The 113,352-nt window shown below is 45.5% G+C and carries 107 protein-coding genes, 5 tRNA genes and 1 other annotated feature; of the genes, 21 read left to right on the forward strand and 91 right to left on the reverse strand.

Annotation, left to right across the window (positions count from 1 at the left end; all coding sequences use genetic code 11):
- Positions 1-201 precede the first annotated feature (201 nt).
- The 24 genes from E4K68_RS14605 to E4K68_RS14715 form a co-directional block, all read right to left on the reverse strand.
- Complete coding sequence (locus tag E4K68_RS14605; RefSeq protein ID WP_135379671.1) at positions 202-897, reverse strand: TIGR03936 family radical SAM-associated protein; 696 nt, start codon at positions 895-897, stop codon at positions 202-204.
- Between the two features lie 6 nt (positions 898-903).
- On the reverse strand, positions 904-2,760 hold the full coding sequence (locus E4K68_RS14610) for a TIGR03960 family B12-binding radical SAM protein (RefSeq protein WP_135379672.1): 1,857 nt from the start codon (positions 2,758-2,760) through the stop codon (positions 904-906).
- Between the two features lie 146 nt (positions 2,761-2,906).
- Positions 2,907-3,782: a M50 family metallopeptidase gene (locus tag E4K68_RS14615; RefSeq protein ID WP_135379673.1), complete on the reverse strand. Its 876-nt coding sequence runs from the start codon at positions 3,780-3,782 to the stop codon at positions 2,907-2,909.
- A 317-nt stretch (positions 3,783-4,099) separates the two neighbouring features.
- Positions 4,100-4,885 carry a M23 family metallopeptidase gene (locus E4K68_RS14620; RefSeq protein ID WP_135379674.1) on the reverse strand — a complete coding sequence of 262 codons (786 nt, stop codon included), beginning with the start codon at positions 4,883-4,885 and terminating at the stop codon, positions 4,100-4,102.
- Positions 4,886-4,981: 96 nt separating this feature from the next.
- Positions 4,982-6,142 carry a rod shape-determining protein RodA gene (gene rodA / locus E4K68_RS14625; RefSeq protein WP_135379675.1) on the reverse strand — a complete coding sequence of 387 codons (1,161 nt, stop codon included), beginning with the start codon at positions 6,140-6,142 and terminating at the stop codon, positions 4,982-4,984.
- A 154-nt stretch (positions 6,143-6,296) separates the two neighbouring features.
- The gene (gene minE, locus E4K68_RS14630; protein ID WP_135379676.1) at positions 6,297-6,575 is read right to left on the reverse strand and encodes a cell division topological specificity factor MinE; all 279 of its coding nucleotides are present in this window, start codon (positions 6,573-6,575) and stop codon (positions 6,297-6,299) included.
- A 29-nt stretch (positions 6,576-6,604) separates the two neighbouring features.
- Complete coding sequence (gene minD / locus E4K68_RS14635; RefSeq protein WP_135379677.1) at positions 6,605-7,399, reverse strand: septum site-determining protein MinD; 795 nt, start codon at positions 7,397-7,399, stop codon at positions 6,605-6,607.
- 33 nt (positions 7,400-7,432) lie between these two features.
- Entirely contained in the window at positions 7,433-8,116 is a 684-nt protein-coding gene (minC, locus tag E4K68_RS14640) for a septum site-determining protein MinC (protein ID WP_135379678.1), read from the reverse strand.
- A gap of 112 nt (positions 8,117-8,228) precedes the next feature.
- The gene (gene mrdA / locus E4K68_RS14645) at positions 8,229-10,346 is read right to left on the reverse strand and encodes a penicillin-binding protein 2 (protein WP_135379679.1); all 2,118 of its coding nucleotides are present in this window, start codon (positions 10,344-10,346) and stop codon (positions 8,229-8,231) included.
- A gap of 502 nt (positions 10,347-10,848) precedes the next feature.
- Entirely contained in the window at positions 10,849-11,355 is a 507-nt protein-coding gene (gene mreD / locus E4K68_RS14650) for a rod shape-determining protein MreD (protein ID WP_135379680.1), read from the reverse strand.
- A gap of 2 nt (positions 11,356-11,357) precedes the next feature.
- Positions 11,358-12,224 (reverse strand): rod shape-determining protein MreC, encoded by an 867-nt coding sequence (mreC, locus tag E4K68_RS14655; RefSeq protein ID WP_135379681.1) that lies wholly within the window; start codon positions 12,222-12,224, stop codon positions 11,358-11,360.
- 18 nt (positions 12,225-12,242) lie between these two features.
- On the reverse strand, positions 12,243-13,262 hold the full coding sequence (locus tag E4K68_RS14660; protein ID WP_135379682.1) for a rod shape-determining protein: 1,020 nt from the start codon (positions 13,260-13,262) through the stop codon (positions 12,243-12,245).
- 79 nt (positions 13,263-13,341) lie between these two features.
- Positions 13,342-14,025 carry a DNA repair protein RadC gene (gene radC, locus E4K68_RS14665; RefSeq protein ID WP_135379767.1) on the reverse strand — a complete coding sequence of 228 codons (684 nt, stop codon included), beginning with the start codon at positions 14,023-14,025 and terminating at the stop codon, positions 13,342-13,344.
- Positions 13,976-14,632: a Maf family protein gene (locus E4K68_RS14670; RefSeq protein ID WP_135379683.1), complete on the reverse strand. Its 657-nt coding sequence runs from the start codon at positions 14,630-14,632 to the stop codon at positions 13,976-13,978. The genes radC and E4K68_RS14670 overlap by 50 nt, the downstream gene beginning before the upstream one ends.
- A 1-nt stretch (position 14,633) precedes the next feature.
- Positions 14,634-14,897 (reverse strand): DUF4321 domain-containing protein, encoded by a 264-nt coding sequence (locus E4K68_RS14675; RefSeq protein ID WP_135379684.1) that lies wholly within the window; start codon positions 14,895-14,897, stop codon positions 14,634-14,636.
- Between the two features lie 353 nt (positions 14,898-15,250).
- Positions 15,251-16,888 (reverse strand): citramalate synthase, encoded by a 1,638-nt coding sequence (cimA, locus tag E4K68_RS14680; RefSeq protein ID WP_135379685.1) that lies wholly within the window; start codon positions 16,886-16,888, stop codon positions 15,251-15,253.
- Positions 16,889-17,169: 281 nt separating this feature from the next.
- A complete protein-coding gene (locus E4K68_RS20425; RefSeq protein ID WP_158291431.1) occupies positions 17,170-17,421 on the reverse strand; it encodes a hypothetical protein in 252 nt (83 codons plus the stop codon).
- A 242-nt stretch (positions 17,422-17,663) separates the two neighbouring features.
- Positions 17,664-18,296 carry a redox-sensing transcriptional repressor Rex gene (locus E4K68_RS14685; protein WP_135379686.1) on the reverse strand — a complete coding sequence of 211 codons (633 nt, stop codon included), beginning with the start codon at positions 18,294-18,296 and terminating at the stop codon, positions 17,664-17,666.
- Positions 18,297-18,425: 129 nt separating this feature from the next.
- Complete coding sequence (locus E4K68_RS14690; RefSeq protein WP_135379687.1) at positions 18,426-19,124, reverse strand: SPOR domain-containing protein; 699 nt, start codon at positions 19,122-19,124, stop codon at positions 18,426-18,428.
- Between the two features lie 129 nt (positions 19,125-19,253).
- Positions 19,254-20,264 (reverse strand): inorganic phosphate transporter, encoded by a 1,011-nt coding sequence (locus E4K68_RS14695; RefSeq protein ID WP_135379688.1) that lies wholly within the window; start codon positions 20,262-20,264, stop codon positions 19,254-19,256.
- Entirely contained in the window at positions 20,257-20,883 is a 627-nt protein-coding gene (locus E4K68_RS14700) for a DUF47 family protein (RefSeq protein ID WP_135379689.1), read from the reverse strand. The genes E4K68_RS14695 and E4K68_RS14700 overlap by 8 nt, the downstream gene beginning before the upstream one ends.
- A 182-nt stretch (positions 20,884-21,065) precedes the next feature.
- Positions 21,066-22,391 carry a folylpolyglutamate synthase/dihydrofolate synthase family protein gene (locus E4K68_RS14705; protein WP_135379690.1) on the reverse strand — a complete coding sequence of 442 codons (1,326 nt, stop codon included), beginning with the start codon at positions 22,389-22,391 and terminating at the stop codon, positions 21,066-21,068.
- A gap of 22 nt (positions 22,392-22,413) precedes the next feature.
- Entirely contained in the window at positions 22,414-25,080 is a 2,667-nt protein-coding gene (locus tag E4K68_RS14710; protein ID WP_135379691.1) for a valine--tRNA ligase, read from the reverse strand.
- Positions 25,081-25,128: 48 nt separating this feature from the next.
- Positions 25,129-25,344 (reverse strand) — a binding site (T-box leader).
- A 69-nt stretch (positions 25,345-25,413) separates the two neighbouring features.
- Complete coding sequence (locus E4K68_RS14715) at positions 25,414-26,829, reverse strand: FMN-binding glutamate synthase family protein (RefSeq protein WP_135379768.1); 1,416 nt, start codon at positions 26,827-26,829, stop codon at positions 25,414-25,416.
- A 191-nt stretch (positions 26,830-27,020) separates the two neighbouring features.
- Here E4K68_RS14715 and dcuS point away from each other — a divergent pair, with 191 nt between their 5' ends.
- The 3 genes from dcuS to E4K68_RS14730 all read left to right on the forward strand — a co-directional run bounded on the left by dcuS (position 27,021) and on the right by E4K68_RS14730 (position 30,862).
- Positions 27,021-28,628 (forward strand): DcuS/MalK family sensor histidine kinase, encoded by a 1,608-nt coding sequence (gene dcuS / locus E4K68_RS14720; protein WP_135379692.1) that lies wholly within the window; start codon positions 27,021-27,023, stop codon positions 28,626-28,628.
- Positions 28,625-29,332 (forward strand): response regulator, encoded by a 708-nt coding sequence (locus E4K68_RS14725; protein WP_135379693.1) that lies wholly within the window; start codon positions 28,625-28,627, stop codon positions 29,330-29,332. The genes dcuS and E4K68_RS14725 overlap by 4 nt, the downstream gene beginning before the upstream one ends.
- Positions 29,333-29,515: 183 nt before the next feature.
- A complete protein-coding gene (locus tag E4K68_RS14730) occupies positions 29,516-30,862 on the forward strand; it encodes a 2-hydroxycarboxylate transporter family protein (RefSeq protein ID WP_135379769.1) in 1,347 nt (448 codons plus the stop codon).
- A gap of 104 nt (positions 30,863-30,966) precedes the next feature.
- Here E4K68_RS14730 and E4K68_RS14735 read toward each other — a convergent pair whose 3' ends face one another.
- The 4 genes from E4K68_RS14735 to E4K68_RS14750 form a co-directional block, all read right to left on the reverse strand.
- Positions 30,967-31,497 (reverse strand): nitroreductase family protein, encoded by a 531-nt coding sequence (locus E4K68_RS14735; RefSeq protein ID WP_135379694.1) that lies wholly within the window; start codon positions 31,495-31,497, stop codon positions 30,967-30,969.
- Between the two features lie 102 nt (positions 31,498-31,599).
- Complete coding sequence (locus E4K68_RS14740; RefSeq protein WP_135379695.1) at positions 31,600-32,739, reverse strand: acyl-CoA dehydrogenase; 1,140 nt, start codon at positions 32,737-32,739, stop codon at positions 31,600-31,602.
- A gap of 97 nt (positions 32,740-32,836) precedes the next feature.
- The gene (locus E4K68_RS14745; RefSeq protein WP_135379696.1) at positions 32,837-34,024 is read right to left on the reverse strand and encodes an acetyl-CoA C-acetyltransferase; all 1,188 of its coding nucleotides are present in this window, start codon (positions 34,022-34,024) and stop codon (positions 32,837-32,839) included.
- A gap of 167 nt (positions 34,025-34,191) precedes the next feature.
- Positions 34,192-34,938 (reverse strand): TIGR04086 family membrane protein, encoded by a 747-nt coding sequence (locus E4K68_RS14750; RefSeq protein WP_135379697.1) that lies wholly within the window; start codon positions 34,936-34,938, stop codon positions 34,192-34,194.
- Between the two features lie 182 nt (positions 34,939-35,120).
- On the opposite strand from E4K68_RS14750, the gene E4K68_RS14755 reads away from it, so the two are divergent.
- Together E4K68_RS14755 and E4K68_RS14760 are read left to right on the forward strand one after the other, a co-directional pair.
- Positions 35,121-35,867, forward strand: a complete 747-nt coding sequence (locus E4K68_RS14755) for a LysM peptidoglycan-binding domain-containing protein (protein ID WP_135379698.1) — start codon at positions 35,121-35,123, stop codon at positions 35,865-35,867.
- A 147-nt stretch (positions 35,868-36,014) separates the two neighbouring features.
- Positions 36,015-36,893, forward strand: coding sequence for a DMT family transporter (locus E4K68_RS14760; protein ID WP_135379699.1), 879 nt, complete (start codon positions 36,015-36,017; stop codon positions 36,891-36,893).
- On the opposite strand, the gene E4K68_RS14765 is transcribed toward E4K68_RS14760, so the two are convergent.
- From E4K68_RS14765 to E4K68_RS14810, 10 genes are all read right to left on the reverse strand, one after another.
- The gene (locus E4K68_RS14765; protein WP_135379700.1) at positions 36,859-37,857 is read right to left on the reverse strand and encodes a sodium:calcium antiporter; all 999 of its coding nucleotides are present in this window, start codon (positions 37,855-37,857) and stop codon (positions 36,859-36,861) included. The two genes, E4K68_RS14760 and E4K68_RS14765, sit on opposite strands and share 35 nt — an antisense overlap.
- A 363-nt stretch (positions 37,858-38,220) precedes the next feature.
- Positions 38,221-38,397, reverse strand: coding sequence for a hypothetical protein (locus E4K68_RS20430; RefSeq protein ID WP_158291432.1), 177 nt, complete (start codon positions 38,395-38,397; stop codon positions 38,221-38,223).
- Entirely contained in the window at positions 38,381-38,641 is a 261-nt protein-coding gene (locus E4K68_RS14770) for a hypothetical protein (RefSeq protein ID WP_135379701.1), read from the reverse strand. The genes E4K68_RS20430 and E4K68_RS14770 overlap by 17 nt, the downstream gene beginning before the upstream one ends.
- Before the next feature lie 11 nt (positions 38,642-38,652).
- Positions 38,653-39,264, reverse strand: coding sequence for a ribosome biogenesis GTP-binding protein YihA/YsxC (gene yihA, locus E4K68_RS14775; protein ID WP_135379702.1), 612 nt, complete (start codon positions 39,262-39,264; stop codon positions 38,653-38,655).
- A gap of 444 nt (positions 39,265-39,708) precedes the next feature.
- Entirely contained in the window at positions 39,709-42,147 is a 2,439-nt protein-coding gene (lon, locus tag E4K68_RS14785; RefSeq protein ID WP_135379704.1) for an endopeptidase La, read from the reverse strand.
- 110 nt (positions 42,148-42,257) lie between these two features.
- Positions 42,258-44,003 carry an ATP-dependent protease LonB gene (gene lonB, locus E4K68_RS14790; protein WP_135379705.1) on the reverse strand — a complete coding sequence of 582 codons (1,746 nt, stop codon included), beginning with the start codon at positions 44,001-44,003 and terminating at the stop codon, positions 42,258-42,260.
- A gap of 154 nt (positions 44,004-44,157) precedes the next feature.
- Positions 44,158-45,423: an ATP-dependent Clp protease ATP-binding subunit ClpX gene (gene clpX / locus E4K68_RS14795; protein WP_135379706.1), complete on the reverse strand. Its 1,266-nt coding sequence runs from the start codon at positions 45,421-45,423 to the stop codon at positions 44,158-44,160.
- Between the two features lie 42 nt (positions 45,424-45,465).
- Positions 45,466-46,749, reverse strand: a complete 1,284-nt coding sequence (gene tig, locus E4K68_RS14800; RefSeq protein WP_135379707.1) for a trigger factor — start codon at positions 46,747-46,749, stop codon at positions 45,466-45,468.
- 255 nt (positions 46,750-47,004) lie between these two features.
- Positions 47,005-48,255: a polysaccharide deacetylase family protein gene (locus E4K68_RS14805; protein ID WP_135379708.1), complete on the reverse strand. Its 1,251-nt coding sequence runs from the start codon at positions 48,253-48,255 to the stop codon at positions 47,005-47,007.
- 285 nt (positions 48,256-48,540) lie between these two features.
- Positions 48,541-49,692: a glycosyltransferase gene (locus E4K68_RS14810; protein ID WP_135379709.1), complete on the reverse strand. Its 1,152-nt coding sequence runs from the start codon at positions 49,690-49,692 to the stop codon at positions 48,541-48,543.
- Between the two features lie 217 nt (positions 49,693-49,909).
- On the opposite strand from E4K68_RS14810, the gene E4K68_RS14815 reads away from it, so the two are divergent.
- The 6 genes from E4K68_RS14815 to E4K68_RS14845 all read left to right on the forward strand — a co-directional run bounded on the left by E4K68_RS14815 (position 49,910) and on the right by E4K68_RS14845 (position 53,979).
- Positions 49,910-50,599: a DUF421 domain-containing protein gene (locus tag E4K68_RS14815; RefSeq protein ID WP_135379710.1), complete on the forward strand. Its 690-nt coding sequence runs from the start codon at positions 49,910-49,912 to the stop codon at positions 50,597-50,599.
- Between the two features lie 7 nt (positions 50,600-50,606).
- Positions 50,607-50,987, forward strand: a complete 381-nt coding sequence (locus E4K68_RS14820; RefSeq protein ID WP_135379711.1) for a DUF4363 family protein — start codon at positions 50,607-50,609, stop codon at positions 50,985-50,987.
- Positions 50,988-51,313: 326 nt separating this feature from the next.
- The gene (locus tag E4K68_RS14825; RefSeq protein WP_135379712.1) at positions 51,314-51,661 is read left to right on the forward strand and encodes a hypothetical protein; all 348 of its coding nucleotides are present in this window, start codon (positions 51,314-51,316) and stop codon (positions 51,659-51,661) included.
- 501 nt (positions 51,662-52,162) lie between these two features.
- Entirely contained in the window at positions 52,163-52,567 is a 405-nt protein-coding gene (locus tag E4K68_RS14830) for a hypothetical protein (RefSeq protein WP_135379713.1), read from the forward strand.
- Between the two features lie 708 nt (positions 52,568-53,275).
- The gene (locus E4K68_RS14840) at positions 53,276-53,668 is read left to right on the forward strand and encodes a hypothetical protein (RefSeq protein WP_135379714.1); all 393 of its coding nucleotides are present in this window, start codon (positions 53,276-53,278) and stop codon (positions 53,666-53,668) included.
- Positions 53,669-53,736: 68 nt separating this feature from the next.
- On the forward strand, positions 53,737-53,979 hold the full coding sequence (locus E4K68_RS14845; RefSeq protein ID WP_135379715.1) for a hypothetical protein: 243 nt from the start codon (positions 53,737-53,739) through the stop codon (positions 53,977-53,979).
- 109 nt (positions 53,980-54,088) lie between these two features.
- On the opposite strand, the gene E4K68_RS14850 is transcribed toward E4K68_RS14845, so the two are convergent.
- From E4K68_RS14850 to E4K68_RS14865, 4 genes are all read right to left on the reverse strand, one after another.
- A complete protein-coding gene (locus E4K68_RS14850) occupies positions 54,089-54,640 on the reverse strand; it encodes a tetratricopeptide repeat protein (protein WP_135379716.1) in 552 nt (183 codons plus the stop codon).
- A 359-nt stretch (positions 54,641-54,999) separates the two neighbouring features.
- Positions 55,000-55,082: transfer RNA gene (locus E4K68_RS14855), tRNA-Leu, on the reverse strand.
- Between the two features lie 81 nt (positions 55,083-55,163).
- A tRNA-Gln gene (locus E4K68_RS14860) sits at positions 55,164-55,238 on the reverse strand.
- Positions 55,239-55,357: 119 nt separating this feature from the next.
- A complete protein-coding gene (locus tag E4K68_RS14865; protein WP_135379717.1) occupies positions 55,358-55,654 on the reverse strand; it encodes a hypothetical protein in 297 nt (98 codons plus the stop codon).
- A gap of 217 nt (positions 55,655-55,871) precedes the next feature.
- Here E4K68_RS14865 and E4K68_RS14870 point away from each other — a divergent pair, with 217 nt between their 5' ends.
- Positions 55,872-56,852: a polysaccharide deacetylase family protein gene (locus tag E4K68_RS14870; RefSeq protein ID WP_158291433.1), complete on the forward strand. Its 981-nt coding sequence runs from the start codon at positions 55,872-55,874 to the stop codon at positions 56,850-56,852.
- A 125-nt stretch (positions 56,853-56,977) separates the two neighbouring features.
- Here the strand turns inward: E4K68_RS14870 and E4K68_RS14875 are convergent, their stop codons facing one another.
- The 7 genes from E4K68_RS14875 to E4K68_RS14905 all read right to left on the reverse strand — a co-directional run bounded on the left by E4K68_RS14875 (position 56,978) and on the right by E4K68_RS14905 (position 60,647).
- The gene (locus tag E4K68_RS14875) at positions 56,978-57,685 is read right to left on the reverse strand and encodes a VTT domain-containing protein (RefSeq protein WP_243450385.1); all 708 of its coding nucleotides are present in this window, start codon (positions 57,683-57,685) and stop codon (positions 56,978-56,980) included.
- Between the two features lie 214 nt (positions 57,686-57,899).
- A tRNA-His gene (locus E4K68_RS14880) sits at positions 57,900-57,975 on the reverse strand.
- A gap of 15 nt (positions 57,976-57,990) precedes the next feature.
- Positions 57,991-58,067, reverse strand: a tRNA-Arg gene (locus E4K68_RS14885).
- Positions 58,068-58,127: 60 nt separating this feature from the next.
- A tRNA-Pro gene (locus E4K68_RS14890) sits at positions 58,128-58,205 on the reverse strand.
- Between the two features lie 82 nt (positions 58,206-58,287).
- A complete protein-coding gene (locus E4K68_RS14895; protein ID WP_135379719.1) occupies positions 58,288-58,899 on the reverse strand; it encodes an XTP/dITP diphosphatase in 612 nt (203 codons plus the stop codon).
- Positions 58,896-59,621: a ribonuclease PH gene (gene rph, locus E4K68_RS14900; protein ID WP_135379720.1), complete on the reverse strand. Its 726-nt coding sequence runs from the start codon at positions 59,619-59,621 to the stop codon at positions 58,896-58,898. Before rph ends, E4K68_RS14895 begins: the two co-directional genes overlap by 4 nt.
- A 99-nt stretch (positions 59,622-59,720) precedes the next feature.
- Positions 59,721-60,647, reverse strand: a complete 927-nt coding sequence (locus tag E4K68_RS14905; protein WP_135379771.1) for an alanine-tRNA synthetase second additional domain-containing protein — start codon at positions 60,645-60,647, stop codon at positions 59,721-59,723.
- A 202-nt stretch (positions 60,648-60,849) separates the two neighbouring features.
- On the opposite strand from E4K68_RS14905, the gene E4K68_RS20435 reads away from it, so the two are divergent.
- Positions 60,850-60,993: a hypothetical protein gene (locus E4K68_RS20435; protein WP_158291434.1), complete on the forward strand. Its 144-nt coding sequence runs from the start codon at positions 60,850-60,852 to the stop codon at positions 60,991-60,993.
- A 75-nt stretch (positions 60,994-61,068) separates the two neighbouring features.
- On the opposite strand, the gene E4K68_RS14910 is transcribed toward E4K68_RS20435, so the two are convergent.
- The 7 genes from E4K68_RS14910 to E4K68_RS14940 all read right to left on the reverse strand — a co-directional run bounded on the left by E4K68_RS14910 (position 61,069) and on the right by E4K68_RS14940 (position 66,797).
- A complete protein-coding gene (locus E4K68_RS14910) occupies positions 61,069-61,761 on the reverse strand; it encodes a heparan-alpha-glucosaminide N-acetyltransferase (RefSeq protein ID WP_135379772.1) in 693 nt (230 codons plus the stop codon).
- 71 nt (positions 61,762-61,832) lie between these two features.
- Positions 61,833-62,480, reverse strand: coding sequence for an O-methyltransferase (locus tag E4K68_RS14915; protein ID WP_135379721.1), 648 nt, complete (start codon positions 62,478-62,480; stop codon positions 61,833-61,835).
- A 202-nt stretch (positions 62,481-62,682) separates the two neighbouring features.
- A complete protein-coding gene (locus E4K68_RS14920) occupies positions 62,683-63,876 on the reverse strand; it encodes an HD domain-containing phosphohydrolase (RefSeq protein ID WP_135379773.1) in 1,194 nt (397 codons plus the stop codon).
- 63 nt (positions 63,877-63,939) lie between these two features.
- Entirely contained in the window at positions 63,940-65,187 is a 1,248-nt protein-coding gene (locus tag E4K68_RS14925; protein ID WP_135379722.1) for a globin-coupled sensor protein, read from the reverse strand.
- A 43-nt stretch (positions 65,188-65,230) separates the two neighbouring features.
- The gene (locus E4K68_RS14930; RefSeq protein WP_135379723.1) at positions 65,231-65,623 is read right to left on the reverse strand and encodes a nitrite reductase; all 393 of its coding nucleotides are present in this window, start codon (positions 65,621-65,623) and stop codon (positions 65,231-65,233) included.
- A gap of 38 nt (positions 65,624-65,661) precedes the next feature.
- Complete coding sequence (locus tag E4K68_RS14935) at positions 65,662-66,417, reverse strand: nitrite reductase (RefSeq protein ID WP_135379724.1); 756 nt, start codon at positions 66,415-66,417, stop codon at positions 65,662-65,664.
- A 164-nt stretch (positions 66,418-66,581) separates the two neighbouring features.
- Positions 66,582-66,797 (reverse strand): hypothetical protein, encoded by a 216-nt coding sequence (locus tag E4K68_RS14940; protein ID WP_135379725.1) that lies wholly within the window; start codon positions 66,795-66,797, stop codon positions 66,582-66,584.
- Positions 66,798-67,122: 325 nt separating this feature from the next.
- On the opposite strand from E4K68_RS14940, the gene E4K68_RS14945 reads away from it, so the two are divergent.
- Entirely contained in the window at positions 67,123-68,505 is a 1,383-nt protein-coding gene (locus E4K68_RS14945; protein ID WP_135379726.1) for a methyl-accepting chemotaxis protein, read from the forward strand.
- Positions 68,506-68,523: 18 nt separating this feature from the next.
- Here E4K68_RS14945 and E4K68_RS14950 read toward each other — a convergent pair whose 3' ends face one another.
- The 22 genes from E4K68_RS14950 to E4K68_RS15055 all read right to left on the reverse strand — a co-directional run bounded on the left by E4K68_RS14950 (position 68,524) and on the right by E4K68_RS15055 (position 92,697).
- The gene (locus E4K68_RS14950) at positions 68,524-69,078 is read right to left on the reverse strand and encodes a Fe-S-containing hydro-lyase (protein WP_135379727.1); all 555 of its coding nucleotides are present in this window, start codon (positions 69,076-69,078) and stop codon (positions 68,524-68,526) included.
- Positions 69,078-69,935, reverse strand: a complete 858-nt coding sequence (locus tag E4K68_RS14955) for a fumarate hydratase (protein WP_135379728.1) — start codon at positions 69,933-69,935, stop codon at positions 69,078-69,080. The genes E4K68_RS14950 and E4K68_RS14955 overlap by 1 nt, the downstream gene beginning before the upstream one ends.
- Before the next feature lie 84 nt (positions 69,936-70,019).
- On the reverse strand, positions 70,020-71,054 hold the full coding sequence (citC, locus tag E4K68_RS14960) for a [citrate (pro-3S)-lyase] ligase (protein WP_135379729.1): 1,035 nt from the start codon (positions 71,052-71,054) through the stop codon (positions 70,020-70,022).
- Between the two features lie 248 nt (positions 71,055-71,302).
- A complete protein-coding gene (gene citF, locus E4K68_RS14965; protein ID WP_135379774.1) occupies positions 71,303-72,838 on the reverse strand; it encodes a citrate lyase subunit alpha in 1,536 nt (511 codons plus the stop codon).
- 83 nt (positions 72,839-72,921) lie between these two features.
- Positions 72,922-73,797: an aldolase/citrate lyase family protein gene (locus E4K68_RS14970; RefSeq protein WP_135379730.1), complete on the reverse strand. Its 876-nt coding sequence runs from the start codon at positions 73,795-73,797 to the stop codon at positions 72,922-72,924.
- Between the two features lie 49 nt (positions 73,798-73,846).
- Positions 73,847-74,110 carry a citrate lyase acyl carrier protein gene (citD, locus tag E4K68_RS14975; protein WP_135379731.1) on the reverse strand — a complete coding sequence of 88 codons (264 nt, stop codon included), beginning with the start codon at positions 74,108-74,110 and terminating at the stop codon, positions 73,847-73,849.
- A gap of 156 nt (positions 74,111-74,266) precedes the next feature.
- Positions 74,267-75,061 carry an acyl-CoA dehydratase activase gene (locus tag E4K68_RS14980; protein WP_135379732.1) on the reverse strand — a complete coding sequence of 265 codons (795 nt, stop codon included), beginning with the start codon at positions 75,059-75,061 and terminating at the stop codon, positions 74,267-74,269.
- 214 nt (positions 75,062-75,275) lie between these two features.
- Positions 75,276-75,473: a hypothetical protein gene (locus E4K68_RS20815; protein WP_135379733.1), complete on the reverse strand. Its 198-nt coding sequence runs from the start codon at positions 75,471-75,473 to the stop codon at positions 75,276-75,278.
- The gene (locus E4K68_RS14990) at positions 75,470-76,486 is read right to left on the reverse strand and encodes a 2-hydroxyacyl-CoA dehydratase family protein (RefSeq protein WP_135379734.1); all 1,017 of its coding nucleotides are present in this window, start codon (positions 76,484-76,486) and stop codon (positions 75,470-75,472) included. The genes E4K68_RS20815 and E4K68_RS14990 overlap by 4 nt, the downstream gene beginning before the upstream one ends.
- A gap of 46 nt (positions 76,487-76,532) precedes the next feature.
- Positions 76,533-77,810 (reverse strand): methylaspartate ammonia-lyase, encoded by a 1,278-nt coding sequence (locus E4K68_RS14995; protein WP_135379735.1) that lies wholly within the window; start codon positions 77,808-77,810, stop codon positions 76,533-76,535.
- Positions 77,811-78,226: 416 nt separating this feature from the next.
- A complete protein-coding gene (locus E4K68_RS15000; protein WP_135379736.1) occupies positions 78,227-79,681 on the reverse strand; it encodes a methylaspartate mutase subunit E in 1,455 nt (484 codons plus the stop codon).
- A 14-nt stretch (positions 79,682-79,695) separates the two neighbouring features.
- Positions 79,696-81,075 (reverse strand): methylaspartate mutase accessory protein GlmL, encoded by a 1,380-nt coding sequence (gene glmL, locus E4K68_RS15005; protein WP_135379737.1) that lies wholly within the window; start codon positions 81,073-81,075, stop codon positions 79,696-79,698.
- A gap of 32 nt (positions 81,076-81,107) precedes the next feature.
- Complete coding sequence (gene glmS, locus E4K68_RS15010; protein WP_135379738.1) at positions 81,108-81,527, reverse strand: methylaspartate mutase subunit S; 420 nt, start codon at positions 81,525-81,527, stop codon at positions 81,108-81,110.
- Between the two features lie 32 nt (positions 81,528-81,559).
- On the reverse strand, positions 81,560-82,465 hold the full coding sequence (murI, locus tag E4K68_RS15015; RefSeq protein WP_199241783.1) for a glutamate racemase: 906 nt from the start codon (positions 82,463-82,465) through the stop codon (positions 81,560-81,562).
- A complete protein-coding gene (locus E4K68_RS15020; protein ID WP_135379739.1) occupies positions 82,462-83,415 on the reverse strand; it encodes a GntR family transcriptional regulator in 954 nt (317 codons plus the stop codon). Before E4K68_RS15020 ends, murI begins: the two co-directional genes overlap by 4 nt.
- Before the next feature lie 445 nt (positions 83,416-83,860).
- Positions 83,861-85,483 (reverse strand): cell wall-binding repeat-containing protein, encoded by a 1,623-nt coding sequence (locus E4K68_RS15025; protein ID WP_348982865.1) that lies wholly within the window; start codon positions 85,481-85,483, stop codon positions 83,861-83,863.
- Between the two features lie 89 nt (positions 85,484-85,572).
- Entirely contained in the window at positions 85,573-86,790 is a 1,218-nt protein-coding gene (locus tag E4K68_RS15030; protein WP_135379741.1) for an ABC transporter permease, read from the reverse strand.
- Positions 86,787-87,512: an ABC transporter ATP-binding protein gene (locus tag E4K68_RS15035; RefSeq protein ID WP_135379742.1), complete on the reverse strand. Its 726-nt coding sequence runs from the start codon at positions 87,510-87,512 to the stop codon at positions 86,787-86,789. The genes E4K68_RS15030 and E4K68_RS15035 overlap by 4 nt, the downstream gene beginning before the upstream one ends.
- A 40-nt stretch (positions 87,513-87,552) precedes the next feature.
- Positions 87,553-89,106: an HlyD family efflux transporter periplasmic adaptor subunit gene (locus E4K68_RS15040; RefSeq protein WP_135379743.1), complete on the reverse strand. Its 1,554-nt coding sequence runs from the start codon at positions 89,104-89,106 to the stop codon at positions 87,553-87,555.
- A 126-nt stretch (positions 89,107-89,232) separates the two neighbouring features.
- Positions 89,233-90,762, reverse strand: a complete 1,530-nt coding sequence (locus tag E4K68_RS15045) for an ATP-binding protein (RefSeq protein WP_135379744.1) — start codon at positions 90,760-90,762, stop codon at positions 89,233-89,235.
- A complete protein-coding gene (locus tag E4K68_RS15050; RefSeq protein ID WP_135379745.1) occupies positions 90,759-91,445 on the reverse strand; it encodes a response regulator transcription factor in 687 nt (228 codons plus the stop codon). The genes E4K68_RS15045 and E4K68_RS15050 overlap by 4 nt, the downstream gene beginning before the upstream one ends.
- 457 nt (positions 91,446-91,902) lie before the next feature.
- Positions 91,903-92,697: a GerMN domain-containing protein gene (locus E4K68_RS15055; protein ID WP_243450386.1), complete on the reverse strand. Its 795-nt coding sequence runs from the start codon at positions 92,695-92,697 to the stop codon at positions 91,903-91,905.
- A gap of 162 nt (positions 92,698-92,859) precedes the next feature.
- Here E4K68_RS15055 and E4K68_RS15060 point away from each other — a divergent pair, with 162 nt between their 5' ends.
- Complete coding sequence (locus E4K68_RS15060; protein ID WP_135379746.1) at positions 92,860-93,600, forward strand: ZIP family metal transporter; 741 nt, start codon at positions 92,860-92,862, stop codon at positions 93,598-93,600.
- 212 nt (positions 93,601-93,812) lie between these two features.
- Entirely contained in the window at positions 93,813-93,983 is a 171-nt protein-coding gene (locus tag E4K68_RS20445; protein ID WP_158291436.1) for a hypothetical protein, read from the forward strand.
- Positions 93,984-94,110: 127 nt separating this feature from the next.
- On the opposite strand, the gene E4K68_RS15065 is transcribed toward E4K68_RS20445, so the two are convergent.
- Positions 94,111-94,809 carry a GDSL-type esterase/lipase family protein gene (locus E4K68_RS15065; protein ID WP_135379747.1) on the reverse strand — a complete coding sequence of 233 codons (699 nt, stop codon included), beginning with the start codon at positions 94,807-94,809 and terminating at the stop codon, positions 94,111-94,113.
- 170 nt (positions 94,810-94,979) lie between these two features.
- On the opposite strand from E4K68_RS15065, the gene E4K68_RS15070 reads away from it, so the two are divergent.
- The 3 genes from E4K68_RS15070 (at position 94,980) to E4K68_RS20690 (ending at position 96,600) form a co-directional block, all read left to right on the forward strand.
- A complete protein-coding gene (locus E4K68_RS15070) occupies positions 94,980-95,459 on the forward strand; it encodes a YlbF family regulator (RefSeq protein WP_135379748.1) in 480 nt (159 codons plus the stop codon).
- A gap of 168 nt (positions 95,460-95,627) precedes the next feature.
- Positions 95,628-96,299, forward strand: coding sequence for a hypothetical protein (locus tag E4K68_RS15075; RefSeq protein ID WP_243450387.1), 672 nt, complete (start codon positions 95,628-95,630; stop codon positions 96,297-96,299).
- Positions 96,274-96,600 carry a hypothetical protein gene (locus tag E4K68_RS20690; protein ID WP_199241784.1) on the forward strand — a complete coding sequence of 109 codons (327 nt, stop codon included), beginning with the start codon at positions 96,274-96,276 and terminating at the stop codon, positions 96,598-96,600. The genes E4K68_RS15075 and E4K68_RS20690 overlap by 26 nt, the downstream gene beginning before the upstream one ends.
- An 89-nt stretch (positions 96,601-96,689) precedes the next feature.
- On the opposite strand, the gene E4K68_RS15085 is transcribed toward E4K68_RS20690, so the two are convergent.
- Entirely contained in the window at positions 96,690-97,637 is a 948-nt protein-coding gene (locus E4K68_RS15085) for a hypothetical protein (protein ID WP_135379749.1), read from the reverse strand.
- 191 nt (positions 97,638-97,828) lie between these two features.
- On the opposite strand from E4K68_RS15085, the gene E4K68_RS15090 reads away from it, so the two are divergent.
- The gene (locus E4K68_RS15090; protein WP_135379750.1) at positions 97,829-98,788 is read left to right on the forward strand and encodes a metallophosphoesterase; all 960 of its coding nucleotides are present in this window, start codon (positions 97,829-97,831) and stop codon (positions 98,786-98,788) included.
- Between the two features lie 49 nt (positions 98,789-98,837).
- On the opposite strand, the gene E4K68_RS15095 is transcribed toward E4K68_RS15090, so the two are convergent.
- A complete protein-coding gene (locus E4K68_RS15095; RefSeq protein WP_135379751.1) occupies positions 98,838-99,203 on the reverse strand; it encodes a hypothetical protein in 366 nt (121 codons plus the stop codon).
- A gap of 24 nt (positions 99,204-99,227) precedes the next feature.
- Complete coding sequence (locus tag E4K68_RS15100) at positions 99,228-100,220, reverse strand: cell wall hydrolase (protein ID WP_243450388.1); 993 nt, start codon at positions 100,218-100,220, stop codon at positions 99,228-99,230.
- 190 nt (positions 100,221-100,410) lie between these two features.
- Here E4K68_RS15100 and E4K68_RS15105 point away from each other — a divergent pair, with 190 nt between their 5' ends.
- Entirely contained in the window at positions 100,411-100,764 is a 354-nt protein-coding gene (locus tag E4K68_RS15105; RefSeq protein WP_135379752.1) for a hypothetical protein, read from the forward strand.
- A 123-nt stretch (positions 100,765-100,887) separates the two neighbouring features.
- On the opposite strand, the gene E4K68_RS15110 is transcribed toward E4K68_RS15105, so the two are convergent.
- The 9 genes from E4K68_RS15110 to E4K68_RS20820 all read right to left on the reverse strand — a co-directional run.
- Positions 100,888-101,472, reverse strand: coding sequence for a TetR/AcrR family transcriptional regulator (locus tag E4K68_RS15110; RefSeq protein ID WP_135379753.1), 585 nt, complete (start codon positions 101,470-101,472; stop codon positions 100,888-100,890).
- Between the two features lie 4 nt (positions 101,473-101,476).
- A complete protein-coding gene (locus E4K68_RS15115; RefSeq protein WP_135379754.1) occupies positions 101,477-104,608 on the reverse strand; it encodes an efflux RND transporter permease subunit in 3,132 nt (1,043 codons plus the stop codon).
- On the reverse strand, positions 104,605-105,861 hold the full coding sequence (locus E4K68_RS15120) for an efflux RND transporter periplasmic adaptor subunit (RefSeq protein ID WP_243450389.1): 1,257 nt from the start codon (positions 105,859-105,861) through the stop codon (positions 104,605-104,607). The genes E4K68_RS15115 and E4K68_RS15120 overlap by 4 nt, the downstream gene beginning before the upstream one ends.
- Before the next feature lie 162 nt (positions 105,862-106,023).
- Positions 106,024-107,190 carry a TolC family protein gene (locus E4K68_RS15125; protein WP_243450390.1) on the reverse strand — a complete coding sequence of 389 codons (1,167 nt, stop codon included), beginning with the start codon at positions 107,188-107,190 and terminating at the stop codon, positions 106,024-106,026.
- Between the two features lie 28 nt (positions 107,191-107,218).
- On the reverse strand, positions 107,219-108,403 hold the full coding sequence (locus E4K68_RS15130; RefSeq protein ID WP_199241785.1) for a TolC family protein: 1,185 nt from the start codon (positions 108,401-108,403) through the stop codon (positions 107,219-107,221).
- A 181-nt stretch (positions 108,404-108,584) separates the two neighbouring features.
- Positions 108,585-108,911, reverse strand: a complete 327-nt coding sequence (locus E4K68_RS15135) for a hypothetical protein (RefSeq protein ID WP_135379756.1) — start codon at positions 108,909-108,911, stop codon at positions 108,585-108,587.
- A 22-nt stretch (positions 108,912-108,933) separates the two neighbouring features.
- Entirely contained in the window at positions 108,934-110,598 is a 1,665-nt protein-coding gene (locus E4K68_RS15140; RefSeq protein WP_135379757.1) for a S41 family peptidase, read from the reverse strand.
- Between the two features lie 250 nt (positions 110,599-110,848).
- On the reverse strand, positions 110,849-112,327 hold the full coding sequence (locus E4K68_RS15145; protein WP_135379758.1) for a DEAD/DEAH box helicase: 1,479 nt from the start codon (positions 112,325-112,327) through the stop codon (positions 110,849-110,851).
- Positions 112,328-113,160: 833 nt separating this feature from the next.
- A partial coding sequence (locus E4K68_RS20820) for a hypothetical protein (RefSeq protein WP_206751208.1) occupies positions 113,161-113,352 on the reverse strand: 192 nt, incomplete at its 5' end.

The raw sequence follows: 113,352 nt of genomic DNA on the forward strand, positions 1-113,352 counted from the left end.
GTACGCAGCGAAGAGGTGCGATTTTTGCTTAGTGAACACTTTAGCGGAATTGCGTCAATGAGCGTAGATGCCAAGGCGTGAAGAAACTCAACGGTTCACATGCAGAAAGCCCAGAGGTTTTGAGTTTTAGCCTTGGCATCAAGCGAATAGCAAATGCAGCGTGTGTGAACAGGCAAAATCGCACCTCGGAGCCTCGGCTCATCAAGCCTCATCGATTGGTGACTTCTTCTCCCCCTGATAACTCACATGAACTCCCGTCCTCTTAATCTGCAATGCCTCCAAATCAAGCGGCAAATTCTCAAGCTCGCGAAGGCTCGCCAGAACTTCCTCTGGACGAACACTCCCAGCGTTCCCCATCTCAACTTCAAGCTCAAAAACAATCTCATCCCCACGGATTTCCGCCTCTAACTGCTTAATCCACGGCCGGATGTCCTTATCCGTTGGTCCTTTTTTGGAATAACGTGAAAACGTCACATGTTCCCGAGCGAGCCAAGCGCCCACCGCTTCTTGCAATCGTTCCGCTTGAATCGGCAAAGCCATCGGAACGCGCATCCGATAACTCGCCGCATTGAGAACTGCCATCAGAGGCTTCGCCCCTTGGTTCAGAGCACTTACTTGCAGGAGTCGAATTCCAGGAGGCAATTGCTCCTGAACACGTCCTAAGACTTCTCCCAAATCCATGTCTTGCTCGAGGTCAACATCCACGTACTCCCGCTCCCCTTCCGTCCCTACCGCAAGGGCAAAGCCGAAGGAAATTTTGGGACGTGGGTTAAAACCCTCCGAATAAGACATATGGATTCCAGCCCGACGGATCGCACGTTCAAACACCCGTGTCAAATCAAGGTGTGCGATATACCTTGCATCTTCTATTTTGGTATAGGCGATTCTTAGCCGCATTGGCACTCACCCTTTCAACTCAATCTGAACTCCTCTGCCCGGGCAAATACCACACCCGGTACATTGGTCATATCGGCAATCGATGGTCTTTGTTTCCTGCAGTGCCCGATGGTGCTCTTCCATCATAAACTGCTTTGTCACACCACTTTCCAGATGATCCCAGGGTAAAATATCGTCATAGTCTACAGCCCGGTTAGCGTAAAAATGGGGATCTATTCCTAGTTCTTTAAATCCCTCCATCCACACCTCTTCGTGGAAATGCTCAGACCAACCATCGAATCGGCAGCCATGTTTGACCGCCCATTCCAAAAGCGGTGCCAATCGCCGATCTCCTTTAGCAAAGACCGCTTCGAGATAACTCGTTTTCACATCATGATAACTATATTTAAGTCGACGATCTCTCAATTTATCTCTCAGATACCTCTGCTTCAAATCGACTGAAGCTTTCGATTCCTGCGGCTCCCATTGAAACGGGGTGTGAGGTTTGGGAACGAAGAAACTCGTAGAGATTGTCACCGTGATATTCCTACGACCAAGCTTAGTTCCCAGATTGGCAACCTTCTTCGCCAGATCAACGATACCATCAATATCTTCCTGTGTCTCAGTTGGTAACCCCACCATGAAATATAACTTGATGGTGGACCAGCCCTTCTTAAACGCTTCCTCAACAGCCGTTAAGAGGTTTTCTTCCGTGACCCCTTTATTAATCACGTCGCGCAAACGCTGTGACCCTGCTTCTGGAGCAAACGTCAACCCGGATTTACGAGCCTTCTGGACAGTATCCGCCAAACCGACATCAAAGGAGTCAACTCGCAGGGAAGGGAGAGAAACTCCAACCCCTTCTGCCCCATGCTTTTCCAGGATGTTCTCAATCACTGGACGAATACACGTGTAATCTCCACTCGAAAGAGATGTCAGCGCGACCTGATCATACCCCGTCGAACGAACCAATTCCTCCGTTTGCTTCATTAGCGTTTCCAGCGAGCGCTCCCGAACGGGTCGGTAAAGCATCCCCGCTTGGCAGAAACGACATCCCCGAGAACAGCCGCGCATGACTTCAAGCATCATCCGATCATGCACAATTTCCATGTACGGCACCACTGGGTTCGTAGGGAAAAACGCTTGATCCAAATCCTGAACTATAGCCTTTTCCACAACCGCTGGAACACCGGCCTCCGACTCGATTTTCTCGATTCGTCCATCCGCTTTATACGATACATGATAAAATTCTGGAACATAAACCCCTTGAACCTGTGCAACTCTCACGAGAAAGTCCTTCCGAGAGACAGGCTGTTTCTTCTGTTCAGCTATGAGGCGAAGCACCTCTGGCAACTGCTCTTCACTCTCCCCGATGAGAAAGAAGTCAACGAATCCAACAAGGGGTTCTGGATTAAACGCGCAAGGGCCTCCTGCTATGATCCAAGGATCTTCTGGCCCGCGTTCTTCCGTCCGCATCGGAATCCCCGCTAAATCGAGCATATTGAGAATATTGGTATAACTCATTTCGTACTGAAGTGTAAATCCAACCACATCAAATGCTTTGAGTGGTTGAAAGGATTCCAATGCGTAGAGTGGAATCCCCTTTGCTCGCAGCGTCTCTTCCATATCCACCCAAGGAGCAAAAACCCTCTCACAGAGAAATTCCGGGAACGAATTAACCAGGTGATATAGGATTCTCGTCCCTAAATGAGACATTCCCACTTCATACACATCCGGGAAAGCAAAGGCCATCTGCACTTCGGTTTTATCCCAATCTTTGCGAATTGCATTCCATTCTGATCCTAAATAGCGGCTAGGTTTCAAGACTTTAGGTAAAAACCGTTCGACCTGCCGGCGTATCTCCGCCGCAGTAAAATTACTCATGGTGTCAGCGAGGCCTCCTTGTACTCTATTGTGAACTCACATTATATCATATATAACATAAATCCCCAATATTTTGGGTCATATTCGTCATATGCCCGAGGCATTAACCCGCTTCAATAGTTTTGGTTATCTTCACCAATTCAATACTAAAGTTTACCTACCGGGAAGCGAATCCCCTCCCGCAACATTCCTTCCACTACATCTGTCTCAGTGAGAGTCTTACCCATCTTCATTTCCTCTGTCGCTAGGGAGACCAAAGCGTAGCGATCAGGGGTAAACTCCTCAACGATCCGCACCAAGGGAGTATCTCTTTGAACCGTCAACCATTTACTACGCATCAGCCCTTTCCGCAATAGTTCTTCCTTCTTACGTGTTAACTGCCTGAGAAAGGTAATATGAGCGGCTGAGATTTCTTTACTCCCTGCCAGCCAAAAGAAGCCTCCTAAAATAATAAAGGCGAGTGGTCCTTCCGAGAACTTTCCCCATCCCCAAAGAAGCATTCCCCATAGGGCCAATAGAATACCCAACCCCTGGCCAGACCTTGCCAAAAATTTCGTGCTCTTGACGAATCCAAAGCCTTCTGCGCAAAGGGACCGCATGACACGGCCTCCATCTAGCGGTAAAACGGGTATCAAATTAAAGGCTGCAAGCCAAAGGTTATATCGAACGAAATCATCCGCAAAATCCCCTTCCCACACACCATTCCACCTTAACGCCTGGGCCGAAAATAAGAGGACCAAGTTAAAAGCAGGGCCCGCCAAGGCCATGACACTTTCCTCAAGTTTCCTCCCCTCAAAGAGGTCATCACAGTACGCCGCTCCACCAAAGGGAAAAAGTTCAAGCCCTATGACTTTAAATCCATACGCCCTCGCCGCCATAAGATGGGCTAACTCATGGCCTAAAACCAAGGCAAAGACGAGAAGAGCCTGGGCCATTAAACCCAGGACTCCGTAGAGTACCAAAACCAGCAGAAATGTGGGATGGATTCGGATGCTCACCCCAGATATTTTTACGAGTTCCATCACTTCTCCCCCTCAACATTCCTCAACCATTCTCTATTATTTTTCTATCACATATTAGCCGTTTCCTTACCGTTTCTTACCGTTTCCATACCGTTTCTCTTACCGTTTCCTTACTCGCGGAAGCATAATTGCAAAGAGAGAACTTTAGCGGAATTTGCGTAAGCGAACGTAGGCGACGGCGCAGGACGTGCCTAGTGTCGAATGCGCCAAGGAGGGCATAGCATTCGACCAGAAATACCCGTGGGTTTTGTCGTGTAGCCTAATCGTCAAGTGAGTAGCAAATGTAGCGTGTGCTAACGTGCATTTATGCTGGAGCCTCAATTCTTAGTTTTCGGCGGCACTAGATACGGTATCGGATTCACAGGCTGGTTATTCTTCCTCAACTCAAAATGTAGCCAGGGCTTCTTCAGAGGTGCGGAGAGCCCAACCGTTCCGAGCACATTCCCTTTCTCGATCCGTTGACCCTTCTGAACGGAAATTCCACCTAGGTTCCCTAAGACAGTCGTCCATCCATCTCCCAAATCCAGCTTCACAATCTTGCCCAATTGGGGATCTTCTCCCACCAAAGTTACAATCCCACTCGCTGGGGCAATGACGGGTATTCCCAAAGCACTCTCCACGTCAATCCCATTATGAATTGAACCCACGGCATTGCTTCCGCCTTCCCCTTTTTCTCCAAATCCAGCAACAACCTGTCCAGAAATGGGGGGTAGAAACTGTCCTTTCATTTTGGCATCCACAGGAACGTCCTTACTCCCGACACCGCCCATCGATAGGGCATCTTTTGCCATACCATTTAAGGAATCGTAATAATTAGCCGAGTCCATCGCGCTTCGATACACCGAATGGATCATTTGCGAAAATGGATCTGAACTATTGGCACTAAAAAAAATTAATAAAAAGACTATCGCAGAAATGAGTGAACGCTTCTGAGTTCCGTTCCAGTGGTTCAACCAATTCCCCCAACCTGTCTTCACAGGATTTCGATACCGTCCAAGTTGGGGATTAAAGCGCGGTGCAGATTTGCCCCGGCCCTGCTCTTTCCCTACCTCATGGATTGCCCGTTCCCATTCCCAGTCATCCCAACGTTCAAAAGGATTCATCCCGCTCTGCCTCACTTCTCGCGTTATTCAGGCTCGTACATCCCTTGAAATAGTCTATGAGAGGGCAAAAAAAAATAGAACTTAAGAAAAGTTCTATTAAAACATGAGTCTCTGACGCCTTAAATTAACACTGAGAAGCAATCCGACTGCTGCCATATTGGACCACATCGCACTTCCCCCGTAGCTAATCAGCGGGAGCGGAATACCCGTGACTGGCATAATCCCCGAGGTCATACCCACATTCACCAGAATATGAAAGGTAAACATCGAGATAACGCCCGTAGCAATCAACATTCCATACGTATCTCGCGCTCTTAAGGCGATACTCAAACTGCGGACAATAAAGATCAAAAAGATAAAAAGCAACGTAATAGTCCCTATGAACCCGAACTCTTCCCCCACCACCGAGAAGATAAAGTCAGTGTGATGCTCCGGCAGGAAGTTTAATTGACCCTGTGTTCCCATTCTGTACCCTTTACCCCATAACCCTCCAGAGCCAATGGCCCAGATGGATTGGATAATATGGTATCCATCTCCAGACATGTCGGCCGCTGGATTCATAAAAATGGTCAGGCGCTTCAGCTGATATTCTTGCATGGGAAGGGGAAGACCTTGTGCCCAGTGGAGCCATCCTGGCAAGTTCGTCGCGAAGTGAAGCCACAACGCGATCCCAATAATGCCAGCCCCGCCCAATAACAGTCCCCCGAATTTTATGGGATTTGCTCCTGCCACAAACATCATACCGATAAAGATAGCCGCAAATACCAAGGTTGTTCCCAAATCAGGTTGTTTAAAGATCAGGAGCATAGGCACTAGTACGAACAAAAATGGCAAAATGAAATCTCGGAAATTATCAAGCTTTCCCTTACGTTCCGCTAGGAAATCCCCTAACGTGATAATAATAAAAATCTTGGCAAATTCTGAAGGTTGGATTTGAATCGTTGACGTGATCGGGATCCAACGAGTCGCCCCTTTAGCTGTGGCTCCAAAGAGTATCACTGCTAAGAGCAAGACCATGTTCAGTCCATAAATCCACCATCGCAAGCGCCGCCACCTCTGGTAATCAATCACAGCGAGAACAGTCGCAATGAAAATTCCGCTCATAATCCAGTAGGCTTGAACCTTAACATAGTGTAAAGGACTGGATTTATCCACATTAATTGACGCGGTACTCAAAATAACCAGACTGGCTGCTAATATGAGAAACGTAAATAAGATGAATAAAAGATCTAAGTTTTTCAGGGTCCGTCTATCCACGTTAAAATTCCCCTTTTGATAGAATGGCTTCCGTATGTCATTATAGCACATCGATAAGCTCAGTCCCAAACGCATAAACAGTGCTAAAACAAAAAAGCCAGGTGGTTACCCCCTAGCTTTGCAATCCAAAAGTTTCAATAGTTTTTTATGTTTATTATCCCTTGATCGCGTAGTCTCGCTTCATCTTCACGACTGGAATGTTGGCTACTAAAGCCACTTCGCGATCGTCTTGACATAGATTAAATTCAAGTGCCGTCTCATCAATCTCCATGTAATTGGAGATAACTCTGACTAGATCTTCCCGCAATTTGTTAAGCATGGCAGGCGAAATGCTGGCACGATCATGAACCAGAACGAGCCGAAGGCGTTCTTTGGCCACCGTCTTGCTCGAGGCACTTTCCTTGCCAAGCATTCGACTGATAAATTCTAACAAGGACGATTCCTCCTCTCAGTACCGAACGATCAACGTATGCCAATGAGTCTCTTGAGTTTATCCATCATTCCTAAGGGAACTTCAAGGTTCATCAGTGGTACGTCTTCACCTTTAATCCGCCTTGTAATCCGCCGATAGGCCTCTCCAGCTTTGGACCCTTGATCTAGTACAGCTGGTTCACCACGGTTCGTAGAAATCACGATACTCTCGTCCTCTGGAACGACACCGATCAATTCGATGGCCAAAATATCCAAGATATCAGAGATATCCATCATATCCCCACGTTTAACCATATCTGGACGAATCCGGTTGATGATAAGTTTCGGATTTCTTAACTCCGCCGCTTCCAATAAACCAATAATGCGATCCGCGTCACGCACAGCACTGACTTCAGGTGTGCAAACGACGACCGCTCGATCTGCACCAGCAATTGCATTACGGAAACCTTGTTCGATGCCTGCTGGGCAGTCAATAATTGCATAGTCAAATTCTTCTTTGAGTTCCATCGATAATGTTTTCATCTGTTCTGGACTTACGGCTGTTTTATCTTTCGTTTGTGCAGCTGGAAGTAAGAAAAGACTCGCAAACCGTTTATCTTTAATAAGCGCTTGTTTCAAACGGCAATTCCCACTCGTCACATCCACCAGATCGTAAACGATGCGGTTTTCCAATCCCATGACCACATCGAGGTTACGCAACCCGATATCCGTATCGACCAGAACAACTTTATGCCCTGCGGCAGCCAGTCCTGTGCCAATGTTTGCGGATGTTGTTGTCTTGCCTACGCCCCCTTTTCCGGAAGTTACAACGATTACCTCACCCATAGTTAGACCTACCTTTCTGAATAATTCTCTCTTTTATCGGGTCTTGCCACGCCAACCATTCATCCCCATGGATTCTACCATCAATTGGTCATCTTTGATTCTAGCAATTTCTGGACCCCGCCCTTCGGCTTCATCATCTGGTGCCCTTGTCACTAAATCGGCAATACGCAATTGAGTAGGGGCTAGATGATAAGCACTCACAGAGGCTTTCCGCTCCCCCGTCGCTCCCGCATGGGCAACCCCACGAAGAGAGCCTAGAACGATAATATTCCCAGTTGCAATAATTTCCGCACCAGGATTAACGTCGCCCAGCACTATGACATGACCCTCAAATTGGACACTCTTCCCTGAACGAAGAGTGCGTTCCACGAAGAGACAACTTCCTTCCGTCATCCCTTCATCCCAGAGGCGCGTTTCTTTCTCTTCGGTTACATAGGACTTTGACTTATTGGGTACGTACACTTCTTCCGCAGTTAACCAACCCGAAAGCTCCAACTGGAATTGTCCTAGTACCGTTGCCAACGTAGCATGTTCTTCCTCAGAGTACTCTTTTTTCCCTGCGTAGCATCGGATGGTCGCGCCTTGAAGGAATTGAACAGAGTTTTTCAAAAGGTTATCGAGTTCATTCATCAGCAATTCAAAGTCCGCAGCTGGATCAAGGTATAAAACCAATCCTTCACGGGTGCCTTTAAGTGCCACATGTTCAGTCCGTGTCAACCTGCACAATCCCCCATCGCTGTTCATAATTCAATGCTCTCTTTAAATTCTACAAGCCTGTCCCATTTCCCTTTTTACAATAAAAAAAAACGAGGACAAATTTCCTCGTTTTTTAGCCACCATTCGCGGACTTCCAACCAAAATATTGCATAAAGGCCGCCTCAGCGACTTTACCAGCCGTTCCTCCACCGTGTCCCCCAAATTCCACAACCCCTGCAAACGCAATCTGGGGATGATCATAAGGGGCAAATGCTACGAACACTCCGTTGTATACTTCCCCAGAGATGGTATCTTTAGACCCAATCTGGGCGGTTCCTGTTTTACCTCCCCCCGTGAATTCCGGCAAATCTTGGGACATAAAATTGGCTGTCCCTTCTCCTGACGTTACAGCGGACATTCCCTTTTTGACCGTTTCTAGGTCATCCGGAGAAATTGACACTGTGTTTACCACCTTGGGTTGAGTTTGCTGAACCACCTTCCCGGTGATAGGATCTAAGAGTTTATCGACCACATATGGACGAAAATGCTTCCCGCCATTCACCATGGTAGAGACGTAATTCGCTAATTGCAAGGGGGTGTAGGTGTTATACCCTTGCCCGATGGCATTGTTGTAACTATCAAAGACTTTCCAGTCAACATTTTGACTGACCATTTGCTTATACCAAACGTCCACTTGCTTAATCTCGGAGTCTTTTGCCGTTTGAAGCTTCTGCTTGGCCTTCGCATCCGTGGCCTGCGCAAGTTTCGGTGCGTAATCACTTTCAATCGTTGCCAGCTTTTTATCGCGTGACGCGCTATAAGTAGGGCCAAAATAGGATTTCTTCCATTCAGCCGAAGGTGCGATACCTTCTGATTCTCCAGGCAAATCAACACCAGTGTAAACGCCTAACCCGAATTCATGGGCGATCTGGGCTATCGTTTCAGGATTGGAATCAAAAACTCGGCGTCCCATTACTTCAAAGTAAATGTCTGAGGATAAGGCTAGCCCCCGATAAAGATTGATCCCCCCCCTGAAATAGTTCCCTCCCCATTCCGGGAAACCTTGTTGCTGAGAGGCGAGATTTCCTAGAGAAGATATGACGTCGTCAACCCGTTCCTCTGGCGTGGTCACTTTTTCTTTCAAGGATGCCATTGCGGTCACCATTTTAAAGACTGATCCTGGTGGATACAATCCTGACAACGCCCGGTTAAGTGAAGCCGCTTCCGAGGCAAGTTTAGGATCTTGAGGCCAATACTTATCTCGTATCGCGACCGTAATATTACCGGTCAATTCGTTGGGATTCATCCCTGGACGAGAGGCCATTGCCAGAATCTTGCCCGTATTGACATCCATCACCACAGCAGCAGCTGACTTGGCATTCGGATTCGTGTTTTTCTGAACGTCCAGAATGACTTCATCCAGTTTATCTTCAACGACCTTTTGTAAGTCTGCGTCAATCGTCAGCTGAACCGTCTTACCCGCTTGAGGTGCTTGAACCACTTGTTTACTAACAGGACGGGCGTTATTATCCACTTCAACTTGTTGAACTCCTTCTTTACCCCGTAACCAGAAGTCGAAGGATTTTTCAACCCCCATCTTACCGACCATATCTCCCTGCGCGTACTCAAAACCCGCCTTTTGCGCATCAGGATTCTGGTTAAACTGAGCAATCTCCTTAGGCCCAATCTCCTGAACATACCCCAGAAGCTGACCAACCAACGTGTTCTGAGGATAGGACCGCAGTGGGATCGCGTCCACACTCACACCCGGAAGCTCATCCTGATGCTCGGCAATCACAGCTTGGAGATTTTTAGGGACGTTATCAAGGATCGTAACAGGACGATAGCGTTCCCACTGATGATTTTGGATATTGACCAAAATATCTTCCGTAATCGAATCAACCGATTGATTGGGATTAGGCCAGTCCTGTTTAATGAAACCCGCTAATTTCCGAACAACCTCTTTCCAATCACTGCTTTTAGACTGTTGCAAATCCATCCAGTCTAAGTTAAGAACGAACTCAGGCACACTCGTCACAAGAAGTTTACCGTTTCGATCCACAACATCCCCCCTAGTAGGAGGAACCTTAACAAGCTTCATAACATTTCCCTTAGCCATGGCAGTATAATAAGAACCCTGAGCAATCTGTAAATGCCAGAGGTTAAACCCCAGAATCGAAAAAACGAGAACCACGAAAATGCTTAGTCCCGCGATTCGATAAACATAAGGTTTTCGTTCTCTATCATCCATATCTGCTAACCTCCTGTCCCTTCGTAGTTCGATATTCGATATTCGTGGTTCATGATTCATGGTTAGAATTGTGAATCCGATTCCGCAAATCGAAGAATGAATCAAACTATGGGCCTTTGTAACGAAGAACAAGCGAACTTCGTTGCCTTAAAGTCTTGTGCAAAGCATAAGACAATGCCACTCCATAAAAAACAACTGAAAACCGACCCACTTCCACCTATAGCGCTTTTGCATCAAAGATGCAACAGCAACACTCCCCCAGCGCCTTTGCGTCAAAGACGCCAATAGCCTAACCCGTTCTAACTCCCGTCGACCCAAGCCTGGAGGAAGTTTCTTAGCTTAGAGAGCACTTTAGCGGAATCGCGTCAATGAGCGCTGACGCCACGGCGTGAAGAAACGCAACGGTTCACATGCAGAACAGCCCAGAGGTTTTGCGTTTTAGCCGCGGCGTCAAGCGAATAGCGATGCAGCGTGTGCGAACGGGCTAAGAAACTGACGACCTCTATCGCTCATATCTCGGCCGATAACGCAAATAGCCGTGAAGGAATGACCTGTGAATGAACGGGTAGGTCACCGGAACTAGAACCGCATTATACAAAGAGACCCCTATCACCAAACGAGTGATATCCCCAAAAGACCATTGGAGCCCCGCCCCTAGGCTCAAAAAAGCTACAAGAATCTGTCCTATTGCGGTTACGAGAAAAACCAAAAAGGTGGTTAAAAGAAAATTTTCTCGATACCAGCGTTCCGCGAGCCAATAGCTCACAAAAGCAACAACCGCCAAAGTAAGCGTATACATACCAATGTAGCGCCCCAAATATAAATCTTCTAATAGACCCGCACCCAGTCCCCAAATCACACCGGAGGGCGACCTGTGATGCACGGCTATATAGATCGTCAAAAGCATAAGTAAATCCGGCTTAATCCCCGCCCAAGCCCAAAAGTGGAAAAGTGTTCCCGGTAAAATCAAGCTCAAGAGAAACATAATCGCAATCAAAACATATCGCATGATTATTTACCTACCGTTTTAACAATATAAGCCTCTTCTAAAGCTTCAAAATCGACTAATGGATCAATATAAGCCGTTTTGAGTAAGCCAGAAGGATCAAGTTGGATATCCTTGATTTTTCCGATCGGGACATCTTGGGGGTAAACCCCACCGAGACCTGACGTCAGCACTAGGTCTCCTGCATTAATATTATCATCTCGCCGGAAGAGCATTTGCAAATTCCCCTCGGGAGTCAGTCGAGAACCTCGTTTATAAGTCCCCTGTACAATACCAAAGGTTGCATTACCCGTACTACCGCGCACCAGAGCACTTACTTGTCCTTCTCCGTCAAGGACCATCAAAACTTCCGAGGTCGTCGGCGAGACCGAAACAATCTTCCCCACAAGCCCCAAATCGCCGATCACCGGGTCATTTGCCACAACTCCATCTTTGCTTCCTCGGTTTAGAGTCAAGGTTCGATACCAGGTAGTGGGGTTACGATTAATAACCGTTGCCCCTACTTTTTCAAACTTATCAAGCGTCGGGCTACGAAACTGCCCCTGATCAAGTTCTGTATAACGCATACCAGCCAAAACTTGTTCTTTCAGCTTAATATTATCCCCTGTTAACTGATCGACTTGTTTATGAAGTGCTTCGTTTTGGAGCTGCACCGCCCGAAAGTTCCACAAAACCTTCGTATTATCACGAATCCCATTTCCCAACTGGAGAATGGGTTTTTCTAACGGTCCTAAAGCGCGTTGTAAAACTCCCCCCACTGGGTTGATGAAATGGCTACCCATTCCCGTTAACCGTATACTAATAAGTACCCCTAACAACAGAAAGAAAACGAGAACCGCAATTCCCGTTACATTTACTCTTTTCCCCACCATAATTCCTCCCCGCTATTCTTAACTCTTTTGCGAGGCGGCAATTTTACGAAGGATATCTGCATTTTCCAGAACCTTCCCCGTACCTATAACGACACAGGACAGTGGGTCCTCAGCCAAGTGCACCGCAATACCCGTTTCATCCGAAATCAGATGATCAAGATTGCGAAGTAAGGATCCGCCACCTGCCATCATAATGCCGCGATCCATTATATCGGATGACAATTCCGGTGGAGTTTTTTCTAGACATGATTTCACCGCATCGACAATGGCCATAACCGGTTCTTGCAGGGCCTCTTGAATTTCCTCTGCAGTTACTTCAATCGTTTTCGGAAGTCCCGTTAGCAAATCCCGTCCACGCACCGTATATGAACCAGGTTCAAACTTGTACGCATATCCGATTTCAAACTTCAACGATTCAGCCGTACGATACCCGACCATTAAATTATAGCGTCGTTTAATATGCGCGACGATAGCATCATCCATTTCATCACCGGCTACTCGAATAGAACGACTTGTCACGATCCCACCCAAGGAAATAACGGCCACTTCCGTCGTTCCTCCCCCGATGTCTACGATCATGTTTCCAGTTGGCTCACTGACCGGAAGGCCCGCGCCAATAGCAGCTGCCATTGGCTCCTCCAAAATAATCGGGTCTTTCGCACCGGCTGCCATCGCCGCTTCTTTAACCGCCCGTTCCTCAACAGGGGTCACGCCTGAAGGTACACAGATAACCACACGTGGGCGTACAAAGGGATGTTCTGTTCCGAGTGCACGACCAATAAAATATTTCAACATTTTTTGAGTAACGTTGAAATCAGAAATAACTCCATCTTTCAGAGGACGTATAGCCACAATATTACTAGGCGTTCTGCCGATCATTTCTTTGGCTTTGTCACCGACGGCTAGGGGAACTTTAGTTGAAATATCCATTGCCACCACGGAGGGTTCTCGTACGACAATTCCTTTTCCCTTAACATGAACCAATGTATTCGCCGTTCCTAAATCTATTCCTAAATCCCTGCTAAAAAAGTTAAACATGGTTTTCTAAAACTCCTTCCAGCTTTCATATTAGTATACCCTATGATTTCGTAATCTACCAAATCTAATCGAAATCTAATTATAGAACTCCACGTTCCTTTAAGCTGATAAATCGATTATCACCAATAATGACGTGATCAAGTACCTCAATCCCGAGAATCTTCCCTCCGTCTGCCAAGCGACGGGTTACTTCAATATCTTCTTGACTAGGGGTAGGATCTCCACTGGGATGATTGTGCAATAAAATAATAGCGTTTGAATTGCGCCGTATTGCTTCTTTAAAACACTCGCGGGGGTGGACCAAGGATGAATTGAGCGAACCAATCGAGACTGGGCTAATTCCCAGAACATGATTTTTCGTTGAAAGAGACACAACACGGAAATGCTCGCGATCAAGGTACCGCATTTCTTCCATCACGATATGCGCCACATCCTGAGGGGAATTGACCACAGGTCTTGAAATCGGGTCAACAGAAACTGACCGACGTCCCAATTCCAAGGCAGCCTTTACCTCAGCGGATTTTGCTTTTCCTAGGCCATGTATTTGCGCTAACTCATGGACCGTTAGCTTTCCTAATCCCGATAATCCGCCAACCTCTGCCAAAATGCGTTCCGCCAGGGTCAAAACGTTCTCTCCTTTGATACCAGTACGGAGTAAAATCGCCAAAATCTCGCGGTTAGATAACGCTTCGGGGCCAACTTGACAAAGTCGTTCACGGGGTAGAAGTTCTTCCGGTAAATCTTTCAAACGCCGATAATCCATCATCCACCTCGCGTGAAGCGATATTTGTCTGCTCAATCCCCCACGCCCTAAGTTGTTCCGAGAGATATTCCATCGGTAAGCCAATGACATTTGTCAAGGATCCTTGAATGGACATGACAAACTTCCCCGCTTCCCCCTGAATTCCATAGGCCCCGGCCTTGTCCATAGGTTCCCCACTAGCCACGTAAGCCTTGATTTCCTCCGTTGAAAGTCGACGAAAATGAACCACAGTTTCTACCACATCTGCGACGAGTTTTCCTGATCCGGAAATCAACGCCACTCCTGTTAAAACAACATGTGTTCTATCACTTAGCCTATTTAGCATTTCTTCCGCTTCCGCTGGTGTTGCCGGTTTACCTAAAATGTGATTATCCAAAACTACCATTGTATCAGAGCCTAACACAACATCCAGCGTGTCCCCACCCAGTTCCAGCCAATGGGTTAATCCCGCTTCGGCTTTGCGTACAGCTAACGATTTGACCCCAGTTTTGGGCAACATCCCTTCCGGCAATTCTTCTGAAACAGAAGCTTTAACAAGTTCGAAGTCATAGCCCCCCTCGTGTAGCAGCATGGCTCTCCGAGGAGATGCAGAAGCAAGAATAAGCATTTTACCACTTCCTTGACAATAAATATCCTCCAAGTGCTCCCAAAATTGTCGCAATGGTAATGCTCATACGAAAACCAAAGGAAAGTGAGAAGAAAAAGAAATCCAAATAAGTATGGGAGGGTACATCGATGACGGCCGGCCGTAAAAACGGTGCAAAAATACCGTATTTTTCTAAGCCAAATCCAACTAAAGTCCCCAGGGCAGCGCCAATCAGAATAAGCAATACAGTTCTTCCCGTCCCCGAGGAATTTCGTCCCACCGCCATAGTTCATTCCCCTTCCCTCTATAAGTAGCTTAGCCAAAGCCTAAATCTCCTGACCGTGACTTCGTTTAAGTTTAGCATCTTCCCCTTTACTACGCAAGTTCGACACACTTCATCTTTTCTTTGAAAAAACGCGAAAAACAGCCTCTCTCAGTTCTAAGAGAAAAGCTGTTTGTTGGTTCTATCACACGGTCCGACGCCTTTGCGTGAGACGTAGCAAAACTCGATTATTATTAAGTCCGAGACATCGTGTTTTCACTCATGGTTGTCGAATTTATTCCGCCGGCCATGCGACAACGACGACGATGCAGGGCGAGCCAGGCATCCCGACCGCTTGCATCAAGGCGTTTAAGTCTCTAGTTTGGCGCGACAATCGTTGTGGTCGAGGACATGTCTCGCGAACCCTCTTTTGCAGTCCCTCTCCAAATAGTCCAAGTGATAGCATCGAGTAAAGCCTGGGCACTGGCCTTCAAGATATTTTTGGATACCCCTATAGTCCCCCAAACTTCTTGCTCCAGACGGGTATCGATAATTACCCGCACAATGGCTTCCGTACCACGTGCTCCGTCTAGAACCCTCACTTTGTAATCCACCAGTTCGCTTTTTCCCAGTATAGGGAAGAAACTAATAAGGGCCTGCCGCAATGCCGTATCCAGAGCATTCACTGGGCCATTTCCCTCCGAAGCAATCTGCACCGTATCTTCACCCACTTTAACCTTGACTACGGCGACAGAATCAAGTTCTCCTCTCAAAGGGTCGCTCCAGACATGATAATCCAAGACTTCAAAGGGTGGCGTGGTGAAATCTCCAAGTATCCTTAGAAGTAATAAATCGAGGCTCCCTTCAGCAGCTTCGAATTGGAACCCACTATGTTCCAACGCTTTGATCTCCACCATAGCTTTCTCAACTCGTGGATCTTCTTTAAGGATTTCCGGTTCAAAGCGCCTTAAACGTTCCAATATATTTGCTTTCCCTGCTTGATCTGAAATTAAAATACGTCGCTCATTCCCTACCCCGGCAGGGTCCATATGCTCAAACGTTCGTTGGTTCTTCAGAATCGCATCCACATGCATTCCCGCTTTGTGCGCAAAGGCACTCCGGCCCACATAAGGCTGCTTCTCATCGAACGGCGCGTTAGAAAGCTCTGCAACAAACCGAGAAAAGGAGGTGATCCTTGACAAAGCATCCTCAGAAACCACTTCAAACATCCCTTTAAGTTGTAATAATGGAATGAGCGTACTTAAATTAGCATTGCCACACCGTTCTCCAAAGCCATTCCATGTCCCCTGAATTTGAGTTACACCCGCTTCCACCGCGGCGAGGGAATTGGCAACAGCAAGTCCACCGTCATTGTGGACATGAACTCCAAGGTCTTGAGGCGCGAATTCCTGAATTACCGCTCTCACACCTTGGGTTATTTCTGAGGGCAAGCTTCCTCCGTTCGTATCACATAAAATGGTCACAGCCGCCCCGGCGTCAATAGCCGTAGAAATACATTTTAGAGCATAGTCCGGATTCTCCTTGAATCCATCAAAATAATGTTCGGCATCAAAGAAAACTTGACGTCCTTGGCTCACTAAAAAGGAAACAGACTCTCGAATTAAGCGGAGGTTTTCCTCTAAGGTCGTCCGCAAAACATCCCTAACGTGCAGATCCCAAGCCTTCCCAAAAATAGTAATCGTCTCAGCCCCAGAGGCTAAAAGTTTTAACAAAATATCACTATTCTCCGGAGCCTCCTGCACTTTGCAAGTACTCCCAAAAGCGGCTATATGCACCAAAGGAAGGTCCAACTCACGCAACTGCTGGAAGAACTCCTCATCCCGTGGATTTGCCCCTGGCCAACCCGCCTCCACATAAAGACTCCCCATCTCCCCTATCCGTTTCACATAACTGATTTTATCTCGTGTTGAAAAATGAATCCCTTCCCCCTGAGCTCCATCTCGCAACGTAGTATCGTAAACCGTAATTTTCTTCTTCCCCTTGTGCTGATCCATCCTTCTCCCCCTCTTCTTCAACAGAGCCTACGATTATGAAACTGCGGCCGCTTAGTCGTTACCTATGCCATCCGAAACTTCTATTTTCTAACTTGTATAAAAAAAGACCCGTCGCGAGTTCCAAAGAACTTGCCACGGGGCTTTTTTCCCACACGGTGTAGTTGGCACCATCCAACCTGTATCGCTCGGTCCAGACCCTCGCGGCGGAACCCTAGACACACTTCTTATAGCGCTATTATACGACAGATACCTATTGATGTACAACAGTATCAATCAATACTTTAAAGACACTTCAAGTGCATACGGACACTTGCTCCCCCAAAGAAGGAAGCAAAAGAACCGCTACACATTTCGACAGAGGTGTTAAAACACAAACGGGATTTATTCATGGATTGTCTAATATCGCGATACCAAGGAGCGTGGCACATGCAGAACAACCAAGAGGTTTCTCCAGCGCCTTTGCGTTGAAAGACGCAAACAGTTGTCCCATCGTCCCAAGTCAGTCGAAGGTTACCCCAGCGCTTTTGCGTCAAAAACGCAAACAGTCCCCACGCCCTTCCCCGCGTCGTTCCAAACCCCGTCGACCCAAGCCCAGAGGAAGTTTCTTAGCTTAGAGAAGCACTTTAGCGGAATCGCGTCAATGAGCGCAGGCGATTAATCGTTAAGAAACGCAACGGTTGACATGCAGAACATCCAAGAGGTTTTGCGTTTTAGATTAATCGTCAAGCGAATAGCGATGCAGCGTGTGCGAACGGGCTAAGACACTGACTCCCCTCTAAAACCGTTGCGCCCCCACATTAAAGGTCAACACTTCAAGGTTAACCGCCAGATCAACATTACGAAGCTCGATCTCCGGTGGGACATTTAATACCACTGGTGCGAAGTTCAAGATAGCTTGCACTCCAGCTCTAATCAATTTATCGACGATTTCTTGTGCGGCATTCGAAGGCACTGCCACGATACCAATTTGCGTACGGTTTTGTTTCACGACTTCTTCTAATTGATCTATGGGCTGTATCTCTACATTACCGATCGTTGTTCCTACTTTATTAGGATCTGCGTCAAAGACACTTGTAATAATGAAACCGCGTTCCCGAAATCCTTTATACGAACTTAAGGCCAAGCCTAGGTTTCCTGCTCCGACCAAAGTGACACTCCAATCCACGCTCAAACCGAGAATCTTTAAAATATGTTGGCGGAGGTCTTTAACATTATACCCCACACCCCTTGTCCCAAACTCTCCAAAATAGGCCAAATCTTTTCTGACCTGTGCTGGACTAACGCCAACTCCATCAGCGATATCCCCCGAGGAGGTGGTAATAATTCCTTTTCGATCGACATCAGTTAGGTGACGTGAATATACTGATAGTCGAATAATTGTCGCCTCCGGAATTTTTAGCGTTTTCAATGAAGCACCCTCATTTCTTAGGAATTTGCAAAAATTGTTAAAGTTAATTATATCACTATCTAGGAAAAACGCAATTTATATTTGTCATAATTTTCTGATTTGCGAGACATCCATAATCTTCTCTCTCTATTATTTACCAGAAAGCCGATTTATAACCCTTTGAGACTCAAAAAACAGAGACAATCCCAAAGCTTTCTGCTCATCAGGCACAGTTTTTTCTCGAACAAGGTTATACAATTGGTGGAGTTTTTCCAATTCCTTGGGCGGATAATCCCCCGCCTGAGTATCCCAGATCTCTTTTTCTTTAGCCAGAGTATCACTGGTCAACCCCTTTTGGAGTACAGTATTGGCATTTTGCAACAGTTTCACTGCTAGTTGCGAACCATTTCCGGCGACACGAAATGTCCGTTCCGGAAACACGATCTGTTTAGGAACGTTAGGAATTCCCTTTTCAGCAAGAGATTGCCGCACCCCTTGTAACTCGCCCGAAGAATACCCCAAGCCTACGCCAACCGCCCAGGGATTAGAGCTGGTCACTTCAGCATTAAATCCCAACACGGCAAGCTGCTCTTTTCTCAATTGCGCATTACCTTCGCTTTGAAAGACACCAACCTGGCAGGTCCAGAACGTCACTCCAGGGAGGCTCAACACGTTGACTGCGGAGGTATTACTCCCTGTGCTGTGGTTTTGCGCTCTGTCAGCTATCACGCCACTCGATTGACCAACAAGTTCTAAATAGACTTTACCGATTCCCCAGGTCAGCAGACCCAAGGCTAGCATTCCCAGGATCAAGACAATGACGATTCGAATTCGTTCTGTAGCTTTCATACCCCATTCCCCTTTCGTGTCATTCGGACAACCTTTCTATCGAAAGATATGAAGGCGGGGAAGGAAATAGACTTTGAAATACGAAAAGACCTTGGATCCTCTATCCAAGGCCCCCGTAATATAATAACCCTATAAAAGGAGTTTAGACAATACGGTGTATAAAAGTGCGGCAAGAAGAGACGTTGTAGGAATCGTCACAACCCAGGCGACGAGCATCTGTTGAGCTACACCCCAGCGCACAGCGGAAACCCGCTTGGCACTTCCGACCCCCATGATTGACCCCGAAACGACATGTGTGGTGGAAACGGGAAGATGGAGACCTGGGAATACGGTCGCTGACCAAATAACGATCGAAGACGTTAAATCTGCAGCGAACCCGTTTATGGGCTCGAGTTTAAAGATTTTGCCACCCATGGTATGGATGATCTTCCACCCTCCTGCAGCCGTTCCCAACGACATGGCTAACGCGCAGGCAAGTTTTACCCATAGTGGAGGGGTAAGCATCGCTTGGGATTGTAGTCCAGCTGCGATGAGGGCCATAGTGATAATCCCCATTGATTTCTGAGCGTCATTAGATCCATGGTTAAAGGCTAGCAATCCCGCAGAGATTATTTGCATTTTCTTAAAGCCGTGATTGACACGTGACGGTGATGATTTACCAAAAACAAAGGACAAGATCTTCATAATAATGAAGCCCAGGATCATTCCCAAAATCGGAGAAAAAATCAAGGCAGCAAGGATTTTCCCTAACCCCTGCCACTTTAACACGGAAAATCCAGCACTAGCAACGGCAGCTCCGGCCATACCACCAATAATAGCATGGGACGAACTACTTGGAATTCCTACATACCAAGTAATGAGGTTCCAAGCAATTGCGCTGAGCAAAGCAGCAATGACAACCTCTTGTGTCGCAATTTTTGGTGGAATAATGTCTTTCGCAATGGTTTGAGCAACCCCAGTGCTATAGAGAGCACCAATAAGATTCAATGCGGCGGCTAAAACGACAGCCCTTTTTGGAGATAGGGCCCGTGTTGAGACACTCGTGGCAATGGCATTGGCTGTATCATGAAAACCATTGATGTAGTCAAAAGCCAAAGCAAGGAACACAACAACGACTAACATTGCGCCTAAATTAGTCATATTTCAAGACCACGCTTTTGAGAAGATCTGCAATGGATTCACAATGATCTAAGGTCGTTTCAATGTGTTCCAGAATCTCTTTCCATTTAATGATCTCAATAGGGTCTTTCTCATGTTCAAACAAACGGGCCACTTCTTGACGGTAGAGCTTGTCCCCAGCACTTTCCAAGTGATAGATTTCTTCGGTCGCAGCCTGTATCACGGATTTTTTAAAATGAATGTTTCCTAAACAAGCGAATGCAGCCTTAATTTGCTCTGCTGCCAGGCCCACTAGATGGACAAGTTCTTGTGTTCCTAAGGATGGCTTACCTGTTCGGTACATATGCATACGTTCAACAGTACCTTCGGCAAAATCAACGATATCGTCGAGGACTTGGGCTAGTTTATAGATATCTTCGCGGTCCAAGGGGGTAATGAACGTGGAATTCAGTCTCTCCAAGATTTGAGTGGTGACATTGTCAGCTTCATGTTCGAACCGATGCATTTGGGCAGCATCTTCAGCTGAAACAGAGTCTTGCTGCATAATCCCTTGGAGCCTATCAAGTGATTTAGAAATGATTTCGGTGCTTTGGGCGAAAAGTTGATAAAATTTATCTTCTTTTTGTAACAAGCCAAACATAACATAACCTCCAACCAAAATTTCCTATATCAGATGGAACATGCAAAGGAAACCTAACTCGCAACCCTTCGACAAAAAGTACGAATATTAGATTCCGTGTGACTCCATTCCACGAAGTATTATATCAAATCTCAAAAAACTTGTGTTAAGTTAATGTTAAGTTTTTTACAACTCGTTAACAATCATGAAGGTTTTAATTCCTTAATTAAGGCCTGACGAGCATCTGCCAACATATAGATTGAACCTGTGACACAAAGCATGTCATTTTCTCCGAGACGGTTAAGCGCAAAAATAACCGCTTCCTTAGGGTCTTCAATGCATGAAACCGACCGCCCATGCTGTTCAGCCAAGCTCGCTAATGCTCTCCAGTCCCCGGCACGCGGTGAATTTGGACGGGTGATAATGATTTCGTCCGCCATTGGTACTAACATATTCACTACTTTTTCCCGTTCCTTGTCTGCCAGCATCCCTAAGCAAAGTATGAGCCGATTACGTGTATAAAGTGGCAGAGCCTGCGCTAAGGCCTGCGCTCCGTCCACATTATGTGCCCCATCTAGAAGGACTTTGGGGTTTAGAGAAATTAGTTCTAAACGTCCAGGCCACTCTACTTCCCTCACTCCAGCATATATAGCTTCTCTGGGGATGGCGACTCCATATTCACTTTGTAAAATTTCGCAAACCGTCACCGCTGTGGCAGCGTTGCGGAGTTGGTGGAATCCGACCAAACTAAGGCGCAACTTTGTGAAGGTCGAGTGTAACCCTACAAGGTCAAATTCCTGTTCCAACTCACCGCTCCACTTACTTTCCCAGCGAACATCTTCCCCTACCAACCAAAGTGGGACATCCATGGCTTTGGCTTGCTCACGTAATACGTGAATAACGTCTGGATTTTCAGAGGCTGTCACGACAAATGATCGGGGTTTAATAATTCCTGCTTTCACTTTGGCGATCGAGACCACATCGGAACCCAAATAATCCATGTGGTCCATCGCAACATTCGTTATGACAGAGATTAGAGGGGAAACCACATTCGTCGAGTCGATGGCCCCACCTAACCCGACTTCGATTAGGGCAAAATCCACGTTTTCCTCAGCGAAATAAAGTAATGCAAGCGCGGTACTCACTTCAAATTCGGTAGGATGCTCAAAGCCTTCTGCAACCATCTCTTCCAAATGCGGACGTACACACGCGATCTCTCGAATGACCTTTTCCTTTGGAATCATCTGGCCATTTATGGTCATACGTTCGCGATAATCATGTAAATGAGGGGACGTAAAGACCCCCACCTTGTATCCAGCTTTCCGCAAAATACTTGCAATCATGACCGTTGTAGAACCCTTGCCATTTGTACCACCCACATGTACCACTCGTAGCTTTCGTTCTGGATTTTCTAATCGTTTCAAAAGTTCTTGAATGCGCTCTAGACCAAAATTCATACCAAAGGTTGTCATATTGACGAGATATTGCAAGCTCTCTTCATAGTCTCTTTCCAGATCTTTTCCAGACATCTCGCTTCTCCCCCTTTTTAGTCTATGAGTTTTGCTTTAGCTCTCTCACACGATCCTCCAAAGCTGTTTTGCGCGATAAAATCCCCTCAAGTCGTTCCCGTTCCTTGGCCACGACGGCTGCTGGTGCTTTACTTGTGAATCCTGGGTTATTCAGTTTAACGTCTAGGCTCTGAATCTCCTGGGTCGCAATCGAAATTTCTTTCTCTAAACGGACGATTTCCTTATCTAGATCCATGAGTCCTTTTAATGGGAGATAAATCTCTACGCCTTCCAGAACGGCACTGGCCGCTTGAGAAGGTTTTTCAGCGATCGATTCAAACAATTCTAAGCTTGCCCCTCCGGCCAATTTCAGGATGTCTGGCTTTCCAGTCTCGAGCACTGTTCGTTGAACCTCATCTGGGGCCAGGATCATGATTTCTACTTTTTGCCCAGGTGATACTTTCATCTCTGCCCGAATATTGCGGATCGCTTTAATGGCTTCCATGAGTAGCGTCATATTTTTCTCAGCCAGGCTATCCTTGTATGCGGGCACTTCCGGCCACGGTTGCAGCATAATGCTTTCACCTTGTACAGGAAGGTTATGCCATATTTCTTCTGTCAGGAAAGGCATATAGGGGTGCAAAAGCCGTAAGGTTCCTTCTAGAACTTCTAGCAACACGGATTGAGAGGTATGGCGTGCTAGCACATCTTCCTTGTTATAAAGACGTGGTTTAGTGAGCTCAATATACCAATCACAGAATTCATTCCAGATAAACTCATAAAGCAATCGACCAGCTTCCCCTAGATCAAAGCCTTCTAACGCTTCCGTCGCCTTCTCCACTGTAGCTGCATAACGGCTGAGAATCCAGCGATCAGCTAAGGCAAGTTCCCCACGCGGCCCTTCCTCGTAATCTTCTAAATTCAAAAGCACATAACGAGAAGCATTCCAAATCTTATTCGAGAAATTTCGGGTTGCTTCGAGACGTTCTGGGTGAAAACGAAGGTCATTTCCTGGCGTATTGCCTGTGATGAGCATGAAACGCAAAGTGTCTGCTCCGTACTGTTCAATCACTTCAATCGGATCTACACCGTTGCCCAGGGATTTACTCATCTTCCGCCCTTGAGCATCCAGCACCAGGCCGTGAATCATGACTTTAGGAAACGGTACTTCCTGCATAAACTCCATCGCCGTGAAAATCATGCGGGCAACCCAGAAGAATATAATATCCCTTCCCGTTACCAACACAGATGTCGGATAAAACTGTTCTAGTTCGGGCGTTTTTTCTGGCCACCCCATCGTTGAAAAAGGCCAAAGTCCCGACGAAAACCAGGTATCCAAGACATCCGGATCTTGCTTTAAGCGAGTAGATTCGCAGGTTGGACAGCTCGACGGATCGTCACCAGTACAGATCTCCTGACCACAATCCTCGCAATACCAGACCGGAATGCGATGACCCCACCACAGCTGCCGTGAAATACACCAGTCCCGGATGTTTTCCATCCAGCCCAAATAGATCTTATCAAATCGATCTGGGACAAATTCCAAACGCCCATCGCGAACAACGTCAATAGCCGGCTCTGCCAAAGGCGCCATTTTCACAAACCATTGCTTACTCACCATTGGTTCAATAACGCTGGAGCAACGATAGCATTCCCCAACAGCATGGGAATGGGGGGCAATTTTAACAAGCGCCCCTTCAGCTTTCAAATCTTCCACGACCGCTTTACGAGCCACGAAACGATCCATTCCTAGATATTTACCTGCATTTTCATTCATCTTGGCTTCTTTGTCTAAGACGACAATCTGTTGCAAATGATGGCGTAGCCCTATTTCAAAATCGTTTGGGTCATGTGCCGGGGTGATCTTCACCGCACCAGTCCCGAATTCTCGGTCGACATAGTCATCCGCGATGATCGGAATTTCTCGCCCTGTTAAGGGAAGAATCAACGTTTTCCCGATTAAATGCGTATAACGTTCATCATCCGGATGAACTGCCACAGCCGTATCTCCGAGCATGGTCTCTGGTCGAGTGGTTGCTACAACCAAAGCCTCTTCACTATCTTTGACAGGGTAGCGCAGATGATACAAATTCCCTTCGCGATCAGCATGTTCTACTTCAATATCCGAAATAGTGGTATGACATTTCGGGCACCAATTAACAATATAATTTCCCCGATAAATGAGCCCTTTATTATATAAAGTGACAAACGCTTCTCGAACTGCTTTAGAACACCCTTCATCCATGGTAAATCGCTCACGTTCCCAATCACAAGAAGCACCTAAACGGCGTAACTGCTGCGTAATTCGTCCACCATACTGTGCCTTCCAATCCCAGACCCGTTCTAAGAACTTCTCTCGCCCCAGTTCGTTGCGATTCGTTCCTTCCTTTGCCAGCTGTTCCTCAACTTTAGCCTGAGTTGCAATTCCAGCGTGATCTGTCCCTGGCACCCAAAGCGTGTTAAATCCCTGCATCCGCTTAAAGCGCGTCAGGATATCCTGAATCGTACTGTCCATCGCATGCCCAAGGTGTAGAGCACCCGTAACATTCGGCGGGGGCATTACAATACTAAACGCCGGCTTCTCAGTTTGCACTTCCTCATGAAAAAAGCCGTTTTCCTCCCAATACTGGTACCATTTCCCCTCCACCAGACTCGGATCATACGTTTTTGCCATTTCTACTTTTTCTGTTTTCTCAAGTTTCTCTGTCATATAATTTCTAACTCCTTTTATCTTAACTAAAAAAAGCCTCCATCCTTGGTAAAGGACGAAAAGCTTCCGTGGTACCACCTTTATTCTGAGAACTATTACGTTTCTCAGCACTTATCATTTGCTAACGGGTTTCTCCGTCAGAGAGTACTTCGTTCCCCTCTGCCCCTCCTGTGCGACCTTAGAGCCTTCCGAAAAGACCTCTCAGCTATGGTCTCTCTCTCTGAACGGTTCATGAACCCTTTTCCTCACATTCTTCGGGTTTGATTCGAATATTTTATTTAATACATTATACTCGGCACGATAAATATTGTCAAAAGAGTGCGAATGGATCGCTTAGTCCTGCCGAGTATAAGCACGTTTTACGCCGGTTACCTGTGCTGTCCATTCGTCTACAGCCACTAAATCGTTGGGGCCAAGCTCAGACAAAGCCGTTTTTCCCATGGCCCGCACTCCCTCTTCCATCTCCATGGTCATCGACTTAAAGACATTGACCACACTCTTGCTCGCTAAACTAATATCTAACTGTTTTTTATACGGTGAATCGTACCAGACTAATTGTGTTAACGGTTCCCAGGGTAGTATTTTGTGCACTTGTCGATGAACTAGGGCAAACAGAGGGACTGTTCCCAAATAGATCGCGTCCGCTCCCAGTGCTATGGCTTTTAAGCATTCCCCAGGTGTAGCATATCCTCCTGCGACCACTAAACTCACTTCTTTACGAGCACCCTGCTCGCGCAAAAAACGTTCCGCTCGAACTAAGGCCAGCAAACTAGGGATTCCCAAATCATCGCAGATCATAGGAGATGCGCCAGACGCCCCACCTTGAGCCCCGTCGATGACTATAACATCGAAGTCCGCCTCTAAACATACTGCCAAGTCCCTTTCTATACCCCCCGTGGCCATAATTTTAATCGCAATCGGTTTCCCGGCCGCTTCGACACGCAAATCTGAAACATACTTAGACCAATCCCAAGGAGAATTAATTCCCGGAATGACCGCTGCAGTTACGACAGATTCCACCGGAGAAATACCCATTAGTTTTTGCGCTTTTCCTTTCACTGAATTAGGTTCTAAAGTAAAGGGTCCCATCCTCGCCCCCTGTCCCATCTGTACTTCAATCATGTCCGCAGCAGCAATCCCTTGGGGGCTATGTCCCCAAGGGGTGCGGCTAATTTGCCAGATAAACTTCCCGGCCTCCTCCCGTTCCTCTTGCAAAAAGGGACCCTCTCCAGAATTCGTAGCTGTCCCAAGTTGCTTTGCCGCTTTAGCTAAAGCTTTTTTTGCCTCTTCACTGAGGCCAACTCCGAAGCCCATGCCGGAAATTATTAAGGGAATATCGATTTGAAGGGGCTTTTTGGCTTTGGCCCCAAGGGTTACCTTCATATCGACTTGAACATCTGCTTCCTTGGGAAGGCGTGCCATTTGGGCAGGTACAAACATCAGAGTATCGTAATGGGGAAGAGGTTTTGCTGATCCTAATGGCCGCTGGATTAGCTTTCCTTCTTCAGCCCGTAGTCCGATTTCGAGGATTGTTTGTACCGACGTACGACGCACCGCACTCCAAAGTTCCATTAGGTTCTCATGGTATTTGTCTTGAAGTAGCCTTTCTATTACCAAGCCAAAGAGGCGTTGCACAAGAGTCCGAAACAATCGTTTGCCCACGAAAAAGAATACACAAGCTATTATTACTCCAGCAATGAGTGCCCCCAAGGCTGAAAGAGCTACCACGAGCAGCGCTGTCTGTAACAACAAGGTCAATCCTCCATCTTCTTATAACGCAATTGTCTTTTCACATTTAATATGCGTAGTCTATGCTGCTTGACAAATAATATACAAAGAGGACCACCATTTCTTTAAGTCACACAAGTCCCCCTTGACAAGGTTGCCCGCTTTACATATTCTTGGCTGGTACTTTATTTGACAGTATTGGGGGGAAGAACATGCGGACGAGTAAACCCTTTTTTAGTTTGCAAACCATCATGACTTTGCTTGTTTGCAGTGTAGTAGCTCTATCCCTAGCGGTAACCGACATCTTAATTAATCAGAAAATTGCTGATAACACTCAGAAAAATCTGGCAGACAAAGCGACGACTATTGCCCGCATTGTTGCCCACTCCCCTCTTGTAATTGAAGCCCTCAATGGGCAACGAGCTGAAACGGAAATTCAGCCCTTTGCGAATGAAATACGAAAGATCACTGATGTCGAGTTTGTTGTTGTCATGGATATGAAGGGGATAAGAAAGTCTCATCCAGATATCAACAAAGTAGGACAGCCCTTTGTAGGAGGAGACGAAGGGGCTGCTCTAAATGGGCACGAATACGTTTCCAATGCCAAAGGAACTCTGGGAATGTCCTTACGTGCATTTACTCCTATAGTTACTCCCACAGGTAACCAGGTGGGAGCCGTAGCCGTTGGGATCTTGCTTAACAATGTAAATCAGGCTGTCGCCCAGAGTCGGTTGATTATTTATATATGTGTTGGCTTCGGATTACTGGTAGGAGTTATTGGTGCCTTATTTTTAGCCCGAAAAATAAAGAACATAATGTTTGGATTAGAACCTAAAGAGATTGCCAAAATGCTCGAAGAACGCAGTGTCATGCTACAATCCGTAAGAGAGGGCATTTTAGCAATTGACGCAGATTCCCGTATTACACTCGCAAATGCTGCGGCTCTTCGGTTATTTAATCAGGCAGGAATTTTAGGTGACCCGGTTGGAAAAAAAATAGCGGACTGTGTACCTAATACACTTATGAATATTGTGCTGGAAACAGGGAGTGCGAAATTAGATCAGGAACTCGATCTATTTGGAATAACGCTCGTAACAAACATCATTCCGCTCTGCGTAAAGGGTAAAAGTGTTGGAGCAATTGCCACTTTCCGAGATAAAACTGAAATAAAACAAATGGCTGAAGAATTAACGGGTGTGCTTCTCTATGCTGAGGCCTTGCGCGCACAAGCCCATGAATTTATGAATAAACTGCAGGTTATTCTCGGTATGGTCCATATGAAATATTATGACCAGCTTTCCACATACATCAGCAGAATCGCCCACCAGCATCAAAGCAACGTCGGTTTTATCACAAGACATATTAAAGATCCTGTATTGGCAGGCTTTATTCTGGGGAAAATGAGTTATGCCCGAGAGGTTGGCGCAGAATTAGTACTCTTCGAAGAATGCTTTTTGCCAGCTCCAGCAGACCCGGAAGTGATTCATGAAATAGTTACCGTGATTGGGAATTTGGTCGATAATGCGCTAGAAGCCGTGGTTTATTGCCCACTTAAACGAATTAACGTTAATTTTTCTTACGAAGATGATGTTTTAAGCCTTGTAGTAAGGGACACCGGGCCAGGTATTAACGATGAACTAAAAAGCCAAATCTTTATCAAAGGCTATTCTACCAAGGGCCCTAAAAGGGGCGTAGGACTATACTTAGTAAAGCGTAGTCTGGATAGACTGAATGGGAAAATCGAGATACTTTCAGAAGAAGGTCATGGAACTCAGTTCAAGGTGTCTTTACCTTATAAGAGCAAGGATGAGATAGAATGATTAAGGTCTTAATCGTAGAAGATGATCCTATGGTCGCCGAATTTAATCGGCGTTATCTCGAGCAAGTCGGGGGCTTTGAGTTAATAGCAGTCGCCCCTTCGGTTGCTGACGCCTTGCACATATTAGATCGTCAAGAAATCAACTTGATCTTACTTGATATCTTCATGCCAGGTATGAATGGATTTGATTTATTAGCACAGGTTCGAAAGCTGGGCCAAGGGGTCGATGTTATTGTCGTATCCGCTGCTTGTGATAGTCAAAGTATCAAAAAAGCTTTACGCTATGGGGCCGTGGATTATTTAATTAAACCGTTTGAATTTGAGCGTTTCAAAACGGCTTTATCTGCGTACCGAGAATGGGCAAGTATGACGAAGGATCAAGAAAGGCTAAGCCAGGCAGAATTGGATATACGGCTTCTTCATCAGAACTCAGTTACTGTGCCTAGTGAATTGCCTAAAGGGCTGACTCGAAACACCCTGAAGACTGTCTGGGAAAACATACAAGCAATGAAGGGGAACTCATTTTCGACAGAAGAAATGGCCAGCCGTGTAGGAGTTTCGCGGGTGTCGATGCGCAAATACCTAAGCTTTCTTACGGATATTGGAGTGATAGACATGGAAGTTATCTACGGTTCAATTGGTCGACCGGTCTATCAACACCGTTGCATAAAGCCTGATAGTAATTTAATGAAGCCGTATTTATAAACGATCCGAGTAAAGGTGGAGTAACCGATCAACGGAAATGATCCGTCAAAAAGCCTTTTGCACTCGAAATACTTTCTTTAGTTACAAAACAGTTAACAAAATTAATTAAACTGTTAAAATTATCTGAAAAAATTTAATATAAAGAAGCAAATTAATTCAGGAGGTGCTTCTATGAGTTTGGCTATGAAAAAGGAAGTCCCAAATCCCAGTCCCAAATTCTCTGAGATCAAGGAAATCCCACCTTCCAGTTTTTTCTCTAAAATTACTAGCTATAAAGTCGGGGTTGTTCCCTTGCCTCTCTATCTGGTCTTAGCGGCGGTCATATTTATGGCATCAATGTATGGTAAACTCCCTGCAGATATGATCGGTGGTTTTGCTGTCATCATTGTTATGGGTGTCCTTCTCGGGGATATCGGACTTAAAGTTCCCATTTTAAAAGAAATTGGTGGCCCTGCCATTATGTCGATTATGGTTCCATCGATTATGGTCTTTTACAATTTAATTAATCCTTCAGCATTAAAGTCAATAACAGCCGTCATGAAAACATCCAATTTTCTCTATCTGTATATTTCCGTCTTAGTCGTCGGCAGTATCCTTGGCATGAATCGGAAAGTTCTCGTTCAAGGTTTTCTGCGCATGTTCGTACCTCTCATTGTTGGAACAGCTGCCGCTATTTCAGCCGGATTGTTGGTCGGCACTCTGTTTGGCTACACCATCCACCACACATTTTTCTATATCATTATTCCTATTATGGGCGGGGGAATTGGGGAAGGTATACTTCCACTCTCTATTGGTTATTCAGGTATTTTAAAAATACCCCAAGAAGCTCTTGTCGGCCAACTTATTCCGGCGGCGGTTATTGGTAATATTGTCGCAATTATTTGCGCTGGATTACTAAAGCGTTTAGGAGAGAAGAAACCTGAACTTACCGGCAACGGTGTCTTGGTCAAAACGGGCGATGACTTAGGCTTGTTAGATGCCAAAGGCATTGATAAACCAATTGACTTTCCCCTTATGGGAGCGGGACTCCTCATTGCTTGTACCTTTTTCGTCTTCGGTAACTTAGCGAGCCCATTCATCGGAATTCCGGGCGCTATTATCATGATTTTCACCGCTGCTATCATAAAGTATCTAAATATCATGCCTGCTAGAATGGAACAGGGTTCCTTTCATCTATACAAATTTGTATCTTCAAGCCTCACCTGGCCTCTGATGGTCGGTTTGGGCGTGCTGTACACCCCTTTGAAAGATGTCGTTGCCACAGTGACTCTTGGATACCTTGTAGTTGTTGCCTCAGTTGTTTTAGCCATGATCTCTTCCGGTTATTTTATCGGTCGCTTCATGAATATGTATCCCGTCGAATCCGCTCTGGTCACAGGGTGCCACAGTGGTCTAGGTGGAACAGGAGATGTCGCCATCTTGTCTGCTTCAAATCGGATGGAATTGATGCCTTTTGCCCAGATCTCCACCCGGATTGGCGGCGCCTCAATGATTGTCATTGCCACCATATTATTAAAGCTCTGGCATTAGGGGACTTGTACTTTGAGTTAAATTTTCTTCATAATAAAAAAGAGCTGTCTTAAAATAATGTCAAATGACATTCATAAAGACAGCTCTTTTCACTTTCTACTCCCCTATGCTTGACCCCATTTTCCATGGAAAACTATCTCTGTCATTGCTTTTCTTGGACGCGGGCGTCGTTCCTCTGCAGCATATCCTAAGGGCGTCATGGCTACTACACGTACATCCTCAGGAACATTTAGCGCTTTCCTTGCTTTCTCTTCTGTAAACAGGCCCTGCCAGCAAGTCCCTAACCCTTGTTGGGTGGCAGCCAACAACAAATGCTCCATTGCGAGTCCTGCATCAAGCATCATAAAGTCCTTGCCTTCCCATACTTCAGATTCCTTAGGTACAGCACAGAGCACAACGACGATCGGGGCTCCTGTTAAGGCCTTCCGCCCAGGATTGCTCTCCTCCATACAATCTGCCAATGCTTGCCGTCCAGTTGCATCTTCAACAACTATGAAACGCCAACACTGCATGTTCTTCCAGGATGGCGCCAACCGAGCCGATTCCAAGATATACTCTAATTTCTCCCGTTCAACTGGCTTATCCTGATAGGTTCGTAAACTTCGCCGGGTCTGAACTACTTCAAGGAAATCCAAGCTAATCCCTCCTCTAATTCTCTTGTACTACGTACAACGTCCTTAACTTTAAACTAAGTTTATTCTCTAAGGTTCCCCAAATTTCCTGCTTTCATTAACGACCTATGCCCTCAAATGCTTTGCTACAACAACCCTCTGAATCTGATTTGTACCCTCGTAAATTTGCGTGATCTTAGCATCTCGCATATAACGTTCAACCTTATACTCCTTACAGTAACCATACCCACCAAAAATTTGCACCGCATCCGCTGTAACCTTAACAGCTGTATCGCTGGCAAACATTTTAGCCATCGAAGCTTCCTTAGCATAAGGGAGTCCGGCCATCCTCTTGGAGGCTGCCTGATAAACGAGCAGTTTTGCTGCTTCGATCTGAGTTGCCATATCCGCAAGCATGAATTGAATCCCTTGGAAGTTGCCGATGGGTTGTTTAAACTGTACCCGTTCTTGAGAATAGGCGAGTGCTGCCTCGAATGCTGCTTCAGCGATTCCCAAGGCCTGGGCACCGATCCCGATCCGACCGCCATCAAGCAGAGACATCGCAACCTTGAATCCTTGCCCTTCTCCACCCAAAATGTTTTCTGCAGGGACCATGGCATCTTCAAAAATTAATTCACACGTTGCCGAGCCATTTAAGCCCATTTTCTCTTCCTTTTTCCCGATTTTGAATCCTGGTGTGTCCTTATCTACTAGGAAAGAAGTAACCCCATGGGACCCTTTAGAACGATCTGTGGATGCCATGACTAAATATACTTCAGCATAACCTGCATTTGTGATAAAACGTTTTGTCCCATTCAAGATGTAGTGATCCCCTTGACGAACCGCGGTTGTCTGCAAGCTGGATGCGTCCGAACCAGCGTTAGCCTCTGTCAAAGCAAATGCCCCAATGAATTGCCCACTGGCAAGCTTCGGTAAGTACTTCTTCTTTTGTTCATCTGTCCCGAAATAGAGAATTGGGAAACTCCCTACCGACGTATGGACCGCTAAAATCACAGCGGTAGAGGCGCATCCTTTGGCAATTTCTTCGATAGCCAAAATATAAGATAAGAAATCCGCGCCAGCGCCACCGTATTCCTCTGGTAGGGGAATTCCCATGAGTCCGAGTTCACCCATTTTACGGATAGTTTTCAAAGGAAACTCGTGGGTTTCATCTGTGATCACTGCTTGCGGAACAACTTCCTCCTGGACAAAATCGCGCACCATCTTTTGCATCATCAATTGGTCCTCGTTAAGTTGAAAATCCATCTTTCTCCACCCCTTCTATTCTCTACTTCATTCTTTATTACCTAAACTTTATTTCCTACGCTTTTCTTTACAATTCCTAGTTTCCGATCCTCTTTTCTTAAACCCCGTACACCTCAAGCATGATCGCATCTCCTTGGGCTGCGCCACTACAGATCGCTGCGATCCCAATTCCGCCGCCACGGCGACGCAATTCGTAAATCAAGGTCATAATGACTCTTGCCCCACTGGCCCCTATGGGATGGCCTAATGCGATGGCCCCTCCATTGACATTGACTTTATCGGGATCCCAATTAGCAATTTTTTGACTTGTTAAGGCCACTGCCGCAAACGCTTCATTTGCTTCAATTAAGTCGATATCTCCGATCGTCATCCCTTTTTGCTTTAGGAGTTTATTAATTGCCAGTCCAGGAGTGGCAGCAATATATGCCGCTTCTTGCCCAACACTAGCGTGCCCAAGTATCGTGGCCAATGGCTTTTTACCCATTTCACGGGCTTTTTCCTCACTCATGAGAACCATAGCACCAGCCCCATCATTGACACCAGGTGCGTTTCCAGCTGTGACTGTTCCGTCTTTTACAAAAATCGGAGGTAACGCAGCTAGCTTTGCCAAAGTAGAATCCCGACGAGGGCCTTCATCCACAGCAAACCAGAGAGATTCCCCTTTTCTTTGCGGGATTTCCACTGGAGCGATCTCTTCAACGAACTTACCCTCCTCAATGGCCTTAGAGGCTAATTGTTGGGATCTAAGTGCAAAGGCATCCTGCTCTTCACGTGAAACACCATATTCTTTAGCCACGGTAGAACCATGAACGGCCATATGAACATTATGGAAAGCACACCACAAACCGTCATTGACCATTAAATCGATAATGCTGTCATTTCCCATCCGATAACCAAATCGAGCCTTCTTTAGGGCAAACGGCGCATTGGACATACTCTCCATTCCGCCCGCAATAATAACGTCCGCATCTCCAGCACGGATAATGGTTTCTCCCAAGGTCACAGCACGCATCCCAGAAGCACATACTTTATTAATCGTCTCGGAGGTGACTTCCACTGGGAGTCCGGCTTTGATACTCGCTTGACGCGAGGGGACCTGTCCTGCTCCAGCCTGGATAACCATCCCCATGAGAACATTATCGACGATGCCTCCGGGAAGATCTGCACGTTTAAGCGCTTCCCGAATCACATGTGCCCCAAGATCAACAGCGGGAATATCCTTAAGACCTCCGCCCATCGTACCAAAAGGAGTCCTAGCAGCACTGACAATAACTACTCTAGACAAATTGATCTTTCCTCCTCTTACTTTTTGATGTCTCCGTCTTCCCCTTTTACTATTCTATTCCGCATGACCGGAATCCTTCTTGCAAATCAAAATTTTCTAACTATTCCGTTAAATATGTGCTTGGGCCCACGACATCATGAGGTGAGGTGTTGTAACGTGAAGTTCCCCTATTCCTCCCACCAAGGTCTCTTATTAACTACGACGTCACTCCTAACCAAACCAGTTTCCCTCATTCCGCACTGTTCAGGGTAATTAGTTTGGCTATTCCTAAATTCGTCATACCTGCTTTCGTTATAACCCGATCCTTCAGATTTCACGTTTTCATCTTCCCTATCCCAAGACCACTCGACATCTGGTTCCTTTGCGGATGTTATCTTCGCTTCACTAATCTCCTGAAACTCGCTCTCCGAGTTTTTAATCCATTGAGAACTGGGTGTATTTCTTTTCTTTTGGAGATCTTCCTCTGTATCCCAATCAAACTCACTGCTGGCAAGATCATCAGAGCCATAGCCAGCATAAGAAGGTGTAGAATATGAACTTTTTCTTCCTTGCCAGGCGCCCGCGACAGCCCCTTTCCCTCCACCTGCCCCAACCGCACCAGCGACCAAACCGATCATTGCACCTTCAGCAAGTATTTGAATAAAACCCCACCCTCGGATTGGGAGAAATAATGCTAGCAAAAGCGTCCCCACTATAACATAACCTGCTCCAGCAGCCCCCCCCATGAACCATATCCCACTTTCTTTTGCCGTGCGATACCCACCTACCGAGCAACTTGCAAAAAGCCCGATATCTAAAAGTAGAGAGACGCTCAGTCCCCCAAGACCCATGGCACCCCATACAATTCCAGCAAAAAGAGTTAAGACTGTGATAAGTAAGGCTGTTGTAATTCCTCTCAAAACGTATGAACCCACTCTTAAGACCTCCTCTTTCCAAATATCGATTCATCGAATGCCAAAAATCTAGCGTTTAAACTTTACTCCATCATACGCAGAACTCGTCCAATAAATTCCGTTCTTATCCCATTATTACCCATTACCACGTCTCCTTCTTCGGGAATATAGTGTACTATGCCGCACGAAAAGGAGGAGTCCCTATGGATTATGCACGTTATGTTGTGCAACCAGGCGACACGATTTATAAAATCGCTAAAGCCTACAACTTCACAATGGCAGAAATCATTCACCTCAATCATTTGAAGCACCCTGATCGCATTTATGCTGGTCAAGTACTATTGCTACCTGTCCTTGAAACACACGAACCTACTCCTGATCAGATTCCCGAACCAAACTATACATATGCCATGTGGCTATTTGAGGCGTATGCAGGTGCGGATTCGGAATTAACAGCCATCACAACCTACCTTTATCAAGCTGTACTCCTGGATCGGCCAGAGTTTGATGCCTTGTTAAGGCCGATTGCTTATGACGAAATGCAACATCTAGAAAAATTAGCCCTTGCCTTACGTCATCTTGGTGTAGACCCCAGATATGGTTCATTCAAGAACGGCCACTGGATCGATTGGCGATCACGGTTTATCGACTATACGAGCGAACTTTGCTCACTTCTTGATGTAAACATTGAAGACGAGGCCAAAGCCCATCATGAATATCTAGAACTTGCTCAGAAAATACCCATTCCAGAAATCCAATGTATTCTGACAGAAATAGCTGCTGATGAAGAACGCCACTATCACCTATTCTGTCAAGCGAAACAACAATATTGTAGTGAATGTTCCGGTCCACCCCTACCGCCATGTTCCCCGCCACCCATCTATACCCCGATAGAAACTCCGGAAATCCCGCCCAACTTGCCTGGACCCCATGATGGCGGAAGAGGGTAACAACTTTTTCTTTTCAGTTGACATAGGTTCCGTTATACTAGAGACTAACGTAATCCACTGTGCCACAATCTCTGTTAACACTCAGAAAGGCCGTTGCGTATCATTACGCTACGGCCTTTCTCAATATCTAAAAGAGGAGTGTCTGGATTGAATCTGAACAAAAGCAAATGGGCTGATCTTTCCTTACTTTTGGTAACCTTAGTTTGGGGTTCCACCTTTGTCATCGTCAAATGGGCAATCGAGGATCTTCCCCCATTTCCATTTCTTGCAATTCGCTTTGCCTTCGCGTTTATTAGCTTATTGCCTTTTCTCTGGTTCCAACGTATGCACATCTCTGAAGGAGCCCTAATTCAAGGAGTATCCTTGGGGGTCTTTCTCTTTTCTGGGTACGCCTTTCAAACGGTCGGATTGCAATATACGACTGCCTCTAACGCTGGTTTTATAACCGGTCTCTCCGTCGTCTTTGTCCCAGCCCTAGTTACCATTACGACACGAAAGCTTCCACGTCCGGGCCTAGTTCTCGGCATTACGAGCGCTTTAATAGGCTTAGCATTTCTCTCCCTGGGTGACCGTTTTCAACTCAACAAAGGGGATATAATGGTGCTCCTCTGTGCCTTAAGCTTTGCCTTACATATCTTTTTAGTCGGGCGTTATGCTCCTCATACTAATGCTACAGTGTTGGCCGCTGTCCAAATCCTTACGGTGAGCGTTTTGAGCGGGATTTTCTCCCTACTGGTACCTCAGCCTGCTCTGCATTTTAGCTCGACAGCCTGGATTGCCTTGCTAGTCACTGCCATTCCTGCGACCTCGCTTGCTTTCTTTGTACAAACAAAAATGCAACAATTCACAACCTCGACCCATACAGCCCTCATTTTTTCCATGGAACCCGTTTTCTCAGCCATCTCTGCCTTTTTCCTTGCCGGAGAAATCTTAACCCATAAAGGGCTGTTTGGCGCTGGATTGGTCTTGGGAGGTATGCTCATTGCCGAGTTTACTGGATCGGAAAACGAAAAACTGTCAGAATAAACAGAAGGTAAAAAACTCCTCCGATCAGAAGATCGGTAGGGAAAATCACACCTTTTCGTCGGAGAGAACTATAAGGAATCATTGCGGCTCCCAAGGCAAGAAATGCACTCCATAGTGCCAAAGTGTCTAACTTCCAAGGCGTAATAACAATCCCGATCGCCGGAATCACAGAGCTTTGAAACACCATAGCTCCCGTCAAATTCCCCATTGCTAAGGTGTCTTTACCACGACGGATCCAAAGGACACTATTAAACTTTTCCGGTAATTCCGTAGCAATCGGTGTAATGATCAAGGCGAGCACAAAAACAGGAATTCCGACAGACACCGCGATAGGCTCCACAGCATCCACAAAACCGCTCGCCCCAAACACAATCGCCATGAGAGCCAACGAGATCTGTAGTAGAATCATTATCATTGAGGGGTTAGGCGTTCGTCTTGCCATATAGAGCGGAGCTAACTTTTCGTGTGTGCACCCATCTTTACAGTCACGCAATGTTTGATACACATAAACCCCATAAGCCGCGACTAATACTAACGACGCTCCATTTTTAAGCGTTTGATTGGGCAAAAAAGAGGCTAGAATGGCCATAGAATAAACAATGAGGAAAAACTTCAGATCACGTTTTACGACCACAGGATCTAAAAGAAGGGGACGATTCTTCCGACGGAACAAAAGTACAGAAAGCCCTGTGACAAAGAAAGCAAGTGTCGCCAGCATAAACGGCGCACCCAAAATAGCTCCAATCCCGATATCCGACCCTTCCGTGCCGTTACCCCCACTCAAAAAGGCCATAATCGGAACCATAGTCTCTGGCAAAGCCGTTCCAACTGCCGCCAAGATACTTCCAACAGCTCCAGCCCCAAGTTTGAGCCTTTGCCCTAGCCACTCAATTCCATTAGTAAATGCTTCTGCTCCGATCAAGATAATACCTAAACTCACAATAAGTAACCCTATATCTTTCAAACATCCCTCTCCCTTCTTCTTGCCCAGATACCGAGGGTTCCTGATTATCATCACTCACTCTAAATATACGAGAGTGAGATTTTTTTATGTATCAGAACAAGAGGAACGCCGTAATTTGGAGACGGAAAAGGGGACAGTCCTTGCTTGCATGTTCGATGCAAGCCAAGAACTGTCCCCTTTCTCGATTACAAGACGGTGCACGTGAAATATGCCGTCCACCCAAATGGTCCATCCCCCGTCCGTCCTCCGTCTCCCCGACCCAAGCCAGGGACGCAGTGTGACACAGCGCGACGTCTTTACGTCAGCAGCCCAGCAAACTTCCGTTCAAGCGAACCGACCTCACTTTCACGTAGACGGTGCACATTAAATGTGCCGTCCACCCAAATGGTCCATCCCCCGTCCGTCCTCCGTCTCCCCAACCCAAGCCAGGGACGCAGTGTGACACAGCGCGACGTCTTTACGTAAGCAGCCCAGCAAACTTCCGTTCAAGCGACCGACCCCACTTGCATACAGACGGTGCACATTAAATGTGCCGTCCACCCAAATGGTCCATCCCCCGTCCGTCCTCCGTCTCCCCGACCCAAGCCAGGGACGCAGTGTGATACAGCGCGACGTCTTTACGTAAGCAGCCTAGCAAACTTCCGTTCAAGCGACCGACCCCAGCCACGGGGCAGTGCACAGGACGTGCACTGCCGCCAATGCGCCAAGGACGGCGCTTTTGGCGGGAACCCCGCTCCTCAAAGCCAGTCGCTTGAACGGTTAGTTTGCTCTGCGTCGTAAGCACCGAGCGCTATGTCACGCAAGTCCCCCGAGTCCCCCGAGTCCCAGAATCTCTTCGATCGCCTCATTTAATTCTTCTCCACCCGCCCCTGACATTGCGGAAAAGGGAAGGATCAATGACACGTCAGGGATATCTAACGCCTTGGCAATAACGTTCAAATGCTTATGCCACTGACCACGCGCTATTTTGTCTACCTTCGTTGCCACAACCATAGTCGGAACCTGCATTTCGCGGAGCCACTGCTGCATTTCAATGTCTTCTACACTCGGAGCATGACGAATATCCACAATTTGAATCACCGCACGCAATGACTCACGCTTTTTAAGATAATTCTCCATCATAGGACCCCATTGTGCATTCACCGTCTTGGCGACCTTAGCATAGCCATAACCTGGCAAATCAACAAGAAACCAAGCATCATTGACACCGTAAAAATTCAAAGTCTGTGTTTTACCCGGGGTATTTCCAGTTCGTGCAAGATTACGTCGCCCTAAAAATTTATTAATCAATGAGGACTTCCCTACATTAGACCGTCCTGCCATTGCAATCTCTGGCAACCCTCCGACAGGATACTGGTCATATTTAACTGCTGAGGCGACATATTCAGCTTTCCTAATAATTATCAAGGCTATACCGTCCTTTCATGGGAGAAAGTGTCTTAGCCCGTTCGCACTCGCTCCATCGCTATTCGCTTGACGCTAAAGCTAAAACACAAAACCTCTGGGTTGTTCTGCATGTCAACCGTTGTGTTTCTTAACGCCTTATCGTCTGCGCTCATTGACGCGATTCCGCTCACCGTGCTCTCTAAGCTAAGAAACTTTCTCTGGGCTTGGGTCAACGGGATTTGAAACGACGTTAAGGTTGTTTACGTCGTTGCCGTAAAAGCGCTTTGCGTGCTTTTTAGCGAGGAAGATGATTTTCTTTTCATTCTAGAAAATGATGAGTGATTTTAGTGCAAAAATTGCTTGACCCGCAATTCGAAGTTTCTGTATAGAATACTGCTTAAAGTAAACAGATAGACAGATGCCCGGAATTAGGCATCTGTCAATTGCATTTTCGTTCATCTCATCCTAGAAGGACGTCCCTTTCGACACTGGACGTTCTTCCGGCCTGGGTTCGCTTGCCGGAATTCCTCCTTGGGTATAGATGGGATGTGCTGGAACTGGAATAGTTCCCGGGACCTCATCCGAATGAGCTAATGGTAAGAGGGCAAGGTTCAGTACTTCTTCAATTCGGCTTACAAAGTGAAATTCCATGACTTTGCGAACGTTTTCTGGTACATCTTCAAGATCCTTGCGGTTTTCTTCGGGGAGCAACACGACTTTAATTCCTGCTCGATGAGCTGCTAAGACCTTTTCCTTGACCCCACCGATAGGTAAAACGTTTCCACGTAAGGTTATTTCACCGGTCATAGCGAGGTCTGAACGGACTGAACGCTGGGCTATGGCAGAGGCCATGGCTGTGGCCATGGTGACTCCAGCTGAGGGTCCGTCTTTGGGAGTGGCACCTTCTGGGACGTGAATGTGAAGGTCTGTTCTATCATAGAAATCTTCTTCGATTCCCAGTTGAAGTGCATGCGCCCGGACAAAGGTCCAAGCCGCTTGGGCGGATTCCTTCATGACATCGCCTAATTGACCTGTTAGAGTCAACCTTCCTTTTCCTGGTAATGGAGTTACTTCAACTGTTAGGACTACTCCACCGACTTCTGTGAACGCGAGTCCCGTAACCGCCCCTATTTCAGGAGCCTTCGCTGCCACTTGGAAGTGATAACGTGGTGCACCCAACGCAGATTCTAAATCTTCGACTGTCAACGTATGCGGTTCCCATTCCTTTTTCACCCAACGGATAGCTATTTTACGACAGAGATTAGCCACTTGCCGCTCGAGATTCCGCACACCCGACTCTCTTGTATACCCCTGAACCAATTTAAGCATTATCTCATCGTCAAGAGTCAGAACTTCCTTTTTGAGCCCATGTGCTTCCATCTGCTTCGGTACGAGGTAGCGCTTAGCAATATTGACCTTTTCATCTTCTGTATACCCACTGAGAGTTATAACCTCCATCCGATCTAAAAGTGGACGGGGTATCGTGTGCAATGAGTTGGCAGTTAGAACAAAAAGTGTCTGAGATAAGTCAAAAGGTAGTTCCAAGTAATGATCTGTAAACGTACTGTTTTGTTCAGGGTCCAGCACTTCTAAGAGAGCAGAAGCGGGGTCCCCACGAAAATCCGAAGTCATCTTATCGATCTCATCTAGGAGGAACACAGAATTACGAGTCCCGGCCGTCCGAATCCCCTGAATGATTCGTCCTGGCAAAGCCCCAATATACGTGCGGCGGTGTCCCCGAATCTCTGCTTCATCACGTAACCCGCCCAAAGACATACGCACAAATTTTCGATCTAAGGCCCTAGAAATAGATTTAGCTAATGAGGTCTTTCCAACTCCTGGAGGCCCTACTAAGCAAAGAATGGGACTTTTCATTTTAGGCGTCAGTTTCCGGATCGCCAAAAACTCCAGAATCCGCTCCTTGATTTTCTCCAGCCCGTAATGATCTTCATTCAAGATAGCCTCGGCCTTTGCTAAATCAATTTTATCCTTGGACACTTTTGTCCAAGGAAGCACGAGAATCCAATCGAGATAAGTGCGCACAACGGTTCCTTCTGCTGAGGAAGGGGGCATTTTTTCTAGACGTTCAATTTCTTTGAGCGCTTTTTGTTCCACCTCTTTTGGACACTTAGCCTTGGCAACCTTTTCGCGGTATTCATCCGCCTCAACTTGACGCTCATCTTTGTCCCCAAGTTCTTTTTGGATCGCCTTCATCTGTTCGCGTAAATAGTATTCCTTTTGCGCTTTATCCATTTGCTTACGTACTCGTTGACCGATGCGGCGTTCTAATTCTAAAATTTCTATCTCGCGCATGATCAGTTCTGTTAAACTTTCCAAGCGTATGTTAACTGTTATGGCTTCAAGAATCGTTTGCTTATCAGGCACCTTAAGGCTAAGGTGTGAGGCCACAATATCTGCTAATTGACCGGGTTCCTCCACCGCTAAAACGGTTCCCAAGGTTTCTACTGGTACTCGTTTACTAAGTTTGGCATATTCCTCAAACTGATGCATCATACCTCTGATTAATGTTTCGATTTCTGGCGTACGAACTACCTTTTCCTCAGGTAATTCCTCGATACGTACCCTAAATAGCTTATCTACCTCTAAAAATTCGAGTACCCGTCCACGGGAAATCCCTTCAACCAAGACACGCATGGTGCCTCCTGGGAGTTTCAAAAGTTGCTTGATTTCTGCGACTGTACCCATTTCATACATATCATCTCGGGTAGGTGAATCAATTTCTGTCTCTTTTTGTGAAGCCAGAAGAATAATCCGGTCCCCAAGCATAGCCTCTTCAATCGCAGCCATGGAACGTTCCCTGCCTACATCCAAATGAATCACCATATACGGAAAAACTAGAATTCCGCGTAGCGGAAGTAAGGGTAATTCGCGTTCTTTGATCACTAATATCCCCCCCCAATTGAAAATTGCATTGTTCGTCAAAATAGCGACGTAATGAACCAGTAAAAAAAAGACACACTAGAGCTAGTGTGCCACACTTATCTTGAACTATTCTAACATGTTTTGCCTTGTTCAGGCAAATTAGCTACGACGTTGGTTACCACTTTATTGACAGCAAAATCCAATCGGCTCAAGACTTCCTCAAGTGGAGGTCTCATCTCAGTTTTCTCAAGTCTAACTTCGGAGGCAAATGCTCTATCTAAAACTTGTGCGAGCCCCTCCACTGGGATAATCTCAATCTGGTCCTTTAAGTCAGTAAAACGTTCCTGCCAGTTTTCCTTAGGGATTAGAACCCGCTTGCACCCGGATTGTTTTGCCGCTTCGATTTTAGCCGCTACGCCTCCAACGGGTTTTACATGCCCGTGAATGGAAAGCTCCCCAGTCATCGCTAGATAGTTGTCCACTTTTTGCTGTCGAATTGCCGAAATTGTTGCCGTCGCTATGGCAATTCCAGCAGATGGACCATCGACTGGCCCGCCACCCGGAAAGTTTACGTGAATATCATAATTTCGAGGTTCAATCCCCATTTGCCGTCTCAAGACGGTCAAAACATTTTCTACCGAACTACGGGCCATACTTTTTCGTCGAGTCTTCTTACCTTCGCCCCCTTGTTCCTCTTCCTCGACAATTCCAGTTACCAAAAGCACACCTGCACCCGGATTGACAGGGAGGGCGGTCACTTCTAACTCCAGAAGCATTCCCATATTGGGTCCGTAAACAGCAAGACCATTCACGACTCCAATGCCTGCTTCAGTCGGCACTTTTCTATCTGGACGAGGGGCATATTGTCCGGTTGCGATAACCCATTCCACAATTTCCACGTCGATCTCAGACAACTGGTCTGTCAAAGCCACTCCTGCGGCCAACTGAACCATATTGACAGCCTCACGCCCATTGGTAGCATACTGTTTTATGACCTCAATGGCTGCCACAGTGATAGGCATGTCCATTTTTTCTGCAGCAACTCGTGCAATTTGCGAGATTTCATCGGGGAGTAAACCTCGGAAATAAACCTCCATACACCTCGAGCGAATCGCTGGCGGAATTTGCTCTGGGCTGCGTGTGGTCGCTCCCACAAGGCGAAAATCCGCTGGTAGGCCATTTTGAAAAATATCATGAATATGTTGTGGAATATTAGGATCTTCTGAGCTATAATAGGCGCTTTCCAGAGTCACCTTTCGATCCTCTAATACTTTCAAAAGCTTATTAATCTGGATCGGATGAAGTTCTCCAATTTCATCGATAAATAGTATGCCACCATGCGCTTTGGTAACGGCCCCTTGTTTTGGCTGGGGGATTCCCGCTAACCCCATGGCTCCTGCCCCCTGGTAAATTGGATCGTGCACAGAACCGATTAGGGGATCGGCAATTCCTCGCTCATCAAAGCGAGCCGTCGCCCCATCGATTTCGGTAAAATGAGCTTTCTCTTTAAACGGTGATAGTGGATTTTTCTTGGCTTCTTCCAAGATTAAGCGAGCAGCTGCAGTTTTTCCGACACCAGGGCTTCCATAAATCAATACATGCTGGGGATTCGGACCACATAAAGCAGCTCTTAATGCTTTAATCCCTTCTTTTTGCCCGATAATTTCATCAAAATGAGTAGGACGAGTCCTTTCAGACAACGGGGTGGTCAAGACGATCTTTCGCATGGTTTGTAACTTTTCAAGTTCCTTGCGTGACTCTCTTTCAACCGAGACTTTATTTCCCTGTTGAGATTTGAGCATTCCCCAAAAATAAAGCCCGATGACAACGGCAAAAACCAACTGAACAACCATAACTATTCCGCTAAGTCCATTCATACACTTATTTCCTCCCTGTGATATCTCTTAGTTAGTATTACCACAAGGTGGAAATTAAAACCTTGGAAATAAGAAAGTAAAAAAATAACACCGGTGCAGCTATTACGGCTACTCCGGTGTCTCTGATTTTTAAGGAAACTTACTTCCGATGAAATTAAGCAGATTCTTCCTTCTTGCCTTTTTTGGGTTTATCTGCCACAACAAGAATTGGCTCTTCCTTCTTGGCCACCACGTCCTGGGTGATAACACACTTGGTGACATCAGTACGCGATGGTAAATCATACATCACATTAAGCGTAAGCTCTTCAACGATTGCCCTAAGACCCCGTGCCCCAGTATTCCGGCGAATTGCTTCAGTAGCTATTGAAGCGAGTGCTCCCTCTTTGAACTCTAAAGTTACACCATCGAGCTCCATTAGCTTTTGATACTGCTTAACCAAAGCATTCTTGGGTTCCGTCAAAATACGGACCAACGCTGCTTCGTCTAAAGCCTCAAGTGTTACAATCACGGGTAACCGTCCAACAAACTCCGGAATCAATCCGAACTTTTGTAGGTCTGATGGCAAAATCCCTTTTAGAACTTCACCGTTTTTCAGATCGGATTTGTTCTGGATATTGGCGCCAAAACCCATGGTTTTTTGCCCAGAACGATTTTGAATGATTTTTTCAATCCCGTCAAACGCTCCGCCGACAATAAACAAGATATTGGTGGTATCCAACTGAATAAATTCCTGGTGAGGATGTTTGCGTCCACCTTGCGGGGGCACACTAGCAACGGTTCCTTCAAGAATCTTCAGCAAAGCTTGCTGAACCCCTTCTCCTGATACATCACGGGTAATAGACGGATTTTCAGACTTACGAGCAATTTTATCGATCTCGTCGATATAAACAATACCCTTTTCCGCTTTTTCCACATCATAATCAGCCGCTTGGATTAATTTGAGAAGGATATTTTCTACATCCTCACCTACATAACCTGCTTCCGTGAGTGAAGTGGCATCCGCAATGGCAAAGGGAACATTAAGGACTTTAGCTAGAGTCGAGGCCAGCAAAGTCTTTCCTGAACCAGTAGGTCCCAGCATGATAATGTTCGATTTTTGCAATTCAACATCATCAATTTTCATGCCTAAGTTAATCCGTTTATAATGGTTGTATACTGCCACGGAAAGGGCCTTTTTCGCTTGTTCTTGACCAATAACATATTGATCAATAATCGCGCGGATCTCCTTCGGTTTAAGAATATCCCCAATTTCAACGCCCAAGTCATCCGTCAACTCTTCTTCGATGATCTCATTGCATAGTTCAATACACTCATCACAAATGTAAACGCCTGGACCTGCAACTAATTTCTTGACTTGTTCTTGGGTCTTGCCGCAAAATGAACACTTTAGTTGATTTTTGTCTTCGGTGTACTTTGCCATCCTCTCACCTCTATACCTCAGAATCTCCCTCAGGCCGTTGTCTTATGCGTTTTGCTCTACTAAAAAGTTGACCGTTTTATCACTGGTCAAGCTTTGTATATAGAACCCAAGCTCTCCACGAGCCATGAGGGCCTGTTTGAGCGTTTTTGCATCTTGCTTATAACGCTCACTAAGTTTTTGGATCTCTTCGTTTACTTCGTCTTCCGTGACCTCAATTCCTTCTGCTTTTCCAATTGCTTCTAAAACTAATTCTGTTTTGACGCTTTCCGCAGCTTGAGGCCGTAGACGTTCTAACATAACTTGCTCATTCGAGTTAGTAAACTGGTAATACTGTTCAAGGGTCATTCCTTGCTGAGTGAGATTACGGTTTAAGTCCTCTACCATTAATTTGACACGTTCAGTGAACATGACCTCGGGAATTTCGACGCTGGCATTGTCTACTACTTTAGTGATAACCGCTTTAAGGTGATCTGCTTTAACCTGTGATTCAACGGTCTTCATTAATTTATTCCGCAAGTCGGTTTTCAATTCATCGAGAGTTTCAAATTCACTGACATCTTTCGCAAATTCATCGTCTAGTGGCGACAATTCTTTGCGTTGGATTTTTTTAATGCTCGTTTTGAAGACAGCCGCTTTCCCTGCAAGCTCTGTACTATGATATTCATCTGGGAAGGTAACGTTGACATCAAGATCTTGTCCGACTTCAGCTCCGATTAAACCTTCTTCAAATCCAGGAATGAAGGTGCCTGAACCGATAACTAATTCATAACTTTCCGCTTTGCCACCTATGAAAGCGACTCCATCAGTAAATCCTTCGAAGTCGATGGTGACAGTATCATCGTTCTCAACCTTGCCGACTTCAAGCGTCACAAGGCGAGCGTGTTGTTGTTGCTTGCTTTTCAGCTCTTCCAGAACTTGCTCTTCCGAGACGCTTGCTGCGTCTTGTTCAATCTGAAGTCCTTTATAATCTCCCAATTCGACCTCAGGTTTAACTATGACTTTCGCTTTGAAAATAAGGTTTTTGCCTTCTTCGATTTGAACCAGATCCACTTCAGGACGATCTACTGGCTCAATTCCGCTTTCAACAACCGCTTCCGAATAAGCGGGTCCGATCAAATGATCCAACGCTTCATCATAAAGCGCTTCCTTGCCTAGATGAAGTTCAACCATACGGCGTGGCGCTTTACCTTTTCGAAACCCTGGAACATTTACTTTCTTAGCCAAGCTCTTTGCTGCTTGGTTCACCGCTACAACAAATTTTTCTGCTTCAACAGTTACTTCCAAAGCAACAACATTTTTTTCAACCTTTTCAACTGAGACTGACATATATTCTCCCCCTTAAAACGCTATTTACTCTATGTGCAAGGCAGCTGTGGGATACTTGGATAGTCTTACCGATTTTTTCAGACTACAAACCCCGCTTAAGCCAAATACATCTTAAGAAAATCCATGTCTATTCGACAAAAAAATCCTTAAATTTGCCTAAAGGGGGAACATTTCGTTCCCCCTCTTTTAGCCAACGTATCATTGACAACCTTCCAGGGTATCATCCATTAAATTTACTCACCAATTATAACAGACTTATTCACCGTAATCAAATAGTACTAACTTATCTCGACTAATCCATACCAACATCGGTTTATCCCCTAGGCGTTCATTTTTGCGCTCTTTTCCTAAAGGATGATAAATCCGCATAATCATTTTCTGCAGCCAAGCGATCCCCGAGCTCTTCCAGGTAACTGGTAAATCCTGAACGCTAAATCCAAAGCCTTTGACACCACGATGAAATAACGTTTGTGCTACAAAAACCTTAATGTCGTCATAAGTCGAGTTATCCGCCACATAGCGCGCCAGACCTGGTAGTGATTCACGTACTTGGCGCAAGGCTTTAAGCGCTATTTTCTGCGTATCCCGGCCCTTTGCTTGCAGTCGTATATTGTCAAAATGAATTTCTGCGACAAAATCCCCTTTTTCAGCCCATAGCTTACCATCCTCAGCATATATGTCGGGGCCCTCATAGATGTTTTTCTCTAAACGAAAAATATTTGTCGCATCAATTCGCTCAACGTGATGCCTCCTCGCGTAGTAATGTTCCCACTTTTCCCAGACGCGAAACATCAGTCTCTTCCTTATCTTCCAATCCGGAAAATTCAACGGAACCAGGGGAAGCTTAAGTTCCTTAACAATCCGTTCACATAACTTATCCAAGGCCACAATGGAATTCTCCCGAGCATCGAGGTCCCCGCCGCTGTCATGCAGGACGATGATCGTTCCCTCATTAGTTACCTTTAGAATTCTCTCTATGATCTCCTTCGGAGTACGCCGTGCGTCCCAATCATGCCCCTCGGCATTCCATAACACAGCTTTCATCTTGTTCCGTTTCAGCCACCACCACGTCATAAGATTAAAAGTTCCCCAGGGTGGACGCATCCACCTTATTTTGTTACCGGTGAGATGCTCGAGAATACGCACACTTTCCGTCCATTCTCTTAAAGTTTTCCAGGGAGAACTGAACCAAGCATATTGATGATGAAGCGAGTGTACTCCAATGAAATGCCCTTCATCTTGTATCCGCTGGATCAGATCCGGATAGTTTACTGCTTTTTCAGCCACCACAAAGAACGTGGCACAAACTTGATGCCTCTTCAAAATCTCAAGAACTCGTGGGGTAAATGCAGGATCAGGCCCATCATCGAAGGTTAGGGCTACACCCGGACCGAATTGACGTTTCCAGCTCCCAATTCCCAAGCGATGTAATAGCAAATCGGGAATAATGGTATATAAAGCCACGCCTCCTAGAATGCAAGAAAACAGCACATAGTTCCAGTTCATACTTCCCCTTCCCGTCTTCAAATATTTTCTTATATAGTCAAGCACTATTGCAAAGCGAGCACATTAGCGGAATTTGCGTCAACGAACGTAGACGATAAAGCGTGAAGCACGCCAATGGTTAACATTCAGAAATACCCAAAGGTTTTGGCACGATAGTCTCCAGTGGAGAGTATCGCCACGAGGCCAATCTTTCAAATTAAGCTGAAGGCCAAGTGGATCGTAGCTTTATAGTCAAGTGAGTAGCAAATGTAGCGTGTGCGAACGTGCAATAGTGCTTGACTTCCCTTACCCGATCCTTTGTGTGTTTCGACGCTTTTCGAGAAGCTGCAAGATACCCTCAACGGCTTGCTCAGCCGCCTGGCCCGGAACCGCTTTCGCAGCTGCCCGGCGCATACGCCCCAGTTGTTTCGGATTTTTCAACAGAGCGAAAATAATTTCTTCCAATTCTTCTTCACTTTTCGCAACTCGTCCTGCCCCAATACTTTCAAGATAGATTGCATTTTCCTCCTCCTGTCCAGGAATCGGTCTAAAAATAATCAAGGGGACCCGTTTTGTCAACGCTTCTGAAACCGTTAATCCCCCAGATTTCGTAATAATCATATCGGCAACGCTCATTAATTCTTCAACATTTTTTACATATCCAAAACGAACAAGAGGATTTTTACCTTCTTCAACCAACGGATCGAGAGATTTATAGAGTTTCTCATCTTGTCCACAAACAACGATACTTTGCACAGGGTAATCCGTATCCGTCAGAATTTTGCAGACCGATTTCGCCCCACCCAGGACGCCATAGGCCCCCCCCATGACCAGAACTGTCCGACGATCAATCTCCAGATTCAGCTTCTTCAATAGTTCTTGCCGATTCAACTTCCGTTCGAACTTAAGACTTACAGGAATTCCCGTGATCAGAATTGAGCTAGGATTAATCCCTCGAGCCACTAACCCTTCGTAGACACTTTTACACCCAACAATATAAAGATCAACCCCTGGATGAATCCATTGACTATGAACAGCATAGTCCGTCACAACTGTTACTAAAGGGACATTCAGAACACCTTTTAGCTTCTGTTGCGCCAGAACCCCTGCAACGGTTGGATAGGTACAAATCACGAGATCAGGTTCTAATGCCTGAGTTAATTTCACGAATTCGCGTCGCCCCAAACCATTCAGAAATCGTTGAAATGCAGAATCCGGGGGAATCTTCGACGTGCGGTAGTAAAACTTGCCCCACAGTCGCGGCGTATGCTTAATAAGTTCAATATAGGTATTTTTAATGACAGAGTTAAACGTCTTACTGAGAAACGCCCCAAAATCCAAATGCGTAATTTTAACATTCGGTTCCTTGACACGCAGCGCTTCCATAACAGCCTCTGCTGCTCGTACATGCCCTGCACCAAAGGTCGCCGAAAAAATTAGCACACTTAATTGTCGCACTAACGAACCCTCCCCATATAAAGTTCTTCCTTCGAAGATTTGCAATCTGTTTATCGACTATTATAACGTCAAATGGCTAATTAACCAAATTATGGCGAACAAGTATGAACTCTACGACGTTAAGGACTACGACGTGGTTTGTGGGATAACTCCCATTTGTTTGGGGCAAGATAACCTTCACGGAAAAAACTTAAGAATATAAAAAAGGAGAACGAAAATGATCATCGTTGTGATCAGGACCCTCATTCTTTACACGCTAGTTATCGTTGCCCTTCGAATGATGGGAAAAAGAGAAATTGGTCAATTGCAGCCTTTTGAGCTGGTTGTAATAATCATGATTTCCGAACTTGCTGCCATACCCAGTGAGAATGTCGGCATTCCACTCCTAAGCGGTATTATACCCATCCTGGTTCTCCTTCTCACAAATCTAACATTGGCTTGGATTTCTCTAAAAAGTGAGACCGCGAGGACAATTATCTGCGGAACCCCCAGTATCCTTATTGAACGAGGGAAAATCCTTGAAGAGGAATTGAGGAAGAACCGCTATAACCTCACTGATCTCCTCGAGGAACTTCGCATCAAAAATGTTCCTAACATTTCCGACGTCGAGTTTGCTGTTCTGGAAACCAACGGACAACTAAGTGTCTTTCCAAAATCACAGAAAAGGCCCACCATACCCGAAGATTTCCACATCACAACCAAGTACGAAGGGCTTCCTCTGACGATTATTATGGATGGTAAACTTAATAATAAGAACCTACAGGAAAGTGACAAAAACCTACCTTGGCTTAAAAACGAACTTGAAAAACTAGGGATTCATCAATTTGAGGATGTCTTCTTAGCCAGCCTTGATTCCAGTGGGACACTCTTCGCACAAGCCAAGCAACAGCGAAAAAAAGTGAGGTGAAACCCATTTGCGCACCATCCCGACCATTGTTACCATTATTATTTTATTATTAGGTGGTTCTTTGGCTTCATACCAGTACATTCAGTCGACATCCCAGACTTTGGCGTTACAGATCGAGACAGTCGAACAATCTATCTCCACCCATAAATGGGAAAACGCGCAAAAACAACTGAACATTGCCCAACCACGTTGGGACAAAACCAAAACCTTGTGGACTGTTCTGCTAGACCATCAAGAGATCGATGACATCGAAGTGAGCATGAAAAAGTTGGAGAAATACATTCAAGCCCAAGACGTTGCACTCTCCCTCGGAGAAGCTTCGGCCTTGAAACTTCTCATTGATCATATCTCTGATACAGAGAAGTTAACTCTGAGAAATATTTTTTAGTTAATCAAAGGTTTATATTTGAAAGGGCAGTCTCTAAGAAGGACTGCCCTTTCGATATCTATACTGAAACTTAGATCATTGATCAAAGTTGACCAATGAAAAGAGACATAGAGCAAGTTATTATACAAGACTAGATACTCAGAAGCGATGTGCGATGCTGGATAAACAGACTAAGATAAGCATTTACGAATAAGTATTCAACGATTTAAAGATTTTATTTAGTCTCTGATCATCAGGCATGGTATCTTATCCGGATCTGTTTGACATCTAACCCCAAAATGTATAGAATTCACTAATGTCAAAAGAATGATATTTGAGGTGATTTCGTGAAACTTTTTTCAATATTAGGTGGTAAAAAAACTAGTCAGGCTAATGTTAATACTACTGCTTACACTAAGGAATTCACATACCTTCCATCATACCACTGGGTACAATCAACCGAATACACTCCCTCAACCACAGAGGAAACACTCGCTAAAGCTAAATACCTTATCCACAATACAAAAGATACCCAGGTATACGAGGCTTATAAGGCTATCTTAATAAAAGATGGTTGGACAATTACCAAAGAAACAGCAGTTATTAATTTCTCAGCGAAAAAAGATACACATATAGCACATATTTCATTTTCAATTTCAGACAAAGATGTATTACTAACCGTTCAGTCAAAGTAAAAAGATCCGTTAACCCTCAGGAAGGGCTTCGACTTAAATCGAAGCCCTTCCTTCTCAATTTTGGTCTTTATCGTTCATGTGTACCCCATGGTTAAACATTAAAAATAAAATTAATAATACTACATAGCCCAATATAAAGTAGATCATTAAATCACTTCCTTATTGGGTTATACGTTTTAAGCATTTTCTTTTAGTGGGGCTGGAAAATTTTATTTAAAGCGAGTAGATCGGAATTGCAAATTTGATACTAGTACCCACCTTCCCCGATATTCCATAGGCTCAGTATATGCTTTCTATTTTCCCCATTTGTCCAAATGGCACGATTTTCCAGATTAATACTTACATAATCGGTGTAACGCTGGCAAGAATGTACGATAAGTTTCTGGCAGTCTAAGGTACAAGCACCAAGGCAGGTTCCTTTTTTGGTAAATGAATCTGTTTGACATCTCCTCTTTAAATGTATAATATTTTGTTTATAAATTAATTTTTGAGGTGATTTTTTTGAAAAAATTCTTTTATATTTTCATGATATTGATTTTATCTGTATCATTAGTCGCGTGTAGTGCTAAAAACCCCAATTTGTCTAATAATGGTAATGCTAATACTCCAGCTGATAGTAAGTATACTAAGGAATTCACATATCTTCCATCATATAACGGAGCTCAATCAACTGAATTTACCCCTGCAACCACAAAGGAGCCACTTGCTAAAGCGAGATACATTATCAAAAATACAACAGATGTTAAGGCATACGAGGATTATGAAGATATCTTAAAAAAAGAAGGTTGGACCATTACCAAAGAAGAAAGAGTTATTAATTTCTCAGTGAAAAAAGATACGCACACAGCGAATATCTCACTTCAAATATCTGGTAACGACGTAATACTAACTGTTCAGTCAAAGTAAAAGATCCATTAACCCTCGAGAAGGGCTTCGATTTAAAACCGAGGCCCTCTTTTCCGCTTTTTGGGTCTTTATCGTTATCACCTCTCAGTTTTCAGGCTTAGATTCCCGGGCACTAAAAAAACCGCCTATCGACGGTAAAAGGAATGCTAGGACTTTATGCAGGGAAAAAGGAATTCTATCCAATTTGTATTACCTGAAATATGGATACCTTCAATTACCAGATCGTAGACCCTTGACCACAACTATTAGTCTTGCTAAAATAATACTCGTCAATACTACATACCGACGTAGCTCAATTGGTAGAGCAACTGATTTGTAATCAGTAGGTTGTAGGTTCGAGTCGCATCGCTGGCTCCAGTTAACACAATCAGAAGTGGCTGTGTTATTTCCGATTTGGAATTAAGCCATTGCCGATTATTGTTCCACTTCGTGGTGTAGATAAAATTACTACATATCCCCTAGTTGTGACGACTAGGGGGTTTATCCTCGCTATAATCTTTATCGTTCATGTGTACTGCGTGGTTAAACATTAGAATCAGAATTAACAATACTACATAACCGCCTAACATAAAGTAGATCATTAAATCACTTCCTTATTAGGCTATACGTTTAGTGACTTCGTTTTAGTAATGATGGAAAATTTTAATAATAACTTCCAAATGCATTGAAATTTTTTTATTTTGAAAAACTATTGTCGAGGTGTTTAATATGAAAAAGTTAGTAATTTATATTTTAGCTATCTTATTCTTATTGAGCTTAACTGCATGCAATGCGAAGGTTCCGAATGATGTCCAAACCAATGTAACATATTCAAAAGAATTTTCATATCTTCCGGCTTACGGCAACATGAAATTACAAAATATTACTCAACCCGACGAAAATGGAATAAGTTCTGCTAGATACCTTATAAAGAATACAACTACAGATATAGTTTTAAATCAGTATGCAGATATTTTGAAGAAGGATGGTTGGGCTGAAAACTGGTCTTATACAAAAGATAAAAAGCCGTATAGCATGGTTGCTCAAAAAGACAATCATGTGACCACATTATTACCCCGGCAAACCGATAACGATGTAGTATTAATTATCAGTTCTAAGTAAGGTATTAGATAGTGCCTAGATACAAATCTAGGCACTATCTTCGTTTATTGAGTCTTTAGCAATGGGTTATGGTAGATGCTGTTGTGCTCCCCCTGTTGTCGGCAGTAAGCGTAGCAATTATCGCAGTTGCAATTCTGATTCTAATCGCCTTGGGCGTGATTTTCATCACAATTGGTTATAAAGAATTTTTGGCCTTGAAGGAAACCGTTATGTTGTATGTTAAGTGCATCGATCCAGTTAGATTTACTAATGTCTTTAAATGTAATCTCAATTACTGGGAGAAGTTCCATATTGAGATCATTAATGAGTAATGTTGTTACAAAAGTTAAATGTGGGGGTTATTTATTTGTAAAAAAATCCCCTCACTAAGAGGGGGAGTAGGAGTTTATTTTAAAGAATTATGTCCGCAGCTCGCATGTATTACTTAATTTGTTTCTGCAAATTCTTTAAGTCTTCTACTAATTTATCATTAGTAGCTAACACTTTTAGACCTTGGGCAATAGTGGCTTTAGCTCCCGCTGTATCTCCTAAATCTTTTTGACAGAGGGCTAAGTTGAGCCATCCATAATTATAAGTTGGTTCAACCAGGGTTGCTTTTTCATAGAAAGGCAACGCGTCTTTTGATTTTTTCAATCCTCGGAAGTAAACATTTCCGATATTATTATATGCTATCCCGTCTTTAGGGTTGATTTTAATAGCGTTATTGTAATAGCCGATTGCTTTTGTGTAATCCTTATAGGCATAAGCCGATATACCAGCATTCATCTGGGCTTTGGCATCATTGGGATTAGCCTTAGCCAAGCTTTCCAACTTACCAATGTCTTGATATTGGCTTGGATCGAGTACTTGGTTAGCACTGGTAGTTGAAGTCGTATTTGGCTTGATTACTTTGGGTTGAGTAGTCGTACCACACCCGACTAAAACTAAAAATAGTCCGAGAATACTTATAGCAAGAGTAATATTTTTCTTCATTTAAAGCAACCTTTCAACTATTCTTTAATTCTAGTATGTACTTTAAACACTACAACTATTATTAATTATACTAAAAAGAGAGTAGAATTCAAACGCAAACCATCCGACCCAACAGTTTAAGACAAGCTTCCAATAACGATAGCCCTCTCTCCTAGACCGTTACCGCAAACCCCAGGGTTATATCCCCCATGGCCTGGATCTAGCACAGTTGTAGTCCCAAAATATTTGATGTCGTTACTGGAGGATTACAGAAAAAGTTCCAGAAAATGAAAAGAACCATGCAATGCATAGCTAGTTAAGAACATTTTGTCCATCATTCGCTGTAACGAATAATGGACAAAATGGTTAATAGTCATAATTGGTGCGGGAAACAGGACTTGAACCTGCACGGTTACCCGCTGGAACCTAAATCCAGTGCGTCTGCCAGTTCCGCCATTCCCGCATGTGCAATTGTTGCGACAAAAAGTATGATACCATATTCTCTGCCATTTGACAAGTCATCCGTAATTTTTTTATAAACTAATGGCTGGGGTGGCTGGATTCGAACCAACGAATGCCAGAGTCAAAGTCTAGTGCCTTACCGCTTGGCGACACCCCAATGCCGCCGTAGGCCATTGCCTGTATATGCGACCTAATTAGTATAACCGTTTATCGTGTAAATATTATCGAATTAATATTTTTTAAAACTAAAAGTTTAGAGATTCTTTTTTGCATTTCTTAACCCATGCTCTGCATCAGCCAAAAATATTCAAAAATCAAAACAAGCATATTAATTCCGATCAGACACCATAAATTGGCTAACCAACCCTTTGGATAGTTCCAGTAATAAAATAAGAGATTAAAAATCACGAGAAACGCTGAGCAGATGATCCACCGCAAATAAAGTCCAGAGTCCTGAGTGAAGAGGTGAACAAACCACAAAACAGGTAAAAATATAAAGACGCTCATAAAGGTAATCATGGTATATCCGATCAATCGGCGCAAATCGTTAGCATCTGGCTTGGCTTTGCTCACCGTATCTCACCCTCATCTCCCAATAGAATCTTTACCAGAAGTATACCATGGTTTCTCTTTTCAAGATAAGTTATATAACCTCAGTAAATGAACTAATTACTTTCAGGAGATTTTTCAGAGAAAATTACCTCCCGTTATCGACATATTCAAACCATCAGTATTTACTTTTTCCATGGTCGTGGTAGAGTATAGAACGTGGAAGGAAGTGGTCTTGATCGTGAGAATCATAATCAAAGATTTTGTGTTAAAACGAGGGGCACCCTTAAAAGGAAGAGTTCTATTCTTTTCTATAGCAGGACTAATATTACTTCCTTTACTTGTTACTTTGATTCAACTTGTTCTGCCTCTTAATTACACCCAACAAATTGTCGTCCTGACCTATCACCGTGTCAGTGATAAAATGAATAATCCCTGGGATACGCATGTAAGCGTTACTCCACAACAATTTCGCGAACACCTCACATTTTTAGAACAACACGGTTTTCACGTTCTTCCACTCGATGAAGCCATGGCAACGTTACAAAATCCCCAGAAAGCAATTCCCCCTAATTCTGTTGTCCTGACGTTTGACGACGGGGACCGCACTTATGCTGAAAACGCCTTACCTATCTTGAGGGATTTTCAGTATCCAAGTACAGAATTCATCATCGGCAAGGCTTCCTTATCCTCTAAAGGCGACTACCTTTCATGGCCTGAAATCAGTGCTCTCGCTAAAGACCCGCTCGCCACGTTCCATTCTCATACGTTTGATGCGCATTCGAGTATGCAAGCACAAGGTAAAACCTACTTCGCCACAGATCCCTTATTTCTATCCACGGAAAATCGGATGGAATCCGAGTCTGACTACAGCCATCGAATTCTAAATGATTTTAAACAAGAGCAAGGCCTTTTCGAAAAGCATTTAGGTCGAAGGGACGACACCATTGCCCTCCCTTATGGTCATGCTGCACCGTCTTTTATTTCGCTTGCCAAAACAAACGGTTATTCTTATATAATGACTCAAGATCGATCCCGCGCCAATCCGCGCAAAGTTGATCCGACTCACATCTACCGCCTTGATGTAGGAAATAGAATTACAGATACCAGTAGGCTCACGCTACTCCTAAAAGGACTGACTTCGTCCGGCCCGCTACACGATCTATATTGGTTACGAGTTAAATATAGCCAAATGCTATTTGAGCGTTCACCCCAATTTTAGATAAGAATCCAAAACTCCTATTCAAGAATAAATCCTTCCCACTCCATTCTCAGAGAGAACGATTGAGAAGGATTTTACTTTAACAACTGTTGTGTGAGTATTGTATTCTTGATTCTTATTGGTACTTATTGAACTCCAGGTACTCGTCGTTTATTTAGAACGTATCCCGTGCCCCAGAAAGCTATTAGAGCTACTATACCTAAAACAAGCCATATCCAAGTCTCTCGAGAAACACCTAAAAATACGAGAGCAGTTCCGACATAGTAAGGAATCATCGAGAGTGCGGCAGTCCAAAGATATGTCCAGAGTTTCATCGACGGCATTGCTGCAGCTATGTAATTTACGACAACCGCTGGAATGGGTAGTAGGCGGGCCACCAATAACCCCAGGGACCCTTTTCCTTTAACCCAATTATCCACTATATTGAACCGCTTTAGTGAGATGAGTTTTTGCATTAACCTTTGCCCGAAAACACGTACAATTACGAAGATCGCCAGGGCACTGATGGTCGAACCCAGCCACGAGAACAAGACACCTTGATAAACACCATAGATTTTAAGATACATTACCACAAGTCCTTCAGAGGGCACTGGAGTCATACACAGAGCCGCCATTAAGAGGATCGCAAAAACAATCCCCCACAGCCCCCATGCTTGGATCATAACGGAAAGTTCATTACGTCGATCGAAATATAAAAACGCCGCAATCAATATCACGATGGCAACGAAGATCGCGCCAGTCCATCCATACCTTCCTATCGTCCGTTTATCTTCAGCCATTTGACTCATCTGATATGTTCCCCCCTTTTCATCAAACATCATCATTTCACTCATACTGTATAGTCTCCCAACTAACCTTTGTACTATTCGCCTAATTCGCCATTTGTTAACAAACCCCTTCTAATCGTGAAGAATACCGTATATCAGAACATCCTCCTCATTTCACGTTTCCAGAGAAATGAGGAGGATGTTTTTGACAAAGACTCTATGAAACTTTAGGAAAAAACAAAAGGCACCGAGATAAGCTCTCAGTGCCATGTTTACGTTATGGGGTGGGTGATGGGGCTTGAACCCACGAATGCCGGAGCCACAACCCGGTGCGTTAACCACTTCGCCACACCCACCATGGGATTAATTTTTGGTGCGCCTGGAGAGATTCGAACCCCCGACAACCTGCTTAGAAGGCAGATGCTCTATCCAACTGAGCTACAGGCGCAGTTCAAGGATTACGTTCGTCAACCAGGTTACCATTTTAACCGAAGAAACTTGGGAATTATGGTCGGGGCAGAGGGATTCGAACCCCCGGCCTCCTGCTCCCAAGGCAGGCGCGCTAGCCAAGCTGCGCTATGCCCCGATTGGTGACTTGATTAGTATAGCTCATCTTTATCGATTCGTCAAGAACAAACTTCAAAAAACTTTTAACGGTTAATTTCACCCTATGTGTCTAACGTTTGACTCTCTTTAAGAGCTTGCAGAATCGGGATCGCTTTGCGAAAAGCCTGTGCTCTGTGGCTTAATTTATTCTTTTGGGCCACGTTCAATTCTGCCATGGTCCGAGCAAAGTCCTGAACGAAAAAGAGCGGATCATAGCCGAAGCCATCGAGTCCACGACGTTGCCTTAAGATAAGTCCCTCCACTGTGCCCTCTGTAAGATATTCTTTCCCATCAGGCGTTGCAATAACCAAAGCACAACGAAAACGCGCCGTCCTTTTGTCGTCAGGGATTGATTCTAGTTGATGCAGTAGTTTGTCATTATTGCGTTCATCGTCCTTAGGCTCACCAGCATAACGCGCCGAATAGACACCAGGAGCACCATTTAAGGCATCCACTACCAAGCCAGAATCATCGGCAAGGGCAATTAACCCTGTTTTCTGAACAGCCGCCCTGGCCTTAAGTGCAGCATTGTCCGCAAACGTTTCCCCGTTCTCCTCAACGTCTTCCCAGTTCGAAATATCCAGTAAGGAAAGAACTTCAATGTTCTCATCTGCGAGAAGTTCTTGAAGCTCCCGAATTTTCCCCCGATTCTGAGTCGCCAGTATTATCTTCATGCAGTTGTTTCCACCGCTGACTTTTGGACTTCCATTAGAGAGCGAATCCCTTTTTCGGCAAATTGCAAAAATGCATCTAAATCTGCGCGGTCAAAGGGTGTATCTTCCGCTGTGCCTTGGATTTCCACGAACTTTCCAGCGCCAGTCATAACGACGTTCATGTCCACGTCCGCTTGTGAATCTTCCGCATACTCTAAATCCAGAATTACATGACCCTGGACCTTCCCAACGGAGATAGCCGCTAAAGAATCCAGAATTGGGTTTGTTCTAATGAGTTTCTTCTCTAGTAAATACTGAACAGCATCGACAAGGGCAACGTAAGCCCCAGTAATCGCAGCGGTGCGAGTTCCACCATCTGCTTGAAGAACATCGCAATCCAACCAAATTGTGCGCTCACCGAGCTTCTTTAAATCAACCACAGAACGCAGTGCACGACCAATTAAGCGTTGAATCTCCATCGTGCGACCGGTAAGTTTTCCTTTACTCGCCTCACGTTGCGTCCGGGTCTGCGTCGCACGTGGAATCATAGCATACTCCGCCGTAACCCATCCCTTGCCTGAGCCTTTCTGAAAGTGTGGGACTTTTTCCTCTACACTGGCTGTACACAAGACCCGAGTATCCCCAATTTCGATGAGTACCGAACCCTCAGGTATGTTTGTAAACTGCCGTGAAATTTTTACAGTACGTAATTCATCATAAGCCCGACCGCGAGAACGTTGCATATTGATAACCTAACCTTTCTTTACTCAAGTCATTTTAAGTGATTTTAGTTTACCAGAATAGAAAGAGAAACGCCAATCGTTTCCAGGTATGAGGTGCTGCTAAATATTCTGATTTCTGCCACCGAATAAATCGATAGAACGAGTGGGCATTGTTTCCTCGCCCACAATGCCAGCAATGGTATAGAGTTGCGCAATGGGGTCGAACCGAAATTCCTTAAGCAAATGAAACCCTTTTATCTCGCTAGTTCGCCGAATATGAATACGGGGACCTGTGCAAGGATAAACCATTTGTCCGACTCGAATGTGCCCGTCGTCAGCAAAGCATATCGGTAGATCCGCTTTAATTAAATCCAGGACACGCTGTTCTACTAATTCCAAATCAACGTCCGGTTTTTCCGGCAGTTCTAAGACAAAACCATGTTTAATGTCACTGTGCACCTCTGGTTTTTCCAAGCCCATCTCTTCAAGGATCATTGAGGTAATATCCTCGGCACTATGAGCCATACGTCGATATTTGATCGAATCAAACACAATATCCGCAATACTTTGCGGCTCCGGTCCGAACACCGTCGGACGGGTGACAATCACTTCCTCTCCCACTCCAATCAAGACTTCCGCATTAACCCCAAGCTGCGAATAGACAAGGTCAAAATGCTCAACGACCACACGATGTCCACTCGTTACAGCCTTTCGGATAGCTTCGGCAATCTTCCAAGGTTGGGTAAACGCAGATTCGAAACGAACATCCAAATGATAAGTATGACAACGGAAATGCCCACGATCCGCATCCTCCATCAGAGGCAACGGCCGGATATTGATACCATCATCATCATTGGTCAGTTCAAGTCCCGGAAACATCCCTCGAATGAGCAACGACTTTCCAGCCCCAGCGTCTCCCACAAACCCAATCAGCTTATCCTCAGGGCTTAAATAACGTTGCTGAATATTCATTCCTAAAAAAAGAAGGCGTTTCTTACCTCGTGGAGCAAAGTAAACTGCCTGCATCAAATGCTCATGAACAAACATGGCCAAAATCAATACCTCCCCCTAAATCTTAGTGCACGCAAAGCGCATCCGCGTTAACAAACGCAAACAGCACTACCTGACCCACGTAATACTCAGTTCGTCTTCCCACAGGACACTTCACCCCGTCATTTCCAACCCCCGTCGACCCTAGGTCCAGAGAAAGTTTCTTTACTCAGCGAGCACGGAGAGCGGAATTGCGTCAATGAGTGCAGGTGCTAAAGCGTTAAGAACGCAACGGGACTTGTCCATGGATGGACTGATGCCGCGGTGCCAAGGATGGCAAGGAGCGGCGCACTTGCAGAAAGCCCAGAGGTTTTGCGTTTTAGGTTTAGCACCAAGCGAATAGCAATGTAGCGTGTGTGAACGGGTAAAGAAACTTTCTCCCTCGATGCAGCGTGTGCGAACGGGCAGAGACACTTCCTCACCGCTTAACGATGAAAATGATAAGCAAAATCATGGGTTGATGAACTAAATAAATACCCAATGAGTTTCGGCTGAGCCACCGAATTAGCCGGGAATTTAACTGAAACGAAATCAAAGGTTCCGTCCCCCTGGCATAAAAACGTCGAAATGCAAGAATCCCCAAAATAGTCACAGCCAGATACGGGAAAAGTGGATAATAATCAATAGAACTGAACCCGTCATACATTAGCCCTAAAGGAAGTAAGAGACTCGTTTTCAGCAATTGTGCTTTAAACCAAAATCCGAGCACTGCCGAACAAGCCACTAGGCCCCAAAGTATCCACGAAGACAAAGCCAATAAGAACGGTGACAAAATCATCGTGACTCCTAAAAAGTGAAGAATCCCAAAACGCACATAGTCGTCTTTCATAACAAGGTAGGTCACAACCGTGATGCCCATTCCACAGACTAGTACTTTAACCCCCCGCTTTATAGGAAATCTGCTGAAACCACAAGAAAGCCCAGAAATAAAGATAAAGATCAAGGCGGAGGCTTTTCCGATCGAAAACCAAAGTGGAGCCTGATAGTCAATATTGAGACCGACAAACTCCTTTAGGTCATAGACAAGGTGAAACAGAACCATGAGAACGATCGCTATGGCCCTTAGAACATCAATTTCACCGTGACGTTTATGATCAATTTGTCTGTTCATACTTTTTGTCATTTCTATAGTTATCCAACCCTCTCTTTCAACTAGAATCACTTAACTGCTTCTTGGTCAAGCTATAACTTGCACTTCCGACTTATCGACACCCCATCACCAAACGGCAATACCGTGGTGGAAAAGTCCGGATTCTCGCAAAGTTCCTGCAGAAATTGACGCAGCCCTCCCACCATTCGGTCATACTTGGGCGCGAACGTGCTTTCCGGTACCACCCACCCTCGAAAAAGCACATTATCCACCACAAGTAGTCCCTCTGGCGCAATTAAGGGATAAATTAGGTTCAAGTAATCCAAGTATTCCCCTTTAGCTGCGTCGATGAAAACAAAATCAAACTTAGAATCCAACGTTGGCAGGATTTTTCGGGCATCTCCTTCTAAGGCCGTAATTCCATTCTGCAACCCTGCTCGTTCAAAATAGATAAGTGCCCGTCTACGTCGGTCTTTGTTCATATCAATCGTCGTTACATGCCCCCCAGTCTTTTCTGTGGCACGTGCCAACCAGATCGTAGAGTATCCGATCGCTGTCCCAATCTCTAAAACAGCCTGGGCCTTAGACATATGTACGAGCAAATTGAGGAAATTCCCAACCGTCGGCGTCACCACGGGAATAGTTTCCTTAAGGGCTTGTTCTTCCATTTCACGAAGCAATGGATCTCGTTTGCCCAATAATGTTTCAAGATAGCGTTCCATTTCGAATGGGTAAAACAAAGTCATCTTCCCTTCTTCTTTGATCAGATTCCAAATTCGGCCATTTTCTTACTACCACTTTACCACAAATGGTTTTAGGACGCATGTGTGACACAAAAAGGCCGTAACAAAACTTATTGTTTAAGTTAGTTACAGCGCTTTAGATGAAAATTCTGTTTAAGCTAAGGACTATTCACTACTTCACAGATGAAGTAATCCTCCACTACGATAATACGCGTTTTGCCAGATCTACTAAATGAGCATCGACCATTGTTCCCGCCCCGCGCTCAATTAGGCCCAGAGCCTCGCCTGGGCTCATAGCTTTACGATAGGGGCGATCTTCCGTCAATGCCGCATAAATATCTGCAATCGCCATTAAACGAGCACCCTTATCAATCTCCTTGTCCCGCAGGGCAAAGGGATACCCTCTACCATCTAAACGCTCATGATGATGGGCAGCCCATTCCACCATTCGTGTAGGAAAACCAGCTTCGGTCAATAGGCGATGCGTATAATACGTATGCGTGCGAATAATTTCGATCTCAGCAGGGTCAAGGGACCCCGGTTTATCTAGGATCTTCTTTGGAATTGCAAGCTTACCTAAGTCGTGAAGTAACCCTGCCACATAGATTTCATGCAAACGATCAGTCTCCCAGCCAAGCCCCTCAGCCAAACGTTTTACAGTTTCGGCCACCGATCGTGAGTGGCGAGCCGTAAACTTACTCTTCTGGTCGATCAGATCGGCAAACGTTGCCGCTAAGTCGTCAGTAAATCCAATTTCTAATTCGCGCGTCGCTGGAAGTTGCCACTGTCCACACAAGAGTCCCAAGGAAATCTGGAGTAAATCCGGTTGTTCGATATCCAGCCAAAACGCCTCTTTTTGAGCAACACGTTCAAACGCTGCAGATACTTCGGGATAAAACAATGTTCCGGTTTCCGTTGCGACCCAATCTAAAATCTCATCTCGTTCCCGATGGCTCGCTAATCTCCGCTTCAGCCGAAGGTCAATCTGATCCGCCAAAGACAAAATACGAGCCATCAACGGGACTTCTTCGGATGCCACGCCCAAAGCACTATGTTTTGGATCAGGGGTTTCATGATGATACTTGATCGCGGGGGCAAGAATTGTTCCCGACGGAAATCGCTCGACAGTTGTCGCTCCAACTAGACAATGTTTTTCCAAGATACGAGAGCTCCCATTATACACTTGGAAGCAACCGAGAGCGCCGATATCATGTAGTAGCCCGGCAACCGCAAGATGAACTAATTCTTCCTTACTGAATTCTAAGCTCCGGCCCAGACGCATGGCGATATAAGCCACTCGCTCTCCGTGCCGATTTCCTAAGGCAAACTGTAAACCTCTTTCGATTTCTTCATCCACTAAACCAAGATCAAGCGCACGAGAGAAGCTCCACATCCTGCGGATATAAAAGGCATCTTCAGATAATCTACGCTCTTTCAATCAACGCTACTCCTTCCTCTAGTCCCGTAGACCCATTTGAGCCAAAATAGTTGCCGAGTTAGCCACATCCTCAGAGGCTGCTCCAATTTGACCAGCGGTTAGCGCTAAAGCGTCAATTTGCTGGGCAATTCCCTGAACTTGTTGAATGCTCGCATTAATCGCAGACATGATTTCTCCAAAGCGATTCACCACTTCCCCCGCCTCTGCTGCTGCGCCCTGCATGGCACTGGTCGTTTCAGCAATAGAGTGGTTCACAGCCACCGTATTTTGTTTGGTGATCATGATCAAGGCGCTAATCTCTTTAACCGACTGCTCAGAATGGTTAGCAAGCTTCTTCACTTCCTCAGCGACCACTCCGAAACCTCGACCACTATCCCCTGCACGTGCCGCTTCAATGGCTGCATTCAAAGCCAAGAGGTTCGTTTGGGAGGCAATTTCCTTGATCACATCCGTCACAGAGGCAATGCGCGCGGAGCTTTTATCCAGCTCGGTCATTTTTCCTTGCATCTCAGAGGTCATACTCGCCAGACGCAAAATTGTTTCCGAGATCATTTGAATTTTCCGAGCGCCTTCTTGCGCCAAAGCATCCACCTGGCGGGAGAACTGGGCTGCCTCGGAAGCATTATTCGAAATTTGCCCTGTTGCCTCATTCATCTCTGCCGCGGAGGCCGCAGTTTCTTCTGAGCTTGCTGCCAACGCTTGACTGGCTTCGCTAACACTGCGTTGCAAGTTATCAATTTCGTTTAAAGCCTTCTCTAATTCAGCCTTCTTATCGATTTCAGTCATGTAGGACTGAATATAGCTGGCCATGACAATTTGTTGGTCGAGACTCAATAGTCTCTGAAAGGCTAAACTAGCACGAACCGCCTGATCCGTCTTCTTACGATAGTGTTTAAAAATGCGCGGAATAATTTCGTCACAAAAGATCTGATTGGCACTTAGATAGTAAAAGGGAGGTAAATTAATTCGCTTATGTACTTCTCCAATCGTCACACGCCACCGCATAAATTCTTCATCAATTCTATCAGGAAAGAGAGAGAGCAAGTATTTTTTTTGAGTAATTTTTAATGTTTCCACCTTAGAAAATCGATCAATAATTGCTTTAAGTCCAGGAAAAGATGTCACATGGGCATAAAAGTTCTGGATAATTTCGTCCAGATCCCGCTCAATAACCGGTCGAATCTCTTTCAGAAGAGCCAATTGTTCTGCATCCATCCGCAGCAAACGAACGGATTCGTCTAAATCAAACTGGTGTAGGTGAATCAACTGAGTTCATCCTCTCTTAGCCCATAATATGTCTTAAAACTCTCTAGTTCCCTGCGAGCTTTTTATCCTTATCCGTAACATAGTCTTTACCTTCGATTAATATTCCCAAAGCAGTAAGGACCACATTGACCGTACAGTAGGCATCGTGCTCATCAGTTGCACAATCATCACAAATACTTTGGACCTCAACAAAGGCTTCTTGAAGTTCCATGGTTTTATACCGTTCAGGAATTAAAGGCACGCTCCGAAACATATCCAGAATATCCTCTGGGATTTTATCGGTAAACTTTTCCCCTGTCTGCGCGGATAAACTAAGAAATTCCTTCGCCATGAATAATTGACACAGTGCCGAACATTTGCACCCCTGTGCGCAGGATTTATCCATTTTTGAAAAGGCCTTATAGGCACTAAGTTTACTAAATCCTTGAGTCCCCACATCGTTTCCCCCTTTTAATTTCAGCCTGTGATGCCTATCTACTTGACTGGGGCACCGAGAACCTCATCAATTCCTTGCACAAACCTTTCAAGCCCCATCTTCTCTAAGACATGATAAAGCCGAGCCTTTTGACCAAGTTCCTCCCCAAATTCCTCTACACATGTCGTGTAAATTTCCAAAATCCGTTTCACTACAGGAATAACCTGCTTTCGAGGGATTCCTTTGCGCACTAATGTTCCATGCTTCGGATTCATTCCCGACTCTGTGCCACCGATCCAAAGCGAATATTTTCCGCGTGGCTCTGCCATAAGCCCCAGATCATGGCACTGCACACCTGTGCAATTACGTGGACAGCCAGAAATCCCGATTTTAAAATCCCAGGGGAGAATTGTAGCATAAAAGGCTTCATCAAGCACCTTAGCGAGTTCTAACGTATCTCCACGGGAGTTGGGGGAAAATCCCTTGCCCGGACATGCCGCGATATTCCGAACACTTTTATGCAAATTTGCAACGCGGAGACCCGCCCCTTGGAGCTGTTGCAAAGCACTAGCAACCTTTTCTTTCGGAATTAGGAGCAGCGAGGTCATGCGGCGGGTATTCTTGATGACCCCATCCTCCCCAACAATCTCGGCCAAAACGCGCACCTGCTTGCCAGTCAAGATCCCGCCGGGAGAATTCACGATAATGGCCACAATTCCATTGGCTTGTTCAGCGACAGCCCACTGGATTCCACTTTCACATTCTACCGATTCACCGGTCCACTGAAAGTTATCATCGCGTCGGAGTTCAGTCATGAAGCTTCTCCTCTCAATCACTATTTAAAATAATTCTATTTTTATAGTTCTATACGGGTCACGCAAATCCTGCTCAATTAAATCCGAAATAAATTTATTTTGTCATAAAACGACAAAGAGAGCCTTGGCATCAGGCTCTCTTTCAAAACTCACATATAGTTCTTTTACCCAGCACGTCGCCGAGCTATTGGATGAACAATTGCACTGGGAAGAAAGTCATGTTTCGTCATTAATGGTTCAACCGACCCATCCGACAGAACTTCGTAGATCTTAACCTCGCCGCCTCCCTTTGTCCATTCGTGGCAACATTCTCTACAATAATACCGTTCACGGCCAATTCGACCAACTTCACGCGCTCCACATAAAGGGCAATAATCCATGTCCAACCAACTCCTAATAAGGATTCCCAGGATTTTCTCTATTATATCGTAAAAGTCTTAACTGTTCCTTAAGAAATTGTGAAGCTTTTGTGTCCATTTCCCTTCTTAAAGAATTAGTGAATTGAACAAGCATGAACTATCAATTAAACTATAAAATTTATCTATATTGTCAGATAACTAAATTAATTCGTGATAGAAGAACAACAAAAGAAGGATTTTAGCTAATATAGGGAGAAAATGTCCATAACAGTCTTTAGTTTTCAAAACTCTAAGAATTAGAAACTTAAATCCAAATCGGAGTTTAAGATAGGGGTGGCGTATTTAGGTGTTTAAGTTAAGAAAACAGTCCCCAACAAACGGTTCGCAGGTGATCATAGACAGAGACGAGCTAGACACGTTTATGGAATGTCTGAGCCATTGCGACCTCAGCAAACCAATGGAGTTGAATCTTTCTCCCTCCAGCCCCCTTTGCGACATCGTCAAAGGTTTGAATGAGATCATCGAGGCTCGACAGAACGTCATCACTAGTTGCATGCTAGATATTAACGGAGCAGTGGGTCAAATGACCGGAATGACCTCCATCCGCGAAATGCTGCAGCGCATACAGGAACAAACACCGCAAATCGCCAATATGTCCGCGCAGGCCCAAGAGATGGGCGCAGCTGCCAATCAAACTGCCTCCTCCGCCACCAATGCAGCATCTTTTGTCGATCAATCTCTGAGTACGGCCGCCTCCGGTGTGGAAAAAATTCAGCAAGCCGTTGACTTTGTTGAACGTTCCTTCACTCAATTCGAGCAAGTGAGTCACCAGGTACAAGATGTCTTAAATTCCATGGGCGAAATAGAGCAGATTGTCAGTGTCATTGCAGGGGTTGCAGATCAAACCAACCTTTTGGCCCTCAATGCAGCCATCGAAGCTGCTCGAGCCGGGGATCAGGGGCGGGGATTCGCGGTCGTTGCCGACGAAGTACGCAAACTAGCTGAACACACCACGACCTCCGTCACCGATATTAGGCAAAGGATTGGAGGTTTAAGTCAAAATTCCAATCGCACTGCAAAGGATATCCTCTCCCTTTCCAACATGATGCTGGAAGGAAAAACTGTGATGCAGGGAGCTGGACAAGAGGTTGAACAAATCCTTCACCATGTCGTGACGATTTCGGAAGATATCCAGCAAATTGCTGCCGGAAGCGAAGAGCAAAGTGCTGCTATCCAAGAATTTGCTCAAATCATCAGTTTGATAAGTGATTCAGCACAAACTACAGAACGTGTCACACAGCATACTGGCGAAGGAATTTACGGTATTAGCCAAAAGCTCGGAGAAATCCGAACTCGGCAAATCCGAAATACACCGACCATCACGCCTCACCAAGCTCTAGAACTTTCCAAGACAGATCACCTTCTCTGGACCTGGCGTATCTATAATATGCTTTTAGGCTACGAACAGGTCGATTCAAAATCCGTTGGTAACCACCATGATTGTCGTCTAGGACGATGGGCTGATGGCTCCGAGGCCACCGCGTTACGTGCAAATCCTACCTTTATGAAACTTGAGTCTCCACACGAACGCGTACACGATTTAGCACGACAAGCTGCCCAAGCCTACAATCAAGGGAAGATCAATGAAGCCGAAGACCTCTTGTCCCAAATGTCTCAAGCTTCCCAAGAGGTCATTGAAATCCTCAATGAATTACAACATCTCGTTTAATCCTCCAACGTCTTAATCTCAGCCTCTGTACTGTGCTTTCCCAACTTCATATAAATTGTTTCCCGCATGATCAATAATCACAATCACCGGAAAATTCTTTACTACCAAACGCCGTACTGCCTCTGGCCCTAGTTCAGGATAAGCAATCACTTCGGCCGAAACAATGCACTTGGAAATTAAGGCACCTGCCCCACCGATCGCTCCAAAGTAGACCGCACCATGTTTCTTCATCGCTTCAACTACTTCGGAAGAACGAAGCCCTTTGCCGATCATTCCCGTTAACCCTTCGGCGATCAACTTCGGCGAATAAGCATCCATCCGTCCACTTGTCGTAGGCCCAGCCGAACCAATGACTTGCCCTTCTTTGGCAGGGGTTGGCCCCACAAAATAAATGACTTGATCTTTCATCTCGAAAGGGAGAGAAACGCCTGCGTCCAGGGCCTCGATCATTTTCTTGTGAGCTGCGTCACGCCCCGTATAAATCACGCCACTAATCAGGACGTTGTCCCCGGCCTTTAAGCCCTTAACTTTCTCTTGAGTTAGGGGCATTTCTATGCGTATTATCTCACTCATTAACTCTCCCTCCCTTGTAACGTAATTTCCTTATGGCGTGTCGCATGACAGCCAATGTTGACAGCGACTGGCATTCCAGCAATATGTGTCGGATACACTTCTAAGTTGACAGCTAGTGCGGTAGTCACTCCCCCAAACCCTTGAGGACCAATTCCTAAACGATTAATGCGATCTAGCAACTCTTCCTCGATTTTCGCCAGACGCCCTTCCGGGTTATGGCTACCGACTTCACGGAGTAAGCTCTTTTTAGCTAGAAAGGTTGCTTTCTCCATCGTTCCGCCCACACCTACTCCGACGATAATCGGTGGACAAGGGTTTCCACCCGCTCGGTCGACCGTGTCCACAACAAATTGCATGGCACCCTCTAGACCCTCTGACGGTTTGCACATTTTTAAGCCACCCATATTTTCGCTACCGAACCCCTTAGGTGCTATTACTAAGTGCAGAGAATCACCGGGGATAATATCGTAATGGATCACAGCTGGCGTGTTATCCCCCGTGTTAACTCGCTCAAAAGGATCTTTGACCACGGATTTGCGCAGATATCCTTTATCATACCCACGACGAACCCCTTCGTTAATGGCCTCGGTAAGACCTCCACCGACGACATGCAAGTCCTGGCCTATTTCCGCAAAAATCACTGCCATCCCAGTATCCTGACACATTGGAACTCTTTCTTTATGCGCTATTTCGGCGTTCTCAATGAGCCGCTCTAACACCTCATGGCCTAACGGCGAACGCTCATCCTTTAATGCCTGATGAAACCCCGCCATGATGTCAGAACCAAGATCATAATTAGCTTCCATGCAAAGCTTTTCAACGGCCACGACGATTTCTTCCACGAGTATTTCCTTCATGGGTCTTTCCTCCTTACTTCTTAGCAAAAATACAACTTTTTCCTTGGCTTCCAGTGGTCTATTGACTGAATGCCCTCATAAAGATCAGTCCACAATCCCTCTTCCGAGGCTTGTATTTAGGAACTTCAAGGTAACGTCTGGTAGAAGACCCTCTAAATCTTTTAGTTCCTGGTCATCTCTACCTTTGATGATACTTCTAACCCTTGAAGCACTTATAGCTACATCCCTGAAAGTCTTTCTCGCAATTTGGTGCAGTTCTACTCCATAGGTAGGAAGCACTTTTTTCAGTGCCTCATTGTAGGCGTTCGTGACCTGACAATAAGGTTCTTCCCCCACATACCTCTTCGTAATGTTGAAGAATTCACAAAAATACCTGCCAAATATTGAGGCGTCTAGGTTTACATAGGCCCTTAATCGTTTTCCCTCTTCCTTTATAAAGTAGGAAGGAAACGTGGCAGAGGATATTAAATACTCTCCGCTTGGCACTACGATAACATTTTCCAAATCTGAAACTCCCTGACGGACGAGTTCATATCTCGTTTTAAAGGGAAACAGTGAAAGATCCTCTTCAACAATGAACACGAGAACCTCGTTATTATTCTTTGCAGCTTCTTCAATCAGATATCGATGTCCCAGCGTAAACGGGTTACAATTCATGACTAAAGATGCCTTTTCTCCATCCCCTAAATGATAACTCGTTTTCATTTTCTGTAATGCTTTACCTATATCATAAATGCCACTTTCCAAGAGTGCCACATCCGCATTACTATGGATTAGTTTGAAATTAAGTGCAGAAAAAAATCTAGCGTTTGCTGGCTTTGTAAATATAAAGCTGTGGTATACACCCTGATTAAAGAGTTTATCCAAAAGTGCGGAAACTAAAGAGGAAGCTATCCCCTCTCCCTGAAGCTCCTCGCTAACTGCAAAACACTTTAAAACATTTTTCGCTTTAGAACAAGTAGCAATAATGGAGGATCCCTTCGATGGTCCACCCCTTATGACGATCGTGTAATCCACATCCTGATCTAAAATCAAGTCAAAACCTTCGAGAAAGACTTCTACTTCCTCTCTAGCCACTCGATCGTTTAGATTCACCCATTCAGGGATAACTCCATACATATTTGTTCTCTCCTTAAGATGAATGCCTATTAATTTGCACATTCGCTAAAGCTAGGCGTCGACCCAAGCCCAGAGGAAGTTTCTCTACTTAGAGAGCACTTTAGCGGAATTGCGTCAATGAGCACAGACGCTTAGGCGTTAAGAAACTCAACGGTTCACATGCAGAACAACCCCGAGGTTTTGAGTTTTAGCCTCAGCGTCAAGCGAATAGCAATGCAGCGTGTGCGAACGGGTAGACAAACTTACTCCTAAACCATCCTTACAACGTCGATCACGCTACCATCCCTATATTCCACGACCGCCACGATCCTCTCTGAGGTTTCGATAGCTTTCGGGACTCCGGTGATTTTTTCTGCCAAAGCTTTCAACTCTTCTATGGTAATGAGCGGAAGCTTAGTTTTTCTTAGTTTCTCGATCAAATCCGTCCTTTTAGGATTTACGGCTATCCCTCGTTCTGTTACAACAACATCGATACTTTCTCCAGGGGTTGTAATCGTTGTCACTCGATCCCTGATGATCGGAAGTCGAGCTTTCATAAGTTGAGTAACAACGATCGTGAGTTTAGCACCCGCTGCCGTATCGCTATGTCCGCCTGAACCACCCATGATGACTCCGTTGGAATTTGTGGTCACGTTAACATTAAATTCTGTGTCGATCTCGGTAGCCCCAAGAATCATAATGTCTAGATTATTGACCACCGAGCCCTTATTATGAGGATTTCCATACATAGAAGCGGACATAAATTGATGTCTTGGATTATCTCTATAGGACTCTATTGCTTTTAAATCAAAGCATTGCACATCAAGAAGAGTCCTAAAAAGTCCTTCTTCCAGCATTTCCACAATATATCCCGTAATTCCGCCAGCTGCAAAACTACCTACCACATTATCCTGTTTCATAACTTTTTTGAGTTCTGCAGCAACGGCCAGAGAAGTTCCACCTGCCCCTGTTTGAAAGGACATTCCATCTTTCACTAACCCAGAGGCCTTGATCACCTCCGCAGCCATCCTAGCTATAATAAGGCCCACCGGATCCTTGGTGATCTTTGTGGTACCCGAAACAATACCCCTTGGATCTCCGATAGATTCCAACTGAACTATATAATCGACAAAAACTTGGCTAATCTCAATAGGGCAGGCTGGGAAGGGTACCAAATTATCCGTGATAACGATCGTTTTATCAGCATACTCTGCATCTGCTACTGCATAGCCTAACGTACCACAAGCGGACTCACCCTCTACCCCATTCATATTGCCATAGGCGTCCGCTGTGGGTGCTGCAAGAAAGGCCACGTCTATATGTAAATCCCCGCTCTCAATGGCCCTCGCTCGACCACCATGGGTTTGCATGACGACAGGTTTTTTCAAAACGCCCTTAGACACTCCATCTGCCACAGGACCCGACATATAGCTAGTTACAAGACCCGTTACCACTCCATTTTTTATGTGCTCTACTAGAGGGGCATGAATAGGAAAAATGGAACTCGCCGCAATGGTCAGATCACTAATCCCTCTCTCAGCAAGCTCGTCCAACACCCTATTCAGAACATGATCCCCGTTTCGCAAATGGTGATGAAACGAGATCGTCATTCCGTCCTTTATATTCACCTTATCCAAGGCCTCACCCAAGGTTTCTAAGATTTTCTTATCCTTAGGGGTTACACTTTTCAGTTCGACAGCCTTTCTGATCTTTATTCCTATATCACTAAATGCCCCTTGAAAGGGCTTAAGCTTTCCATATCCCTCAATATAACGCGGAAGTTCTCTACTTAATATTGTACTTATTGTTCTACTCTTATTATCAATAGCATTATTCATTGTGTTCTTAGCGAACTCGGTCGTTTCACAGTTCATTCTTCTCCCCCCTCTCAGTTCAGAAGTCCCAGTCTTCGGGCAAGGTCAACCGTGGTTTCCGCTCGATTGATAACCGGAGCATCGATCATTTTACCATCTAAAGAGAAGACTCCCTTACCTTCTTTATTAGCTTCCTCCAGAGCATCTAAAATCCTTAGGGCATATTTTATCTCAGACTCGGTCGGTGCAAATTCAGCATGAATAACTTCAATCTGCCTTGGATTGATGGCCGATTTACCGGTTAGTCCTAAGCTTTTTGCTTTTGCTGTGTCCTTAGCCAGTCCCTCATAATCGTCCGTATCTGTAAATGGTGTATCGATAGAATCCACCTTCAATGCCCTACAAGCAGTGGCCACTTTATTCCGAGCATAGAAGATTTCCTCTCCCTCTTTCGTTCTTATTATCCCCAGATCCGACGTCAAATCTTCTCCTCCGAGCAAAACTCCAACCACTCGCCTAGAGGCCCGAATGACGTTAGAAACATTTTCAAGTCCGGCAGCCGTCTCTATGAGAGCTATTATTTTAATACAGCCTACTACGAAGCCTTCTTCTGCTTCAATTTTATCCAGCATAGTATCGATAAGCCTGATGCCTTCTACATCCGCCTTTGGAACCAACAAGGTGTCAGGTTTAACCCTAGCGATCATATCCACATCAAGGGACCCAAAGTCCGAATCCATCGGATTGACTCTGACAACCACTTCAACCTGTGAATAATCTATCGTTTTAAGAGCTTCTCTAACTAAAGTTCTAGCACTATCTTTTTCTGTTAAACTAACAGCATCCTCTAGATCCAGTATGATAGAATCTGCCCCAAGTATACCTGCATTTTGAAGCATGCCAGGATTGTTGCCTGGCATGAAAAGCATTGTTCTTCTTAATCGTTTCACCTTAAGCCACCTCAAAGTTTCGTCACAGATTTCATGCTAACTCAGACAACTATATAGCTCTTTTAATAGCAGTTTCAACCCTCGCCCCGATGGCATAATCCAAGGCCCCCTTATCGTGAGCCTTAATGGTGATCCCCTCAATGCCCATTTCCTTAACCTTATGTAAAATCACTTGCTTGATAACATCGCCAAACTGCTGCATTACGATACTTTCCAGTTCAAGCTCAACTTTGCCAGAATCATTGGGCATGACCATGACGAGTATGTCATTGGATTCGAGCGTGCCTGCTTTAGCAACCTTGGTAATTTTCATTTCTAACCCCTCATGTTCAAAATTCACAAAGGCAACAATTCCATCCAGCCTTCATCCTTCATACCTGGAGGGTCGTAATCACGCGGCGTGAAGCCTCTACGCGAGTCGTAGCTAAACTAGGGTTTAAAGCCCTAGCTTGGTACGACGAACGCAGGGCTAAACGAGTGTCTCACGACCCTCCATACAACACCCGATCGCCCCATTAAATTGAGGCTCCCGAGGTATAACAATCCGTCGCCCCGTGCCCTCTTCCAAAAGCTGACCTACTGCTCGGTTGTGCGCTACGCCCCCTGTAAAAACCAGAACCTCCCCAGCGAAAGAACGCAGAAGAGGCAAAATGCGTTTGACAATCGTCGCGTTAATACCGGCAGCAAGTTCAGCGAGAGGAAATCCTTCCACAATCTTACCGATGAGCTCACTCTCGCCGAATACCGCACACGTAGAATTCAACTCTACCGGGGTTTGGGAATACTGTCCAAGATCCTCAAGTGACACGTCTAGGACGCTTGCCATATTTTCTAGGTAACGGCCAGATGAGGCAGCACACTTATCATTTGTCAGAAAATCGATCATCTTACCCTTACGGACCTGAATGATTTTACTGTCTTGCCCCCCCAGATCGATCAACGTAAAATCCTTTAACCCTGTCTGATAAATCGCACCCAAAACATGAGCCTTTAGCTCCGGAATGGCCTTCCCCCCGGCAAGCTCCAAAGTATTCCGACCATACCCAGTGGAAACCAAGCAATCCACGACCGGCAGCCCCATGGCCTCAAAATCGACGACTAGCTTTTCTCCCTGTTTTCGCCCATACTCCCGGTAAAACCGGATCGTATCCAAACTTTCCAAGCGAAGGATCTCTAAATTCTTCCCCTCTGCTTGTTGCCTCATCAGAGCGATCTTCACACTCCGGCTCCCCAAATCAATTCCACAAATAGTTTGTACAGACATGTGTCGACCCTCCTTCCAAACTTCAGCAGACCCCTTTAGAGGGTCGACTCGCACTAGCGCCTCCGAACCCTCCCCGTCCTCTCCCAGCCCAGAGGGTCGTGATCACACGGCGCGAAGCCTCTACGCGAGTCGTAGCCAAACTCGGCTTTAAACCCCTTTCATAAAGCAGAGCGGAACACAAGCTCCCCTCTCGCCATCCTTGGCTACGGTGACACTAGACCATCCTTGGTCGTCGGATGTGTTCCGCCGGCCATGCGACAGGGACGACGGCACAGGACGTGCCTAGTGCAGGGTGCGCCAAGGATGGCATAGCACACTGCCGTCGCTTTGGCCGGGTATCCTGCCCGCTTGCATCAGGGTTTAAGGCCTTAGTTTGGCACGACGAACGTAGGCGCTGAGCGAAGTGTCTCACGACCCTCCTAACATACTTAAAAAGGACTCTACCCTCATTTTAGTCCGAGCATCTAAACCCGTTGGATTTTCGCCTTCCAGGGTTAGAATCGGATAGTCCAGCCTTTTGCGGATAATAAGATCCTCAATCTGACGATAACAAAAGCTTTGTGTATAATGAATGATCCCGTCCAATTGGCGACGCTCCGCCTCCCGAGCGATATCCTCAATCCGTTGAAACACTTGATAAGGATACGTGTATAAACGGTATTGTTCAACAACTTCATCTGTCTCAAAAGGCATCGAGAACTGCCTCTGAACTTCATTGAACACAACACGGGCACCCTGTTCTTCTAAGAAATTATATAGCTCCGGAAATATTGGTGGAACCCCGATAAAGCCCAGGCGAATTTCCCGTTCTTTCCCCTGCGATCTGCTAAGCACCCTTTCAGTGAACGGCTCTCGCTCGCGAACCGTTTGAATAAAGTCCTCCATCTCATGAGCAAAGCCCTCAGGATCGCCGTTAAAATCCGAACAAGAAACCTGATAAAGATGATTTTCAAACCCGCTCACACGGTTTTCTTCCCAAGTCAGCCGGTCGATTTCCCAAGCTAAAGCTCGGACCTGATCGAGACGTTTCTTTTGCTGGTATACACCTTCCCAATTAGTCCCTAAAGCTCCAATTAGCTTGTCTATTTGAAGACGGAGCATGTCAGGATCTCGGTCATATGGAAAAGCAAAGGGAATAATTCCGATCCCCTCCACCTGCCACGTCTCCATCAGAGCATGAGTGTTACTGCAGTCTCCCTGAGTCACAGCAACAATCTGGCGAATGTCCGGGTTATTTAAGGCCGTCGAATACAACCCCTTTATCCAACCGCAAACATTTCGCGGAAAGCCGGCCAACTCTGCATCTTCCACACGACGCATCGCTTCGGAACTTGTAATAAAGATATTGTTCAAATCAATTGGTGTATCCCCTGCCGCGTAAATCACTTCGACAGGCACCGTCGTTGTTAAGCCGATCTTGCCCATAATAGATGTCTACTCCTTGCGTACTATGTTTATAGAGCTTCCTTCTCTAACTCCAAAACGCTTGCCCAGAATGCGTTTTCTTCCCTTCCCGATGCTTCAAAACTGCAAGCGTCCGATTCATCTCATTATGCACGATCATGTACCCTTCATCTACCCCCATACCAGGTTTTGCAAGCATTTGATCTGGGCGAGCCGCCAGTGATACATGGACTGCAGTTCGGCCGCCGCTATCCGTCTCATTACAAGAGCCGCCGACATAGGCACCCACACCATATTTCTTGGCATAAATAACCGCTTCGATCGTGTTTTGAATTCCACCCAAGTCCGGAGTCTTGATCTGAACCATATCGGCAGCTTGAGCATCCACAAACCTAACGATGTCTTCATAAGTGTTACACCACTCATCAGCCACGATTTCTACCTTTACTCCACGTTCCTTTAAAGCATCTCGCAAAGACTTAAGTTGCTCTATCTGGCCTTCTACACTTCCGGCATCCATCGGCCCTTCAATCCGTAAGTGAAGGGGCTCAGCCGCCTTTTCCAACTTAGCAAAATAATCGACCATTCGCGCCGTATCATCTTCAAAAGCGACCCCAACCGTACCGTAGACATCGATGTGCAAAACTGGGCGGTAATCATCACTGCCAAGCGTTAAAATTCGCTTTCTAAGCCATTCTACGTAGGCTAAGAGTAATTCTCCGTTTTTCCCCAACTTTGTCTCTACATTATTGATCAACGCATGCGGTAATACCCCAGCACGTTTAATAATCGCTTTATCAGCATTATCATAGCGATCATCCCCAGTTTGCGTAAAAATCGGGACAGGCTCAAGAATCAACGGAAGTTTGTATTCCTCAAGAATCACCTCGGCCATCGTCATTTTCTTCGCTTTAGCCACCCCATCAAGAATAGCTTGGCTCACTCCATAACGAATCGCTGTGTGATAACGATCCCCATTCACTCGTTTCGAATTCTCCACTAGGCCCACCAAATGACGGAAAGAATCCAACTCCTGTCCGACCAACTTAGGCGCAATCTCTTCCAGAATAATGGGAATAAAATCCTCCGCTAAAAAAAGCGGGTCCCGCCCACCAGCCCCCGAATACTGCACAGCCGCACAATCCCCCGAAGCCACTTGCCCATCTTCCAAAATAAGCATCACAGAAATAGACTCACCCCGTTGACGAACCGCCTTAAACCCCGGAGTCATCGGCTCCCCAATATAAGTGAACCCATCATGGCTAACTCCAGCCTTAATCGCTTGTTGATCATCAAAATAAAATCCAGTAAGTCCCGGTGAAGCAATAACATCCACGATTTTCATATGCATAAGCCCCCCTTACGTATTTCTCTTCCAAGATATATCGTTACGACACAGGGACGATATATCTCCCTTTTCGTCATAATCCAAGCCTAAAATACCCCCAAGGGGCTTGGCATCCCGAACAGCCCTATCTTCTGGGAATACTAAAACATCTCCATCTACCCCAGATAGACGTTGCTTGAGACCAAGAGAACGACTAAAGCGAGCAGCCCGCCAAACTTCACGAAAGCGGCCCTGAAAACAGGGCTGAGCACAAGGATGTGCGAAGCCGGCGACTCGTCAAGGATGACGAATTCGCCGGGCACCCTGTTTGAAGGGAAGCTTGAGTGATTAGTTTGGCCTGCCGAGCGCCGGTCGTGAACGGGTCTCAATCAACGTCATCCCCAGACGGACGACCCCAAACATCAGCTAAGATGTTAGCCCCTTGGCCGCCCAACGAGCATCCCTTTACCGATTGCGTAAATATCATCAATCACCATCTGGAAGGAAGGATCTCGTCCCTCATCTCGTCCGCGCTGGGCGATACGTTCTCGATGAAACTCTTTAATCGTCTCATCGAACGGGATATTTCCAAAATCCAAGAGACGAACCGCACCCGTAGTATCTCGTGCAGGGAGAATCTTGCCAGCATTAAAACGGCTTGGTGCGAAGGGAACATCAATAACCCCTGCTTGAAACGCTCGCACGGCCCCCACTGCAGCATCCCCTTCGCCTAGTTCGAGGACTCGATCGAGAATAGCTCTGGTTTCCGCCAGAATCATTTCTTCTTCTAAGGCAAGCTCCGCTGTCATGGGCAACGTTTGGTCTTTCAACATATTTAAAACCTGCTTAGTGGCACGGATACCTGCCGCATTGGCTTCTTTAGTAGGGATACCAAGTGCTTCATGCGGCGTCTTGACGATAACTTTGGAAGCCTTACCCAAGGCCGCGGTCACCGCTCCCCAGGAAATAACTCCAAAGGCTTTCGCTTCATCTTGCGGGAAACCTCCCATCCATTGATGAAAGACCGTGGTAATCATCACTTTGGGATAGCCTAGTTTTCCCAGGTACTCTTCCGCTAGAATTGGCAGGGTATGTAGTGCAGCAACATCTTGAATGAGATTACCGCATTGTCCGTACCCAAGAGTCAGACTACGAACCCCTTGAGCTACCGCGAGGATTCCTTCAAGAACCGCCACCGCATGTGAAACGGCGGGTGGAACCAATGTCCCGGTCAACGGGCCGAACGGCTCACGGTTGATTTTTACCCCTTGCTCCTCGTACAGGCCGATGAGGCGATCCACATACTGCCAGTATTTAATGGTACTTTCGATGGAAACGTCTTTGGAATAGGGGATGTTATAAGAAATTCCGCCACCTTCATAATCCGTAAAACCGCCAGCAATCGTAATTTCGGCAAGCAAACGTGCATCTGGCGTCCCATGACGAACTTGAACTGGCACTTGAACACTCTCGACCACTCGTCGGCAAGAGGCAACCCCATGGTTTACAGCCGGAAATCCATTGAGCATCGATCGACCGATGGATTGGCTTTCTTCTATTCCTGCTTGTGCTTCGGTATAACGATTTTGCCGGGTATAGGAATCGATCGTGGACGGCAGGAAATCTGCCCCGCCTTCATCTTGAAGGAAACGCAACAACTCAATATGCTCATTGAGAAGGGCTACACCAGCGCGTGGTTGGGCAAAGGTGATGCCTTTTGCTTTTCCCTCCGCGAGTTTCTCTGCGAAAATTTTGCTTTTGGGTAAGGCCTTGTGATATCCGACCGCTTCTTCAAAGTTGACATCCTTGCCTGTCTCCCATTGTCCCAAGACTTCCTGACGCTGTCGCTGAAACTCTTCGGCATCTATTTGTCGAACTGATAATTCCATGACTGAACCCCCTTCTATAATTTAACCACATACTTTTTCATCATCCGCAGCGCGACTAATGGTGACACTTCCCGAAGCAGCCCCATAGCAGCTAAAATATAGTCTTTATCTAAATAAAAGGCAGCCTTTTGGGGTTTTAGAATCGTAGGTTCCTGTGAATCAAAAACCACCCCTTGTAGTATTTCCAAGACATTTAGGTGATGAAGAAGGACTCCTCCCGTCCCAATCACCACGGGTAGCGGCGTCAAATCCTTTCCGTATTGTACATAGGTTGCACCGAACGGGGTATAAACCACCTCAATCGTTCCCACATGTCGATCAACCGCCAAACCCACGGCCATTCTACCCATTGCTACATCAAACTTGGCTTCCTCGTTCGTTTGGGGGATTCTCCAAGGATCTTCTTTACATAAGCCCAGTTGGCACGCCACTTGATCATCGGTCCAGCCTAGATATTCAATCAAGCGTTGTCCGGCTACTTCCACGAGCGCTTCCGAGCTGTAGCGCATCCCAAGATCGCCCTCTACCGTCCGTTTGGCATACGGTTCTGGCAGACCTTTCAGCATCACGCTAGGTTTGCTCGGATCACCTTTGGCAATTGAATGCACATCCGTCGTGGCCCCCCCGACATCTACTACCATCAATTCCCCCATGCCCCGTTCGGAGCCGTACCCCTGAGCCAAAAGTTCTGCCGCTGAAAGCACCGCTGCTGGTGTAGGCATCAAGATTCGCTCCAGGAATTCCTCGGCCTTATCCAACCCCTTAGCCTTGATGATGTGAGTTAAAAATACATCTCTAATCGCCAACCGAGCGGATTCTACTGCCAGTACACCGAGCTCTGGCATCACATTATCTGCCACAACAACAGGGTCATGCCGCTTTCGTAAAATCTCCGCAGCTTGGGCAGACGCAACTTTATTTCCCGCTATCACAACGGGAAGACCATAGGGTAGCCTACAAAGCATTTCTGCATTTTTAAGGAGTATTTCTTTATTCCCGCCGTCCGTCCCACCGGCTAACAAAAGGATATCCGGCTTAGAAACTATAATTTTCTCGAGATCCTGTAGAGTCAGTTCATAACTGAAAACTTGGAGCACTCGTGCACCCGCTCCCAGAGCGGCCCGTCTAGCCGCTTCTGCTGTCAACTCTTTCACCAAACCGCTGGCAATCATTTTCAATCCACCAGCCGCACTGCTACAGGCGAGCTTACGAACAAACTTCCACCCTCCTGTAGGTTCAGGAATCTGAGCTAACGCCGCATTCAACCCGTCCATAATATTTGTTTCAATCGTCGTACCTGCTCGGGCCGTCCCGACGATCTCCTCACAATCAAGATCTACAATGGTCACCTTAGTGTATGTACTACCAAAATCAATGAGAAGGACTGCTTGCAATGTCCATTCCCCCTTAATCGTTTGTGATCCCTTCAATCTCTCGTAAGGCCTAAATCCTTGCGCAAATCGTCAATTGGAGTCTCAGGCATCGTTCCGGGTGGGTAAACCCGATCAAAGCCCATGGCTAAGAACCGTTCTTTGACCGATTCAAAGTCCTGTTTTCCCACCACCAGATTGCCACCAACATACATCAAAATGTTGCCGATTCCAGTTTCTTGACACTTCTCGCGTAAACCCCGACAATCCATCTCTCCATGTCCATACAATGATGAGACTAACAAAACATCAGCATTCGTCTCGACTGCCGCGTGAATAAATTCCTCCTGAGTTGCGAGCACCCCTATATTGATCACTTTAAAACCCGCTTGAGTAAAGGCATAGTCCAAAATCCGATTTCCAACGGCATGCACATCAGATCCGATCACCCCTAATACCAAGGTTTTCTGTTCCACAATGAATACCTCCTGGTTTTATTTCTATCGTCTTAACTCTCACCTAAAATTACTTGCTCAACAAGATCAATCGGTTCTTGAAGGAGCGTATTTCCCACTTGTCGGAAAAGACCTGGATCCCCGCTCACAAAATAACGAGCACGCCAATGGTTTTTCCCCAAGAGCGGATTGGAAGGTACCACAACTAGACCCGATCGTTCCCACTCTTCCATATGTTGAAGCAAATTTTCCAGCTCTTTCACGACTGCCAAAGCCGGATCGATGATCAAGACATCTTCGCCTAAGATCTCCTGAAGGACAGGTTCAATGAATGGATAATGCGTGCACCCCAAGATAAGAGCATCGACACCCGCTGCCTTCATCGGAGCCAGATAAGTTTGAGCGATCCCTCGGGCTTCTGCAGAATTGGCGAGCCCAGCCTCAATCAAGGGAACAAAGAGAGGGCAAGATTGTGCACTGACTAGGGAAATGACCTGTTCCCCTTGCTGCCATGCCTTTCGGAGTACTAAGTCTTCAGGTAGACTCCCTTTCGTCAGCGCTCGGCTCACCCCTGAAGAATATGCCTTGCTTCGTACGGTGGTTTCCGTGGCAATCAACCCAATCCGACCTGCTATCGTTTTTTCAACCGCCAAACGAGCCCCAGGTTCGACCATGCCGATCATTGGAATGTCAAAGTGCTCTCTCAAAACAGGGAGCGCGGTTGCCGAGCTGGTATTACAGGCTACGACGATCACCTCGGCACCTTGTCCAATCAGAAAGGTGACAATTTCTTCTCCGAATCGGATGAGCTCTTCGCGGGAACGGTTGCCATACGGAACCCGAGCCGTATCTCCAAAATAAACAATTCGAACATCTAGCAGTCTCTCCAAAATTTCTTTCATGACGGTAAGCCCACCTACCCCAGAGTCAAACATACCAATGACACGTTGTTTTTTCAAAACTTCCCCCCCTTTATTTCAAGCAAAGCGCCCCTCAGTAAATTAAGGCTTCCTGCGTCTGGTTCAAAGCGAAATTCGATACACTCCATATTTTCCGGAAGTGCCTTTTCAACCCGAAATCGAAGCTTTGGAGCAATGATGACAGCCCCACATTCCTGCAAGGCCTCACGCAAATCCGTCTCCTTCGGCTGAATTAGGATTCTTAAGGTCGGGTATAAGTTGGCTTGATTCAAGGAATTTTTAACGTTCTCGGAAAATTGATGGCTTTCACAAACCAGGGCCAACTCCCTGCCCACGGTCAATTTAGCGATGCGCACAATTGTTTCAAGTTTGGGCTGAAGTGAAATTCCTAGAATTGGAAGAGCCAGCTTGTCTAATAGAGTTTTGACTTCTGCAAGGTGATTCACTCCTGTGACAGCCATATCCATTCCTGCTAAACGCTCTTGCACTCTAGGCGATTCCTGGAGTTCGGAGAGCAAAAAAGGCAACAAACTCACCCCTGGACCGAGATTCCAATTGGCTTCTGACAGTTGCTCAGGATAACCGACCACAAAGACCACTTTTCTATGAGAAAGAAGATCTTTCTTTTCCATCCCGCGCACATGAACAAAAGAGACAAAGTCATCAATCGAGAACCCCAGCCCCACTGCCTCTTCCATAGCTACATCCACGATACGCAAAACCTTCTCTTTGCGACCTTCCTGCTGCATAATCAATAACGTATCCGCAACAAAAGTCCCTCGTCCTCGTACAGAATTCAAGATCCCTTCACTCTCTAATTCCTTATACGCTTGGCTCACAGTATTTCGACTAACCGCTAAGCGCTCAGCCAATTCCCGCTCTGTCAACAGCTTCGTACCCGCAGACCAAGCCCCTTGGGTAATTCGCAGTCGAATCTGTTCTTTAAGCTGAATGTAATAGGGCACGCCACTTTGGCGATCCAGATCCATTAAAAACCCCTCTTCCCAACCCCAGCTACACTTCTATTAAATAGGATTGGATCGATCCTTATTGGCATGGTTAATCAGTCCAATCCTACACTTATTAATTCGCCATTTTTTTGGATTTTCCTTTTTATTTTAGACTGATAAACCTAATTTAATATTCATAATTGCCCTAAATCATGCCAAGTTAACTTATGCACCCCCAAACATATGCGTTCCTATCTGCAAAAAAGACCTGTCACAATTAGTACAGGTCTCTGACGGTGAGCATTCTTTAACAGTACTTCCTTTCTCTGTGAATTCTTAGAGATTAGTTTGCTCATTTACATAGAAACAATGTGTTATCGACGGATTCAGTTATATTGTCATAATGAATAAAAGAGGCAGGAGATTTGGTTTAATTTCCAAATCCCCTGCCTCTTTACTTAAATGATGTGCTTAAACCAATGGTTTAACGGTTCAGTATTTGCCGAAGCTGTTGCTCTAGATCATTAGAAACGCCGCTGTTATTACCCACAACAGTTGCTTTGGAAATATACCCTTTGTTAAATAACAAGAAGTAGTTCAAACTCGACGGAAGCGAATTCTCAGGAAGCATAGCGACAAAGCCCCCGTTTTTAGCAGCCAGAGCGGCTGTCAACAAGGCATCAGCATAGGGATTCCCTGCACTGACATCATCTTGACGGACAAGACCGGATGTAAAGTAGAGCGGGGATTGGGGAGCTTGGGTGTTGAAGAGATTTTGGAAGATGATGGATTGGGTGTCATAACGGTCAAATCCACCCCAGCGTTTGACCAAATACTTCGAACTTAGTTGACTTTCCACTTGAGCTCCGATAACCGCGGTGCCTCCAAGCAAGATAACGTTACTCGCCTTGAGATCGGTCAAAGCCTGAAGGGTCGAAGCTGGTAATACATCTCGATCAGTGAGTAGAATTGGGCTTCCCTGCTCGGCGGCAAAGGCACTGATTGCGATCGCATCTGGTATAGCGTACCCATTAGCGATATAGACAGTATGGGTGGGATCTATCCCCACATTAGACGAGATCATAGCGGCTGTATCATACGTTTGTTGTCCAGCAATCCGTGTGACAGTAAATTCGTTACTCAAAGTGTCCTGAATATCTTGAGCAATAGCAACTGTTCCTCCAACAATGTATACATTCTTAGCCCCTAAAGCATGAATCTCCGCTAGCGTCCGATCATCTAATTTTGTAGAATTGGTCATCAGAATCGGCGCATCAAGCTTCTTAGAAAGTGGAGCCGCAGCGAGAGCATCCGAGAATTGATCATCTCGTGCCAAGATCACATTGGGGGTTCCTAGCGTCCAACCACTCTGTGCAATAGCAACCGATAGGGAGACATTATCTTCCGTTGTACCTCCGATTCTGGCATTTTGAGTATAGGCTGGAAGAACCGGAATCGTACCGATCACATGTCCAGCGTAAATAATGTTGACTGTTCCCAATAAGGTCGGCGTCATGTTGAAGGTAAACGTTCCATCACTAAGTGTTGTGTAGTTTGAGTTCGTTCCACCTACTAGAGTGCCGTCTACAGATCCGGATTTACGAACCAATGGATTCCCAGCGGAATCCGTAACCTTAACCGTTATGGTTTTATCAGTATTAATAACGAGAGAGTCTGTAATGATGGTTCTAGCGTTCAGGACTGTAATAGTCCCTGCTGCTAGGGCTGTACCTAAAGCTCCTTGACGTATGACTAACTGATAATCTCCAGCGGTTTCTAACGTAACGTTTGAAATTGTGTAATTTCCGGAGTTTCCAGAAATGGGGAATAATTTCGAAACCCCCTTAGCATCTGTAATGGTGGCGCTACCCACGGATCCCGAAAAGGGGTCAGATTTATTATCCCAAAGTTGAACATTTATACTACTTACTTCTCCGGCAATCAGTGTAGAATCTGCGCTGGTCGCAAAATTGAGCCATGATAGCCATGTACTACCATCATCAACTGTACTCGCTGAAGCAACCCCCGGTATCATTCCGATCAGCAGGAACACGATCATCAGCACACCCAATACTGTTCTAGCATGAGTTTGTCTTTGTTTCCCCACAACTATTACCCCTTCCGATAATAACATTTATACCACTTGTGTGCGTTCCTTGTGCAAAGAATAGCCGCCCTTCATAAGCCTGATTCTGTTTACTCATACCTCAAGGCATCAATCGGATCCATGGCAGCAGCCTTTCGTGCCGGGAAAACTCCGAAGATAATACCGATAGCTGCAGAGAAACCAAAAGCAACGAACACGGAAGTCATTGAAATACTGGTACTCATCTTCAAAGCCGTACCTGCTAGGTTAGACCCTCCATAACCAAGGGCGATGCCAATCCCACCCCCTAGTATACTAAGCACGACCGCCTCAATGAGAAACTGCAAGAGAATATCCATACCTTTAGCACCGATCGCTTTTCGGATTCCGATCTCCCGAGTTCGTTCGGTGACCGAAACGAGCATAATATTCATGATTCCAATCCCGCCAACCAGCAAGGAAATGCCCGCGATACCGCCCAGGAGCATGGTCAAGGTTTGAGTTACTCCTGTCATGGTTGCTAACATATCGGCCTGATTCTGAACCGTAAAGTCATCCGTTTTGCCAGCCGCAATTTTATGGGCTTTATGCAGAGCTGCAGTAATCTCATCTTGGGCCGTTTGCATCTGGTCCGCTGAAGAAGCCGATACCAAGATACTACGCACCGTCTTTTTCCCGATTAAGCGCGCCTGAACCGTTGAAATTGGAGCGGTAATCATATCGTCACTACTCATAAATCCAGTTGACCCTGTAGCAGTTGTCACTCCAATAACCTGAAAAGGAACGTTATTAATTTTAATAATTTTCCCGATAACTGAAGCATTTGCGTCCCCCATAAGGTTTGTAACCACTGTTGGGCCTAGGACAGCAACTCTTGCGCTGCTATCCACATCCTCTTGCGTAATAAAACGACCACTAGCAATAGTGACATTTTTAATTACCGCATAGTCCGCTGTGGTTCCATTAATACTTGTGGAAGTATTTCCCGAACCAAAGACCACTTGCCCATTTGAGCTTGATACTGGAGCAACTGCTTTTACAGCCGTACCAATCTGAATCTTGGTAACATCCGTCATACTTAGGGTGTTTGAGCTGCCAGCTCCCCCTTTAACCCCTCCGGAATTCGACTGTCCTGAGCTAATTGTTAGAAGATTTGAGCCGAGTCCCTGAATCTGGGAGGTGATCGAAGCGGTTGCCCCATTACCGATCCCAACCATAGCAATGACTGCCGCCACACCGATAATCATCCCGAGCATTGTCAAAGCTGACCGAAGTTTGTTTGCACGCAAAGCCCTAAGAGAGACTCGAATACTTTCAAAAAAGTTCACTTTGCTGCTCCCTCCTCAAGGACTTGCGCTTGAGCCTGACGTTGATTTTCTACTATTTCGTCCCCTTCAACATGCCCGTCACGGAAACGCACAATCCTTTGGGTAAATTCTGCAATATCAGGTTCGTGCGTTACAATAATAATCGTATTACCGGACGCGTGCAGGCGCTGAAAGATCGCCATTACTTCTTCACTGGATCGACTATCTAAGTTCCCGGTAGGTTCATCAGCCAGTATGATCGCAGGTTTTGTGACGAGAGCACGCGCTATGGCTACCCGCTGTTGCTGACCACCAGAAAGTTCTTTGGGACGGTGATGAATCCGACCGCCCAAACCGACAGATTCTAAGGCGGCAATGGCGCGTGCTCGTCTTTCTTTGCCCCCTACCCCTGCATAGAGCATGGGTAGTTCTACATTTTCTACCGCCGTTGTCCGGGCAAGAAGATTAAATCCTTGAAAGACAAAACCGATCTTGCGGTTGCGAATCACAGATAAGTCATCACCACTGGCCTTCGCTACATCAGTTCCGTCAAGATAATACTCACCTTCCGTCGGGGTATCCAAACATCCTAAAATATTCATCATGGATGACTTGCCGGAACCAGAGGGTCCCATAATTGAGACAAATTCATTAGCTCCTACATGAAGGTTCACCCCGCTTAAGGCCGCCACTTGAATATCACCGTTCGCATATATTTTTTTAATCCCTTTGAGATTTATCAAATAGCATCCCTCCTGACGTATTCGTCAAAGCACGTTCAACTTAGTTTCCTCTGTTACCGCCGCCACCGCTCATTGCTCTAGCAGGGTTACCGCCACCACCGCCTAAGCTAAATCCCGAAGTGGTTTTAGCTGTCGTAGAAGACGAACGAGTACCGATAATCACTTCTTGCCCTTCTTCTAGGCCACTTTTTATTTCCACATTCGTGCCATCATCTAAGCCGATCTCCACTGGAATATATCGGACATTCGCCATCGCATTTCCGGTGCCTGTGTTTCCAGTCCTTGTGTTTCCAGAGCCTGCATTTGCTGAATTATTGGGTTTAGTGTTTGCTTGATTTGCTGAATCCGCTTTTCCTGCACTAGTACTTGAAGTAACAGGAACAGTGACCCCTGTTTGTTTTCCTCTTGTTTTGACTGCTTCGCTAGGAACGGTTAAAACATTCTTGACCTCCGCCACAGTGATGTTTATATTGGCATTCATCCCTGCACGAAGCAAATCGCTGGCCTGATCTACGGTCGACGTGACAGTATACGTCGTAACATTCTGGGTGGTTGTGCCTTGTAAGGCAACTAAGTTCACGGTCCCGCTGATATGCTGATTTGGATACGCATCAAGGGTAATATCTACCTTCTGTCCCACTTTGACCTGCGTAATATCCGACTGATCAATCGCTGCGTCCACTTCAAGCTTATCCCCCGTAGGAGTGATCGTGATGATGGACTTAGCATCTGAATCTTGGCCCAGTTGAAGTGGGCATGTGACAACCACAGCGTCAACTGGTGCAACTATTGAGGCCTCATTTAAATCTGCCTGGGCACTGGCTAGTTGAGCCTGCGCTATTTGAATAGCTGCTTGAGCCGATTGAACATCTGATGATTTCGGACCCTGAGCTTGTTGATCCACTCCATATTGAGCGGATGTAACATCTGCCTGGGCAGCAACTAATGCGTTAGCCGCCCCTCCATTTTGGAGATTGTTAGCTGCGGTTAAAGCATCCAATGCCTGATTCAGAGCGTTCTGAGATGATTGAATGGAGGACGAATTTCCACTCTGCTGCGCCTTAGCCAAATTATCACTTGCCTGTTTGACATTCTGATTCGCCAGGGTGACTTGATTAGCCAAATAGCTCGCATCCGCATTCTGCTTGGCAGATGTTAAATTCTGCTCTGCTTTGGCAAATGCCGCCTGTGCTTGAGCATTGGTTTGGCTATTGAAAGAACTTTCGAGATTTTGAAATTTGGACTCGGCGGACGTTACATTGGCCTGTGCTTGCAAAACGGCCGTTTTGAGCTTCGTATCATCTATCCTGGCTAGAACTTGCCCTGCTTTAACTGAATCCCCAGCCTTGACATTGAGCTCCACGATCTTTCCGGCTTGCGAACTATTTCCGGTTGTTGGAAAGGTTAAAGGAATAGAGTGGGGGTAATTGACCGTTCCAGTTGCCGTAATCACCTTGTTGATATCTCCCATTTTTGCTTTCGCCGTGATATTAGTGGCTACAGCAGGTTTAGCCGTGAATTTTTTATACCCCCAATAACCGCCCCCCAAGACCAAAACACCCAAAACCCCAATGGTCACCCATTTTTTGTTCATACTCTTTCTCCTTTTTAAAACAGACTTGATCATTTAAAGGAAGATCTAACAGTGATCAAACATAATTTCCTTTCTAAACTTACCACAGTATTATGGTCAAATAGCGAAGGACTTCTCAAGATATTGTTAAGGTTGTTTAATCGTTACATTTGGATTTACAGGCAATAAGATCGAAAAACAACTTCCCACGCCCATTTTGCTTTTCACATGAATGGAACCTCCATGCGCCTGGATGAATTCCTTGGCAATTGCGAGCCCTAAGCCCGTTCCGCCACTTTCCCGCTCGCGGGCTTTGTCCACACGGTAAAAACGGTCAAAGATATGCTCGATTTCTTCCTCTGGAATTCCCTCTCCAGAATCCACCACCGTCACTTGGACCCACCCTTCAGATCGCACATTCTCCGTGTTCTTTTCTTCTTTGCGATTCGACCCTTCTACTTTTTCCCCTTTGCGCCGGAATACAGCACGCAAACGATACGCATTTCCCTCGCTCACCATTTCCTCTTCAGCAGAAGCTTCTGCCTCAGCAAGTAACACTCGCAAAGAACCCCCAGGCGGCGTGTGCAAAAGAGCATTCCCGATCAAATTCACAAACACCTGGGTTAAGCGATCCGGGTCACCGGTGATTTCTGGCACATCTCCCGCAACTTCGATATGCAACTCCCTTTCCTCGAATTCAATCGCGAATTGCTCAGTAATACGTTCTACCAACTGTCTGAGATCGACCGTTCTTAAAGCCATTGGCAATTTACCAGCTTCCGCCAGACTCAGTTGTTGGAGATCTCTCACTAAGCGAATAAGTCTTAGTGTCTCATCTTGAATTGGGAGAATCGTTTCGGGTGTGGAAGGAAGAACCCCTTCCTGGATCGATTCTAGTTTTCCGAGGATTACCGCAAGTGGTGTACGCAATTCATGGGCAATGTCCGCCACCATATTGCGCCTGACTTCCTCATTACGGGTCAATTGTTCGGTCATTCGGTTGAAGTCCCTGGCTAGAGTCGCGATATCTCCATTCCCCTTTACCTCAACCCGCGAAGAGAGATCTCCCTTCCCCACTTTCCGAACCGCCTCCATGAGACGACTTAAGGGCATCGTGAAATGTCGTGTCAGCAACAGACCCAGGAGTAAGGCGACCAAGGAAGTGATACTCAACCCTATGAGCATCGCCTGGATAATCGATGTCCCAATTGTTTTGGCAAGTTTACCCTCCATAACTGAAGGACGTTGTTCCTGCCAGAAATGTCCTACCACATTTCCCTTTACCTTAATTTCCTGCCATTGTTTTGAAATTTTATCGTCTATAGAAATCATGGCAAGCTGTTTTCCCATCTCTTTATTAGATGGGTCTGCTACGACTTTACCGTCTTGGTCAAAGACCAAAAAGCGTTGAGGATCACGAGGGGGACGTCCAAGTTTCTGATCGGGCGACACTTCACTGAGCTTCAAGATATAATCCTGAACTCCACCCCAACCACCGTGGCCCTCATAATAAATACTTAGGGACTGATTCAAACGCTCACTAAATGCTTGTTGAACGTAGCTTTCAGCATGCCCGAGCAAGGCCTCAGTTGATATCAAAGCGATCGAAGTAAAGACGATGGCCATAAAAAAAACCATACCAACAAGGGAAAGAATGAACTTACGCCGCAAGGTCATAGCCCTTCACCGAACCGATACCCTACCCCAAAGACTGTTTCCACATATTTCGGGTCACTCGGGTTGTCTTCAATCTTCTTACGCAAATTAGAAACGTGCGTATCGATAGAGCGTTCATAATAGAGATATTCTTCTCCCATGGCCTGACGCAAAAGTTGAAGACGACTATAAACCGTCCCCGGACGTGTTGCGAGTAAATGGAGAATCTTGAATTCGGTCGGTGTAAGGAGTAATTCCTGCCCACGTTTCGCGACTTTGTGACTTGAGACATCGATACTCAGCTCTCCACGGACTAAGATCGAAGCATTCGTTTCCTGTACCCCCCCTGAGGAACGCCTCAGCACGGTTTTTATCCGCGCTGCCAATTCCCGAAGACTAAAAGGCTTAACGATATAATCGTCCGCCCCGAACTCCAAGCCCAGGACTCGATCGATTTCCTCTGATTTTGCCGTCAGCATAATAATCGGTATCGTGCTCGTCTCACGCAAGTGTTTGCACATTTCCAACCCGCTCATCCCTGGCAGCATCCAATCCAACAGGACAAGGTCCGGCTTTTCTCGTTCGATCAGCTCCATACCTTCATGACCATTGATCGCTGTTAGAACGGTAAATCCTTCCCGTGAAAGGTAGTCTCTGACAAGGGTTAGGATTTCTGATTCATCATCTACTAAGATAATTTTCATCAACGCTCGGCGATTACTCCACCATCCTCATTATGTGGCGGAACAATCACCTTCCCTCCTTTCTATGAAACCTTTTATTTTCTGTCTGCAAAATTTTTTTAATTTAGATAACTTAACGTTCAAAACTAAGTAATTTTTCTTATTCGATAATTTAAGTATACAGCCTATGTCTTAGATGTATTTGGGATACTTCTCAAGATTTTATGGAGATTACACTATAAAATAATACCCTCACTTAAGCCATCCTAAGCAAGGGTATATCAAAAACGATTATTTTTACCATTCCCCCATGATCAGAGACCTAAATTCTCGAATGACCAAGTCTCTCCCATAACTATAGTTTAGCATAAATCATAAATTTATACACTTAGATGATGCATTTCGATAAATACGAATAAAACGGATACCTTACTTTGAAGATATCCGTTTCGATTATTAAGAATACTCAATCGACTTATTAAGTTGAACTAGGAGGATAGTCGAAGAGGTTAAGGGAACTCGGCGAGGAATTCGGCAACGCTCCATTACTGGTTTTGCCTGGTGCTGTTAAGCCTGTACCTGTCGCTCCAGATCCTGTGTTCGATTTTCCGGAGGCATTATTGCCAGAACTCGTGATCCCCGGAAGAATTGGGTTATCAGCGGCTGCTCCTTTGATTAGGCTCGCTTTATTCACCAAATGAGTAGCATCAACCGTCCCATACTTAGTTACAGGTTTTCCCTCAACACGAATTTGAACCTGCTTGATTGTCGAGAACTGAGTCAACGTATTGACAAGCCCATAGAGAGCGATTTCAGGAGTGACCTTAGAATTGGGTTTTAGAAATTCTTTACTTAAGTCTACGATGGCTACGTTTTCTTTAATAGCTATATCGAGTAGCATTGTGGACGTTGGGACAGAGCTTTGCATAGTTCCTTTGGTAGTGGGCCCTTTAATCCACTGATTGACAGTCTCTCTAGCTAAACTCACCGTCTTAGGCAAAATTCGTTCTTCTTTTAGCAAAGCTTTCCCCGTTGAATCCGCAAAGTATAGCACAATCGCTTTCGGATCTGCCGAGGTTGTCGTTGTAGAGGCTGTGGTCGCAGCCGGGAGAGTGGTCGTTTTATCCCCACCAATAAAATCACCTAATGAAGTCGAGGTCCCTTCCTTGTTCACCAACGTTTCCAGCGTCCCACAGCCTACAAGGAACATTAGACTCAAGAAAACAACCCCCATAAGTAAACTGTTCCGCATTCGCACTTTCACAACGCTCATATTTCTTGCCCCTTCCCTAGACGTATTTCCATCCATTTCATCCTTACTCTAAACCTATGCTTTGTCCCTAAAAATAGTACAGGACTCTTCAACACCTTTTTGTATAAAGCACAGCCTTGAGCAATAAATATGGGTATCTGAAGTTATAGAAAGGAGCTCCTCATGCATGACATGTTTGAAATTATTTGGATCAGTACGATCGCTGGACTTGCCACAACGCTTGGCAGCCTACTTGTCCTCTTGTTTGGTAAGCCACAAGAACGTATCCTAGCCTCCCTCTTAGCCGGCGCAGGCGGGGTGATGCTTGCGGTGGTAAGCGTAGATTTGCTCCCGAGCGCCTGGGAGACTGGGCCGCCGCTTCAAGTCGGCATTGGATTTATTCTAGGCCTTCTTTTCATGTTCCTTGCTGATAATCGTCTCAATGTCTCTACTAATACCCTTCCCCTGTCGCGGCGCCAACGACTAAAAAGAACCGGACTACTTGTCGCCACGGGGATCGCCTTACATGATATCCCAGAGGGCATGGCCATCGCCGTCAGCCAAGAAGCCGCCCCTAACCTCGGTCTTCTTATTGCCTTTGCCATTACCTTGCACAATCTTCCTGAAGGGATGGCCACAGCAGCGCCGTTAAAAATGGCACAAATCCGAGGGTGGAAGATCCTACTACTTAATGTCGGAATCGCTTTTTTTACCCCACTCGGTGCTTTGCTCGGTCTCTTCGCCCTCGAAAGCGTGCAAAACTCTCTCGCCTTCTTTCTGGCCTTTGCAGCCGGTGCCATGACATTTCTTGTCTTCGCCGAACTCATGCCCCTTTCCCGTGAACGGCACCCTCATTATGCCTTACTCGGGGGAGTAGTCGGCTTCATCTTATTCGCACTAATCAGCCTTCTCCACCCAGCTTAACTAATGTTAAATTTACACTGCCCAAAAAGGGGAGACCGAATCTAATCGGTCTCCCCTAATTCAAATCACCCTTCTTGTATCGCGTTAACCCAGAGTCCACCTAAGCGCTTTTGCGTCAAGACGCAAACAGCCTCCCATCGTCCCAATTCCTGTCGACCCCAGACCAGAGGAAGTTTCTTAGCTTAGAGAAGCACTTTAGTGGAATTGCGTCAATGAGCAAGAAACGAACGGGACTTGTCCATGGATGGACTGATGCCGCGGCGCCAAGGATGGCAAGGAACGACGCATATGCAAACAGCCTCCTATCGTCCCAACCCCCGTCAACCCCAGCCAAGAGGAAGTTTCTTAGCTTAGTGAGCACTTTAGCGGAATCGCGTCAATGAGCGCAGACGATTAGGCGTAAGAAACGCAACGGTTCACATGCAGAAAGCCCAGAGGTTTTGCGTTTTAGCCTCATCGTCAAGCGAATAGCGATGCAGCGGTGCGAACGGGCTAAGAAACTGACTCTCTCTACTTAAGAATTTGAGCCGCATAATCCCCCATCGTCGTGTACCCTTTAGCATTGGGATATTTCCCATCTGCCGATAAGCCATTTAAGTATTTTCCTCCCGCATCAAACAAGACAGTCGAAAAATCCAGAGTCAAGATCGTTCCCTTCTGCGCGTAGCTCAACTCCCAATCACGAATTTCTTTAATATTTTGTTGAGCCCCAGGATACCCGATCGGCAGGGCCAACACAGGAATAATATGATTGGCCTTTGCCTTTTCTACGATACCTTCCACATTGGTTTGAACCTCCTTAAGAGGCACCCCTTGAATGGCATCCCCCATCCCCGCAAAAATAATAACCCGACCTGGTTTCTCAGCTGCTACATCTGTATCAAAGCGAGCAAGCAAATCTTTTGCAGTCTGTCGAACTTTTCCCTTATTGACCACGGGGACCTTGAGGACTTCAGCAGTGCGCTGGGTCCAGGAATGCGACGAATCCAAAGGATATCCTAATGTAAATGAGTCTCCCAAAGCGACAATTTTCGGATCGCTAGGGGATTGTGTCGAACTCGATGTTCCTTGAGTAGCACTCGTTCCTGTTTGATTGGCAGGCACTTTACCATTTTTACCCCATATTCCAAAAAAGCCAGCGATCAGTACAATAAGGGCAAGCCCAGTAGCCACTTGAATTAAGCGCATTTGCAATCGATACGTCCGCATGATAATTCCTCCCTTTCCCTAAAATATTCTACACGATTCCCTACTTTCCTTCCGCCTACTACTTATGACTTCACCACAAATGTACCATTGTATCATGACATATTAAACCTCATCATACACCAGAGTGCCCTTCTAAGCATAATTTATATAAGGAAAAAAGGAGGTGCCCTATGAGTTACATCGACAAGGCCCGCGAGTTGGGGGAGGCCCTTTCTCACACTCCTGAAATTCAGGGATTAAAGACTGCTGAGGCTTCCATTATGGCCGACCCAGATAGCAAAGAAGCCTTTAGCCAATATCAGGAAAAAGAGCGTGGGCTTGTAACCACCCAAATGCTTAGCAAAGTCATTCCAGAGAAGGAGTCCATAGCGTTAATCGATCTTAAAATACGTCTTATGAATCGCTATCCACTGATCAAAGCGTACTTTGTTCAACAACAAAAATACGAAAAACTCATGGCCATGGTTAACCTAACTCTAACCACCTCAATGCACGGCATGCCTTCGGCCAATGATCTTCCCATTCCAGAAGAATTGAAAGGCATGGCCCAACAAATCCTTGACAAAATCGGCGGCGGAAACATGGAAAAAATGCAAATCTCTCCAGAAATGCTGCAAGGCATAAAACTTCCCCCCGGGATTAAATTGTAAAAAGGATGTGTTCTTGAGAAGTGCGACCCGACGGTTATCACGGACCCCAGCTCATTAACGATATTACGCATCCGGTGACCTTAATTGCGTTCCTTATCGTCATCTTGTTAGGGGGATGGGTAATTATTCGCACTTGGTTCTGATGGTAGGCAAGAAAGGAGGAGCGCCGTGATAAATCGACATGATTGTGAGCCCCCATTACCGGCGACTCCTTTCTCCTTTTCCATCCTAGTGGACAGCCCTACTCGACGCAGTTTACCATTCTGCCCGGTGAGTGCTCTCATATTTCCTCTGGCAAAGACGGAAATCCCCTTCGCTTCCATGATTGTCGCTGGCTTAGATGTACTCATGGCTTTTCTCTTCAAACGAGCCTTGGCTCATCCTCCAGACCTTTCACGCACCTCTCCAGATATTTATCCCGTGACTCTGACCCTGCCGCAACTCACCCAACTCATGCAATCCGCGATGAATGGGCAAGTTCCCATGCCACTACCCGTTCAAACTGCGCCTGGCCAAGGCATTGGACCCGTCGGGGGGGATGAACCGCTTTTTCCCGATAATTTAAGTGTATCCTTGGTTGTCGCAGCACCGTTTGCTCCCTTCGACGGCAGCCCCGATACTTCGTTTAACGTTCCTTTATTTGAAATTCCAGGAGCCCCAGGCAACCTAATTATTGCCCTCGGGGCACTTATTGCTCAGTTCTTGATTGAACGGGCTGGAGTTGGAACACCTAATGGAAGTGCGAGTGGGATTGGAAACGTAATTTCCATCGGCAAACTTTCTAAGATCAGCGGTCAGAAGGGAGGGACCCCACATGTCCACACTAGTTCCACCCTATAATACAGTCTATCCTGCCTCTTATCCGCAGGGATACCCGCCTGTTCCTCCAGATGGATGTACAACTAGATGTTTGAATCCCAAGACACCGGAAACCTGGAATTATGGCTTTCGTCGCCTCGTTCCTCTTCTACAATCCCCGCCCGTTGGAGCGGGCATTTTAGCGATAACATTTTTCTTCTTTATAGTGTTCTTTTCAAACGTCCTCTTAGAATCAGTTTCGTGCGCCACACTTGGTATCTCCGTCACCTTAAGTACGTTCGGCCTTCTTGCTTTGGTCCTTCTAGTCCTTTTTATTTTATAGTTGGGAGCAAGCAACCATTTAAACTGAAAATAAAATCGGGGATAGGTATGACCTCTATCCCCGATTTTATTTTCAGTTTGGTTAGTTGACTAATCATTAATAGGTTCTATAGGAGGCGACAATGGTGGAATGGGAGGAGCCATAGTTTCCGGCTGAACCCCCATTTGATTCAAGGATTGAATAAGTTCTGGACTTATCGGGGCTGCTTCTGGGCTTATCTGGGGGTTCTTTCTGCCACTGATCAACCCCGAAATTTTTCCCCAAATGGAGGTTGCGGTCGTTTTCATCGGGTGGAGAAACGTCATCACTCCCATTGGTTCTTTGACCTTTAAAATAATCGGCCCGTTTGGAGCCTGCCCGAGCTGAGCCGGGTTTTCCACTGAAACCACGACCCGACTATAGTGATGAAGCGGAACCTGACTTTGAAAATGAGCTCTATAAACTCCATTTCCAACAGGCTGTAAAACACCCGCTAAAAATCCCGTCTTCCCTTTGTCATCCACCAAATAAGTGGCATACATCCCTGCTTGACCTTGTGCCAAGAATGCCTGTGGTGGTGGAAGATTAACAATCAGCAGAAAGCTGTTGTCAGGCGATATTGTTGCCACCCCATTACCATTAATCCCCTCTTGTGCTCCCTGTAAAATTAATTGTCGGGATTGTCCTTGACTGTATACTTGTCCTTGGCTATACCCTTGATTATACCCTTGATTGTAAGCCATGCCTTGATTATACCCTTGCTCTTGGGGATATTGAGGATATTGAGTCTGATTGCCCATACCTTGCGCAGGCAGAGGAGCCTGCCATGGTGTTCTTGGTGGAGGCGGTTGCTTAGCGCCTATAAATCCTCCCCTTGAATTTTGGACTTTTCCATCCTTTTGGAAAAATCCACTCGCTTTGAGTCCTGAGCCTAGAGTATTGCGAATCGAACCTGGAGAGTATCCCGGACCTAATTGGCCATTAGGTAATTGCATAGGGAACCCTTGCGGTCCGATGGGCTCATAGGGATCACTTGGCCTATTCCCACCGAACTTCACCTTGCTTCCCCCCTTCATTTAATCCAACCTACCTCATAACATGATATGATATAAGGAACACAAGGGTTCTAAAGACAAGTTATGATTCTGCTGCTCATTCGCTAACGCAAATTCCGCTAACGTGCTTTCTTCGCGATAGTTGCTTTCAGCAGTGTATAATATAATATTTTATGTAGATTAAGGAGGAACCGATGTCTAAACAAACGCCACCTCTTTCCCAAAACATATCCCGCCGCACCTTCTTTCGTGGCATCGGCGGTTTTATAGCGAAACATTGGCTGCTTTCTACGCTTCCGATTGGAGGTGTTGGAGTGCTCGGTTGGGCAAAACACGATACCTTAGCTTTAAAGCGAGAACATTGGGATTTATCTTACCCCAACCTGCCAGCAGCCTTGGACGGAAAAACGATTTGTCAACTTAGCGATTTGCATCTGGAAACCTTACAAATCCCCCCCCAACGCATTGTACAAGACGTGATGGCTCAGAAACCAGACCTGCTCGTAGTCACCGGGGACATAATATCCGATCGCATGGACCTTGATAAATTGAACAGCTATTTGAGTGGACTCACCGCTCCCTACGGAAAATTCGTTGTCATGGGAAACAACGATTACAGCCATCTTTCTCGTACACTATTCAAACGTTACCTTAAGCAATTTCAAAGCCTAGGGTGGACAACCTTGCTCAATGATGCCGCTTATTTATCCAGCCTTAACCTCTGGGTCATCGGGGTCGATGACCCAGCAACTGCACACGATGACGTAGATAGAGCCTATCAGAAGGTTTCCTCAGCTCATACGACTTCGAGTTTAATCCCCACTTTCACCTCGCCTTTTCGACTCGTTTTGGCCCACTCCACAGATTGCCTCGACGATGTAGCGAGAAACGGAGCAGAACTTCTTCTCACCGGGCATACCCACGGTGGACAAATCCGTCTTCCAGGCCTACAACCCCTTATCACAAATACCTATTTAGGAGACCGTGGATTCTATGAAGGATATCATATTATTGACGGTATTCCCCTTTACATTAATCGCGGTCTCGGAGAAAGCGTCATTCCCTTGCGCTTGAACGTCCCTCCTGAGGTTGCTTTCTTTACCTTACACAGGGGTGTCGAGGCACCTAAACATCAAACAACTCAGTTGAAATAACCTCCTTTAATTACAAAAACCCCGCAACAAATGTTGTGGGACTTTTGCCTTATGTGGACGATGCACATAAAGTACCGTCCCTCCGACCAATATCTCTAGTACACCTTTCATTAAGCAACTTTAGTAAATTCCATTTAAGCGACTGACCATTTAATACAGACGGTGCACATGAAATGTGCCGTCCTCTTAATACTCCGTCTTCGCCCCCGTCCCAAGCCCGGGACGCAGTGTGACACAGCGCGACGTCTTTACGTAAGCAGCCTAGCAAACTTCCGTTCAAGCGACCGACCCCAGACACGGGGCAGTGCACAGGACGTGCACTGCCGCCAGTGAGCCAAGGACGGCTCATCTGGCGGGCACCCCGCTCCCCAAAGGCAGGAGCTTGAACGGTTAGTTTGCTCTGCGTCGTAAGCACTGAGCGCTATGTCACACAAGGCCCCTATATACTGAACGTATGATTACCGATACGCTTAATAACGGGACGACTCTTAATCCAACGGTCTGTGGCGATACGTGGATTGTAGTAATAGATTGCCCCGTTCGTCGGATCAACGCCAGAAAGAGCAGCTTCCGCCGCCTTGAATGCCTGATCATCCGGATCTAAATGAATTTGACGATCAGCAACAGCCGTGAACGCACCAGGCTGGTAGACTATAGCCCACATCGTTTTAGGAAAACGAGGGTCTTTCAAACGATTAAGTACAACCGCTCCGACAGCCACTTGTCCTTCGAAGTTCTCTCCCCGAGCTTCACCATAGATCACACGGGTTAATAGTTCGACATCCTCTTTAGAGACCAGACGCCCTAAGCTTCGAGAAAGAATCTGACTTTCTTTCTCTGCTGGTACCGCTTTTGGAGATTGATCTGCCGATTTTTCATCATCGGTTACCATTATTTCGTATGTTTGAATCTTTGAATCGGACACAGGTAATAACGCTTGGGGATCACTCGATCGAGATAGACCAAACCCTTGTCTACAAATAGAGGCAAAAGCCGGTATACTGCGTAAGGCATTTGCCCACCACGAAGTCTTAGCCGTAAGGGAATCACCCGCAACGCTATTATTCACAAATCTTTCAGTTGTCGCCAAGGCTACAGTATTCGGTACCTTTAAGGATTCTCCCTCTCTAATTCGACTAGGACTTTTCACCTGGTTAAGCTCAACGATCTTTTCAACTGTCGTGTGGTACGTTTGAGCTAGACTCCATAAAGTTTCTCCATGCTGAACTACAATGTTTACGGTCCCTACATTTGTTTTATTATCTACATTATTTTCTTTCTTTGTTTCGTCCTTAGCGACATTGTAAGAAAGCACTGCCCCATCGTCGCTTCCTTCTCCCATCACAGGGTAAATACTGGCTTGCCACAGAAACAAGCCCATCATCCAGCACAGGAATATCGCTGAGGATTTCCGACATCGTCGGTGTGGCAAAAAAATCACCTCTTAAGTTTAGACTATTTCTAGTCTTTCCCAATTGAAGTGAATTTTATAACCGGCTCTTTATTTATCAGCATTTTCCAATGTGTCCATGCATATATTTAGCCTGACTAAGCAAAGATAAAATTTGAAATTAGTTTTATCTTTTGTCTTGTAAGCGGTAAGTGAGGTGAGGCTGATTTCTATGAAAGCTTTATTAAAAAACCTCGTATCAACGTTCTCTTCCCCCGAAGAAGCGCCGCTCAGTGAAGCAGAACGCCTGCTTGCGGAACTTGAAGAAACAAGAGGAAAAATGGAATACGCTTGGTGCCGCCTGGATGATGCAGCACCCGAATACGTTGAAATTGCTGTACTCGAACTCCTCTTACTAGAGACCCAGTATAGTCTTCTCAATAAACGTTACCGTTTGTTGCTAGGCATCGAAGACTCTCCTTTTTCTGTCGAGGGTCAACACCAAAATCGGGCGTTCTATAGTTCCCTCTTCAGTTCGAATGCTACAAATCCCTCAGTGAATCAATGGGTGACCCGGAATCAATAATCCACTATCTTCATTAGTAAAAAGAGTTGTAACAAACCTATCTTCCAGTTTGTTACAACTCTTTTTCTATTCCAGATTTCTGTATAATTCTAAATTATAATCTTGTAGATGTGAATTCACCAACTACCTTAGGCCCTTTAGAATCACATCCACAATCGCCTGATGATCTATTTCCCCTAGCGGGCTCGGATCATTAAAAATCCGTTGCTTGCAGAACTGGTCCAGCGTTCCAATAATACAATAGGTGGCTAATTCTTCATCTAGATCCCCTCTTAACTCCCCTTTTGCTTTAGCAACTTTGACCATCTCTTTGTAATGTTCCAAAACAACTATTTGGACCGCCATATGATGAATACGAATTTCTTTAGACAGTATTTGAACCTGCATGGCAATATGCACAATATCCATATGATTATTCAGAAATTCTGCGTTGAAGCGAGAGCAGTTTAGGATCTTTTTCTCAATGGTTTCTCCCTTATCAATACTCTCTTTCAGTCCAAAACTGAATCCTTCAATACTAAATTTAAGGATTTCTTCAAATAAACGATCCTTACTTTCAAAGTATTCATAAACAGTGCCTTTACCAATACCCGCCTCTTTGGCTATATACTCCATTTTCGCGCCGTCGAAGCCGTGTTCTGAAAAAACTCGAATGGCGGCTTTAATAATGTCCGTCTGTTTCTCTTCTCTCGACGCCGTTGGTATCATCTCCTTATACTGAGTGCGTTGTATTCGATGTAGTTAGCCTCTTTTTCCGTTTCTGTTTCCTAGAATCTCGAATGTCTTCAAAGATTGTATAAATAACAGGGACAAGTACTAACGTAGACACTGTAGAGAGTGTGAGGCCAAAAATAACCACCACCGCCATCGGGGCCATCGTTTCAGAACCTTCACCAATTCCCAGGGCGATGGGAATTAGACCAAGAACAGTAGCGAGTGATGTCATAACAATCGGACGTAAGCGAATGGGTCCAGCATTCTCAATAGCCTCTTCGCGTTCCTCTCCGCGTTCTCTTCGCTTATTAATATAATCCACCAGGACAATGGCATTACTGACCACAATTCCAATCAAGAGAATTAACCCAATAAACGAGGGTACACTCAAAGTCTTTCGGGTAATAAACAGCCCGAGCATCCCCCCAGAGAACCCCATGGGCAAAGATAAAATAATCGTGAAAGGGTGTAACAGGGATTCAAATTGGGACGCAAGAATCATATAGACAAGAAGAATCGCCAGAACTAACGCAAGACCTAAATCCTTAAACGAGTCTACCTGTTGTTTATTTTGCCCTCCCATCTCATACGTATACCCGTCGGGCATCGGGTACCCCTTCAGCTTGGCTTCAATATCTGTGTTGATACTCTTCAAATCCCGATTCATGATTTGACTCGTAACATGAACAACCCGAGTCTGTCCCGTACGGTTTATCATAACCGGGCCCCTATCTAGCACAACTTTAGCCACTTGGCCCAAGGGAACCGTGATTCCAGATAATGTGGGAATAGGGGTCTGCTCTAAATTAGCCAGACTTGTCTTAAACGTCTCATCTCCGCTCAAGACGACATCGATTTCTTTCCCATCAAGACGATAGCGTGTCGCAGTTGTGCCAGAAACTGTCCCCTTGACCGCTTGAGAAATTTGTCCGGCAGTTAGGCCAAATTGCGAGGCTTTAGGACGATCAATTCTAATCTGAACTTCGGGAACCCCCTCGCTCATACTCGTCTTGACTTCCCGGGTCCCATCAACCGATGCCACTTTACTTTGTATGTCCATCCCCATTTTCTTCAATTGACCGAGATCGTCACCTTTGACGGTAATATCAATTGGAGTAGTAGTTCCACCCATTTGCATAGTGTCCGTTGCTGTTACGTTAAGTTCAACGCCTGCTAAGTCTTTTGTCAGTGAGCGAATTTCATCAGCCACCTGTCCAACACTTCGCTTGCGGGCTTTCAAATCGACCAACTGGACATTGACCGTGCCAGTATTCGTGGTGGCCCCTCCCAGAGATAATCCACCACTTGAACCAATTTGAGTGAAGACGGATTTGACCTCTTTGATCCCCTCCAGCTTCTTCTCGATCTGCATAACCGTACTGTCAGTATCCTGGAGTTTTGCCCCGTCAGGCAGCGTGACTTTGATACTTAGTTGACCCACATCGGTTGCGGGCATAAATTCGGCTCCTAACTTCAAGGTCGAAGCACCTGAAAGGACAAAGATAACAATTGAAATCCAAACCACTGTCTTGCGATGGTGTAATCCATAATGCAAGAACTTCCGATAACTGGCTTCAACTCGCCCAAATTGTTGGTCAAACCACCGGCTAAAGCGGTCTACGACCCCTTTTAACCCTCGCCTACCATCCGGGATAGCCTCCGCTTGCATCAGCTTTGCAGAAAGGGCTGGCACCAAGGTGAGGGAAACGAGAAGCGAAGCCCCCAGTGATATACTGACTGTCAACGCTAATTCTCGGAAGATCGTTGCCACAACCCCTTGAACAAAAACGATCGGAAGAAACACTGAAACCGTTGTCAACGTAGAGGCAAAAATTGCCATTCCGACCTCTGATACCCCTTTGATTGCAGCCTCAGTTTTAGAGTATCCAGATCTTCGATGCCGGTGAATATTTTCTAACGCCACGATATTATCATCCACCAAGCGACCCATGGCTAAAGACAGCCCCCCCAAAGTCATCATGTTGATGGTGATTCCCATAAAGTAAAGGACGGCAAAGGTCGCCATCATGGCAATTGGAATGGCTGTAGCCGTAATAAACGTGGTCCGAATGTTATGAAAGAAGATGAAAAGCACCACAATTGCCAGGATACCACCCAGAAGCGCTTCATTTTCCACCGTTTTAATGGATTGCTTAATCGAAACAGACTGATCCATGACCGTATCAATCTTCAAACTGGGATAGTCCATTTTGATCTTCTGAACGGCAAGACTAACATCGTTCGCCACTTTGACCGTATTCGTCCCTGATTGTTTTTGAATGGAAATATTAATACTGGGTTCTCCATTGGTTTTAGAAATCGCGGTGATCTCTTTATGGTCTAGTCCCACATCCGCAATATCTTTCAGTCGGATCTGTCCTCCACTGGCGAGGGGTATCAAAAGTTCCTTAATTTCATCGACTGATTGGAACTCACCCGTTGTCCGAATGGTTAAATCCTGCGTCCCTTTTTGGACCTGGCCGCCAGGAGAATTCAGATTCTCCGCACCAATGATTTTGGCTAAGTTGTCAACGGTTAACCCGTACCCTTTCATTTTCTCCTGGTGGGTTTTGATCTCAACCTGATTCTCATACCCTCCGGCAACCGTGACAGAAGCTGCTCCTGCCACTCTCTCAAGCTGAGGTTTTAGCTTATCTTCCGCAATGGCTTGCAGTTTGGCAAGATCTGCATCTTTAGCAGAAAGGGACAATTGCACAACAGGCATCGCTGTTAAGTCAATTTTCATGACCATCGGTGCCCCAACATCAGTAGGCAAAAGACGCTTTACAGTATCAACCTTTTCCCGCATTTGGAGAGTGGCAAAATTCATGTCCGTCCCATTCTTGAACTGGGCAATAACAATGGAACGCCCCTCTGTCGTGGTTGAAGTGACGGTATCGATATTTTCCACGGTGGAAACCGCTCCTTCTAGAGGATCCGTAATAATTTTCTCAATTTCCTGCGGTCCTACCCCGGTATACTCTGTCACTACAATCGCCACTGGAATATCAATTTTAGGAAGAAGGTCAATCGGTAGACGGGATAGAGAAATGCCTCCTAAAAGAATGATAATGAGCATGACCATGATGATCGTTACCGGGCGCTTAACTGAAACCTCCGCTAACTTCAAGATGCGTCCCCTCCCACAACCTTGACTTTGCTGCCCTGGTCGACGATGGTTTGCCCTTTGACGATCACCTTGTCATTAAGGTTTAAGCCTTTGAGGATTTCGATATACACCCCAGAATCAAGGCCTGTGACGACTTCTTTGGCGACGGCTTTATCTCCTTCGACAAGATAAACTATAGCCTTACCATTTTTAAGGACAACTGCTTCACTCTTAACGGCCAAAACATCGGGTTTTTCCTCAGTCGTGAGTTCAACCTTGGCAAACATGCCCGGCTTGATCAAGCCGCCCGGATTCTCCATTGAGATTTTGATAGGATAAAGTTGAGTTTTCGAATCTGCCGAAGGACTGATGTTATCGATCTTGCCTGCAAAGCTCTGCTCAGACACTGAAGAAACCGTGACTTTAACAGGCATATCTTTGGCAAGATGATTGACGATATTCTCTGCAACACTCAAAGAGCTGTAGACACTACTAATCTCCGTGAGGCTCACCCCCGCCTGGGCAACGGAGACCGTGTTGCCAACTGTAACATTGACCTGGGAGACGACTCCATCAACCGGAGCAGTAACGACGGCATTATTTAAAGTATCTAAGGCCTGATTATACCCCACCTGTGCTTGGTTAAGTTGGGCTTGCGCTAACTGAAGAGTGCTATCCGACGCCTGAACTTGCAATTGCTCGACCTGACTGGCATATGAAGATTCAAGTTCCTTCAATCCGAGATCTGCTTGGTCAAGTTGATTCTTGGAAACTGCTCCAGCTTGATAAAGGGCCTTTGCATTAGCCAAATCCCTTTGAGCATTAGCGATCTTCTCCGCAGCGATACTCTTCGTGCGCTCAAGAGAGGCTTTTCCCGTTTCCCATTGTTCTTTACTCTTCTGATAGCTCGCATTTGCCAGTTGAAGCGTGGCACTCATATTGTCCACTTGTTTTTGAATATCCGATGGGTCAAGAGCGAAAAGAACTGCCCCCTTATTTACGTTATCCCCCACCTTCACCGAAACCGCCAAGACTTTACCCGACACCTTTGGCATGACGGAAACATCCGTATCGGAAGAAACCTTGCCACTCAAGGTTGCCGTGTTGAGGAGTGTCTTCTTCCCAGCCGCTTCAACTTGCACCGGTATGTATTTTTCTTCCACCACTGCAGCGACTTTCTTACTCGCGAGCCCACGTCCTACAAAAACCAGCACTAATAGCACTGCGAGTAGGATTAAAACCCTTTTTCCCGTTTTGCCCATTTTCCTTTCCAACTCTATTCTCCTCCAGTTTAATCTTTTGTCACTTATAGAGAGCGTTTCTGAAGAAAAGAGGAAGTCCCGGCCGCCATAGTTCAGCGGTTTGGAGCTTCCTCTTTCCAGCCACAAATGTCAAGCCAGAGCGTAATCACTAGTTTCACAGAGAGTCTCCATGAATTAATTATCCAGGCTGTTTTGGAAATTCATAGCAGCAGTCATGTAAGTATTAGTATCTTGTTGCAACGTAAACTGATCATTCAAAAGGGCGTTTTGAAGCGCAATCATATCAAGGCTGCTCATTTTGCCGGCATCAATACTTTTTTGCATAACATCGACATTGATTTGGTCTGCTTCCACAGCCAATTTATCGGCTTCAATGGTGTTCTCTAAAGATTTCAAACTATTATAAGCGGTTTTTAATTGAACTTCCTGATTAACTGGTAACGTTTGAAGTTTTGCCTTTTTATCTTCAATACCCAATTGAACTTGGTCTGCTACCATTGTATCATCATAAAAAAAGTCAATATCGTATTCAATCTGGGAAATGTCAATATCTTCTTTATACTTTTTGAGATCATAATTGTCTTGGGTTGCCTTGGTGATCCTGCCGTAGATGTCCTTCTCATCAAATACCGTATATTGAATCGGGTCTGAGGTCAGGATGACATTCCGATTGATATCAATTCCCAGGTCTTGTTTCAACGTAATCATGGAAGAATTTACAGTATTCGTTATAGCCTTTACGCTTGCTTCGAGCCTAGTTTTCTGTGCATTGTAAGAATATATATCCGAAGGTATCTTTAAGCCCAATTTTATCTGGAGGTTAACTTGATTAATGATTGTTTCCAGATTTGCCAACTGCTTTTTTGTATTCTCCGCTTGCTGTCGAAGTGTTAAAACACCTTCATATTCATTAGTGATCTGTACCTTAAGTGCTTTCAATTTAGTATCTCTGTCATGCTTAGCATTATCTAATGTCCATTGGGTCCGTTTATAGTTCAGACTTAAATCTTTCTTAGAATCTTCATCAACGACAGGAATATTTGCATTTTGCCTCGCCAAAGTCTGTTCATTTTGTTTGTCATAGATCTCTATTTGGCTGTCAGTTAATTTCAGCGTACTGTTGCCTGTTTCTACAGACTTCAAAGCGTCCTCTAAGGAGAGATTCAGAGTAGAATTATCGGCTGGTGGTGTAGCCGCCGGTTCGGCAGTGTTCGTCGAAGGAGGGGCCGTAGTAGCAGGGGCCGTTTGAGCGGCACTGTCCACTGCCAAGGTACTATGAGTAGAAAATGCAATTGAAGCTGAAAGAAGAAGAGCGAAAAACGTTAAATAACTCTTTTTCAAACTAAACACCTCCATTTTTAGTAGTTAATCATCGATTTTCCCGACTAGATTTTGTAGTAGGATTCGGATTATTCTTAGAACTGGATTGGCTAGTTGAATTACTGCTCATAGAGCTTGAAGGTTGAAAACCAATGCCGCAGGCCGTATCCATCATAGTCTGTGCCAGCCAAGCATCTAATTTTGAATTTTTATAATTCACATCGGCCTGAGCCTTGGATACTCTTGCATCCCCAAGCTCTTTTAAAGTAATCTGAGAATTATCAAATTGAATTTGTGCTGTTTGATCATTAAAGTTTGCCTGGTCGTCCAGGTCTTTCATCGCTTCCATGTTCTTCATCGCGTTTTCTAAGGTCTTGTAGTTATTTGTGATATCCAACTGGACATTTATTTTTGCAAGATCTAAGTCATTCTGAGCACTTTCGATGGCATATTCCTGTTTCTGGACGTAAAATTGAAAATCCGTAGGCAATTCAGCCTTGCCATAGTCATATTCCTTCTTTTTCGTATCTAGTGTACTCTGGGCATTCATTATCTCTGCTCGCTTGCCTAAGGCCGTGTTTATATAATCATTTAAGGATTTTATTTGGGCAGCGGGAGTTATGTTATAGTCCTGAAGGGTATACTGCTTTGCTGTGTCTTCACCCATCATATTGCTCATTGACAGAGATGCCGAGTTAACACCTTTTTGAGCACTATCGTGTCGATACTGAGCTTTAAGATACGCGATCTCACTTAATCTGAGTTGAGATTGGGAAATCAACCCTAACGACAGCTGTAGCTGTGCTTTTTTATAATCGGCATCTAGATTATCCATAAGACCCTTTTGTATAGTCAAAGCATAGTTTGCTTTCAAAAGACCAATATAGGCTTTATACGACGATAATCGCACGGCATTTTTAACAACAAGTTGCCCATTCGTAACCTGGGTCAACATATTATTAACTTCCATAGGTCTGAGAATAATCGTTTCCACTAATTGATAAGAATTTCCATATTGTAAACCATATCGTGCACCATCAACCGCAGCTTTTATATCTGCATAATTTTTCTGAGTTAGCGTTACTTGTCTATTGATCAATTGAACGTCTTGAGAATTTTTAATAGACTTTATGGCAACCTTTTCAATATCCAAAGTATCATCCGAAGCCATCACAGTGTTAGTCGAAACAAGCAGCATTAAAGCAACCATGAAAATGGAAATTACTTTTTTCACATAAATCCTCCTTTACTAATAAGTCATACTACGCTAGCACTATTTACAAAACCGACCGTTCGGTCATCTCATTAGTTATACTTGAAATTTCGTTAGAAATCAATCCCTTTAATGAGTACTCTAAACAAAAATTTCACATATTCAAAATTCATCGAACACGCACTCGATTACAGAGCTTATATTACTTTCGAATCTCCCTCCATAATTCCCTCACTTGGTTCACTGCCTCCATGAAAACGGTAACCAAGCGAAAGGGATTCTTTCTCATCTCCTCTAAACTGACTGCCACTTGGTTCACTGTGCCACCTACCTGATCGCTGGTCTGTCTCACAAGGTTGGTCACAGCCTGCACGTCCTCCAGCATATATGGCAAATGAGTGTTTAAATCCTGAATCGTTTGCTTGGCCTCATCCGTGAGTTTCCGCGCTGAACGGATCCAAAACGTTAATTCAATGCCAAGCACCCCCAAAATAATGGTCGCTACAAGGGCACATACCTCATAAACCACGGGATCATCCCTCCACCTCGTTCTAGTTGTTCGAAGGCATTGCCCCTAAATTCCAAAGAGCCCACCCGTAATCCGAATCATACGGGTTCGTTGGTTTCATCCCACTGACACGTTCTTGATTCTTCAAGGACTGAATCTTGGATGTACTAGTGGCCGCTGTCCCTTCAATCGTATGTGCAATTGCCACAGCTCCATCTGACATGGCAAGTCCCTTAATATCGCAAATTGACGGATTTATAACAAGCCAATAGGTTGTATTTGGGGTAAGGGCTGTAGTCGGAATCACTTGCACATCAGATGGTCCAAGGGGTTCAAATATTGCAGGCGTTCTTTGGCCTGTTGCGCTATTGATCAGCTCTAGACTTGTGTTATTCACGCTTTGCCAATCGACTGCTCCCGCAAAGTTCACCGTGAACTTCTTATCCAGCGGCACCGCTGACAATTCGCTGACTTTGCGATAGTTTCGGTAATAGAGAGAATAACGCTCCAAGGATTGGTACGCAGGCACCGAGTTCGCAAGTTCCCCCCATGCTTCCCAATAATCCATTGTCTTAGCCTTGGAAATCGCCTCCGTTTCACTCAATAGCATCAATTCTGCCGCTTTGAGCGAGTCTGTTTGCTTAATTTCAACATCAGGATCTACGCCCACTTTATTAATCTCATGGCCCAAAGGGGAATAAAAACGATCAACCGTCATTTTAAGGACACCCCCATTCGTAAGGGTAAACATGCTCTGGACCGTCCCCTTCCCATAGGTAGTTGTACCTACCAGAGTTGCCTTTTGGTGATCTTTGACTGCAGCTGTTAATATCTCTGATGCACTGGCACTATTCTTATTGGTTAGGAAAATGACCGGTTGACTAAGTATGAAGCCATGGTCCGGTGCTTTGTATTGAGAAACGGTACCAGTTCGGTCTTTGATACGTACCACAACATCAGGGCCTACGAAATAGCCCGCGAGATCAATTGCCGAACTCAAATAGCCTCCCCCATTATCTCTTAAATCCACAATCCATCCGTTTATATTTTGACTTTTTAAACGGTTAACCACCGCGAGAAATTCTGTCGGTGTATCTCTTCCAAATGAATTCAGATCAAGATAGCCGATATGCCCATCTAGCACATCTCCCGTCACTGTAGGTTCAGTTACTGCCCTGCGCGTGACCGTAAACTCCTTGGTCTCCGTCCCATGTTTCACGCTGATTTGAACTGTGCTTCCATCCAGACCCCGCAGGATGTTCACTGCTTCATCCGAAGAGAGCCCGACTAGCGTTTGCCCAGCCGCACTGAAAATTAAGTCCCCAGCTTTCAATCCAACCTCTTCCGCTGGTGAACCAGAGATGACAGCGACCACCCTCACCCCTTCGGGTTCCATGTTAATATGAACCCCAATCCCATAAAAACGCATATCTATACTCCCCACAAAGCCCTGATATCCCTCAGGGGAGAAGTACATCGTGTGAGGATCCCCAAGCAACTTCAGAGTCTCGTCCACAGTCGGAGCGTTTAAGACCTCAGCGGATACCGGGTCCACATACTGGTTTTGTAGCAGCGTCCGAATTTCTGGCAAAACATCAACATTGGAAGCTAGAACCATCGTCGAGGAACTCAGAATTAGGGTTAATACGAGCATAAAGTTTAAAAGTATGTATCCAGCTACTTTTCTTCGTAAAAATCTTGCTAGCATTTTTTCTATGATCTCCCTCCAGAGTTATAAAGGCTACTCTGGATAATAGATTCGACACATTATTGGATTCACCTTCGACCTCCTTAAAAAGTTCTTTAAACAAAAAATAGAATGCCTGTCTATGACGATGATAGGCATTTCTATGTACTGATTATTATATTGCCATTAGATGATTCTTCATCAAGTTAAATTTGCCCATTAAAAAGGGAAAAGGTACCAACAACCTCTTCCCAAAGCCTACTACTCTATTCTAGCCATTTCTCTTATTGTCCCTACCTCTTTGAGCTCCGGCAGCGCCTCCACGAACATCATTGCCTTTACCTCTTCTTGACCAAGTGTCCGTCTTGGGTGCATAGCCGCTTCTGTTATAACCACCCTGTGGTGGTCTTGGATTTCCCATACTTCTCGTTCTAAGGGGTGCCGCCTCCGTTAATCGAACTTCTACATTTTCAGGTTCCTTAGTAATAATCTTCAACGCAGCGGATAAGAGGGTTACTGAGTCATTTTCAGCCAGCAAATCTTCAGCTACCCCTTTATATTTCTCAATATCTTCTTCTGCAATGACTCGCAGAATTTCATTCATTGTTAAGCGTTGCTGCCCTTCTACTGCCTCAACAATGGTAGGAATAGGCTTACGCACAATCCTGCGCTTAATCACGGATTCAATCAGTCTCAACATGCCCATCTCACGAGGTGTGACTAAGGTAATGGCTAAACCTGATTTTCCAGCCCGACCAGTACGACCCACCCGATGAACATAACTTTCTGTGTCTTGTGGTATGTCGAAGTTAAACACGTGGGTCACTCCACTAATATCCAAACCACGAGCAGCCACATCAGTAGCGACCAAAACCTCAATGGTTCCATCTTTAAACTGACGCAAAACGCTATCTCTCTTGCTTTGGGTCAAGTCACCATGAATTCCTTCCGCAGAATAACCGCGCTTACTCAAAGCTTCGGAAAGTTCATCCACTCTCCGTTTTGTTCGAGCAAAGACAATCGACAAATCGGGAGATTGGATATCTAGAATACGAGATAAGACATCAAATTTAAGTCGTTCCGATACTTCCACATAATGTTGCTCAGTATCCGAGACCGTGACGCCTGTTGATTTAATACTAATCAGCTCGGGCTCCTTCATAAACCGCTGAGCAATATTTTGAATCTGCCTAGGCATGGTGGCGGAGAAGAGCAAAGTCTGACGTTCCTCTGGAATTTCCTTGAGGATCGTTTCGATATCTTCCAAGAAACCCATGTTCAGCATTTCATCGGCTTCATCCAAAACAACGATTTTGATGTCATTAAGGCGAATGGTCTTCCTCCTCATGTGATCCATCAAACGTCCTGGAGTCGCTACGATGATGTGGGGCCTCTTTTTGAGGGCTCTAATTTGCCAATCGATCCCTTGTCCGCCGTAGATAGGTAGGGCATGAATCCGTTTAAATTGCCCAATCTTATTTAATTCCTCAGCCACTTGGACCGCCAATTCTCGAGTTGGAGCCAACACTATGCCTTGAATTTGTTCGGCTTGTTCCTTAATTCTCTCCACCAAGGGAATTCCGTAAGCAGCTGTTTTGCCTGTTCCAGTTTGGGCCTGTCCAATCAGATCTTTCCCTTCCATCGTGGTAGGAATCGTCTTTTCTTGAATAGGGGTCATTTCTTCAAAACCCATGTTGATAATCGATCGAATAAGTGGTTCACTTAATCCTAAGTCTGTGAATGTTGCCAATACGTTCATTCTCCTTTTTGTTTGTTATACTTATTAAGTTCTCCAATTGCGTCTCTATCTATAACTGCGCAGAAATAATTTTCTATATCAAATATGACCGCCGAAACAGTACATCCGCGATAGCGCGTGAGTTTCGCCAACGGGGTATAAGACGCTTGTGGTACTCAAAATAATATTATATCATGATTGCGCTAGAATTGAAAGAAAATAGTCCGTTTTAAAGGATTGAGCCACTTGAACAATAATAGTTTCGGCTCCGAAAACACGCAAATTGTCCATTTGCCGCAATTAAGTCAAATTTTGCTCGTGGAACGTTCCCCTTTTGTAATCGTTACATCTGCCTACTGCTGTGGTTCATGTTGACCTTCTCTATTTAGTTTAGTTGCCCAGGTAACATACCGTTGATATTGAATACCCTTGGCTTCGCAGCACGCCTTTTCAGTCATTCCGCTGGCCCTGCATTCCGCTACGAGCTAAGCCCGCTGTTCTCGCTTGGGTACTTTAATACCTCCAATCCTTAGTCTTATGGAGGTATTTTCTCCAGTTAGTGCAGGTTTGACCATGCACCTGTTTATTAAACGCTTACAGGCATACAGAAAAAGCCCCACGTCCTTTTGTTGGAACGTGAGGCTCGAACATTGGCAACGGTAGTGTCGGTAGTGCCACTGTGTCGCTTGTTTCGACAAATCATTTTATGCCACTTCGGCACTTCGCTACATCGTAGACTTTTACGGTATCTCCCGCAGACAGGCCCGTGAAGGAAATGTTATCTCCCGCGCCCACTACGGTGTTTAGGGTCATTTGGTTTGCATTAAGCGTTGTAGTAAGGGCACTTACATTATTAGTGCAGTCCAAGTGCCTGTACCTGTGTATCCATTAACAGAAACATCAACACTGATCTTTTTGCCCATATTGTCACTTGTTACAGTATAGGATGCTGTCGTTCCAAGTACTGTATCAGGACTATCTTGATAATACCATTTGTACACCGCATCGGTATTTACAGGATATGAGCCTATGGTTGT

The organism is Desulfosporosinus sp. Sb-LF (assembly GCF_004766055.1).
Classification (GTDB): domain Bacteria; phylum Bacillota; class Desulfitobacteriia; order Desulfitobacteriales; family Desulfitobacteriaceae; genus Desulfosporosinus.

Coding starts and splice junctions, on each gene's coding strand:
- E4K68_RS14670 (WP_135379683.1), bottom strand. CDS start 14,632: ATGCTTATTCTTGCTTCTGCATCTCCTCGGAGAGCCATGCTGCTACAC.
- E4K68_RS14740 (WP_135379695.1), bottom strand. CDS start 32,739: ATGGATTTTCAACTTAACGAGGACCAATTGATGATGCAAAAGATGGTG.
- E4K68_RS15110 (WP_135379753.1), bottom strand. CDS start 101,472: ATGATACCAACGGCGTCGAGAGAAGAGAAACAGACGGACATTATTAAA.
- E4K68_RS15055 (WP_243450386.1), bottom strand. CDS start 92,697: ATGAGCGTTGTGAAAGTGCGAATGCGGAACAGTTTACTTATGGGGGTT.
- minD (WP_135379677.1), bottom strand. CDS start 7,399: ATGGGTGAGGTAATCGTTGTAACTTCCGGAAAAGGGGGCGTAGGCAAG.
- E4K68_RS14700 (WP_135379689.1), bottom strand. CDS start 20,883: ATGTTTGGCTTGTTACAAAAAGAAGATAAATTTTATCAACTTTTCGCC.
- E4K68_RS14605 (WP_135379671.1), bottom strand. CDS start 897: ATGCGGCTAAGAATCGCCTATACCAAAATAGAAGATGCAAGGTATATC.
- E4K68_RS15000 (WP_135379736.1), bottom strand. CDS start 79,681: ATGGAATTATCAGTTCGACAAATAGATGCCGAAGAGTTTCAGCGACAG.
- mreD (WP_135379680.1), bottom strand. CDS start 11,355: ATGCGATATGTTTTGATTGCGATTATGTTTCTCTTGAGCTTGATTTTA.
- E4K68_RS14725 (WP_135379693.1), top strand. CDS start 28,625: ATGATTAAGGTCTTAATCGTAGAAGATGATCCTATGGTCGCCGAATTT.
- E4K68_RS14710 (WP_135379691.1), bottom strand. CDS start 25,080: ATGACAGAGAAACTTGAGAAAACAGAAAAAGTAGAAATGGCAAAAACG.
- cimA (WP_135379685.1), bottom strand. CDS start 16,888: ATGGATCAGCACAAGGGGAAGAAGAAAATTACGGTTTACGATACTACG.
- E4K68_RS14695 (WP_135379688.1), bottom strand. CDS start 20,264: ATGACTAATTTAGGCGCAATGTTAGTCGTTGTTGTGTTCCTTGCTTTG.
- mrdA (WP_135379679.1), bottom strand. CDS start 10,346: ATGGATGATAGAGAACGAAAACCTTATGTTTATCGAATCGCGGGACTA.
- dcuS (WP_135379692.1), top strand. CDS start 27,021: ATGCGGACGAGTAAACCCTTTTTTAGTTTGCAAACCATCATGACTTTG.
- E4K68_RS15065 (WP_135379747.1), bottom strand. CDS start 94,809: ATGCGGACGTATCGATTGCAAATGCGCTTAATTCAAGTGGCTACTGGG.
- citD (WP_135379731.1), bottom strand. CDS start 74,110: ATGAAAATTACCAAGGTTGCTAAAGCAGGCACGCTCGAATCCAATGAC.
- E4K68_RS15050 (WP_135379745.1), bottom strand. CDS start 91,445: ATGAAAATTATCTTAGTAGATGATGAATCAGAAATCCTAACCCTTGTC.
- E4K68_RS14815 (WP_135379710.1), top strand. CDS start 49,910: ATGATCATCGTTGTGATCAGGACCCTCATTCTTTACACGCTAGTTATC.
- E4K68_RS14940 (WP_135379725.1), bottom strand. CDS start 66,797: ATGGATTATTGCCCTTTATGTGGAGCGCGTGAAGTTGGTCGAATTGGC.
- E4K68_RS20435 (WP_158291434.1), top strand. CDS start 60,850: ATGAGTGCAGGTGCTAAAGCGTTAAGAACGCAACGGGACTTGTCCATG.
- E4K68_RS15105 (WP_135379752.1), top strand. CDS start 100,411: ATGAAAGCTTTATTAAAAAACCTCGTATCAACGTTCTCTTCCCCCGAA.
- E4K68_RS14895 (WP_135379719.1), bottom strand. CDS start 58,899: ATGAAGATAATACTGGCGACTCAGAATCGGGGGAAAATTCGGGAGCTT.
- tig (WP_135379707.1), bottom strand. CDS start 46,749: ATGTCAGTCTCAGTTGAAAAGGTTGAAAAAAATGTTGTTGCTTTGGAA.
- E4K68_RS14920 (WP_135379773.1), bottom strand. CDS start 63,876: ATGTGGAGCTTCTCTCGTGCGCTTGATCTTGGTTTAGTGGATGAAGAA.
- clpX (WP_135379706.1), bottom strand. CDS start 45,423: ATGGCAAAGTACACCGAAGACAAAAATCAACTAAAGTGTTCATTTTGC.
- E4K68_RS14850 (WP_135379716.1), bottom strand. CDS start 54,640: ATGAAGAAAAATATTACTCTTGCTATAAGTATTCTCGGACTATTTTTA.
- E4K68_RS15060 (WP_135379746.1), top strand. CDS start 92,860: ATGCATGACATGTTTGAAATTATTTGGATCAGTACGATCGCTGGACTT.
- E4K68_RS14675 (WP_135379684.1), bottom strand. CDS start 14,897: ATGGCGGTGGGACGAAATTCCTCGGGGACGGGAAGAACTGTATTGCTT.
- E4K68_RS14615 (WP_135379673.1), bottom strand. CDS start 3,782: ATGGAACTCGTAAAAATATCTGGGGTGAGCATCCGAATCCATCCCACA.
- mreC (WP_135379681.1), bottom strand. CDS start 12,224: ATGGTGGGGAAAAGAGTAAATGTAACGGGAATTGCGGTTCTCGTTTTC.
- E4K68_RS14995 (WP_135379735.1), bottom strand. CDS start 77,810: ATGAAAATCGTGGATGTTATTGCTTCACCGGGACTTACTGGATTTTAT.
- E4K68_RS14910 (WP_135379772.1), bottom strand. CDS start 61,761: ATGAACAGACAAATTGATCATAAACGTCACGGTGAAATTGATGTTCTA.
- E4K68_RS20445 (WP_158291436.1), top strand. CDS start 93,813: ATGAGCAAGAAACGAACGGGACTTGTCCATGGATGGACTGATGCCGCG.
- E4K68_RS14620 (WP_135379674.1), bottom strand. CDS start 4,885: ATGAATCCTTTTGAACGTTGGGATGACTGGGAATGGGAACGGGCAATC.
- E4K68_RS14705 (WP_135379690.1), bottom strand. CDS start 22,391: ATGTCTGGAAAAGATCTGGAAAGAGACTATGAAGAGAGCTTGCAATAT.
- E4K68_RS14690 (WP_135379687.1), bottom strand. CDS start 19,124: ATGAAAGCTACAGAACGAATTCGAATCGTCATTGTCTTGATCCTGGGA.
- E4K68_RS14990 (WP_135379734.1), bottom strand. CDS start 76,486: ATGGGCAAGATCGGCTTAACAACGACGGTGCCTGTCGAAGTGATTTAC.
- E4K68_RS15045 (WP_135379744.1), bottom strand. CDS start 90,762: ATGACCTTGCGGCGTAAGTTCATTCTTTCCCTTGTTGGTATGGTTTTT.
- E4K68_RS14875 (WP_243450385.1), bottom strand. CDS start 57,685: ATGAGTGAAATGATGATGTTTGATGAAAAGGGGGGAACATATCAGATG.
- lonB (WP_135379705.1), bottom strand. CDS start 44,003: ATGAATGGACTTAGCGGAATAGTTATGGTTGTTCAGTTGGTTTTTGCC.
- E4K68_RS14905 (WP_135379771.1), bottom strand. CDS start 60,647: ATGTTTGTTCATGAGCATTTGATGCAGGCAGTTTACTTTGCTCCACGA.
- E4K68_RS14955 (WP_135379728.1), bottom strand. CDS start 69,935: ATGAAGGAAATACTCGTGGAAGAAATCGTCGTGGCCGTTGAAAAGCTT.
- E4K68_RS14840 (WP_135379714.1), top strand. CDS start 53,276: ATGAAAAAGTTAGTAATTTATATTTTAGCTATCTTATTCTTATTGAGC.
- E4K68_RS14950 (WP_135379727.1), bottom strand. CDS start 69,078: ATGAGTGAGATAATACGCATAGAAATGCCCCTAACTCAAGAGAAAGTT.
- rph (WP_135379720.1), bottom strand. CDS start 59,621: ATGCAACGTTCTCGCGGTCGGGCTTATGATGAATTACGTACTGTAAAA.
- E4K68_RS15090 (WP_135379750.1), top strand. CDS start 97,829: ATGTCTAAACAAACGCCACCTCTTTCCCAAAACATATCCCGCCGCACC.
- E4K68_RS14980 (WP_135379732.1), bottom strand. CDS start 75,061: ATGTCTGTACAAACTATTTGTGGAATTGATTTGGGGAGCCGGAGTGTG.
- E4K68_RS14755 (WP_135379698.1), top strand. CDS start 35,121: ATGGATTATGCACGTTATGTTGTGCAACCAGGCGACACGATTTATAAA.
- E4K68_RS15070 (WP_135379748.1), top strand. CDS start 94,980: ATGAGTTACATCGACAAGGCCCGCGAGTTGGGGGAGGCCCTTTCTCAC.
- E4K68_RS15020 (WP_135379739.1), bottom strand. CDS start 83,415: ATGGATCTGGATCGCCAAAGTGGCGTGCCCTATTACATTCAGCTTAAA.
- E4K68_RS14660 (WP_135379682.1), bottom strand. CDS start 13,262: ATGTTTAACTTTTTTAGCAGGGATTTAGGAATAGATTTAGGAACGGCG.
- E4K68_RS14610 (WP_135379672.1), bottom strand. CDS start 2,760: ATGAGTAATTTTACTGCGGCGGAGATACGCCGGCAGGTCGAACGGTTT.
- E4K68_RS20690 (WP_199241784.1), top strand. CDS start 96,274: ATGTCCACACTAGTTCCACCCTATAATACAGTCTATCCTGCCTCTTAT.
- E4K68_RS15040 (WP_135379743.1), bottom strand. CDS start 89,106: ATGAACAAAAAATGGGTGACCATTGGGGTTTTGGGTGTTTTGGTCTTG.
- radC (WP_135379767.1), bottom strand. CDS start 14,025: ATGGATTATCGGCGTTTGAAAGATTTACCGGAAGAACTTCTACCCCGT.
- E4K68_RS14935 (WP_135379724.1), bottom strand. CDS start 66,417: ATGACTGAACTCCGACGCGATGATAACTTTCAGTGGACCGGTGAATCG.
- citC (WP_135379729.1), bottom strand. CDS start 71,054: ATGTATGGAGTTATCCCTGAATGGGTGAATCTAAACGATCGAGTGGCT.
- E4K68_RS14730 (WP_135379769.1), top strand. CDS start 29,516: ATGAAAAAGGAAGTCCCAAATCCCAGTCCCAAATTCTCTGAGATCAAG.
- E4K68_RS15140 (WP_135379757.1), bottom strand. CDS start 110,598: ATGCTAGCAAGATTTTTACGAAGAAAAGTAGCTGGATACATACTTTTA.
- E4K68_RS14845 (WP_135379715.1), top strand. CDS start 53,737: ATGGTAGATGCTGTTGTGCTCCCCCTGTTGTCGGCAGTAAGCGTAGCA.
- E4K68_RS14805 (WP_135379708.1), bottom strand. CDS start 48,255: ATGAACTGGAACTATGTGCTGTTTTCTTGCATTCTAGGAGGCGTGGCT.